This is a genomic window from Streptomyces sp. MRC013 (assembly GCF_023614235.1).
Taxonomy (GTDB): Bacteria; Actinomycetota; Actinomycetes; order Streptomycetales; family Streptomycetaceae; genus Streptomyces.
On sequence record NZ_CP094264.1, the window covers coordinates 2,510,707 to 2,624,697 of the forward strand.

Genomic DNA, 113,991 nt, shown 5'->3' on the forward strand with positions numbered 1-113,991 from the left:
CGCATCCTGGATCTGACCCTCGGCTCCGTCCTCCTCGTCCTCGCCGCCCCCGCGCTCCTCGCCGCCGCGGCCGCCCGGGCCCTGCGCCGCCCGCCCGGCGGCGTCTTCCTGCGGGAGACGACGACCGGCCTGCACGGCCGGCCCTTCACCCTGCGCACCCTGCCCGTCCGCCGGCTGCGCCTCGACGCGCTGTCGCGCCTGCCCCACGTCGTACGGGGCGAGATGTCGCTGGTGGGACCCGCCCCGCTGGCACCGGGCGCTCCCGGCGCGGGTGCCGCCTGGCGGCACCGGGTCAAGCCGGGACTGACGGGACTGGCGCAGGTGAGGCGGGGCTCACCCCTGCCGTGGGACGAGCCCCTGCTGCTGGACCAGCACTACGTGGAGCACCATGGGATGGGACTGGACGCCGTTCTCCTCCTGCGTACGCCCGCGGCCCTGATCGGCGCGGCGCGGCGCCGGGGCGACGGGCGGCGGCGGGCCCACCCGAGCGACGCAGATCACCGCGTACGCGGCTACAGTGCGGCGGAATAACTGGGTACGCTCGACAGCGAACCCAATAAGTTACCGCTTAGTAGTGCCGAAACCCCACCTCGCAGGCCCGAGGAGCCCCCATGCAACTCGCCGCGATCATTGTGTCGCTGACCCTGACCGTGGTCGGCGTTGCGCTCTTTGCCCGAGCGATCGCGCACATCTACCGGTTCGTCCGGATCGGCCAGCCCGTGCCGGCCGGCAGCCGCACCGACGACTGGAAGGCCCGCACCGCCACCGTGGTCCGGGAGTTCCTCGGCCACACCCGGATGAACCGCTGGGGGATCGTCGGCTTCGCGCACTGGTTCGTCGCGGTCGGCTTCCTCACCCTGCCGCCCACGCTGGCGCAGGCGTACGGGCAGCTCTTCAGGGCCGACTGGACCCTGCCGGTCATCGGCGGCTTCCTGCCGTTCGAGATGTACACCGAGCTGATCGGCCTGCTGACGGTCCTCGGCATCGCCGTCCTAATCGTGATCCGGCTGCTGAGCCTGCCGTCCCGGCCCGGCCGCAAGTCGCGCTTCGCCGGCTCCAAGGCGTGGCAGGCGTACTTCGTCGAGTACGTCATCCTCACCATCGGCCTGGTCATCCTGGTCCTGCGCGGCCTCGAGGGCGCGCTGCACCACGTCGACTCCTACGACCCGGCCTACTTCGTGTCGTACCCGCTCGTCCTCGCCTTCGACGGGCTGAGCACCGGCACCCTGCAGAACCTGGTCTACCTCGCCGCCATGGTGAAGATCAGTGTCTCCCTGATCTGGATGATCACGGTCTCGCTCAACACCAACATGGGCATCGCCTGGCACCGCTTCCTCGGCTTCCCCAACATCTGGTTCAAGCGCAACGCCACCGGCGAGACCGCGCTGGGCGCCCTGCTGCCGATGACGTCCGGCGGCAAGGAGATCGACTTCGAGACCGTCTTCGACGACGAGGAGGGCGCCGAGGAGACCGTCTTCGGCGTCTCCCAGGTCGAGCACTTCACCTGGAAGGGCATCCTCGACTTCTCCACCTGCACCGAGTGCGGCCGCTGCCAGTCGCAGTGCCCCGCCTGGAACACGGGCAAGCCGCTCTCCCCGAAGCTGCTGATCATGTCGCTGCGCGACCACGCGCACGCCAAGGCGCCGTACCTGCTCGCCGGCGGCGGCAAGACCATGGAGGGCGAGGAGAAGGCGTCCGCCGAGGCCCTGGAGGACGTCCCCGCCTCCGCCCTCGCCGAGGCCGAGCGCCCGCTGATCGGCACCGCCGAGGAGAACGGCGTCATCGACCCCGACGTCCTGTGGTCCTGCACCACCTGCGGCGCCTGCGTCGAGCAGTGCCCCGTCGACATCGAGCACGTCGACCACATCGTCGACATGCGCCGCTACCAGGTGATGATCGAGTCCGCGTTCCCGTCCGAGGCGGGCACGATGCTCAAGAACCTGGAGAAGAAGGGCAACCCCTGGGGCCTGGCGAAGAAGCAGCGCGTCGAGTGGACCAAGGAGGTCGACTTCGAGGTCCCGATCGTCGGCAAGGACGTCGAGGACCTCTCCGAGGTCGACTACCTGTACTGGGTCGGCTGCGCCGGCGCCCTGGAGGACCGCGCCAAGAAGACCACCAAGGCCTTCGCGGAGCTGCTGCACATGGCGGGCGTCAAGTTCGCGATCATGGGCGGCGACGAGAAGTGCACCGGCGACTCCGCCCGCCGCCTGGGCAACGAGCCGCTGTTCCAGCAGCTCGGCCAGGAGAACGTCGCGATGCTGAACATGGCGTTCGGCGAGGACGAGGACGAGCCGTCGACGAAGAAGCCCAGGTCGTCGAAGAAGATCGTCGCCACCTGCCCGCACTGCTTCAACACGATCGCGAACGAGTACCCCCAGCTGGGCGGCGACTTCGAGGTCATCCACCACACGCAGCTGCTCCAGCACCTCGTCGACGAGGGCAGGCTCACCCCGGTGACCCCGGTCGACGGTCTGATCACCTACCACGACCCGTGCTACCTGGGACGGCACAACAAGGTCTACACGCCGCCGCGCGAGATCATGTCCGCCGTCCCCGGCCTGCGCCAGCAGGAGATGCACCGCCACAAGGAGCGCGGTTTCTGCTGCGGCGCCGGCGGCGCGCGGATGTGGATGGAGGAGCGCATCGGCAAGCGCATCAACACCGAGCGCGTCGACGAGGCCCTGTCGCTCAACCCGGACATCGTGTCCACCGCCTGCCCGTTCTGCCTGGTCATGCTGACGGACTCGGTGAACGGCAAGAAGAACGACGGCCAGGCCAAGGAGTCGCTCCAGGTCGTGGACGTGGCGCAGCTCCTCCTGGAGTCGGTGAGGACCCCGGCGCCCGAGGCCCCGGCGTCCGACGCGGCCCCGGAGCCGGAACCGGCGAAGTAGCCCCGGCCCCCGGTACCGCCGATGGGAGGACGGCCGGGTCCGCCCCGAGGGGACGGACCCGGCCGTTCCGCCGCCGGGCCCCGGTGCATGTCACAGCTCGGCAGCAAAGAGGGCCCGCCCCGCGCACGGATACGCCCGTACGGGCGGAACCGGGTACGTTCGTAGGCGTGGCTGGATTCAGGATCGGACGCGGCCGGGACAACCGCACCCCGCACCAACAAGGGCAGCAGCCCCCGCACCCGCGGCAGGGGCCGTACGGCGGCGGCGACGCGCCGCCGTACGCCCCGCCGCAGCAGTGGGCGAGGGACGGCCGCACGCACGGCGAGCCCGAGTACTTCGGCGACCCCCACCAGCAGGCCGCGCCGCACCCACACCACCCGCCCCATCCCCAACAGGCGTACGCCCCCCACGCGCACACCGCGAACACCCCGGGCCACACCCAGGTGTTCAGCGTCCACGAGGACCCCTACGGGCCGCCGGACGCCCACCGGGCGGACCCCGCCGCCCCCTCCGGGCCGCGCCTGCCGTGGCAGCAGCTCCTGACCGGCATCGTGACGCGCCCCGGCCCGACGTTCTGGCGGACGCGGGACCACGCGGTCTGGCTGCCGGCCCTGACGGTCACCTTCGTGTACGGCCTGCTGGCGCTGTTCGGCTTCGACAAGGCCCGCGAGGAGACGATCAACTCGACCATGTCGACCGCGGTGCCGGCCGTCCTGATCACCGGTGTCATGTTCGTCGTGGGCGGGCTGATCCTCGGCGCGGTGACGCACACCCTGGCCCGCCAGCTCGGCGGCAGCGGGGCGTGGCAGCCGACGGTGGGCCTGTCGATGCTGATCATGTCGTTGACGGACGCCCCGCGCCTGCTGTTCGCCATGTTCCTGGGCGGTGAGAACGGCCTGGTGCAGGTGATCGGCTGGCTGTCGTGGCTGGCGGCGGGCGCGCTGTTCACGGCCATGGTGAGCAAGTCCCACGACCTGCCGTGGCCGAAGGCCCTGGGCGCGTCGGCGATCCAGCTGGTGGCACTGCTGTCGCTGGTCAAACTGGGGACGCTGTAGGAGCCCCGGGGACACCGCGGGAACCACCGCGAGGGGGAGGGGCCGGCGGCCCCTCCCCCTCGCGGTCTTCCGCCCTCAGGCGTCGAGGACCTGCCCGGAGCGTCGGACGACGGGCCCCTCGGCGCTCCAGGGGAAGTTGATCCAGTCGTCGGTGCGCTTCCAGACGTACTCGCACTTGACGAGGGAGTGGGGCTTCTCGTAGATGACGGCGGACCGGACCTCGGCGACGTGTCCGAGGCAGAAGTCGTGGACGAGCTTCAGGGTCTTGCCGGTGTCGGCGACGTCGTCCGCGATCAGGACCCGCTTGTCGCCGAAGTCGATCACGTCGGGGACGGGCGCGAGCATCACCGGCATCTCCAGCGTGGTGCCGACGCCCGTGTAGAACTCCACGTTCACGAGGTGGATGTTCTTGCAGTCCAGCGCGTAGGCGAGCCCGCCGGCCACGAAGACGCCGCCGCGGGCGATGGAGAGCACCACGTCGGGCTCGTAACCGTCGTCCGCGATGGTGCGGGCGAGGTCGCGCACCGCACGCCCGAACCCTTCGTACGTGAGGTCCTCCCGCGCACCGCTCATGCTCACACCTGCGTTCGATGGAAGTTCTGGAAGGACCGCGAGGCCGTGGGGCCGCGCTGCCCCTGGTAGCGGGACCCGTACCGCTCGCTGCCGTACGGGAACTCGGCCGGCGAGCTGAGCCGGAACATGCACAGCTGGCCGATCTTCATCCCCGGCCACAGCTTGATCGGCAGGGTCGCGAGGTTCGACAGTTCCAGGGTGACATGCCCGGAGAACCCGGGGTCGATGAAACCCGCGGTCGAGTGGGTGACGAGCCCGAGCCGCCCGAGGGAACTCTTCCCCTCCAGCCGGGAGGCGATGTCGTCGGGCAGGGAGATGACCTCGTACGTCGAGGCGAGCACGAACTCGCCGGGGTGGAGGATGAACGCCTCGTCCCCGTCCGGCTCCACCAGCCGGGTGAGGTCGGTCTGCTCGACGGCGGGGTCGATGTGGGGGTGGCGGTGGTTCTCGAACACCCGGAAGTAGCGGTCGAGCCGCACGTCGATGCTCGAGGGCTGCACCATGGATCCGTCGTACGGGTCGATCCGCACCCGCCCGGATTCGATCTCGGCCCGGATGTCCTTGTCTGAGAGAAGCACGTCCCGAGGATACGCAGAGCGCGCGGGGCCGCCCCAACCGGACGGACACCCGCGCGCTTCCCACCAGCGGCGACGGAGTCGTACGGGCCGCTAGGCCCGCTCGGCCGCCCCCACCGGCACGGCGTGCCGCAGCCGCGCGCACCGGGGGCAGCGGATGAGCCGCCCGGGCCCGATCCGCCCGGTACCGAGGTTCTGCATCGGGAACGTCGCGGTGCTGAACACGTGCCCCTCGGCACACCGGACGACGGTTCGCTCCATGGAGTCCATCAAGCCCTTTCCCCAACAAGCGGTGGACGAGACAGCCACATTAGGGGATCAACGGGACACCACTCCACGCGGCACCCCGGCCCTCACCCTATGCCCCGACTCCCCACCCGAAACCGCCGGCCCCCCGCCCGGCACACGAGAACCCACGGCACGCCACACCGGAGGCTGCAAATGGGGTACAGTGAGCGACGATGCGGCTCGCACCAACGGCCGCTCTGCGGGTGTAGTTTAATGGTAGAACATGAGCTTCCCAAGCTCAGAGCGCGGGTTCGATTCCCGTCACCCGCTCCATAGCGAAGGCCCTGGTCAGAGACCAGGGCCTTGTCTGTTGTCTGGACCACGCTAGGCGTCGCGCACCAGATCCGCACCAGATGACGGGTCGGCGCCCTTCCGGCGGGCGGCCCGCACGAGCTGATCGAGGCCGCTCGCCACTTCCTGCTGCCGGGTCAAGTCCGAGTGCTGGTAGATCAACGCGGCCTTCTCCGACGACTGCCCCGCGCGGACCATCGTGTCCTTGAGCGTGGCGCCCGAACGGGTCGCGAGGGTGTGCCCGGTGTGGCGAAGGTCGTAGAACCGGAAGCCCTCCGGGAGGCCGGCCGCGGCACGAGCCCGGCGCCACGTGCGCCCGAAGGTCGAGCGGCGGAACGGCTTGCCCTTCTCCCCCACGAACAGCAGCCCCTCCGGCCCCTTCTCCGCGTACCAGTCGAGATGGCGCCGGAGGTCGGTCCGGAGGAAGGCCGGCAGGACGACGACCCGCCTTCCGGCTTCGGACTTGGTGGGCCCTTCCGCACGCTTGCCGGTGGTCAGCTCGGGCGCGGCACGGCGTACCCAGATGGTCATGGCGTCCAGGTCGACGTCCTTGCGGCGCAGCTCGGCCTGTTCCTCCGGGCGCATGGGCCCGTAGGCCCCGAGGAAGACCATCAGCCGCCAGCGGGGCCCGACGGCGTCGGCGAGCGCGTCGACCTGGTCGACGGTGGCGATCTGCCGTTCGGCGGCGGCCTCCTTGCCCGCGCCCCGGATGCGGCACGGGTTCCGGCGGATCAGCTCGTCGTCGACGGCGGTTTCCATGATGGCCTTCAGGAGCCGGTACGCCTTGGCAACGGTCGTGGCACCCGTGGCCTTGAGGCGTTCGGTCCGCCAGGTGCGGACACGCGGGGCGGTGATCTCGTCGAGGTCCAGGTCCTCGAAGGCGGGGAGGAGGTGCAGCCGGAGGAGGCGCCGGTACAGCTCGTCGGTCGTGGCGGCGAGCCCGCGTTCGTCGACCCACTGGAGGGCGTACTCCTTGAAGTTCACGGCGCCCGCGTCCGGGTCCTGCCAGTTCCCGCGCGACAGGTCGGCTTCGATCTGTGAGAGCCAGACCTCCGCGTCCCGCTTGGTCGCGAACGTCTCGGGCGAACGGAATTCCTGCCCGTCCGGCCCCTGGTAGCTCGCGGTCCAGCGACCGGAGCGGTACTGACGTACGGCACCGAACCGACGCCGGGTGCCCTTCTTGTTCCCCATCAGGCCGCCCTTCCGTAGCGGGAGCGCCGGCGGCGGATCGGCTGGACGGTGTTGCCCTCGATGTACGCCTCCAGGACCCGCGCCGGTATGCGGACGTGGCGGCCGACCTTCACGAAGGCGATCCGGCGTTCCGCGATGAGCCGCCGGGGGAAGCGGGCGGTGGTGCCAAGGCGTTCGGCGGCCTGCTCGACGGTCAGGAGGACGTCACTCACGACCGGTCTCCTTTCATGGCGTACAGGGCTTCACGGGCGGTTTCGCTGTTGGGCTGGAGGTCCCGGGCGAGGGACGCGGAAAGCCACTCTTCGGCGGGGCTGAGGCCGGTACCGGCGTAGGCCCAGTGCGCGAGGACGTATGTCGTCTCCTCCTGGCCGTCCGGGTCGTCACCGGCCGGGCGTTGTCCGTCGGGGAGGGAGGCGAGCGCCTGTGCGCGGCGCCATGCGGCGCGGGCGTCGCGGAGGGCGCCGAGGGTGGTGGAGTAGCGGCGGGACTTGGTGGAGAAGTGGCCGCGGAAGCCGAGCATGTGGGCCCAGGCGCGCAGGCGGAGGTGTTGCAGGTCTTTGTGGGCGCCGAGGGTCCAGGCGGTGCGGATGAGGCGGCGGGCGTGGTCGTTGATGTCGAGTTGGGCGAGTTCGGCGGCGAACTTCAGCGGCCGGTCGAGGGCGCCCGTCGCGGTCTCGGCGCCCTTGGTGGCGTACTTGGCGATGTAGGCGGCGACAGCCCGTTCGGTCAGTTCCCGGCCGCCGTCGAAGTCGGCCGAGCGGATCGTACGGATGTCGAGTTGGCGGCCGAAGGCGAAGGTGTGGGCGCGGCCGTCGATGACCGGCCCGTCCACGCGGGCGGCGGTGGCGGCGGCCCGGATGGCGTCGGTCAGCAGCTCGGCGGTGGCCCAGGGCGGGGGCGGGGTGTCGCCGCCGTCGGGGCCGTCGATGCGGATGACGGCGTGGAAGTGGACGGCGCCGCGCTTTTGGTACTCGGCGACCTTGGCGAAGGACACGCGGGCGTGTTCGCGGAAGGCCCGTTGGGTGAGGCCGGCGCGCTTGGCGACCTCCCGGCGCAGGTAGATGGAGAAGCGCCGCCACAGCGGACCGGCGTGCGCGTTCCACAGCACGGCGGCTTCGTAGTCGTAGGTGTCCGGGTCGAGGGGCGTGCCCAGGGCCGGGTCCTGGTCGTCGTGGCGGGTGCCGCAGCGGCAGGGGCGGATCGTGCCGGCCGGGCCGGTGGGGCGGTTGTGGACCGGGCCGAAGCCGGGAGCGGTGAAGGTGGCGAAGACCCGCGGATGGGTGGCGACCTGCTCGGGGACGCCCTTGCCGCCGCGCAGCCCGGCGGTGATCAGGTGGAAGGTGTCGCGGCGGTAGACCTCGGCGCAGGCCGCGCAGCGGGTCGTACGCCGGTTGTTGCAGCGCACGAGGAGCTGTCCGGCCGGGAGGGCCGACGAGTCGAGGTGGCGCAGGACGCGGCCGATCTCACCGGTACGGGTGTTCACGTCGTACTCGGTGCGGTGGCCGTCGAGGCGGATCGGGTGCGTACAGCCGCCGAGGCCGGCGAGTTGGCGCAGGAGCGCGGGCATGGTGCCGAGGGCGGCCAGTTCGCCGAGTTCGCGGAGCGGAGGCGGAGTGGCGCGGGTGATGATGGCTTTCTCCTTCTGGTTCGGCTGGAGGGAGAGGGCCCCGGGGTGGCGGATGCTTGGCGGTATCGAGGCCGCCCCGGGGTCCGGTGCGTCAACGGCGGTACTGGTCGCGCAGCAGCGAGCGCAGGACCGCGGCGGCGACGGCCACGGAGACGGCCGTGACGGCGACGGCCGCCAGGAGCGCGGTCAGCACGACGCCGCCGACGAGGACGGCCGCGACCGCTCCGGTGCTGACGGAGACCTGCGGGGCCGGACGCCGGTCGGGCGCCCGGTCGGCCGCGGTGGGGGTGTGCGCGGGCGGCGGGGTGGGGCTGTCGGGGTACTTGGGCAGGAACACGGCGAAGCTCTCCTTACCTACTCGTCTAGTCATGTGAGCCGTTGATGATGTCCACGCCGGAGCGCGTGCCGGACTCGATGGCCGGGGCCATGAAGGTCTGCGACAACCAGAAGCCGAAGAGGGCGATCACGACGACGATCCACGTACGGACGCCGAGGAACTTGACCGCTCCCCAGGCGAAGAAGCCGAGGACGACGAGCGGCAGGCTGATGGTCACGGTGTGCGGGTCCCTTCAGCGGACGGGGCAGCGGTGGGTACGGGCGGCCAGCTCGGCGGCGGCACGGCTGTCGTAGTCGGCGGAGAAGCCGCAGCGCGGAGCCGTGCAGGCGGCGGCGTGCTTCTCCCGGCCGCGGCCGTCGTAGTAGGTGCCGACCTGTACCGGGCCGATGCGGATGACGGAGCGAAAGCGGCGACGGGCGGTCATGCGGGTCTCCTCTCAGAGGTGGGCGGCGATGGCTTCGGCCAGGGGCGCGGGGACGCCGAGGCGGGCGCGCAGGGTCGAGGTGTCGATGGGTGCTCCGGTACGGGTGCGGTGCTCGGCGGCGACCTTGCGGGCGTGCTCGACCAGGGCGGCCGGGACGGCCACGGCGGGCCGCGCGGGTGGTGCTTCCACGGCGGCGGGCCGGGTGGACGGTTCCTCGGGCGGGGGTTCGGGGCCGTCCTCCTGGTCCTCGGTGCCCTCGTTGCGCTGGGCGGACTCGGTTTCCTTGTCCGCCGTCGGCGGCGGGGAGTGGGCGAGGAGGGTTCCGCCGAGGAAGGCGACCGCGGGCCAGCCCGCGACGAGGATGCGCAGCCAGGCGGGGACCTGGTCCATGTCGAGCAGGCCGGCGGTGGCGACGTTCGCGCCGAGGGAGGCGGCGAGCGCGATCACGAACCAGCACCACCCGGCCGCTTTCGCGTCGCCGGTCCGCAGCCGGCGCCAGGCGGCGACGAGCAGCAGGTCGACCGATACGGGGTAGGCCCATGCCTTCCACCCGTCCTGCCCGGCCGCCGAGGCGAGGTCGTGCAGGTGGGCGAAGGACAGCGCGGCGGCGATGACCGCTTGGACGAGCACCGCGTCGACGCGGGCCAGGTGGACGCGCATGCGGCGGCTCCTTTTCGGATTCGGGCATGGGAGGGGTAGGGACGTGGCGTGAGACGGTCACGCCGACCGGGTCGGGAAGGGGACGATCAGCCGGTCGCCGGACGCGGTTGGACGACCGGAGCCGGGGGTTCGACCGGCCGTACGGGCATGTCGGGCCGGAAGGGCTTGAGCGCGGGCAGGTCGGGCGCCAAGTGCGCCGCCTTGCGGCAGATGTCGGCGGCCTCTCCGAGGGAGAGGTACGGGGTGCGGATGCGGGACCAGCCGCCGGAGGTGTCACCGGCCACGGCCAGGCCCGGCCGTTCGGGTGCGATGGCGCAGGCGGCCATGACCGCTTCGGGGGCAATGTCGCCGAGCGCCATCTTGGCGGAGGCTTCGTCGTTGACGCGGTGGCAGACGCGGCCGGTCAACTGGGCCCGCAGCATGGTCGCCCCCTTGCCCAGCTCGGCGCCGAAGCGCTGCCCGCACACCTCCAGGTAGATGCCGGCGGCCCGACCGAGCTGAGCGAGACGGATGAGCTGGGTGACCATCTCGTCCCGGCGTTCCTCGTCCTTCTTCGTGGCGACGAGGAAGAGTTCCGCCACCTCGTCCACGAACAGCACGATCGGTGTGGGCCGTTCGTTCTCCGGCAGGCCCCAGACGTCGGAGGTGATCTCCTCCGCCGGGGTGTCGGGTGCGATGCCCTGCCGGGCCTTGATCAGGTCGTACCGGTCCTCCATTTCCCTCACGAGCACGGGCAGCAGCTCGGCCGCCTGTTCTGGGTCGGTCGCGAGAGCCGACAGTCGGGCGGCGAACGGCGCCAGCTCCACGCCCCGCTTGCAGTCGATGCCGACCAGGGCAACCGGCTGACGGGCGAGGCCGGCGACGAGGTGCCGCAGGTACATGGACTTTCCGGACAGCGTCGCACCGAGGGTGAGTTGGTGCGGGATGGTCCGGTAGTCGCGTACGAAGGGGGTCGCGTCCTCACGCAGCGCGACGGGCACTTTCAACAGCCCGGCGTCGACCTTGCGGGGCATCCGAACCCGCCGCAGCACGTCGAAGCCGACGAGCCGGAGTTCGATGACACCCGGCTTGACCGTCCTGACGTACACGGCGTGCACCCCCCAGGCGTGCCGCAGCCGTTCGGCCGAGGCCGCCACGTCCGCCGGCTCCTGCCCCGGAGCGAGCCGCAGCCGGAGCCGTAATCCGGTCGAGGTGGGCCGGATCATGCCCCGGCGGGGCGGCACGGGCCGGACCTCACGGCGAGTGGCGGCCTTGACCGCCAGGACCCGCAGCCGGGAGGGCGCCACGGTCAGACCGCACGCCTCCATGACCGAGCCGTACGAGCCGAGCAGCCGGACCGTGGAGACCGGCAGGCCGACCGCGGACCAGTAGACCGCCGGATGCTTGGCCCGGGCGTAGGCGGCCCCACCACCGAGCGTGGCGAGGGGGCCACCCACCTCCAGGAGCGTCGCCAGGTCCGTCATCAGGCGGCCCCCACGGCGGCCGGGAACGCGGCCGGGGTGACGGCGGCGGCACGGAAGGCGATGCCGTGCCGCTGCTGCCCGTTGAAGACGCTCTCCCACGGGCGGGCCACCAGTCCCGGCAGCGAGACCGGCGAGCCGAGGACCAGTCCCTCGGAAACGCCGCTCTCCGGGACCGTGACCTTGAGCAGCGACGATTCCCCGTCCTCGATGTAGACGACGCCGACCGTCATCAGCGCCTCACCGCTCACGGCGTCCTTGGCGACCTCGCCCGTCTGGCGGTCGCGAACCTTGGGCTCGGGAGCCTCGGTCAGCAGGATCGTCGCGGCCGAGGTCTCCACGCGGATGGTACGCAAGACTTCTCCCCATCTACTCGTCTATACAAGATGTGACCTTCGAACCCGATCTCCGGGAACGACGACCACCTTGCCACACAACTTGCCCACTCGTCTATACGAGTATGCCTGTTGGGGTGTACGAGTTCGGAGAAGCACCCCCGCGCACCGCCACCGCCCACGCGATCAGGTCGCCGGGAGCTGGTACGACAGGACGTAGGCGTCCGCCGCCATGACCGTGTCGCAGACCTCCACGGGTCGCCCCTCCGTGTCGTACGCGGTCCGGATCAGGTGGATCACGGGCACGCCGGAGGCCAGCCGGAGCGTCTTGACCTCGTCCGGCGAGGGCATCCGGGCGCGGATCTCCTCTTCGAAGTGGTCCAGGCGGTGCCCCAGTTCCTCAAGGCGGGCGTAGATGCCGCCGGGTCCCGGGTTGGGTTCGGCGATCGGTGTACCGCGTGCGATGTCGAGCGGCAGGTACGAGGTGGCGAACTCCACCGGGCGGCCGTCCAGCAGGTAGCGCCGGCGACGGGCGAGCACACGGCGCACGGACCCGAGCCGGGTGGAGACGTCCTGGCCGGCCTTCTCCTCCTTGACCTCCAGGCTGTCGACCTGGGGGTGACTGCCGGCCGCGTCCGCTTCCACGATGAACGCGGACTTGCCCTGCTCCCGGTGGCGCCGGGCGAACCGGTCGGAGGCGAGCCGTCGCACGGGCGGCCGGGGTCGCACGAAGACGCCCTTGCCGTGTTCGGCGTGCACGAGCCCTTCTCCCTGGAGGACGGAGAAGGAGTTGCGGACGGTCATCCGGGACACCCCGTAATGCTCCACGAGCTCGGCTTCCGAGGGCAGCTTCTCGCCCTCCTTGAAACGGCCGCGGTCGATGGCTTCGCGCAACTGGTCGGCGATCTGCCGGAAGACCGCACGATCACTCGTGGGGTCGAGGGCACCCAGCAGGCCGGAGCGGAGAGGGGACACGTGTACTCCTTTAGGTATCTAGACGAGTGGGCGAGTGTTATTGCTACGGTGGAGAGCCTAGCCAGCCGAGAGGGCCGAGGACCGTGAGCACCGACCGTCCGCATTCCGTGAGCGTCGCCGGAGTCATCGTCGACGACCAGGGCCGGGCCCTCCTGATCAAGCGCCGCGACAACGGCCACTGGGAGCCCCCGGGCGGAGTCCTCGAACGCGAGGAGACCATTCCCGAAGCCCTCCAGCGCGAAGTCCTGGAAGAGACCGGTATCAAGATCGCGCTTCCCGCGACCCTGACCGGCGTCTACAAGAACATGACGGGCCTGATTGTCTCCCTGGTCTTCCGCTGCGAGGCCGCCGACGGCACGCCCACCACGGGCGAGGAGACCCGCGCGCTGCGCTGGGCCACCCGTGAGGAAGTCACCGAACTCGCCGACGAGGCGTACGCGATCCGCGTCCTGGACGCACTCGACGCGATATCCCCGCCGGCCGTCCGCGCCCACGACGGAGTGAAACTCGTCTAGCCCGAACCCGCTGCACATGGCGGCCTACCAGCATGAAGGAACTTGTATGCACGAGTATACGAGTACGGCCCGGGTCTGGGGACTGTCTTGCCCAGGTTTCCCCGAAGAGGTCAGCCGAGCCCGCCGCTGGACCCGCGACATCCTGCGCGGATCTCCCCTAGTCGACGACGCCGAGCTGATCGTGAGCGAACTGAGTGCGAACGCCGTCCTCTACACGGCCAGCGGCTCACACTCCGGCAGCTTCCACCTGGCGGTCGCCGTCTCCCCGCGGGTCGTGGCCCTGTCGGTGACGGACGAAGGAGGGGCCGGTACGGTCCCGAAGGCCCGGCGGCAGGGCGAACGGGCCGAGCACGGCCGTGGCCTGAGCATGGTCAACGCACTCGCCCACCGGGTCGTCGTCCACGACAACCACGGTGGCTACACGGTCACCGCGGAACTCCTCACCGGAGCCGGCTCCCCGGAAGACCGCCCATGCTGAAATTCCTACGCCACCGCGCATCGAACGCGGACGGCCCATTCCTCCCCTACCGGTGCACGGCCGCCGCCTATCCCCTGCACGAGGTCCGCGCCATCCCACTGGGATCACACGACGCCGCGAGCCCACGTCTGGCACTGCGCTGGTTACAGGAGCGCACACGCCACATCACGGACCAACTCGACGCCCCTCACGCACAACCGGGCCTGCACTGGCTGACCGACGACACCGAGCATGAACGCGCCCTCGCCTACCTGACCGCAGGCACCGGCTACCAACTCACCCTCCACGACGAGAGCGCCCGCTACGTCCTCGCGGTCCACCCGACGGGAGCGACCTTGTGAACAGCCCCACCCGCGGCTACTGGTGCGAATGCTGGGCCCAGGACCTCACCACTACCGAGGCCCCGGTACTCCGAGCGTCCTTTGATGCCTACTCGGCATCCCAGGCCAACTGAGTTACAACCTTCTCTACGGGTTCAAGCCCCGGCTGCGCTCCGCTCCGCCGGGCGGGCTCCCGGCTCCGCTCCGCGCGACGCTCCTGCCTTCGGCCCGCTCCGCGCGGGCTGCGCCGACGCCCGCCTACAGGTGGACAGGGCCGAAGGCGATGAGTCGAGCACCGTCCGCACGGGCGCGGTCAGAGCCTGATGCCTCCGGCGGGGGATCGGCCGGCACCGGGATGGTGGGGGCACCGTCGCCGACTGCGGGTCCGTAGGAGCGTGCGTGGGGGAGCTTCCATCCCGTCCGCCGTCGACCCAGGCAAAGCCGAGCAGACGCGGCCCAGGGCGTCAAGGTCGTTCGTCCAGTTGGGCGCTCCACCTTGACGCCCTGGACCACGCCCGCTCCACGGTGTGTGGGTCGACGGCGGACGGGATGGGGGCTGGGGTGAGTGGTGGGTGAGCGAACCATCCACGCGCCGGAAGTCACGCAACTGGCGCGACCGTGTGACCTGCGGAGAGATCGTTCCGCCACCCCGCGCCACATGTCGCGCCACCTGGTCGCTACGCATAAAGTTCCGCCTGCTACGCAAGAAATGACTGCTTGTCATTCTGCATTCGTGCGTAGTAAAGTCATCTTCGGCACCTGACGCCCAATCAGTCCTACCGTGGGCTTGCGTCAGCATGTGCAAGGAGGGGACCCCTATGCCCAAGATCCACATCCCCGTCATCGGCTACAAGCAGGGTGGTCGTCAGATGATGACTACCGCGATGTCCGCCGTTGACCTCGTCTCGATGGTTGCCAAGCCGGAGGCGTGGGACCCGGTGAAGACCACGACCCATGGCAACCGCCCCCGCGACAACAACCACATGGCCGGCATCGTCAACTACCTCGAGACCGAGGAAAAGTTCGTACTCGGAGCGGCGGTTCTGTACCTCACCTCGAAGGAGGCTGAGTTCAAGCCCATCCCCGTTCCTGGCGTCACCACCGAAATCGATGCAGCTCAGGTCGGTACGCTCGCCATTGACATCGGCGCAAAGTTCGACATCGGTGACGGTCAGCACCGCATCGGCGCCTACGAGAAGATCGTGCAGAGCCGCGACGAAGACGACCCCCTGATCGAGCGTCTCCGGACCTCCGGGCAGCCTCTGATCATCGTGATCGAAGACGACCCCAAGCACCGCGCCCAGGACTTCGCGGACCTCCAGCGCAACGTCAAGGCGCCGACGGCCTCGATGGGTCAGTCGATGGACCGTCGCCAGCCCATCAACCGGGAGCTCGCTGACCTCTTCGACGACGTTCCGCTCCTGCAGGACAGGGTTGAGTACTTCAAGGACAACCCGGGCAAGTTGTCGGCTAAGGCGTTCAGCTTCAAGACCGTCCGCTACGTGTCGGGCCTGCTGTTGGTTGGCAATGGGTATCGGTCCCCGGCGACCATGGACAAGGCCGTCAACGCGCACTTCGAAGGGGACAAGAGTGACCCCGAGAAGGCCCGCGCTGCCCTGAAGGACTTTTGGACCGGTTTGGGTGAACTGGTGCGCTTCGCCGACGTCGTCGACGGCAACGTCACCGTGCCCGAGCTGCGTGAGGCCACCTACCTCACTTCCGCCAGCGTTCTGTATGCGATCGCATTTGCCGTTCACGCGACCATCGCAGATGGCAAGACCAGTGTCTCCGAAGCCGTCCACGCCCTGGACAAGGTCAACTTCGACCGAACCACCAAGACGGCCGACATCAAGCCCGAGGACACCATCTTCGCCGGCAACCTCATCGACCCTGAGACTGGCAAGCTCGTGGCTGGCCGCACTGCCTGGGAGTCGGCGGGCGCCCTTCTCTTCGCGGAGATCGCCGCTTCCATCCACGGGAGCGATGCCATCCCTGCGCAGTCCTCCGCGGAAGAGACTGCTAGCGCCTGATCCAAGTCCCCTCGTCATACCGACAGGTCCTCGCCCCGCATCTTGGGGGCGAGGACCTGTCGGTATGACTGTTGATGTCGGTGGTTGTCAACGACATTGGGCCGGGGTTCGAAGCGTTTGTGCGCTTAAAGGTGCATCTATGTGTAAAGCGTCGTACAGGTCGACCGTGCATCGGAATCGGGTGCTCGAATTTGACATACGATTTCCATGCGCGCATCGTACGTATGATTGCGCCTTGTCTGTGAGGCGCGGCAGTCTTCGAGGGGGAGGCCCGTGAGCGAGATGGCATGGGACACCGTGAAATGGCAGCTCAAGCCCGGAGATCAGATCGAACGCAAGGCGCTGCACAGCAAGTACGGGGGGCGGACCCAGGGAGGCATTGGGCCGTCAGCCAAGACGCCCAATGTCTTCGTCTTCACGGACCCCGTCGCCGGCGAGAAGCACGGCTACTACGACGACTGGATGCCGGACGGCCGCTTCCACTACAGCGGAGAAGGGCAGTACGGGGACCAGCGGATGATCTCCGGCAACGCCAGCATCCTGAACCACCAGGCTGAAGGACGCGCGCTGCGCGTCTTCCAGGGCGCCCGCGGAACGGTCACCTACCGCGGCGAGTTCACCATTGACCAGGAGAACCCCTGGTACTCGGCAGACGCCCCCGAGACCAACGACGGCCCTCTCCGTAAGGTCATCGTCTTCCGGCTAAACCCGGTAGACACCACGCCGCAGGAGCCCTCCACCAAGCTGGGCAGGCTGTTCGTCTCGCAGCCCAACCAGGTCGACGACCTCCCCTTGGAGCGGAACGAGAACGAGACCACGTTCGTCAACCCGAACCAGGAGCCCTACGAGGCCGACCGCAAGGAAGCCCACCTGGTCAATGCGTTCGCCGACTACCTGACCAGTAACGGCCACCAGTCCGGCCGGCAGCGCATCCTGCCCCCTGGTGAGAGCCGCCCGCTCTTCACCGACCTCCACGCCAAAGGGCTGGGCCTCCTGGTTGAGGCAAAGGGCAGCGTCACACGCGAGAACATCCGCATGGCTATCGGGCAGCTCGCGGACTACAGCAGGTTCGTCGATCACACCATCCGCGCCATCCTGCTCCCTTCCCAGCCGCGGGAAGACCTCCTGGCCCTGGCTAAGACGCAGGACTGCGCCGTGATCTGGCCCGAGGGCAAGGGGTTTGTCAGCACTAATCCCAAGGCACTCCCGTAACCGCGGTCGATACCGCAGCGCAGTACCGCAACCCCAGCAACCGTCACTACCCGCTAGAGCCCTTCCAAGGCCCTGTGGAGGCCCATGTGACAGTTACCGACCGATCCACATGGAGCTACGGATCAGAAGGTGCGGCCGTGGTGTGCGCACCACGGCCGCACCAGAAGTGCACCGGGTGGAGCGGAGAGCAGCGGTCAACCGCAGTCCGTGCAGGGGCGCGATCCTACGTCGAGGACAGCCGTTTCAGCAGGTCACAGCTCCAAAGCGGCCGTAGGCACCAGTGATTCCCAAGCTCAGAGCGCGGGTTCGATTCCCGTCACCCGCTCCAAAGCGAAGGCCCTGGTCGGTGACCGGGGCCTTGTCTGTTGTCCGGAGCTCTCGGAGCCCTCGCGTGCCCCGTCTCGCGGGAATGCCCACCCCGGGGGCGTGCGCCGCACTGTCCCCACGCCGGCGAGTGCGGCTCCGCCCGCGTCTGCGATGGTCACAAGATCGAGGTGGTCACGAGGTCAAGGGGCTGCGCGGATGGCCGCTGGACCCGTTTCGTTGCAGGGGAGGCGGGTGGGGAGCCATCCGGTGACACCTGACATGCCAAATCACATGATCGCACTCACTTCCTGACGCTGTAAGTGGAACCGAGGCGGGTCTGCGGACACTTGTGGTTGTGGAGTTCCCATTGAACGAACGGATCCGGTCTGGAGATCGGGCTGCGTTCGGCGAGATCTTTGACGAGCACGCACGGGTCGTCTACGCCCACGCCGTCCGGACGACGGGCGACCGGACCGTCGCCGAGGACGTCATGTCCCTCACCTTCCTTGAGGCGTGGCGGTTGCGCGACAAGCTGGCGGAGGAAGTCGGCAGCGTCCGCGGCTGGCTGCTGGGCATCGCGACCAACGTGATGCGCAACACGGCCCGGGCAGCCCGCAGGCATCGGGAAGCGATGTCCCGGTTGCCTCTCCCGGAACCGCTGCCCGACTTCTCCGACGAAGTTGTCGGGCAGATGGCCGACGGTCAGCGGCTGGCCGCCGTCGCCCGAGCACTGCGGCGCCTGAAGCGAACGGAGCGCGAGGTGTTCACCCTGGTCGCCTGGTCCGACCTTGGATACGCAGCCGCCGCCGAAGCACTGGGGGTTCCGGTCGGCACCGTACGGTCCCGGCTCTCGAGGGCCAGGGAAAAGCTGCGCGGACTCGTCGAGGAAGAACTGGCAGCCGATGTGCACAGTGTGGGACCACGGCGCCGCAGCCGACACATATCCGACAGCGGGGTGGCCACGACCCACCCTTCCCGCAGGAGGGGGACACGATGAACGCGGAGCAGCGGGAGCGGTTCGAGCGTGAGCAGGCACAGGAGGCTTTGCCGGCGCCGTCCTACCCGGAACTCCCCGCCGGACGTGTGGGGGCCCGTCGCCGGCACCTACTGAGCGAGGTCGACCGCCAGGCCGGGGTGCGGTCTCACCGTCCCGCCCCGCGGCTGCGTCGGCGGATGGTCCTGGTGCTGGGAACCGCCGTGGCCGCCGGTGCCGCCGTCGTCGTTCTCGGCATGGGCTCCGGCACTTCCGGTGGACCCGGACAGACGTCCCCGGCCACCGCGGCATCGGTCCACCTGCTTGAGAGGGCAGCCCTGGCCGCCAACGCCACGCCCGGGAAGAAGGCACGCGCCGGGCAGTACGTGTACGTCAAGACGGTCGGCCACACATCGGTGCTGTCCGAGAACCAGAACGGGCAGATGGCTCTCCTGCGCGAGAGCGAGGACATCGAGCAGTGGACGTCGGTGGACGGCGGCGAAAGCACGCTGCAACGCAAGGAAGGGAAGGACCGTGTGCTTCCGGGTTCCGAGGGCGGGGGAAACCTCAACTCGCCGACGTACGGTTTCCTTTCCACCCTGCCCACCGATCCCGAAGCTCTGCTGGAGGTGATCCGCGACGATGCCGAAAAGAACCACGGCGCCGGTTCGGGCTCCACGACGGGACCGGACCAGCAGTCCTTCGTCGCCATCGGCGATCTGTTGCGCAGCGGTGCCGCCGGCCCGGAGCTCACCGCCGCCCTGTACCGGGCCGCTGCCCTCATCCCCGGAGTAGACGTCGCGCCGGAGGCCGTGGACGCCGCAGGACGACGCGGCGTCGCCGTCGTCCGCGTGCACGCCGGCGAGCGCAGGGAATGGATTTTCGACAAGAGCACGGCCCGCCTCCTGGGCGAACGGACCGTACTGCTGGAAGACAGCGCCTGGGGAAAGAAGGGCACGGTCGTGTCTTCCGTGGCACTCGTGGCCAGCGGCATCGTCGACGACGCTGGCCAGACCCCGTGAGGAGCCTCGGGAAGTACACCTACGTGCACCGAGGCCGACGGCCGCACAAGAGCGAACATCAGGACGAATCTAGCTGAAAAGCCGTCCCACTTGATGAGCATTTTCAGCGTTGCCTCCACGGTGAGGGCGGCTTTGGCGACGACGGCCATGAGGTTGGGGCTGCAGCGGGCGCGTCGGAAGATCCGCCAGGACTTCAAGCGGACGATTCCGCGTTCGACGGGTGCCCGGGCGGCGGAGAGGGCTCGGCTGACCGTCCGCCCGGTGGGGGTGAGTTCGCCGTTGGGCGGGCGGCGCTTCGCGGTGGTGACCCGGTCGTCTGCACCGGTGTAGGCCATGTCGGCCGGGATCGGGACTCCTCGGTGTTCACAGATTCGGATGATCTTGTGGGTGCGGGCGGCCGTCAGGTCGTGGGTCCGGCCCGGCAGTGCCGGTGAAAGCCAGAGGATCTCTCCGGCGGGACCGGTGATGACCTGCACGTTCACACCGTGCCGCTTGTGCTTGGAGGAGTAGTCGGCTCGTCCGTCGCCGACCCGGTCGCACTCGGCGAGGGTGCCGTCCAAGAGCGCGTACTCGGGGTTCGCCTCCCGCAGGGTTTCCAGCAGTCCCGGTGCCTTGTCCGCCAGGTGCCGGACGACGGTGGTGACGTAGGCGTGGGCGGTGCCGACGGATATGCCGAAGCCTGCGGCGATCCGCGCGAGCGTGTCGTGCCGGCGGGGGTAGACCAGGGCGACGAGAGCACCCTGGTGGGGACACCGGTCCGGCCCCCGGGTCCGGGCGCCGGTTGCCCGTACCCCCGGGTCGGCGACCGCGACGGGTGGGGCGCGCGACCGGCGGCGCGACCGGGCCCCGGCGCGGCCCGCTCGCGACCGCCACCGGTCCCCGGCCGGTGGGCCGGCAGCCCGTACCACGCCCACGGGCCGGGGCCGACCGGGCGGCGGGGCCGGGCCGGGTGCGCCCCGGTCGACGCTCCCGCCCCGGCGTTCGGCCACCGGTCCGGCCCGCACGGGTCACCGGGTGCGCGTGAGGACGTGGCCCATCGGCACGATGTCCACGTCCCTGACGCCGTAACCGGCGAGGTGTTCGTCGACGAACGCGACGAGGGCGCCGCCGTCCGGCAGGGCGACAAACGAAAACCCGGCGGGGGTGACCGGCCTCGTTCGTCGTCCGGGTGCCCGCGGACCGTCGTGACCCGTGTGCGTCCCGGCTCGCCGGGCAAGCCGGGTCGGCACGGACGCGGCCGGCCGCGGAAGCGACCGGCTCCGGGGGCGTCCCTTCCGCACCACCGGTCCGCGACCTGCCCGGGGTGCCGGACGAAGGCGCCGGTGTGGTCGCCGGGACGGCGCGCTCCCGTCCGCGGCCTCCCCGAAACGCCGCGCACGGGCGAATCGATATCTGCCCCGGCGGGGCGAGGTTTCAACGGATCGCACGGTGAGGTTTTTCACCGCAACGACAGGACATAAATTCCCGACCCGCACGGGACGCCGAAACGTGCTACTGTCGATGTCAGTTGCAGTTGTGGTTCCCACATTTCAAGCGTCCCAGTCGGCTCCTGTTCCACTGAGGTTTTCTCAGCGGTGTTCACTTCCAGATTTCGTTGAGGACGAGGGCGGCTCGGGCGATGTCGCCGATCCGGTTGGGGCTGAGCGTGACGTGCTGCAGGGTGCGCCATCGCTGCTTGAGTTCGGCGGCGGTGCGCTCACCCAGCGCCCTCACGTGCCGTACCAGGGCGTTGAACATGCGGGTGTCGGCGTGGAGTGCCTGTTCCGACTTGCCCTTCGGGCGACGGACGGGGACGCGGATGCCGATACCCGCGCCGGTGTAACCCTTGTCCGCCAGGGTCGGCAGGCCGCTGGCCGCTGCTTTGTACAAGGCGGGCAGGGCGTGGGTGCGGGCGGCGGTGATGTCAGGGGTCGAGCCGGGTTCGACGTCGGAGACCCACAGCGGGGTGCCGTCCGGAGCGGACAGGAACTGGACGTTCCCACCGAATGCCTTGTGCTTCTGGCTGAACCACAGGTCGTTGCCGTTCTCACGGACGCCGGCCACGCGGTCGCAGGGGATGAGCGTCCCGTCGAGGATCACGTGTGTCATGCCGGCGCGTCGGCAGCGGGAGAGGACCTCGTGCAGGTCCGGGGCCTTCTCGGCGAGGACGTCGATGCCTTCGTGCAGGTAGCGGTAGCCGGTGGCCTGGGAGATTGCGGCGTCACGGGCCAGACAGTGCACACACCCCCGCTCGCGAAACCAGCGCAGCACCAGCACGGCCTGGCGGAACGGGCCCAGCGCCCGCGAGCCCTTCGGCGTGCCGATGCGCCGCCGGTGCGCGGCCAGCAAGCGGGACAGATACTCCACGACAGGGCGCGGGACGTCGAGCGTGACAACATAGGTGACCAACGTAAAGCCTCTGGTTCAGCGGACATGATCTTGGCAGACCTGTTCCTACCAGGGGCTTTACGTCTGTCCAGAGCCGGGGCCGCCTGGCCCGATCCACCCGGACATGCATCGATCAGCCCGCTTCGCGGAGATCATTCCGCTGAGAAAACCTCACTGGGACTGCTTTTTTATTTCCGGTCGTTTTCCGGACGGGTCAATCATCTCGGCGACGCGGAATCCGCGCAGTGCGGGTCCGCTGCACCCCGAAGGAGATATGACATGGCTACTGAGGTTTTCTCAGCGGTGTTCACTTCCAGATTTCGTTGAGGACGAGGGCGGCTCGGGCGATGTCGCCGATCCGGTTGGGGCTGAGCGTGACGTGCTGCAGGGTGCGCCATCGCTGCTTGAGTTCGGCGGCGGTGCGCTCACCCAGCGCCCTCACGTGCCGTACCAGGGCGTTGAACATGCGGGTGTCGGCGTGGAGTGCCTGTTCCGACTTGCCCTTCGGGCGACGGACGGGGACGCGGATGCCGATACCCGCGCCGGTGTAACCCTTGTCCGCCAGGGTCGGCAGGCCGCTGGCCGCTGCTTTGTACAAGGCGGGCAGGGCGTGGGTGCGGGCGGCGGTGATGTCAGGGGTCGAGCCGGGTTCGACGTCGGAGACCCACAGCGGGGTGCCGTCCGGAGCGGACAGGAACTGGACGTTCCCACCGAATGCCTTGTGCTTCTGGCTGAACCACAGGTCGTTGCCGTTCTCACGGACGCCGGCCACGCGGTCGCAGGGGATGAGCGTCCCGTCGAGGATCACGTGTGTCATGCCGGCGCGTCGGCAGCGGGAGAGGACCTCGTGCAGGTCCGGGGCCTTCTCGGCGAGGACGTCGATGCCTTCGTGCAGGTAGCGGTAGCCGGTGGCCTGGGAGATTGCGGCGTCACGGGCCAGACAGTGCACACACCCCCGCTCGCGAAACCAGCGCAGCACCAGCACGGCCTGGCGGAACGGGCCCAGCGCCCGCGAGCCCTTCGGCGTGCCGATGCGCCGCCGGTGCGCGGCCAGCAAGCGGGACAGATACTCCACGACAGGGCGCGGGACGTCGAGCGTGGCAACATAGGTGACCAACGTAAAGCCTCTGGTTCAGCGGACATGATCTTGGCAGACCTGTTCCTACCAGGGGCTTTACGTCTGTCCAGAGCCGGGGCCGCCTGGCCCGATCCACCCGGACATGCATCGATCAGCCCGCTTCGCGGAGATCATTCCGCTGAGAAAACCTCACTGGCACCGTGAAGTGGTTCAACGCGGAAAAGGGCTTCGGCTTCATCGAGCAGGACGGTGGCGGCGCCGACGTGTTCGCCCACTACTCGAACATCGCCGCCCAGGGCTTCCGCGAGCTGCTGGAGGGCCAGAAGGTGAGCTTCGAGATCGCGCAGGGCCAGAAGGGCCCGACGGCCGAGAACATCGTTCCCGCCTGACGCCGACGCGCACCACGTAGCCGGGGCCCGCATCCTTCGGGGTGCGGGCCCCGGCCGTACGCGTTCCCCGCGGCGGCGCCGCGTACGGAGGAATCCCGGAACGTACGAGGAAATTCCGGAGCCCGCGGCCCGCCGAAATAGGACGCCTCCGGGCCGCACCGCTGCCAACCCGGATCCCTCCCCCACACCACCCCGCCCGGTTCCGCGACTGTGTCCGCATGGACCCCCTGCCGACCAGATTCGCCCCCGGGTTCCATTCGGCCCGTTCTCGCGATTCTCCGCGCCGCCTGTCCGGGGCGGGAATTCCTTGATACGTGCCGTATCAAGGAAGGTTCCCATGAACCGCACACGTACGAACGACCGCTTCCGCGCCCGCGACGGCGGCACCGGCTCCGGCCGGAACGCCGACCGCTCCGGACCGGCGGCCTCCGGCCGCTCCGGGCGATCCGGCGTCCGGGCCCGCCGGCCCGCCGCGGTGCGGGGCGAGTTCGCGCTCCCCCGGACGCTCACCCCCGCGCTGCCCGCCGTCGAGGCGTTCACCGACCTCGCCGTGCCGGAGCAGTTGCTCGCCGCGCTCCGGGCCGAGGGCGTGACCGTACCGTTCCCGATCCAGGGCGCGGCCCTGCCCAACGCCCTCGCGGGCCGTGACGTCCTGGGCCGCGGCCGCACCGGCTCCGGCAAGACGCTCGCCTTCGGACTGGCCCTGCTGGCCCGCACCGCGGGCCGGCACGCCGAGCCCCGGCAGCCGCTCGCCCTGGTCCTCGTCCCGACGCGGGAGCTGGCGCAGCAGGTGACCGACGCGCTCACCCCCTACGCCCGGCCGCTGAGGTTGCGACTGGCCACGGTCGTGGGCGGCGTGTCGATCGGCAGGCAGGCGGGCGCGCTGCGGGGCGGCGCCGAGGTCGTCGTCGCGACTCCGGGCAGGCTCAAGGACCTCATCGACCGCGGCGACTGCCGGCTGGACCGGGTGGACGTCACCGTGCTGGACGAGGCGGACCAGATGGCGGACATGGGTTTTCTGCCGCAGGTATCCGCGCTGCTCGACCAGGTGCACCCCGACGGGCAGCGGATGCTGTTCTCGGCGACCCTGGACCGCAACGTCGACTCCCTCGTGCGGCGCTACCTCCACGACCCGGTCGTCCACTCCGTGGATCCGACGGCGGGAGTGGTGACGTCGATGGAGCACCACGTGCTGCACGTCCACGAGACCGACAAGAACGCCACGGCCACCGAGATCGCCGCGCGCGACGGCCGCGTGATCATGTTCCTGGACACCAAGCACGCCGTCGACCGGCTCACCAAACACCTGCTCAAGAGCGGTGTGCGGGCCTCCGCGCTGCACGGGGGCAAGTCCCAGCCGCAGCGGACCAGGACACTGGCCCAGTTCAAGGAGGGGCACGTCACGGTGCTCGTCGCCACGAACGTCGCCGCGCGCGGCATCCACGTCGACGACCTCGACCTCGTCGTGAACGTCGACCCGCCCGCCGACCACAAGGACTACCTGCACCGCGGCGGCCGCACCGCCCGCGCGGGCGAGTCCGGCAGCGTCGTCACCCTCGTCCTGCCGCACCAGCGACGCGACATGGACAACCTGATGAGCCACGCGGGCATCCGCCCGAAGACGGCGTCGGTGCGGTCCGGCGACGCCGAACTGACCCGCATCACCGGCGCCCGCACGCCGTCGGGGATACCGGTCGTCATCACGGTGCCCGCGACCGAGCGCCCCGGGCGCGGCACCGCCTCCCGCCCGAGGCGCCACCGCCCCTCCCGGGCGGCGCGCCGCGCCGTCCCTCCCCGGCCCGCTCTCGGCCCGGCCGCCTGAACCCCGTGCACCAGCAGGCGCCCCTTCCGCAGGAGCCCTTCGTGACAGCGGCCCGAACGCAGTCCCGCCCCGCCGCTCCTCTCCCTCTTCCCCTGTGAGGTCCCATGCGCTGCGTCATCGCCCGCTTCCCGTTCCACCTGACGAAGGCCGGTGTGCTGGAGACGATGAAGGGCGTCGGGCCCGAACCGGTCACCGGGGAGTCCGTGACCATCGGACGCCGCCGGTACCCCGTCAAGCAGGTGGGCGCGGCCATCATCCGCCAGGACCGCCGCGACTTCAGCGCCGGTGAGGTCGTACGGGCCATGACCCGCCTCGGCTTCGCCTGCCGGCCGGCCCCTCGGGCCGCTTCCGCGGACGTCACCCCGCTCCAGCGGGCGTCCGCCCTGCTCGGCGCTCCCGCGTCGGCCTGACCGACGGGCGGACGCGGGCCGCCTCCGAACAGCGGTGGGGGCCCGACCGGCGCGTTCCGGTCGGGCCTTCGGCGTGCCGTGCGCGCGGCCCGCCGCGGTGACGGCGGGTCAGTGGTCGGAGTAGCTGAAGTCGCCCACCGTCCAGGCGCTCACGTCCTCGATGGCCACGCGGTACATCCCGCCCGTCTCCGGGATCCCCACCGGCCCCTGCAGGATCCGGGCGACGTGGAAGTGCAGATGGGTCGGCGGGCCCTCCTTCGGTACCGACGTGCTGAAGGCTCCGGCGAACTCGCCCAGGCGGGCCGAGTCCGCCAGGACCTCCGACACACGCTGCCGCCACACCGCTTCGGGAGCCAGTCGGCCAGTGATGACGGCCCCACCCGCGACCACGCTCAGGGACATCTGGTTGCTCTGCCCGGACTCGACCTTGGCGGCGATGTCGACGAGCAACTCGTCAGGCTTAGACATGAGAGCCGATTCTATTTACCCGCCGCCGGGACGGCTCAAGCGGTGGCGCCGGCGGGCGGGAGCGGCGCTCGCCACCCCCGCCCGGGCGGCGCGCCGGGCGGACCCGGAGGCGCGGGCGGACCGGCCGGCCGCGGACCGGTCCGGGCGCCGTCGTACGTGGCCCGGAGGTGCCCGCCCCCGGGGCGGCGGACGGCCTCCGAGCCCGGTGCGCGCCCGCCCGTCGGCCGGCCGTCCGGGGCCGTCCGCCCGTCGTCTCCGGGCTGGTTGCCGCTCACCGCCGCCTCCCCCGTGTCCGTACTCCGTCGCAGGGCAGGCCGTCCCCCTCGGTCCGCGGGCCGCTCGCCGATTCCCGGCCCCGGCGGCGGGGGAAGGCTGCGTCCGGGCCGCCTTCCCCCGCCGTCGGCGCGCCGGTCGCCCGGCGGACCGCGGTGCCGCGCTCCCGGCCCGCGCTCGGCCACCGGACCGGCGCCGGAAGGCCGGGAGGCGGCACGGGACCGCGGTGTCCGGTGCCAGCGGTTCCGCCCGCCCGTGCGTCCGCCCGGGCGCCCGGGGGGTTCGGGCCGTACGGCGGGCTCGGGCCGGTCCTGCGGCCGGTCCGGCCCGCCGTTCGGCCTCCCGCGCCGGAGGTCGGGGCGGTCCGGAAGGTGCCGGACGGGGTGATCCGAGTGGCGTTGGCACGGTGTCGTACGGGAGGCGTGGGGGCCGCCGCGGCGGCTGCGGGGCGCCTGACCGGTGAGGGCGGAGCGGGGACGGTGGTGGCGGGGTGCCGGGCGGGTGACCGGCCGGGAGCGGACCGCGTAGTCTGCGGGAAGGGACGCCGCGGGCCCTCCACCGGGGCGTACGTCGCCCGGGGCCCGCGCACCGGGGCGGCGGGGCGCGAGGTCCGCCCGGCGCCGCCGCGTTCCGAAGTCCCCCGCCGCCGTACCGAGGAGATCGCCGTGCACGAGGACAACGAGCTGCCCTCCGGGGGCCACGCCGACGTACGGATCGTCGCGGCGACGCCCGAGGTGGCCCGCAGGGTGGCGGAGGTGGTGCGCCGCTGCTTCGCCTCCACGGAGCAGCGCAGCTACCCCGCCGGGCCGGAGGGCGGGACGCTGCTGCACCTCAGTGTCGACACGACGCAGCCGGCGGGCCCGGCAGGGTCCTGGCTGGAGAGCAGCGAGTCGGCGTCCGAAGGGCGGCGACCGGAGGAAGGACCCCGGCGCGACGGCTCCTGACGGGCGGTCCGGCCGGAAACGACGCGTGCGGGGGCATCCCGTTCGGGCGCCCGGGCTTGTAGGTTCGGGGCATGACGAAGCCTGACGCACTGCTCGTGGCTGTCGCGGCCACCGTCGAGTCGGAGCGGTCCAACCAGATGTCGCTCACCGTCGTGGTCGACGGCGCGGTCGTCACGGGACGGCTCGCTCCCGAGGCCGCGTGGCGGGAGCGGGTGGCGGAGGTCCTGCGGGACTCGGAGCGGCTGGGCGGGTTCGCGGGGGCGTTCGCGCCATCCGCGGAGGGCCCGCGCCCGCCGCGCGACAGGGCACCGACGCACCTGCACTTCCACGTGGCGAGGATTCTCCAGGGCACGCTCGGCATCCCGGAGACGGGCGGCATGTACCGCGTGGCCATCGAGGACGTGAGCGCCTGGACGGTGGGCGACTTCAGCTACACCGACGGCTGAGGGGCGCCGGCCGCCCGGCCGGGCCGGACGGTCGGCGCCCCCGCGGCCGGCCGGGTCAGTCCGGCAGGCCGGTGGCGGGCGCCGGGGCCTGGGTCACGCAGGTGAAGCCGAGGCGGCGCAGCACCCTGGTCATCTCCAGGGCGGTGAAGTCGCGGCGGTCCTGGCGGGTGATGACCTCCCCGACCTGCTTGACCGGGTACGTGCGGCGGCCGATGACCGCACACGGGCCGACCGCCGGTTCCGGACGGACGTCCGCCATCAGCGCCTCCACCTCGCTCGTCACGAAGTCGAACGGGAAGCGGGCGATCACACAGCGCATGGTTGCCTCACGGGGTCGGGGCGGAGGGACGGGCGCGCCGCGGCGCGGCGGGGCGTCACCGCCGGTGCGGCGTGCGGCGCGGGCGGCGGCGCGTTCCGGACCGGCGGCGGGTCGAGGAGTCCGGAGCGCCGGGCTCCCGGGCCGGGGGCGTGGGGGGCGTGATGACGACCGGTATCCCCGACGGCGTGCGGGCGCCGGTGATGCGGGTCAGTTCGGCGTCGCCGGACCGCACCGACGCCGTCTTCGGGCGGATGCCCGCGTGGCTCATCAGGTTGTCCATGTCGCGTCGCTGGTGCGGCAGGACGAGGGTGACGACGCTGCCGGACTCGCCCGCGCGGGCGGTGCGGCCGCCGCGGTGCAGGTAGTCCTTGTGGTCGGCGGGCGGGTCGACGTTCACGACGAGGTCGAGGTCGTCGACGTGGATGCCGCGCGCGGCGACGTTCGTGGCGACGAGCACCGTGACGTGCCCCTCCTTGAACTGGGCCAGTGTCCTGGTCCGCTGCGGCTGGGACTTGCCCCCGTGCAGCGCGGAGGCCCGCACACCGCTCTTGAGCAGGTGCTTGGTGAGCCGGTCGACGGCGTGCTTGGTGTCCAGGAACATGATCACGCGGCCGTCGCGCGCGGCGATCTCGGTGGCCGTGGCGTTCTTGTCGGTCTCGTGGACGTGCAGCACGTGGTGCTCCATCGACGTCACCACTCCCGCCGTCGGATCCACGGAGTGGACGACCGGGTCGTGGAGGTAGCGCCGCACGAGGGAGTCGACGTTGCGGTCCAGGGTCGCCGAGAACAGCATCCGCTGCCCGTCGGGGTGCACCTGGTCGAGCAGCGCGGATACCTGCGGCAGAAAACCCATGTCCGCCATCTGGTCCGCCTCGTCCAGCACGGTGACGTCCACCCGGTCCAGCCGGCAGTCGCCGCGGTCGATGAGGTCCTTGAGCCTGCCCGGAGTCGCGACGACGACCTCGGCGCCGCCCCGCAGCGCGCCCGCCTGCCTGCCGATCGACACGCCGCCCACGACCGTGGCCAGTCGCAACCTCAGCGGCCGGGCGTAGGGGGTGAGCGCGTCGGTCACCTGCTGCGCCAGCTCCCGCGTCGGGACGAGGACCAGGGCGAGCGGGCGCTTCGGCTCGGCGCGGACGCCGGTGAGGCGGGCGAGGAGCGCGAGGCCGAACGCGAGGGTCTTCCCGGAGCCGGTACGCCCCCGGCCCAGGACGTCGCGGCCGGCGAGGGAGTTCGGGAGGGTCGCCGCCTGGATCGGGAACGGCGCCGTCACCCCCTCGGCCTCCAGCGCGCAGCAGCGCGGGGGGAAGGCCGAGGTCCGCGAAGGCCGCGACGGGCGGCAGCGGCGGGGTACGAGTCACCGGCGGGGTGAAGTCACCGGGCGGGGGCGGGGCGGGGCGGCGGCGGGACTGCGTCCGGGAGCCCGACTTGGAGGACTTCGGCGACTTGGACGATGTCGAGGTCGCGGAGGCCGCCGCGGACTTCGCCGACTTGGCCGATGCCGACGTGCTCTCGGGCTGGCCGGCCGTCGCTCGGCGGGCCGGCGCGGCGGTCTGCCGGGTTCCCGGGTGGTGGCCCCGGACAGGGGACGTACGGGTCATGGAGTGTTCCTCAATACGATATCGAGGAATTCACGGCCCTCGATGCAGCCGGGCGGGCAGCGGCACGCCCGGCCTCGGCCGGGCGGCGGCGCCGGGGAACGGCGCGGGGCCCGCACCCAAGGTGCGGGCCCCGGCGGCGTCGGAACGCCTCGTCGTCAGGCGGGGACGATGTTCTCCGCCTGCGGGCCCTTCTGGCCCTGCGTCACGTCGAAGGTGACCTTCTGGCCCTCCTGCAGCTCGCGGAACCCGTTGGTCGCGATGTTCGAGTAGTGGGCGAACACGTCCGCACCGCCACCGTCCTGCTGGATGAAGCCGAAGCCCTTTTCCGCGTTGAACCACTTCACTACGCCAGTAGCCATAATTCTTCTCCTCACGGGGAATTTCTGGACCCGCACCGTGCGAGCCTCGCGTCGCCGCGATGATTGCCCCGCGCCGGATCGAAAGAACCGGCCACACAAAAGTGCTCCTCCGCCGTGGGGCGAGGGGGCACTTTGAAGCTCTGGGAACCACAACTGCAACTGGCTACGACACTAGCACGCGGATTTCGCATCCGCACGGAATTCGGGCAGGTGGTTTTCGCGGCGGAGGAAATCTGCCGCCCGGTCCGACGGAAATCTGCACCGGCCGGAATAGACATTCACCGCTCGCGGCGGCTACCGTTCCCGCGCGAGGCACACCCCGCTCGTGAGACCGGCCTCGACCGGACGCCCAGGACGAAAGGCGCGCATGGCTCCAGGAGCGCGGCACCACCCCGCCGACAACCTCGACGACGACGACTACCCGGCCTACACCATGGGCCGTGCCGCGGAGCTGATCGGCACCACCCCGGCCTTCCTCCGCGCGCTCGGCGAGGCCCGGCTGATCACCCCGCTGCGGTCGGAGGGCGGTCACCGCCGGTACTCGCGCTACCAGCTGCGGATCGCCGCGCGGGCCCGCGAACTCGTCGACCAGGGCACCCCCATCGAGGCGGCCTGCCGGATCATCATCCTCGAGGACCAGCTGGAGGAGGCCCAGCGGCTCAACGAGGAGCTGCGGACCCGGTCGCGGATGGAGCCGGACGGCACGGGGGACGGAGCGCCCGCGGACCGCTGAGAAGCCCCGGGAGGTGGCGGGAGGCGGCGGGAGGCGGCGGAGCCCCACCGGAGGCGGCGGGAGGCGGCGGAGCCCCACCGGGGGCGGCGAGGGGCTCGCGGAGCCGCCGGGGCCCCGGGGGCCGCGCCGGGAGCCCCCGGGCCCCGCCGGGGGGCGGCGGGGGGCCGTGCGGACCGGTCGGTCACACGGCGTGCTCGTCGCTCTGCCCGCACAGCCAGGCCAGTACGTCGCGCACCCCCTGTGCGTACGCGCGGTCCCGCGGCGGGCACACCGGGTCGTCGAGCAGCACCGCGGCGGCGTCCGCCTCCGCGGTCAGCCGCCACAGGGCTGGCACCTCGCGGGTGGGCACGCCCGTGACCGGTCCGCTTCCCTCGCGGGCCAGCGCCCACCGGTAGGCGGCGGCGGCTCCCTCGGACACGGTGTCGGGCGGTTCGGCCCCGGTGCCGCCGGGAGCGGCGCCCTCTCCCGCCCCCTCCCGCCGGGGGTCCGGCTCCGGCGCGCGTCCGGCGTTCCGCGGGACGTGACGGCCCGGCGCGGGCCCGCCGGCGGGGTCCCGCCGTACGGGGGCCCGGGCGGCGACGGAGCGGTACGCCGACTCGACCTCCTCCGCGGGGCGGACGCCGATCCGGTTCGGCCGTGCTCGCGTTCGCGTCATGTGGCGGGTCGTCATACGCGTACACCCCATCCTCGTGGCTCGCGGCTGCGTGTCCCTGACTCTCCGGGTCCCCTCGTTCCGGCGGGATATACGCCCCGCGTGCGGCCGGAGCGCGGGAACGGCCGGGCCGCCCGGCCGGCGGACCGCCGCGGGGACCGCCGCGCGCAGACCCCGCGGGGGGCCGCGCCCTCCGGTCGACGCCGCCCGGGCGCCCGGCGCATGGTGGTTGCTAGGACCGACGAACGCTCTCCGGCCCTCCCGGGAGGCGCTGGACCGGCCCCGTGCTCCGGCTTCGGCCCCGGCCAGCGCCACCGTCCCTCCGGCGAGCCACGCGGTACGGCGAAAGGGGTGCGGCATGACCGGCTGGGCGTCGTGGACGACGGTCAACGTCTTCTCGGGCACGGGGGGTGTCCGCACCGTGGAACTGGGGGTGCTCACGGGCAACCTGAGCGTGCACACCACCTGGCACGGCACCGAGGCGGACGTCGCGGTCCAGTACAGCGGCGGCTCCGACTGGTACACGATGGCCGGCAGCCCCGTGCCGTGCTCCTCCGAGGAGGAGAGCCGCGCGCTGCACCAGGCGGCGGTGGAGGCCGTGCAGGCGGGCCGCGGCGCGGTCCTGAGCCGCCCGGCGCACCGCCCCGGGACCGGCTGAGCCGCCCGGCGCACCCCGTCGGGTGCCGCCCGGCCGACCGCCGCCCGGCGCCGTCCTCACGCCGCCGGGTGGCGCAGCAGCGCGAGCGCCGGGTCGACCAGCTCCCGGTACCGGCGTTCGGCGAGCCCGGCCGGCATGCGGCGGAGCGCCGTCTCGCGCAGGACGCGGGCCACCGGGTTGCGCCAGCGGGCGACCGTCCCGCCGTGCCGGGAGGCCAGTTGCACCGCGCGCACGCGGCGGTGCCGCAGCGCGCGGTACCGGTCCGACGCGCCTTCCGCCCCCGGGCGGAGGGCCAGCGCCAGCGCGTACGCGTCCTCGACGGCCATCGCCGCGCCCTGCCCCAGGTTCGGGGTCATCGCGTGGGCCGCGTCGCCCACGAGCAGCACCCGCCCCCGTCCCCACACCGGGGCGTCCAGCTCCTCCAGGTCGTGGTGGAGGGGCGGCGGCCCGGTCAGCGAGTCGAGGAGGCGGGCCGGTGCGCCCCGGTGGTGGGCGAAGACGCGGCGGAACCCGTCCGGCCACCCGGGCGCGGGCGCCCGGCGCGGGGCGGAGCGGACGAGGTAGTAGTACAGCCGGTCGCCGGGCAGCGGCACGAGCCCGCACGTGGTGCCGGGGCCCCAGGACTCGACCGCCGTGGCCACGCCCGGGTTGTCGGTGAGGCCGCGCCAGCAGGTCGCACCGCTGTGGCGGAGGGCCGGCGGGCGGGCGGCGGCGTGCGCGCGGACGGTGGAGCGGATGCCGTCGGCGCCCACGACCAGGTCGTACGTCCCTCCCGGCGCGGACGGCGCGTCGCCCTCGAAGCGGACGGCCACCGAGGTGCCCGTGGAGCGCAGCGACGCGACGGCCCGCCCGTGGACGGGCCGGGCACCCGGCGGGAGGGCCTCCAGGAGCGCCGTGTGCAGGGCCGTGCGGGACAGGGCGCGGATGTGCCCGTACCCGCCCCCGAGGTTCTGGGGCTCGACGCGCCGCAGCACCGTCCCGTCCGCCGCCGCCACGTCCATCGACGGCAGCGGCAGGCTGTGCGGCGCCGCGTCGACGCCGAGCGCGGCGAGCACGTGGAGGGCGTTGGGCGCCAGGATGATGCCGGCGCCTGCGGGCCCGGGACGCGGGGCGCGTTCGACGACGGTGACGTCGTGGCCGGTGCGGGTCAGGGCGAGCGCGGCGGCCAGTCCGCCGATGCCGCCGCCCGCGACGAGGATCCTCACGCCCGTCCCTCCCCCGCCGTGCCGACGACCCGCCGCAGTGTCGTTTCGAGCAGCCGGACCCGGTCGGCGCGGTCCAGTTCGCCGCGGAGCCCGGCGACGAGGATGCCGAAGTAGAGGGAGAAGTACGCGGTGAACGCCGCCTCCGGGTCGATCGGCGGGGCCGTCCCGGCCCCGCCGGCCCGCGCGAACTCGCCGGCCACCCAGACGCGGAACTCCGCCATGCGGCGCTCGGTGGGGCCGTCGGGGTGGTGGTGGAAGAGGGACGCGGAGAGGTACTGGCGGGACAGCTCCGGCTGCCGGTCGTAGCTGTCGTACAGCTCCGCGGCGACGTGCACCAGGCGCGCGACGAGGTCGCCGTCCTCGGGGAGGGTGGCCAGGGCGGTGTCGAGGGCGCGGCCGACGTGCTCGTCGAGGAGGGTCTCGACCAGGGTGCCGAGGTCGGGGAAGTGGACGAAGAAGGTTCCGGCGGCGACGCCCGCCTCGGCGGCGACCTCCCGCGTGGTGAGGCCGTTCGTGCCGCGCCGTTCCAGTACCCGCCGCGCGGCCGCGAGGAGCGCCTGCCGCGTCCGCTGCTTGCGCTGCTGCCGTATCCCCATGGGGATGGTCGGAGTCTCAGACATGTCGCCGAGCATACTCACTGAGCGCGATCAGCGAAAAAAGGGGGACGCCCGCCGCGCCGGTTCCGCCCCCTCCGCTGCCACCGGGGGTGGCCTTCCGCAGACCGCCTGCCGCGACCGGCCCGCGCGCCGTATGGTCCTCACGGCGGCAGGACGATCCGGTGCGCGGGGGTGCGTGACGATGGGTGGGAGCACGGTGTCGGTACGGCGGTTCGAGGAGCACCGGCCGCGGCTGCGGGCGGTGGCCTACCGGCTGCTGGGGTCGCTCGGCGAGGCGGATGACGCGGTGCGGGAGGCGTGGCTGCGGCTGGACCGCGCCGGCGAGGGCGACGCGGGGGGCGACGTGCGGGACCCCGGGGGCCGGTTCACCGCGGTCGTCGCCCGGGTCTGCCTGGACCGGCTCCGCGCCCGCGCGGCCCGCCGCGAGGAGCCGCTCCTGCGCGAGGACGGACGGGTGCGGCTGCCCGACCCGGTCGTGAGCCGGGCGTCCGGGCCGGCTCCCGAACAGGCGGCGCTCGTCGCCGACGAGGTGGGCTTCGCCCTGATGATCGTGCTGGACACGCTGGCCCCGGCCGAGCGGCTGGCGTTCGTGCTGCACGACCTGTTCGCGGTACCGCCCGAGGACGTCGCGGAGGCGCTGGGTTGTACGGCCGCGTCGGCGCGGCGGCTCGCCGACCGCGCCCGCCACCGCGTCCGTACGGCGGCGCCCCCGCCGGACGGCGACGCGGCCCGCCGCCGGGAGGTGGTGGAGGCGTTCCTGGCCGCGGCCCGCGGCGGGGACCTGGACGCCCTGCTCGCCGTACTGGACCCGGACGTGGTGGCCCGCTCCGACGGCGGCACGCTGCGCCCGAGCGTGCTGCGCCGCGGCGCGGCGACCGTCGCCTCCCAGGCCGTGGTCTTCGCCCGCCTCGCGGAGGCCGCCCACCCGGTCCTGGTCAACGGCGCTCCGGGCGTCCTGGCGGTGTCGGAGGGCCGGGTGGTCTCGGTGATGTCCTTCACGATCCACGGCTCCCGCGTCACGTGCCTGGACCTCCTCACCGACCCCGGCCGCCTCGGCCACCTGGACGTCGACGCCCTGGTGGGGTGAGGCGGGGCCGTCGCGGGTCAGACCCCCGACGGCTCCCCGGTACGGACGGCGGTACGGCGGGCGGAGCGGGTGTCGAGGGCGGTGACCACCTGGGCGTGGAAGCGGTCCACGGCCTGGTCGACGCTGCGGATGAAGCCCGTCTCCGCGTTGCCGCGACCCGTGCCCATGCCCTTGAACAGGGAGAGGCGGAAGCCGGTGATCCGGCCGCCGTCCTTCGGGAGCAGGTCGCCGGGCTCCGGCCGGAGGTGCTCCAGGGTGCCGCGGGGGCCGGGGCCCCCGCCCTCGGCGAGCGTCTCGACGTGCAGGTCCGCCGGCGCCGTCGCGAGCTGCCGGACCAGGCGCTTCGCCCAGGTCAGCGGAGAGCCCTGGGCCGGCGCGTCGACCTCGATCGACGTACGGAGCTTCTGCGTCCGCAGGTCCGCCACGAACACCAGGACCCCCGGCGTGCCGTCGACGCGCGCCTCCGCGTGCAACCGTCCCTCCGCGCACAACCGGTCGGCCAGCGCCCTCCGGCGCGCCCCGGGGTCGACACCGCGCCGGCCCCGCTGCACGGGCAGCACCTTCTGCCCCAGCTCGCCGCCCAGGCGCAGGCACACCTGGCGCACCAGCCGTTCCCAGCTCTCCACCACTTCCAGGGCGCGCGGGTCGCCCTGGCAGAGGGTCTCCTCGTCGATCGCGCGGCGCACCGGCACCCACGCCGCCCCCATGTTCTGGAAGCCGTGGCAGCCCGAGTTCTCGTGCTGGAGGTAGTGCAGCAGCTCGTGGAGGAGCCAGGCGTGCGCGGCGTTGCCGACGCCCTCGTGGCGGATCAGCATCTGCGCCTGGTGCGCGACCTCCGCCCAGGACAGGTGCCACAGGGCGACCCTGTGCCTGCGGCGCCGGTCCGTGCGGACGTCGACCAGCGGGCTGCCCTCCAGCGCCACGTCGTTGGAGAGCGTCAGCACCGCTTCGTAGCCGCGCCGCGCGGCGATGTCCATGTACGCCTGGACCTGTTCGGACCTGAGGGCGTTGCCGTTCGTCTTCGTCTCGACCAGCGCCGTCCAGAGCTTGCCGGCCCGCTCGACGCGGACGACCCCGTCGGGGCGCCTCGGAGTCTCCCCGTGGGGCAGCGACACCTCGGTGAAGGTCTCCATCCGCCCGGCCGGCGCCCCGAACCCGGCGGTGAGCCGACGCCCGAACTCCGGGACCTGCGCCATCACGGACAGCAGCACGGACGTCGCCCGCACCTCCCGCTCGCGGTCGCTCCTCAGCGCCGGGGCGGGGAAGAGCCTGGCGGTGCGCCACGCGTCGTTCTCGGCGAGCGACCTCCTCGGCGCCTTGGGGAGGGTGACCTTCTTCTTGGCGGTGCGCGGGCGGGTCCGCGCGGGCCCGCCCCGCCGGGCCGGTCCGTCCGGCGGGGCGGTGTCCGCCGCGTCGCGGGGTCCCCCTCGGCGCCGGGACCACCACCGGCGCGGCCGCCCCGGCCGGCGCCGCCGGCCCGTCGGCGCACGCCTCCGCCTCCGCCTGTGCCTCCGCCTGCGCCTCCTCCGCCTCGTCGTCCTCGACGTCGACGCCGAAGTCCGCCGCCAGGCCCGCCAGCCCCGACGCGTACCCCTGTCCCACCGCCCGGAACTTCCACTCGCCGGCACGGCGGTACAGCTCGCCGAAGATGAACGCGCTCACGGCTCCGGCGTCGTCCACCGCGAACCGCAGCAGCGTCTCCCCCGACCCGTCCGCCAGCGTCAGCCGCACGTCGTCGAGATCGCCGAAGCGGGCGCCGCCGTAGCGGCTGGCGGCCACGACGACCCGTTCGACCTCGGCCGGGACGGCGTCCAAGTCGAAGCTGATGCGGTCCTCGCTGCCGTCGGCACCCGGCGTCTTGCCGAGGAGCTGCACGCTGCCGTCCGCGGCCACGGGGTGGTTGTAGAAGTAGAAGTCGGCGTCGCCGCGCACCTTCCCCTCCGCGTTCAGCAGCAGTACGGAGACGTCCGCGTCGCCCTCCCCGGTCGGGCTGCTCCAGCCCAGGCTCAGCACCACCGAGCCGACGTCCTCCCCGAGCGCCGTCAGTCCGACGTTGGCGCCCCTGACCATCTCGTGCACGTGGCCCCCCGGATGCACGGCCGCGACGGGACGCACCCCGACGGCCCCTCACATGGATGTGCGGTGCGTCACACGATCCCCTCAACCGGAACCCTATCGGCCGAAAGCCCTTCCCGTGCCGATCCGCCGGAAGTCGCCCTCCGCCCGCTCCCGTACGCCTCCGTGATGACGCTGCGTGTCCGCGTACTCCTCAGGTACGAGGCAGGACCCACATGGCGGGGGACTCGTGGAACCTCCGGCCGCTCATACCGTCTTGACCGGTAAGAACTGGACGGCGGAATGGATGTGACTGTGCGTCGGATACCGGATACGGCAGGCCCCGCGGTGGGGGGCAAGGCGTTCGCCCCCGAGTATCAGGGAGCCCTGGGGTCGCTGTCGGTGAACTCGTCGCTGACCGAGGTCCTGGACCGCGGCGTCCGGGGGGTGCGGGACGCCGAGGCCGCCGGGGAGCGGCGGGAGGCGGCGCGGTGCGGGCTCGCGGTCGCGGAGGCGTACCGGCGGCTCGGACGCGTCGAGGACGCCGACCGGGCGTGGAAGGCCAGCTACCGGGCCGCGCGGGACGCCGGGGACGCGGGGGCCATGGCATGGGCCCTGTGGAGCGGCGGCACCCTCGCCCGGCAGCGCGGCGCCCTCGCCCTCGCGTACCGGCTGCTGCGCCTCGCCGCCGACATGGGCGAGCGCGGCGGGGACGTCGTCGTCCGCGGCTACTCCCTCGCGGGCCTCGCCGAGACCGGGCGGATACAGGGCGACTACCAGGCCGTCGGCGAGCTCCACGAGCAGCTCCTCGCCGAGGCCCGGCGGCGCGGAGAGGCCCGGCACACCGTGTGGGCGCTGGAGGGCATCGCCCAGATGCACCGCAACACCGGCTCGTACGACAGGGCGCTCGCCCTGTTCGAGGAGGCCGCCGAGACCGCCGAGCGGGCCGAGGACCGGCGCGGCTGGGCGTGGGCCCTGCGGGGGATCGCCGACGTGGTGTCCGTGCGGGACGGGGACGTGGAGCGGGCGCTGCGGCTGCTGTCGGAGGCCGAGGCGGTGTGCCGCGACATGAAGCTGTCCAGCGCCCTGTCGTACAACCACAAGATGCGCGGCAACGTCCTGTACCGGGCCGGCCGGTACGAGGAGGCGCGCGACACGTACGCGCGGGCGCTGGAGGGGTTCCGCGCCATGGACGAGCCGCGCGGCACCGCGCTGTCCCGGCTGGGCCTGGCCAAGTCCCGCGCCCGGCTGGGCCGCGACGCCGCCGAGACCGCCGCCGAGCTGGCGGAGCTGCGCGGCGTCCTGGACCGGATCGGGCTGCGGCACGCCCGCGACATGGTGGAGAAGGCCGCCGCCGAGCTGGGCGTGGGGCCGTTGCCCGCCGCCGGGGAGGGGACGGGGCGATGAGCGCGCTGCCGATCCCGGCGACGACGGCCGCGCCCGGGGCGGGCGCCCGGTCCGGCACCCCCGGCGCGGACCCGGCCCCCGGCGCGCACGCCGGCGCCGCCGCGCTCCTCCTGCGCTGCCGGGCCCTCGTGCGGCCCGCGCTCGCCGCAGCCGTCGGGCGGCTCCACCCGTGGACCGGGGAGATGGCCGCGTTCTGCCTCGGCTGGAGCGACGTGACCGGTACGCCCGCCCCCGGCGCGTCCGAGGGGAAGGGCGTCCGCCAGGCCCTCGCCGTGCTGGGCGCCGAGGCGGTCGGAGCGGACGGGCGGGTCGCCGTGGCGGGCGCCGTGGCCGTGGAACTGGTCCACGCGTTCTCGCTGCTCCACGACGACATCATGGACGGCGACACGGTGCGCCGGCAGCGCGAGACGGTGTGGAGGGCGTACGGCACCGGCCCGGCCGTCCTCGCCGGCGACGCCCTGTTCGCGCTCGCCGTGCAGTCCCTGGCCGAGGTGCCCGGCGCGCACACCGGCCCGGCCGTGCGGCGCCTGAGCGGGACGCTCACCGACCTGGTGCGCGGCCAGGCGGAGGACCTGTGCTTCGAGGACCGCCCCTGGACCGGCCCCGACGCGGTGCGGCCCGACGCGTACCGGGCGATGGCCGAGCACAAGACCGGCTCCCTCCTCGGTTGCGCGGCCGCCCTCGGGGCGCTGCTCGGCAGAGCGCCCGACACGACGGTCACCGCCCTGGACCGGGCCGGGCGGCACCTGGGTGTGGCGTTCCAGGCCGTCGACGACCTGCTGGGCGTCTGGGGCGACCCGGCGGTGACCGGCAAGCCCGTCCACGGCGACCTGCGCCGGCGGAAGAAGACGTACCCGGTCCTCGCGGCCCTCGCCGCCGACACCCCCGCCGCCCGCGAACTGGCCGCCCTGCTCGACGCGCCCGGCCCGGCCGGCGCCCTCGACGACCGCACCGCCGCCCGCGCCGCCTGCCTCGTCGAGCGGGCCGGCGGGCGCGACGCCGCCCTGGGCGAGGCGCGGCGGCAGCTGGCCGCCGCCCGCCGCTGCCTGCGCGGCGTGCCCCTCGCCCCCGGCGCCTCCCGCGACCTCGACGCGCTGCTGGCGTTCCTGCTGCACCGGACGGTGTGAGGGCCCCGCCCCCGTACGGCGCTCACCGCCCGGCGCCCGCCGTACGGTGCGGGCCGTCCGTCGGCGGGCGTGGGGGCATAGCGGAGCGTTCGGTAGTGAAACCACCCTGATCTGCGCTTCCGTACGCCCTGTCTGGGTTGTGGTGAATTTCTGCGATTCCGGGTTTGCTGGGAGGCGTCTGCTCGCGGGCGGACGGGGCAGACGCGCCGGTCCGGCCGCCGGAGGGCGCTTCCCGGCGCCGCCCACGCCACCCGTGAACGCCGTCGACTGCATGCGCCACGCCACCGGCTCGTGAGGGCGTACGAGCCAGCCGCCGATCCAGGGATGCGATTTTATGATTGCCGAAACGCTGACAGTCGGGTCCGACTTCTTCGCTCCCCGCGCGGCCATCGACGACCTGCTGCGCGAGTTCCTGACGGAGAAGGCGGACACCGCGTCGGTGCCCCGGCAGGCGGCGCTGGCCATGCTGTTGCGCGACTTCCTCGACGCCGGCAAGCGGATCCGTCCGCTGCTCTGCGTCGCCGGGTGGCGGGCGGCGGGCGGCGGGGAGGACCCCGGGCAGGCCGTCAGACTGGCCGCCTCCATCGAGCTGGCCCACGCCTGCGCCCTGATCCACGACGACATCATGGACGGCGCCAGCAGCCGCCGCGGACGGCCCACGGTCCACCGGCGGCTGGCCGACCACCACCACCTGCCGTCGACCGCGGAGCAGTTCGGCCTCGGCGGCGCCATCCTGGTGGGCGACCTCGCCCTCGTCTGGTCGGACGAACTCCTCCACACCACGCTCATGCCCGAGGCCCACCGGGTCGCCGTGCTGCGCTGCGTCGACCTGGCGCGCAGCGAGCTGATCGCCGGCCAGCACCTGGACCTCCTGACCACCGGCGACCTCGGGGTGGACGTCGAGACGACGCTGACCGTCGTCCGCTACAAGACGGCCAAGTACACGGTCGAGCGCCCCCTGCAGGTCGGGGCCGCCCTGGCCGGTGCCGACCAGCGGGTCATGGACGCGTGCACCGCCTACGGGGTGCCCCTCGGGGAGGCCTTCCAACTCCGGGACGACGTGCTCGGGGTGTTCGGGGACCCGGAGCGGATGGGCAAGTCGCACCTGGACGACCTGCGCGAGGGGAAGTGCACCAGTCTCGTCGCCCACGCCGTGCGCGCCGGCTCGCCCGCCCAGGCGGACCGGCTGCGGGAGCTGATCGGCGATCCGCTCCTGGGGGAGCGGGAGGCGGCCGAGGTCCGCGGCATCCTCACGGACACCGGGGCCCGGGCCGCGGTCGAGCGGATGATCGAGGAGCGGTACCAGCAGGCCCTGGCCGCCCTCGCCGCGGCGCCCTTCCCCCCGACGTCGTCCGCACGCTGGCGAACGTGGCGGAGGCGGCCGTGCGCCGGACGGCATGAGCACCGGGGAACGGTCGGACGGACGCCCACCCGGACAGGAAGCACGGAGCCGAGCGATGACGACGATGACGACGGGCACACGCGGGACGGTGTGGCGGACCGTCTGGCGCGAGATCCACCTGAGCTGGCTCTTCATCCGCTCCGACCGCTGGACCACGATCTTCCCGGCCACCTGCTTCGTCCTGGCGGCCGCCGTGCACACCCGGCTGTCCCCGGGGGAGACGGCGGTGGCCGTCGCCCTGGGCACGCTGTACTTCTGGCTCTTCGTCTACGAGCACACCCTGGCCAACCAGCTCGTCGGCGTCGAGGAGGACCGCGTCAACAAGCCCCTCCGGCCGCTGGTCTCCGGCCGGAGCAGCATCAGGGGCGCCCGGCTGCGCCTGATCGCCGTCCGGGTCGCCTTCCCCGTCTACGGCTACTGCCTGGGCGTGCTGGAGTGGGCCCTGCTGTGGCAGGTCCTCTCACTGCTCCAGCACGAGTGCGGGTGGGGGCGCCACTGGCTGGGCAGGAACCTCTACGCCGGGATCGGGGTCGTCGCCCAGCTCGCGGCCGCCTGGGAGATCGTCGCCCCCGTCACCCCGGACGCCTGGCGCTGGATCGCGACCCTGACGGTCACCGTCACCCTCCTCATGTCCGTCCAGGACCTCCGCGACATCACCGGCGACCGCGCGGTCGGCCGCTCCACCATGCCGCTGGTCTTCGGGGAGTGGAACACCCGGGTCTTCCTCTGCGCCGGCTTCGCCCTCGGCCCCCTCGCCATCCACCACTTCCTGATGGCGCCCGCCGGTCCGCACTGGTGGGTCCTCGCCACCGACGCCGTGCTGGGCGGACTGAGCCTGCTGCTGGCGTTCCGGGTGGTGCTGCGGCGCGGGCGGCGGAGCGACCAGCACACCTACCGCCTGGTGGAGCAGTGGTACACCCTCGCCCTCGCCGCTTCCCTCTACATCCTTCGCTGACCGGGAGGCGCGACGTGCGGACGGAGTCGACGCAGCAGCCGCCGCGGCTGCGGATCAGCGACGTGTGGAAGGCGTACGGCGGCAGGCAGGTCCTGCGCGGCGCCGGCCTCGACGTACCTCCCGGTGCCCTGGTCGGGATCGTCGGCGAGAACGGCGCGGGCAAGAGCACCCTGCTCCGGATCGCCGTGGGGCAGATGCGGCCCGACCGGGGGACGGTGGAGCGGAGCGGGGCGGTGGGGTACTGCCCGCAGCACGCCGTGCTGAACGACTCGTTCACCGTCGGACAGCACCTGCGGCTGTTCCAGGTGGCCTACCGGCTGCCGACGCTGGAGCGCGCCCACGAGCTGATGGACCTCCTCGCGTTCGCCGACTGCGGGCGGCGGCGGTCCGGGGAGCTCAGCGGAGGGACCCGCCAGAAGCTGAACCTGCTGCTCGCCCTGATGCACGACCCGCAGCTGCTGGTGCTGGACGAGCCGTACCAGGGCTTCGACTGGGACACCCACCAGCGCTTCTGGGCCCTGGCCACCCGCCTGCGCGACCAGGGCCGGTCGATCGTCGTGGTCTCGCACCTCCTGCACGACCTGCACCATTTCGACGCGGTGGGCCACCTGCGCGGGGGCCGCCTCGACATCGAGGAGCTCAGCCGATGAGGTTCCACCGGACGGCGTTCACCGAGATGCTGCGCTGCACCCTGCGGGGCCACCTCCGCAACCGGATGGCCGTGCTCCTGGCGGTCGCGTTCATCCCCGCCTGGATCGCCGTGGCGCGCCTGTGCGCCTCGGACCGGGCGGTGCGCTTCCCCCTGGACTCCGCCGGCACCGCCGTCCTCGCCCCGGCGAACCACGTCAGCCAGGTCGCCAACGCCCTCGCCGCGGTCACCCTGGTCACCGGGTTCATGATGTTCATGGAGACCTTCAAGGCCGGGGAGACGGACCGCCGGCTCCTGCTGGCCGGCTACCCCCGGCTCCCCATGCTGGCGGCGAAGGTCACCGCCGCGGCCCTGGTCGCCGCGGTCCTCGCCCTGTACACCACGGCCGTGCTGTGGGGCTCCCTGCCCGTGCGGCGGCCGGGCCTCCTGGCCCTCGCCGTCCTCGGCGCCGGCCTCGTGTACGGCGGCATCGGCCTCCTGCTCGGCGCGCTGGTGCGCGGTGAGCTGGAGGGGTTCTTCCTCGTCATCATGCTCAGCCTGGTCGACACCGGACTGCAGAACCCGGTCCTCAACGTCGTGGACCTGGCCGGGCTGACCGCCCTGCCGCTGTACGGCGCGAACCAGTCGGCGCTGACGGCGGCCTTCACCTCCCTCGCCCCGTGGCCCCAGGTCCTGCTCTCGCTCGCCTGGTCCGCCTCGACCGGCGCCCTGGCCCTGCTCGTCTTCCAGGTCCGCGGCCGCTCCCACCACGGGACCCGCCCGGCCCCGGCCGCCGGCGCCCCCCTGCCGGCGGCCTCCCGCTGACGGAGGCCGCCGGGCCCGGTCTACGGACGGGGCGGGGAGGTGTCCGGCGGGACCCCGTCGGACCCGGCCGCCACGGCCGCGTGGTCCCGGTGGTGGACGTAGCGGCCCAGCGCCGACAGGGGGAAGACGTGCCGGTAGTAGTCGTACCTGCAGGCCACGGCCCGGGGGACGAGCGTGCCGGTGAACTGCGGCTCCTCCCAGGTGCCCTGGTCCGTCTGCCGCTCGGTCAGCCAGCGCACCCCGTCGCGGACCGCGGCGCTGTCGCGCTCCCCCGCGGCCAGCAGGGCGAGCAGGGCCCAGGCGGTCTGCGAGGGGAGGGACGGACCGCGGCCGGCGCGCTCCGGATCGGCGTACGACTCCCACTCCTCGCCCCAGCCGCCGTCCGGGTTCCGCACCGACGTCAGCCAGGCGACGGCCCGCCGGACGGAGGAGTGGTGGGCGGGGATCCCGGCGGCGAGGAGTGCCGGGACGACGCAGCCGGTCCCGTAGACGTGGTTCACCCCCAGCGCCCGTACCAGGCTCCGCTCTCCTCCTGCTGGTCGAGGAGCCAGCGGACGGCCCGCCGGGTGCGGGGATGGTGCTGCATCCCGAGGGCGGCCAGCATCTCCACCGCGTGGGCGGTGACGTCGGCGGTGGGCGGGTCGACGCAGTACTCGCCGAAGTCGAAGAAGGGGAGCCTGCCGGGCAGGGTGCTGGTGTTGTCGGCGTCGAACGCCCCCCACCCGCCGTTCCGGCTCTGCATGCCGAGGATCCACCGCGTCGCCCTGCCCACCGCCGCGTCGACCCGCGCCCGGTCGGGGTGGGCGACGCGGCGCAGTGCGAGGACCGCCTCGGCGGTGTCGTCGTTGTCGGGGTAGCTGCGGTTGTGGAATTGGAAGGCCCAGCCGCCGGGGGCGAGCCGGGGGCGCCGCACGGCCCAGTCGCCGGGCCGCTCGGCCTGCCGGGTGAGCAGCCAGTCGGCGGCCCCGACCAGCGCGGGGTGGTCGGCGTCCAGACCGGCGTCGAGCAGTGCGGTGAGGGACAGGCAGGTGTCCCAGACCGGGCTGTGGACGGTCTGCAGCTCCCGTACGCCCTCCTCGGGCCAGACGGCGCAGTCCTCCAGGAAACCCCAGGCGGCCTTGAGCGCCGGGTGGTCCTGCGGGTAGCCGCACAGGTGCAGGGCGAGGACCACCCAGGTGGTCATCGGGGTGCACGCGCCCCAGCTGCCGTCCGTCTCCTGGCGTTCGAGGAGCCAGCGGACGCAGGCGTTCGTCGCGGCCCTGCGCAGCGGAGGGGGCAGACCCTGCGGCCGGCGCGCACCGCGGCGTTCAACCGCCGGAAGGCGCCCTCCCAACCGCCGGCCGGGGCCGGCGCGCGCCCGGGGGCGCCGGACGGGGCGAAGAGCTCGTCGATGCCGAAGGGGGCGGGCCGTACGGGCCGGTGCGCGCTGATGACGGCGAGGGCCACGAGCGCCGGGCGCATGACGGCGCTGAAGGAGTAGACGTTCAGGGGCGCCCACGCCGGCAGGGAGATGATCTCCGGGGGGATCTCGGGGAGGTCGTCCCAGCTCCACCAGCCGAACATGGCCAGCCACACGCGGGCCGTCAGCTGGGCGGCCGCGACGCCGCCCCGTTCGCGCACCCACGCCGCGCACCGGAGCATGTGCTCCTCGTCCGGGCGGTCCCCGGCGAGCCGGAGCGCCACGTACGCCTGGACGGTGGTCCCCAGGTGGCCGGCGCCGCCGAAGACGAGGGGCCAGGAACCGTCCGCGCTCTGCCGCGACCTGATCCACCGGCCGCTCGCCGCGGCCACCCGCTCGTCCGGGACGCCCAGCAGCTGCCGCAGGAACAGGTCGTGGGCGTCGTAGCTCACATCGGTGTGGAAGGGGCCCTTCCACCACCCCTCGGCGTGCTGGCAGGCCAGCAGGTGGTCCGCGGCCCGCAGCACCGCGCGCCGGGCCGCCTCCTCCGTCTCGTCGGCCGGGGGGCGGGCGAAGCTCACGCCGCGGCCCTCCGCCGGAAGCGGACTCTCCGATCGTGACGCGCCGTCGGCTGTCGTCGTCATGGTCTTCCTGCACCCTCCGGTGGTCCGGAACCGTGTACGCCGCACCGGCCGCCGCCCACGCCGGGGGCCGCCGGGGGGCCGCCGGGCGGCGCGGTCACACCGCGCTACGACGGCTTCCAGGGCGAAGGTCACAAAGTAACCCGCAAGCCGCGACAGGATGCTTCCCGCGCGGGAAAACCACCCGTCCGGCCCACACGGCCCTGGAGTCCTGGCTCAGACACCGGGGAGCAAATAACCCGCCGGTAGCTTTCAGGGCTTCGCGGCCGCGGTCTTCTTGGGCTGGCGGGGGCACGGTCTTCGTCTTGTCGAGGCGGCCGTACACCGTCGACCGGGGCACGCCGAACATGTCGGCGACCTGCTGGACGGTCTTCTCCCGTTCGCCATGGAGCCGTTGGGCGAGCGCGGCCTGGTCCGCGGTGAGCTTCGGTGGGCGCCCGCCGACCCGGCCGCGAGCACGAGCAGCGGCGAGTTCGTCGTTGGTGTTCGCCACGATCAGCTCGCGCTGGAGCCCGGCGAGCACGGACAGCATCCCGAACATCGCCCGGCCCCTCCGTCGTGGCGGTGTCGATGTCTTGCTCGATGACATGCAGCCCGACCCTGCGCTCGCGCAAGTCGGCACCGAGGGTCACCAGGTGCAGCACGGACCGGGAGAGCCGGTCGAGCCGGGTGACCTTCAGCGTGTCGCCCCCGCGCAGCAGCCGGAGGACGAGATCGAGCTTCGGCCGGGACGCCTTCGCGCCGCTCGCCTCGTCGACGTGGATGTTGTCGCGGTCGACGCCGGCCCGCAACAGGGCGTCGATCTGACGATCGGGGTTCTGGTCAGCGGTCGAGACCCGCGCGCAGCCGACGGGCACGGGTCGGAATCCATCGGGCAGACCGTACACCGACGTTGATTTTCGGCACGAGGTGCCGACACTGCCCACCTGTGGGTTCGTGGTCACCGGGGCGAGTGTCGACAGACGGTCGTTTGCCGACACCCGGCGTCGAAGGTGAGGTACCAGGCAAGCGCTCAGCCTGGGATGAGTGCGTCCCACTGATCGCGGGTCGGGCCGTCGTGCGTTGGCGCGAAGTCTGGGTGGGCGGCCAGCCAGTCGGTAACGGCTCGGTTCACTTCGTCGGTGCCGTAGGCGTCGTCGGCCGGTTGCAGGAGGTGGCGTACCTGGGCACGGGCTCGCATGACGACGGGATCGTCAAAGGCGCAGGCGGTCAGCGCAGCAGCCCGTCGATCCGAGGGTGGCGAACTCTCTCCGAGACGTTGCTCGTTGGCGCGGTCGGCCGTCACCTGTGCGTCGAACAACGGGCGGAGGGCCTGTGTCGTCCAGGCGTGGTAGCCGATGGGGTCCGCGGCGATCTGGTCGACATGGGCGGCGAGGTGCTGGGCGGCGCGCAGGCCGACGGCCACGCCATGGCCCGAGGTGGGGTTGGTGTGGATCAGGCTGTCCCCGGCGTTGACCAGGCCGGTGACGATGGGTCCGTCATCGTCGGCGAGGGCGGTCCAGCGGTTGTCCAGGCCGGCCATCGCCAGGACGGCGAACTGTGGTTCGGGGGCCAGGTCGAGCCAGGCGGCGGTGGCGGGGAAGAGACGGGCGACGGCCTCGAACACGGCGGGGTCGGTGAGCGCGCCGCGGGTCGGATCACTCGTGGAGAGCACCAGGTGCGCCGCGAAGACGTCGTTGTCGGACGGAAAGACGCCGGCGAGGGCGAACGGTGCGGCCGAGCCGGTCTTCACCCGTCCGGGATCACGCGGGCCGTCGGCGCGCAGGCGGTACCAGCGGCACAGATAAGCGATCCCGGTGCGGTGGCTGTCGATCACGGGCGGGCGGCAGCCGGCCGCGGTCAACCAGGAGGGGACCGGCGAGCGGCGGCCGGCCGCGTCGACGACGAGGTCCGCCTGGTGCATTTCCGCGCCCACCCGTACGCCGGTGACCCGGGGAGGGCGGCTCCCCTCGAAGGTGAGGGCGCGCACCCGGCAGCCTTGCCGCACCTCGACGGTGGGTTCCCGCCGCACCGCCGCGGTCAGGGCGGCCTCCAGCACGATGCGGCGGGTGCGCAGGGTCACCAGGTCCTCGTCGCCGGCCCGGTGCGGCGGACGCTCATCGAACCAGTCGAAGTCGTGGTATTCCCGGACTCCGCGTGCCAGCAGGTCCGTATAGACATCGGGGGTCTCGGTGCGCAACACGGTGCGGACGGGCGCGAGGAACGAGTGGGGATGGTTGGCCTGCGGGACTCGGGGCCTGTCCCAGTGGAAGAAGTCCCGGTTCAGGTCGTCTCCGGCCTGCCGTGCAGCCTGCTCGAACAACGTGACCGTATGGCCCCGTCGGCCGAGCATGAGCGCCGTCCCCAGCCCGCTGATTCCCCCACCGGTCACCGCAACCCGCGCCACCGATCTCCCCTTCGCGCCGTGTTGCGGAATGAGCCTACTACTAGACGATCTTCAGTTCGAAAACAGCGTCGTCCGTCGCGGTGCGGGGGCGGGGCATGGCGGCGGCCGGTGCCAGGTCGAGCCGCTTGCCCGTGTCCGGGCGGAGGGTGCCGTACGGGTTGGCGTCGGACCAGAACAAAGCGGTCAGCCCACACCGATCCTCGTCGGTGAGCTTCTTTGCCCATGCCGGTTCGGCCAGCACCTGCTGGAGCAGCACGGTGTTGACGTGCACGAGTGCGGACTGCAGCAGGTGCAGCGCGAGCATCGACGTCTCGGCGTGCTCCTTGTCGGGGCCGGTCAGGGCACCGTCCTTGCCGGGGCCGGTCAGGGCACCGTCCTTGCCGTAGTGCAGCACGGTGTTCGCGCTGTTCCAGTTCTCCACGACGTGGAGCCCGCTGTGGATCTCGCGGCGCAGGCCGCTCGGCGGTGTCCCGGAAATCCGAGGGGTACGTCTTGATCGCCCGCGCCCGCCAGGCGGCCAGCAGCTTCTCCGAGCAGCCTGCGAACAGCCCGTCGGGCAGAGCGAGTCTGCGCACGTCGTTCAGCTTGGTGATCTCCGTCGGCAGGGAGTCCAGGCCGACCGCGCCCGGGTCGTGCTTGAGCGCGGCCAGCAACGCAGTGCCGGCCTCGTTGTCCTCCCCGACCAGCCCAGCAGCCCGGCCGTGCCCGCGTCGCCCAGGCGCTCGATGGTCCGGGTGCGGAGCGCCTTCTCCCACCGGCCCCGCGCGGCGACCAGAACCTTCTCGATCCTGGTCCGGCCCGGAGGCTCGGTCTTCCTCTCCCGGCACTCGACCAGCAGGGCCTCGTGCTGCCGGTCCTCCACCAGTTCGACCGGGCACACCTCGCTGGCCAGCACTCCGTCAGCTGTTCCTCGTCCGCGAGGGTCGCCGGGCGGAAGCCCAGTGCCTCGCGGATTTGCTTACGGTGCCGCCTCGCGCCCGCCAGGTCGTACTCCGCAAGCTCGGCCGCCGGCGCCTTCACCAGTTCGGCGACATGCTCCACCGCGGGCTGCGGGAACTCCTCGACGAAATCCGGGAACCGGGCCTCGATCTCGAAGGACTTGAGCATCAGGCAGAAGCCGAGCCGGGTCGGGCCAGACCTGTTCGCCGCCACGTCCCAGTCACCGTCCACCAGCGTCCAGCACGTCTTCCGACGACCACTCTTGTCGCGCACCCGCCCCTTCGCCGTCGCCTCTCCGGGCGTTCACCCGGTCGGCTCGACGAGGTGCCCGGCGTCGGGAAACGGCGGATCTGAACCGCTGAAAGCCACCGGCACTCGCTCCCCGGCGTCTGGGCCGGGGCTCCGGGGCCCACACGGGGGCGCGGGGGCGCGGTGCCCCCTTTCCGTCGGCCGCCCGGCTCGTACGGGGGCGCGGCGCGCCGTTCCCACCACCCGCCCGGCCCGTACGAGGGGCGCGGCGGACCCGGGACGCGCCCGGGGCTCCGGGAGGGGGCGGTGCGGGCGGCCCCGGGGGCTCCCGCGCCTCACACGTCCACCACCACCGCGCACGACCACCCGTACGCGTCCGGGCCCATCCGCAGTCCGCGCCACGCCGCGTCCCCGGGCACGGCCCCGGTGACCGGGAGGCGGGCGAGGCGGACGACCGCGAGGCGTACGTCCAGCTCCCCGCCGGCCGACTCCACCTCCACGTCGACGGGCACCTCGCCGTGCGCGTCCAGCCGGTGGACCACCTCGTCGAGCAGGTCCGCGAGGAGGTCGTCGTCGCTCCCCTCCTCGAACCGCAGCCGCCGCGCCGCGTCCGCGTGCGCCGCCGACACGTCGGCGAAGCACTCCACCAACCCGAGCACGGCCTCCCCGAGGCACTGCTCCCGGTTCGCGCCCCACGCCTCCACCCGCACGTCGCCGCCGTGCGCCACGGTCCGGTGCCCGCCCTCTCCGCGCCGCCGCACCGGCGCCTCACCGTCCACGGCGCTCCTCCCCACCGGTGCGCGCCGACCGGGATGCCGCTCGCGACGGCCCTCGGCCCGACGGCCCGGCGCGCCTCCTCGGTGCCGGGCTCGTCGGGCGGGACGCACGGCTCCGGGAGGGCGTACGGGCGGAGGGCGTACCGGTGCGCCCCGCCGCCGGACGGCGGGCGCGGGACTCCCCGGCCGCACCGGCGGGGTCCGTCGACGGGTTCGGCGCCGCCGCCGGGAGGCCGCCCGGGGGCCGTCCCGCCGATGTGCGGGCCGCTGCCGGCGGCCGCCCGGTGGGCGAAGGCGCCCGTCGGCGCGTCCGGGCCCCCGCGGAGGAGCGCCGGTCCGTCCGTGCCGTCCGGGGCACCGGACCAGGTGGCGGCGGCTCGTTCCCGCCCTCCGGGGCGTGGCGGCGCGGGGCGGACGCGTGGTCGTCGGAAGCGGAACTCTTCGGGTCGGTACCGGCCATGCGCCCCGCAGTACCCCTGTGGCACGCCCCCATGCGCGGGACGCCCCGCACCCGCGGCCGACGGGTGCGCCGCGCACCGCCGCGCGCCCTCGCGCACCACCGCGCGCGGGCCACCGCCGTGAGGTCGGGGCCCGTACCGCTCTCCCCGCCCCGTCCCGCCGTACCCCAAGCGCCGGGCGGTGCCGCACCGTTCCGTGCGCCGGAGCGCCGTTCCGTATCCCGAAGCGCCGGGCGGCGCCGGTACAGTGCGACGATCGCACGAATCCATCCACGGGGGCTCCCATGGCACTGTTCGGCAACGCCCACACCGTCGACCCGGCGAACGCGCAGCAGGAGTACGCGCGGCTCCTCGGCCCCGGCGAGCAGGTGCACGCCGCGTTCCTGCTGATCCGCGACACGATCCTGTTCACCGACCGCCGCCTGATCCTCGTCGACAAGCAGGGGATCACGGGCAAGAAGGTCGAGTACCACTCGATCCCCTACCGCAGCATCACCCACTTCGCGGTGGAGACCGCGGGCACCTTCGACCTCGACGCCGAGCTGAAGATCTGGATCTCCGGCAGCCCGGTACCGGTCCAGAAGACGTTCACCAAGGGCGTCGACATCTACGAGGTGCAGGCGATCCTTACGCAGTTCGTGGCACGGTGACGGCGGCGCGCCGCCGCCGTCGCGGCCGGCGCGCACCCCGTACGTAAGCTGGGCCGATCCAGCGTGGGCGCCCGGGCACGCGGGCGCGCGCGGACGGCGACGAGGCAGGCGGGCGCGGTGATGGCGGACGACCAGCGGTGGCAGATGCGGATCGGCGAGGTGGCCGAGCGGACCGGCCTGTCGCTGCGGGCGATCCGCCACTACGAGGACGCGGGGATCGCCGCCCCCTCCGCCCGCACCAAGGGCGGTTTCCGCCTGTACACCGCGACCGACGTGGAGCGGCTCCTGCTCGTGGCCCGGATGGGGTCGCTGGGCTTCACCGTGGACGAGGTGCGCGGCCTGCTGGAGCTCACCGACCGGCTGGCCGCGCCGGACGCCCCGCCGCCCGGGGAGGAACGGGAGCGGCTGCGGACCCGCCTCGCCGCGTACCGGGCGGCCGTCGAGGCGCGGTGCGAGACGCTGCGCCTGCGGCTGCGCGGGGCCGAGGAGCTCTCCGCGTTCCTGCGCGGCCGCCTGGACCCGGTCGGCTGACCCCGCGGGCGTCGTCCCGCGGGGGCGCCCGCCACACGCCCCGCGGGCGCCCGCCTCCCGCCCCGGGGCCGGGGTCAGGCCCCGGCGGCCGTCCGCGGCGGTCGGTCCTCCGCGCCCGCGGCACCGACCAGCGAGAACACCGCGCCCTGCGGGTCCACGAGCACCGCGAACCGGCCGAACGGGCCCTCCGCCGGCCCGGAGACCACCTTTGCCCCCGTGGGTCGTGGCCCGCCCGACCGCCGCGTCGACGTCGTCGACGGCGAAGTACACGCCGACGAACGGCGGCGTCTCCGGCGGGAAGCCCTCGCCCATCCGCCTCCGGCCCAGCACCGGCTCCTCCCCGACCCGGAAGACCGCGAGGTCCGGGTCCGGGTCGGGGCCCGCCGGCCGCCCCACCGTGAACGGGAAGACCGCGCAGAAGAACGCCTCGGTCCTCGCCGTGTCCCGCGTGTTGACCTCGGCCCACCGGTACGCGCCGGGCACGTCCCGCGCCTCGAAGGCCGGGTGGGCGCCCGGCTGCCGGACGCCGAAGACCACCCCGTCCGGGCCGTGGGCGAGCAGGGCCGGTCCGGATCCCCCGGGCGCCGCCGGCCCCGCGGCGACCCGGCCGCCGTTCTCCCGCACCCTGCGCGCGACGGCCCCCACGTCGGGCGACGCGAAGTGGAGGCACCAGGCGGACTGCCGCGCCTCGCCGCACCGGCCCGGGACGGGCGGGACGACGGCGGCGACCGCCCTGCCCCCGGCGTACGCCCGCACGTGGCCGCCGTGCTCCGTGACCTCCTCGCGGAAGGTCCAGCCCAGTACCCCGCCGTAGAAGTCCCTGGCGCCCTCCAGGTCGGTGAACATCGCGTCCGCCCAGACGGGCGTGCCCTCGGGTGGTCCGGCCATGACGATCCCCTCGCGGCCCGCGAGCCGCTTCCTCGGTGTGGTGGGCCACGCTATCCACCGCACCCGCGCGAGGCGGCGCACGACGCGGCGCCGGGGCGGCGGGAGGCGGCGGGCGCCGGCCCGCCCGCGACGGTCGCCGTGGAGGCGGCGGACGCGGCGGCGCGGCCCGGGGGGACCGCGCGCCCCGCCCGGCGGCGAGGTGGGATCGGGGCACACGCGTTCCCGCACGGGCAAGGCACTCCCCTCGTGGCCCCCCGCCCGTGTTTTTTCGAGTTAACAGTGACGCAGAGTGCCTGCGCAAGCCCTCTCCGGCTCCGGGCCGCCGGACCGGGTCGGCACAGTACGGGCCCGTCGACCCGACCGCGCGGGGACGGCGGACGCGAACGTGGGGTACGGGGTGGACGACGACGGCGGCGGCGAGGAACGCACCGCGGCACCCGAGCCGGGAACGCCGCGGCAGGAGGTCGCCTCCACGGTGGAGAGGACGTTCCCGGAGCGGCTGGTCTCGGGCCGGGCCTTCGCCGCACTGGTCGGGGAGCGCGGCGGCTCCCTCCCGCACAGCTGCTTCTCCACCGTCCTCGCGGGCAAGGCCACCCGCCCGTCCGAGGACGTCCTGAGGGCGCTGGGCCTGGGCTTCGGCGTGGACCGGCGGTTCTTCAAGGAGGAGTCCGAGGTCGTCGACGACGTGGTGGCGGGCCTCCGGTTCCTCGCGAAGCGCCGTACCGGCGAGATCGGCGGCCCCCGGCCCGGGACGCGGAGGGCGCGGCACTCCCGGCGGAGCTGCTGGAGTCCGCGCTGCCACTGCTCGGGGAGGCCCGGGTCGCGGACTCCCCGGGGCGCCCCGGCGGACGCCGACGGGAGCCGCTGACCCCGCGCGTCCGCACCCGGCGGCTCCCGGGGCGGCCCCGGCCGGACGGCGGGCCCCGCCGGGCTCACGTCCCGCCGGGCACCCCGCCCAGGGCCGCGCCCGCCGTCACCGCGCCCAGGGACGCGGCGACCGTCACCGCCACGTTGGCGGCCGCGTACCGGAGGGAGCCCGCGCGGGTCAGGCGGAGCGTCTCGTACGAGAACGTGGAGTACGTGGTCAGCGCGCCGCACAGGCCCGTGCCCAGGAGGGCGTACGCGGGGCCCGCCACCGCCGCGCCCGCCAGGACGCCCAGGACCAGGGAGCCCAGGACGTTGACCGCCAGGGTGCCCCAGGGGAAGACCGAGTCGCGGCGGAACCGGACCGCCCGGTCGGCCAGGTACCGCAGCGAGGCGCCCAGCGCACCGCCCACCAGGACCAGCAGCCACGTCACCCGGCCGCGCCCCCGTCCGCGCACCGGACCGCCCCGCACCGCTCCGGGACCACCGGGCCGTCCGGCTTCGCCGGGAGCTCCCGGACCCGCGCGTCCCCGCCGGCGGTCACCGCCGCCACCGGCGGGTCTCCGCCCGGCGGCACCGGCCGCGCGACGCGGACCCTCGGCCGGGCGTCGGAGCCCTCCCCGCCCCGCAGGGCGCCCGCTCCGACCGGGCCCGCCCCGCGAACCCGGTGTGCAGTCCCCGCGCACCGCGGTCCGCGCCGCCACCGGTCCGGTCCCCCGGCGAGGACCGTCGACCGCGTCGCCGCGCCGGACGGCCGGGCCCGCTCCGTCACGCCCGCCCCCTCCGCGCCGACTCCCGCAGGAACCGCGTCGCCCGCGCCGCCACCGCGACCGCCAGCAGCGCCGCGGCCGGCGTGCCCGCCAGGTAGGCGAACGCCGTCGGGGCCTCCCCCGCTCCAGCAGCGCGCGGGTCTCCAGGGCGTACGCCGAGAACGTCGTGAACCCGCCCAGCAGCCCCGTGCCGACCAGGGGACGCAGCAGGCGGTGCGGGCGCCGCGCCTCTGCGAGCACCGCCGTGAACACGCCCATCAGCGCACAGCCTGCGACATTGGTCCACAGGGTCGTCCAGGGAAGGAACCCGGTGCGGCGGGCAGCGCCAGCGCCAGCGCGTACCGCGCTGCCGCGCCCAGCGCCCCGCCCAGGGCGACGGCACCGAGCAGCGGGCCGTCGAGGGCGGCGGCCCGGAGCGGGCGGGCGCCCCCGGAGCGGACGGTGCGCCCGCGGAGGACGGTGCGCCCGTCGGACGCGCGGCGGTCCACCGGCGGAGTCGGGGTCATGGCCGGGCAGCCTAGTCGCGGCCGGACCGGTGCCGCCGCGCACCTCCCGCGGGTGCCGGCGGGAGACCGGCCGGCCCCCGGCCGGTTCAGGGCCGGGGTTCAGCCGGCGGCCAGGAGGCGGTTCACCAGGCCGTCCACGTCCATCCGCTCCTCGCCCTCCGGCACCACCTCGTACGTCCGCTCCAGGAAACGCGCCAGGGCCTCCTCGCCGACCGTGAAGTCGGCTTCGCCGCACAGCTCTATGTGCACGCCCGGCCATATCCGGACGTCCCCCTCCCCGACCTCGTGCCGCATCCCCTCGCGCAGCATCCCCCGGTCCAGCCGCCACTCGGCGTACACGTAGTCGCCGTCCGTGAACGCCACCCGCACCGCGTACGGGTCGGTCTCGTCATAGGTCATATGGGCCAGCACCGGCAGTTCGTGAAGGCGCATGAAGAGCTTGTCGTGCAGGACCGCGTTCATGGGTTCCTCCCGAGGGTTTCAGGGGCGGGCTCCTAAGACGTTCCCTCCCAGGTGCCCCTCAGGGACGGCCCCTACCCTGTCGGCCGCGAATCGGCCCTGACGTGCCCGGACGATCAGCCGGCGTCCGGTGGGGGCGTGATGTGCCGCATGTCGGCTTGGAAGCTCCCCGAGGGCCGCCGGCCGGAGGCCGTCGTGCCGTGCCGGGGGCGTTCCGCGGGGCCGGTGACGGGGTGCGCCGGGCCGGGAGCGACCCCGTCCGGAGGACCCCCGGACGTTCCCCCGGGGAAACCCGGCCCCACCCTGGCCCTCCCTTCCGGGGCGGCCCCGGGCGGTCGTCCCGGTGGCGGCGGGGTGCGCGGGTGACGGCGCTCCGGGTGGGTGCGGGGCGTCCCTCCGGGCGGGTGCCGGGGGTGGCGGAGGGTACCCCGGATGGGGCACGCCAGGGGGCGGGGAGCGCTCCGGCTTCCTACCGTGGCTGAATGATCGTCAGCTCTTCGGCCCGTTTCGCCGCCGGTCTCGTCGCCCTCCTGCTGCTCGTCCTGCTCCTGCCTCTGCTCGTGCTGTCGTCCGCCGCGTCGGCCGCCGCTCCCCGCCCGGCCGAACCGGAGCCTCCGCGTCCTGGCCCCCGCGCCGACCCGGCACTGCTCCACCGTTCCGGCACCCAGGTGCGGCTGCCCCCCGGCACCACCCCGCCGCCCGCCCTGTCGGCGCGCTCCTGGCTGGTCGCGGACGCCGGCACCGGTGACGTCCTCGCCGCCCACGAGGCCCACAGACGGCTGCCGCCCGCGTCCACCCTGAAGGCCCTGTTCGCGCTCACCGTGCTGCCCAGGCTCTCGCAGACCGCCCGGCACACCGTGTCCGAGCGGGAGCTCACCGGCATCGGCGCGGGCAGCAGCCTCGTCGGTGTGAAGGAGGACGTGACGTACGGGGTAGCGGACCTCTGGCGCGGTGTGTTCCTGCACTCCGGCAACGACGCCGTCCGCGTCCTGGCCGGCCTCAACGGCGGCTGGGAGGCCACCGCCCGCCAGATGGAGGCCACCGCCCGGGCCCTCGGCGCGCTCGACACGGAGGTCGTGTCCCCGGACGGGTACGACGCGCCGGGCCAGGTCTCGTCCGCGTACGACCTCGCCGTCTTCGGCCGCGAGGGGCTGCGCGACCCGGACTTCGCCCGGTACTGCGCACTGCCCTACGCGATGTTCCCGGCGGACGGCTGGTCGTACGGCATCCGCAACACCAACCGCCTGGTCACCGGTGACGACGGCGTCGCCAAGTACCCCGGCGTCCTCGGGGTGAAGAACGGTTACACCAGCCGTGCGGGCCACACCCTGATCGCCGCCGCCCGGCGCGGCGGGCGCACCCTCGTCGTGACGGTCATGGACCCTCGCTCCGGCGGCGCCAACGCGGTGTACGAGGAGGCCAGGCAGCTGCTGGACTGGGGGTTCGGGCCCGGCGCGAAAGCCCGTCCCGTCGGTTCGCTGCTGCCGCCCGCCGCCGCGAGGCCGGTGCCCTTCGTGACGCCGAAGGCGCCGGTCGCGCCCGGGACCGGCAGGGTGGCGGCCCCGGGGAGGCCACCCGGCGGGACGCCCTCGGCCCGCGCCCCCGTGTCCGCGCCGCCTCCCGCTCCCGCGTCCGCTTCCGGCAGGACGTCCGCCGCCGGGTCCGGGGCCCCGCCCGTCGCCCGCGGCGCGTCCGCCCGGGAGGCCGCCCCGCCCGGTGACGCGCCCGGCGCGCCTGGTCCCGGCGCGGCCCGTCCGGCGGTGCGGGCGGCGGCGGCCGACGGCGGTCCGCCCGACCCCCGGGTGCCCGCCCTCCTGGTCGGTTCGGCGTGCGTGGCCGCCGTGACCCTGTGGACGGTGCGCCGTCGTGCGGCCCGCTAGGGGCGGGCCGGGGCGCCGGGTCAGGAAGCCGGGCCGCTCCCGTACGGGCGGGTCAGGATCTCCATGGCCTGGCCCGACGGGTCCAGGAAGTACAGGCCGCGCCCGCCGTCGTTGCGGTTGATCTCGCCGGGCTGCGTCCGGTGCGGGTCGGCCCAGTAGGTGATCCTGGCCTGCTGGATCCGCTCGAAGGCCGCGTCGAACTCGGCCTCCGAGATGAGGAACGCGTAGTGCTGGGAGGTGAGGTCCTCCTCGGGGACCGTCGCGAAGTCGAGGGTGACCCCGTTGGCGGTCTGCACCGGAAGGAACGGCCCCGTCTCCGGGCCGACCTCCAGTCCGAGGATGTGGGCGAGGAACTCGGCGGACTCCCGCCTGTCCCGCGCGGCGATGATGGTGTGGTTGAGCTCTACTGGCACGGTGGAACGCCTCCGTCGGGCATCTGGCGGCACCTCCATGCCCCACCCGGTCGGTGACCGGCACGCGGTGCCGTGAACCCGAGCCTAGGAAGGCGTCCCATACGAGTCGAGTGGTTTCCGGCCAGTTCGGGCACCACCGCCGCCCCGGCTCCGGCGGCCCCGTGGGGAACCGGCGCGGCTCCGGCGCCGACGCGCCGGGCGGCAGGACGCGGACGGGCGGCGCGCGAACCCCGCCCGGCACCGTCCCCGGTGCTCACGGGGCGGACGGCAGCAGGACGTTCCCCGCGAACGCGACGAGGTTGGTCCGCAGCCGGTCGATCCGCTCCCCCACCCCGAGCGACTCCTCGTGGCGGGTGCGGAGCGCGGGCTGCCGCCTGCCGCGCACGTACAGCGAACAGGCCAGGTCGGAGCAGACGTAGACGCCGACGGTGTTGCCGTCCCGGCCGGAGGCGCCCGCGCGCGGCGCGACGAGCAGCGTGACGCCGGAGGAGGCGTGCCCGGTGAGGCAGATCCGGCAGAGGCTCGACTTCACGGCGCTGGTGCGGGCCTTCTCCGGCACCCGCAGGGTGATCCCGAGGGGGCCGGCGCCCGCGTCCGGCACGGCGCCGGACGGCAGGACGAGGTGGGCGCGGAAGGGGGCGCCGGGATCGCGCCAGCCGAGGAAGTCCAGGTCCTCCCAGGGGAGGCCGGCGAAGTCGGCCGGGAGCCTGAGGCGGGCCGCGTCGCCCTTGGAGCAGTTCACGAAGGACGCGCGGATCTGTTTCTCGGAGAGGGGTTCCACGCGGGCCCACCGTACGGAAGGGCCGGGCCGGAGCGCACCCGCTTTTCCGTTTTGATGGCTCTGCGTGGGTACTCGGTGACCATGAGTACACAGACGGCCGCCGGCACCGGCGGCGCCCAGACGCCCGCCTCCCCCCAGCCCATCTCGCTCTTCCGGGACATCCAGGGCAGAGTCCGCACCTGCAGGCCCGCGCGCACGGACAGAGAGTGCGAGGACCCGGCGGCGCAGGAGTGGCACATAGTCCTGGGCGAGGACTGAGACCGCTCTCCGCCGGACGCGCACGGGCCCGTGGACGCCCGCCGGACCCGTACGGCCCCGCGAGGTCCCGGACGGGCGCTCGCGGGGCCGTGCGCGTCCCGTCCCCGGTGCCCGGGCCGGGACCGGCCCGCCGCCCCCGTCACCGGCGCCGCGGGCGCGCCGGCCACCGGGGCGGGCCGTGCCCGCCGCCCGGACCGGCGGTCCCGGCCCGGCCGCCGGCGCCCGCGGCCCCTACTCCTCGTCCCCGCCCTCGAGGTCGCCCTCGGCCTCCAGGTACACCTGCTTCAGGGCCTCCAGCACCCGCGGGTCGGGCTTGGCCCACATGCCGCGGGACTCGGCCTCCAGGAGCCGCTCCGCGATGCCGTGCAGGGCCCACGGGTTGGCCTCCTGGAGGAAGGCGCGGTTCTCCGGGTCGAGGACGTACGCCTCGGTCAGCTTGTCGTACATCCAGTCGGCGACGACACCGGTCGTGGCGTCGTACCCGAAGAGGTAGTCGACGGTCGCGGCCAGTTCGAAGGCGCCCTTGTAGCCGTGGCGGCGCATCGCCTCGATCCAGCGGGGGTTGACGACGCGCGCGCGGAACACGCGGGACGTCTCCTCGACCAGCGTCCGCGTGCGCACCGTCTCCGGGCGGGTCGAGTCGCCGATGTACGCCTCGGGCGCCGTTCCGCGCAGCGCGCGGACGGTGGCGACCATGCCGCCGTGGTACTGGAAGTAGTCGTCGGAGTCCGCGATGTCGTGCTCGCGCGTGTCCGTGTTCTTCGCGGCCACGGCGATCCGCCGGTACGCCGTCTCCATCTCCTCGCGCGCGGGGCGTCCGTCCAGGCCCCGGCCGTACGCGAAGCCGCCCCACACCGTGTACACCTCGGCGAGGTCCGCGTCGGTGCGCCAGTCGCGGGAGTCGATCAGCTGGAGGATGCCGGCGCCGTACGTGCCGGGGCGGGAGCCGAAGATGCGGGTCGTGGCGCGCCGCTCGTCGCCGTGCTCGGCCAGGTCGGCCTGCGCGTGGGCGCGGACGAAGTTCTCCGTCTCGGGTTCGTCCAGGGAGGCGGCGAGCCGCACCGCGTCGTCCAGCAGCCCGATCGTGTGCGGGAACGCGTCGCGGAAGAAGCCGGAGATGCGCAGCGTCACGTCGATCCGGGGGCGGCCGAGCTCGGCGAGCGGGATCGGCTCCAGGCCGTTGACCCGGCGCGAGGCGTCGTCCCAGACGGGCCGGACGCCCAGCAGCGCCAGCGCCTCCGCGACGTCGTCGCCGCTGGTGCGCATCGCGCTGGTGCCCCACAGGGAGAGGCCGACCGAGGTGGGCCAGTCGCCGTTATCGCCGCGGTACCGCTCCAGCAGCGAGTCGGCGAGGGCCTGCCCGGTCTCCCAGGCGAGGCGCGACGGGACGGCCTTCGGGTCGACGGAGTAGAAGTTCCGGCCGGTCGGCAGGACGTTGACCAGGCCGCGCAGCGGCGAGCCGGACGGCCCGGCCGGCACGAAGCCGCCGTTGAGCGCGTGCACCGCGTGGTCGAGCTCGGCGGTGGTCGCGGCGAGGCGCGGCACGACCTGGCGGGCGGCGAAGTCGAGGACGGCGGCGACCTGCTCGCCGTGCCCCTCCGCCACGGCCGCCACCGCGGCCGGGTCCCAGCCGGCGTCCTCCATGGCCTCGACGAGGGCGCGCGCCCGGGCCTCCGCCTCGTCGGCGGTGGTGCGGGTCGCGGCGGACTCGTCCAGGCCGAGCGCCTCGCGCAGGCCGGGCAGCGCCTGCGTGCCGCCCCAGATCTGGCGGGCGCGCAGGATGGACAGGACCAGGTTGACCCGCTCGGGACCGGTCGGGGCGGCGCCCAGGACGTGGAGGCCGTCGCGGATCTGCGCGTCCTTCACCTCGCACAGCCAGCCGTCGACGTGCAGGAGGAAGTCGTCGAACCCGTCGTCGTCGGGCCGGTCCTCCAGGCCGAGGTCGTGGTCGAGGCGGGCGGCCTGGATGAGGGTCCAGATCTGCGCGCGGATGGCGGGCAGCTTCGCCGGGTCCATGGAGGAGATCTGCGCGTACTCGTCGAGCAGCTGCTCCAGGCGGGCGATGTCTCCGTAGGAGTCGGCGCGGGCCATCGGCGGCACGAGGTGGTCGACGAGCGTGGCGTGGGCGCGCCGCTTGGCCTGGGTGCCCTCACCCGGGTCGTTGACGAGGAAGGGGTAGACCAGCGGCAGGTCGCCGAGGGTCGCGTCGGGGCCGCAGGCGGCGGACAGCCCGGCGTTCTTGCCGGGCAGCCACTCCAGGTTGCCGTGCTTGCCGAGGTGGACCATGGCGTCGGCGCCGAAGCCGCCGTCCGACGCGGGGGGTGGCGATCCAGCGGTAGGCGGCCAGGTAGTGGTGGGAGGGCGGCAGATCCGGGTCGTGGTAGATCGCGATCGGGTTCTCGCCGAAGCCGCGCGGCGGCTGGATGAGGATCAGCAGGTTCCCGCGGCGCAGCGCGGCGAGGACGATGTCGCCCTCGGGATTGCGGGACCGGTCGACGAACATCTCGCCGGGCGGCGGGCCCCAGTGCTCCTCGACGGCCGAGCGCAGCTCCTCCGGCAGGGTCGCGAACCAGCGCCGGTAGTCGGCGGCCGGGATGCGGACCGGGTTGCGGGCGAGCTGCTCCTCGGTGAGCCAGTCCTGGTCGTGGCCGCCGGCCTCGATGAGGGCGTAGATCAGCTCGTCGCCGTCGCCGGACGCGAGGCCCGGCACGTCCTCGCCGCCGAAGTCGTACCCCTCCTCCCGCAGCCGGCGCAGCAGGGCGACGGCGGAGGCGGGCGTGTCGAGGCCGACGGCGTTGCCGATGCGGGAGTGCTTCGTCGGGTACGCGGAGAGGACCAGCGCCAGGCGCTTCTCGGCGTTCGGGATGTGCCGCAGCCGGGCGTGGCGGACAGCGATCCCGGCGACGCGGGCCGCGCGCTCGGGGTCGGGGACGTACGCGGGCAGGCCGTCCTCGTCGATCTCCTTGAAGGAGAACGGGACGGTGATGAGCCGGCCGTCGAACTCCGGGACGGCGACCTGGCTGGCCGCGTCGAGCGGGGAGAGGCCCTCGTCGTTCTCCTCCCAGTCGGCGCGCGACCCGGTGAGGCACAGTGCCTGGAGGACGGGCACGTCGAGCGAGGCGAGCGCACCCGCGTCCCACGCCTCCTCGTCGCCGCCGGCCTGGGCCTCGGCGGGCTTGGTGCCGCCGGCGGCGAGGACGGTGGTGACGACGGCGTCGGCGCCGCGCAGCCGGTCCAGCAGCTCCGGCTCGGGGGCGCGCAGGGAGGCGACGTACAGCGGGAGTGCGCGACCGCCGGCGTCCTCGACGGCGTCGCAGAGGGCGCCGACGAAGGCGGTGTTGCCGCTCATGTGGTGGGCGCGGTAGTAGAGCACGGCGACGGTCGGGCCGTCGGTGGTGCGGGGGGTGCGCTCCAGGGGGCCCCAGGTGGGGGCGGCGGCCGGCGGGTCGAAGCCGTGGCCGGTGAGCAGGACCGTGTCGGACAGGAAGCGGGCGAGCTGCTCCAGGTTGTCCGGGCCGCCGTGGGCGAGGTAGGCGTGCGCCTCGGTGGCGACGCCGATGGGGACGGTGGACGCCTCCATCAGCTGGGCGTCGGGCGCCTGCTCGCCGGTCAGGAAGACGACGGGGCGTTCCTGGGCGCGGAGCAGGTCGATGCCCTCCTCCCAGGCGCGCAGCCCGCCGAGGAGGCGTACGACGACGAGGTCGGCGCCGTCGAGGAGGTCGGGCAGCTCGTCGATGGGGAGGCGTGCGGGGTTGGCGAACCGGTACTCGACCGGGCCGCCGGCCGCGCGGGCGCTCAGCAGGTCGGTGTCGGAGTGCGAGAGCAGCAGGATCACGGCGTGCCGGGCCTTCCTCGGGGTGTCCTCGCCCCGGGTGGTCGTGGGTGGCGGGAGTTCCTGACTCGCGGGACCGGGGAGGCCCTGCTCACAGTGGCGGGACCGCGCCGGACTCGCACCGGGCTTCCTCCCTAGGGTCCTGGGACCCTGTGCCGTCTGCATAGTAGAGGCTGCGCGTATGCTCGCCGCCATGCCGCCCAGCCGCTCAAAGCCCCGGAACGGGGGCGAAACCCACATACGGGACCGTGTCCGCGACCGCGCCGACGCGTGCCCCGGTGCGCTGCGGCTGCACCGCGCGGACGACGGCGGGCTGGCCCGGTTGCGGCTTCCGACCGGGGTCCTGACACCTCGGCAGGCGGATGCCCTGGCCGATGCGGCGGACCGGTTGGGCGACGGCCGGATCGGGATCACCTCACGCGGCAACATCGACCTGCGCGGCCTGCCCGACGACTGCGGGTCCACCCTCGCGGACCTGCTCGGCGAGGCGGGGCTGCTGCCGTCGGCGGCGCACGAACGGGTGCGGAACGTGGTCGTCTCGCCCCTGTGCGGACTGGACGGACGGGCACTCGGGGACGCCCTGGCGTGGGCGCGGGAACTGGACGCGCTGCTGTGCGCGCACACCTGGACGACGGGTCTGTCCGGGCGCTTCCTCTTCGCCGTGGACGACGGGCGCGGGGACGTGGTCGGGCTGGGCGGCGATGTGACGTTGCTCGCAGAGTCGGGGGGCCGCGCTCTGGTACGGATCGGGGGCCTGGCGTGGCGGGTGGCCGCACAGGACGCCCCGCCGGCCGCGCTGGCCGCCGCGGAGGCGTTCCTGACGGTGGCCCGGGAGTCGGGCACGGGTGCCTGGCGCGTGGCCGACCTGCCCGGCGGCCGCTTCGTGGAGGCCGCCGTGACGGAGCGTCTGGCCGGTGCCGGGGTGGCCGCGTCACCGGCCCGGGCGGATGCGCCGCCGGTGGCCGCACCGCCGGAGCCCGGCCTGGTCGGCGACCGCGCCGTGTCGGTCGCGGCGCCCCTGGGGCGGGTCTCCAGCGGGCAGCTCCGCGCCCTCGCGGCGGAGCCCGCCGGCGAGGTGCGGGTGACCCCGTGGCGGGGCTTCGTCGTGGCGGGCCTGCCCGGCCGCGCTGCGGCGGAGGAGCGGCTCGCGGCCCTGCACGACGCCGGGTACCTCACCCGTCCCGGCTCGCCCTGGCTGGCGGTCACCGCCTGCACGGGGCGGCCGGGCTGCGGCAAGGCGCTGGCCGACGTACGGGCGGACGCCCGGCCGCTGGACGACGCGGCGCTCCGGGGGCTGCCCGCACACTGGTCCGGATGCGACCGGCGGTGCGGTCACCCGCAGGGCGACTGGGTGGACGTCCTGGCCACCGGCGACGGCGCGTACGGCATCACCGTACGGACCGCGCGACGAGACAACGACGACGCACAGGCACAGAGATGAGCGGGAGCACAGTGTTCGACTACGAGAAGGACGGCGCGGAGATCTACCGCCAGTCCTTTGCCACGATCCGCGCCGAAGCGGATCTCGCGGGGCTGCCCGACGACGTCAGCCGGGTCGCCGTGCGGATGATCCACGCCTGCGGCATGGTCGACCTCGTCCGCGACCTCGCCTACACGCCGGAGGCCGTCTCCCGCGCCCGCGCCGCGCTCCGCTCCGGCGCGCCGATCCTGTGCGACGCGCAGATGGTCGCCAGCGGTGTCACCCGCAAGCGGCTCCCCGCCGACAACGAGGTGGTCTGCACCCTCTCGGACCCCTCCGTCCCGGATCTCGCCGCCGAGCTGGGCACGACCCGCAGCGCGGCGGCCCTGGAGTTGTGGCGCGACCGCATGGAGGGCTCGGTCGTGGCGATCGGGAACGCTCCCACCGCCCTGTTCCGGCTGCTGGAGATGGTCCGCGACGGCGCTCCCCGCCCGGCCGCGGTGCTCGGCATACCGGTCGGGTTCATCGGCGCCGCCGAGTCCAAGGACGCCCTGGCGGCCTCGGACCTCGACCACATCGTCGTACGGGGCCGGCGCGGCGGCAGCGCCATGGCGGCCGCGGCGGTCAACGCGATCGCGAGCGAGGCGGAATGAGCGCGCACGTTTCACGTGAAACCTCCGCCGGGACGGGCACGGGGGCCGGCGGCACCGGAAAGCTGTACGGCGTCGGTCTCGGCCCCGGCGACCCGTCGCTGATGACCCTGCGCGCGGTGGAGGTCATCGCCCGGGCCGACGTCGTCGCGTACCACTGCGCTCGCCACGGCCGGTCCATCGCCCGGTCCATCGCGGCGGAGCACATCCGTGAGGACCACGTCGAGGAGCGGTTGACGTACCCGCTCACGGTGGAGACGACGGACCACCCCGGCGGCTACCGGGGCGCGCTGGACGACTTCTACGAGGAGGCGTCGGCACGGCTCGCCGCGCACCTCGACGCGGGCCGGACGGTGGCGGTGCTCGCCGAGGGCGACCCGCTGTTCTACGGCTCCTACCAGCACATGCACAAACGCCTCGCGCACCGCTACGAGACCGAGGTCGTCCCCGGCGTCACCTCCGTCAGCGCCGCCGCGGCGACCATCGGCAAGCCGCTGGTGGAGGCCGAGGAGGTCCTGACGATCGTTCCGGGAACGCTGCCCGAGGACGAACTGACGGCCCGCCTCGCGGCGACCGACTCGGCGGTGGTGATGAAGCTGGGCCGGACCTTTCCGGCGGTGCGCCGCGCCCTGGAGCGTACGGACCGGCTCGCGGACGCCCACTACGTGGAGCGCGCCACCATGGAGGGCCGGCGCACGGCGGCGCTCGCGGACGTGGACCCCGCCTCGGTGCCGTACTTCTCGGTGGCGGTGCTGCCGTCCCGCGTCGACACGGGTCCGGCCGAGCCCGAGCGGGGCGAGGTGGTCGTCGTCGGCACCGGCCCGGCGGGGCCGCAGTGGCTGACGCCGGAGAGCCGCGGCGCGCTCGCCTCGGCGACCGACCTGGTGGGCTACACGACGTACCTGGACCGGGTGCCGGTGCGGCCGGGCCAGCGACGGCACGGGTCCGACAACAAGGTGGAGTCGGAGCGGGCCGAGTTCGCCCTGGACCTGGCGCGCCGCGGACGGCGCGTGGCGGTCGTGTCGGGCGGTGACCCGGGGGTCTTCGCCATGGCGACGGCGGTCCTGGAGGCCGCGTCGCAGGAGGAGTACGCGGACGTGCCGGTGCGCGTCCTGCCGGGTGTGACCGCGGCCAACGCGGCCGCGGCCAGGGCGGGTGCGCCGCTGGGACACGACTACGCCACGATCTCCCTGTCGGACCGGCTCAAGCCGTGGGAGGTCATCGCCGGGCGCCTGCGCGCGGCGGCCGCCGCCGACCTGGTGCTGGCGCTGTACAACCCGGGGTCGCGCAGCCGTACCTGGCAGGTGGCCAAGGCCCGTGAGCTGCTGCTGGAGCTCCGCGCCCCCGACACGCCGGTCGTGGTGGCGCGGGACGTGGGCGGCCCGCAGGAGTCCGTCCGGGTGGTGTCGCTCGTCGACCTGGACCCGGCCGAGGTCGACATGCGGACGCTGCTGCTCGTCGGCTCGTCGCAGACGCGGGCCGTACGGCGCGGCGACGGCACCGCGGTGGCCTGGACGCCGCGGCGGTATCCCCAGGCACCGGCGGGCGGCGTCTGAGGGGCACCGGACGGGGGCCGGCCCCGCCCTTCCGCCGTGCGGCTTTCCTATGCGGCGGCCGGACTCCTTCCGCGCCGCGCGCCCCGGCGGGCGGGGCAGCGGCCCCGGGCGGTCAGCCGGTCGAGGCGGCCACCCAGGCGGCGGCCTCCTCCACCGTCGAGACGACCGGGACGCCGTCGGGGACGGGCGGCCGGCGGACGATCACCACCGGCACACCCGCCTCGCGGGCGGCCGCCAGCTTCGGGGCCGTGGCCGCGCCGCCGCTGTCCTTGGTGACCAGCACGTCGATCCCGTACGACCGCAGGACCTCGCGCTCCCCGTCCAACGTGAAGGGGCCCCGGTCGAGCAGGACCTCCATCCGCGCCGGGTGCGGCGGCTCCGGCGGGTCCACCGAGCGGACCAGGAACCACGCCTCGGGCACGTCCGCGAAGGCCGCCAGACCCATGCGGCCCGTGGTCAGGAACACCCGCCGCCCGAGCCCCCGCACGGTGCGCGCCGCCTCGTCCAGGGACGCGACCGGGTGCCAGTCGTCGCCCTCCACGGGGGTCCACCCGGGGCGCCGCAGGGCGAGCAGGGGAACATGGGACCTGGCGGCGGCCCGCGCCGCGTTGAAACTGATCGTCCCGGCGAAGGGGTGAGTGGCGTCGATGACCGCGTCCACCTGGTGCTCCCGCACCCAGCGGGCCAGACCGCCGGCACCGCCGAAGCCGCCCACCCGCACCTCGCCCGGCAGCGGCTTCGGGGCGGCGACCCGGCCCGCGAGCGAGCTGGTCACCCGGACGCCGTCCGCGTCCAGCCTCTCCGCCAGGCGGCGGCCCTCGGTCGTGCCGCCGAGGATCAACACGTGCATGGGACACCGTCCATGAGTACGAGCGGGGGCGCACCGCCCAACTCAAGCACACCGGCCTCCGGCCCGGCTGGACGACCGGCGCCTGTGCGACGGCGGCCGCCACGGCCGCCTACACCGCCCTGCTGACCGGGGACTTTCCCGACCCGGTGACGATCACGCTGCCGAAGGGGCAGACCCCGGCCTTCGCGCTCGCCGCGGAGGAGCACGGCGGCTCGTACGCGATGGCGGGCGTCGTGAAGGACGCAGGCGACGACCCGGACGTGACGCACGGGGCGCTCGTCCGCTCGACGGTACGGCTGCTGCCGCCCGGCTCCGGCGTCGTGTTCCGCGCCGGGCCCGGGGTCGGCACCGTCACCCGGCCGGGCCTCCCCCTCGCCGTGGGCGAGCCCGCCGTCAACCCGGTACCGCGGCAGATGATCCGCGACCACGTGGCGCGGGTCGCCGCCGCGCACGGCGGCACCGGCGACGTGGAGGTCACCGTCTCCGTGGACGACGGCGAGGAGATCGCCCGTTCCACGTGGAACGGGCGCCTCGGCATCCTCGGCGGCCTGTCCATCCTCGGCACGACCGGGATCGTCGTGCCGTACTCGTGCTCCGCGTGGATCGACTCCATCCGCCGCGGTGTGGACGTGGCGCGCGCCGCGGGCCGCACCCATGTCGCGGGCTGCACGGGATCGACCTCCGAGAGGACCGTCGCGTCCCTGTACGGCCTGCCGGAGGACGCCCTCCTCGACATGGGCGACTTCGCGGGCGCCGTGCTGAAGTACGTCCGCCGCCACCCGGTGGACCGGCTCACCATCTGCGGCGGCTTCGCGAAGCTGTCCAAACTGGCGGCGGGCCACCTGGACCTGCACTCGGCACGCTCCCAGGTCGACAAGGCGCTCCTCGCGGACCTCGCCCGCGAGGCGGGTGCAGACGAGTCCCTCGCCGCCGAGGTCGCCGTCGCCAACACGGGCCTGGCGGCCCTGCAGCTCTGCGCCGCCCAGGGCGTCCCCCTTGGCGACCGGGTCGCGGAGACCGCTCGCGACCAGGCACTTTCCGTACTCCGCGGCGCTCCGGTCGTGGTCGACGTCGTCTGCATCGACCGCGCGGGCACGATCGTGGGCCGCAGCGCCCCCCGCTAGGCCGCCTGGCCTCCCGTCGGACCCCCGGGCCCCGGGCCTTCCGGGGCGGGTCCGGCGCGCCCGACCCGGTCGGCGCCCGGCTGCCTGCGGGCCGCGGCGGGTCCGTCCCACCGAACCGTCTGCGCCACCGGACGGACCGCCCCACCGAACGGACCGTGTCGCCAAACGGACCGCCCCACCGAACAGACCGTGTCGCCGAGGGTGCCTGCCGTCGGGGCTCGCGCCACCGAGCCCGGCAGCCGTACGGGACGGCCCGGCCCGGTGCCCTGGCACGAACCGGTGGCCGCCCCGCGCCGAAATCCTCCGGCCGCCGGTCCCGCGGTCGGGGACGTCCGGCGGGCCGGGGCGGACGCCCGGTGGTCCCGGCCGTGGTCGCACCGGATCACGACCGCTAACGTGACGGCACCGTCGTGGTCGAGAGGGGACCGGTGTGCACCCGCGGAACGGACCCTACGAGCAGGGGATGCTCGATGTCGGGGACGGCAACCTCCTCCACTGGGAGACCCACGGCAACCCTTCCGGCAAACCGGCCCTCGTCGTGCACGGCGGACCGGGCTCCGGCAGCGATCCGGGTGCCGTGCGCCGCTTCGACCTCACCCGCTACCGCGTCGTCCTCTTCGACCAGCGAGGCTGCGGCCGCAGCACCCCGCACGCGAGCGACCCTGCCACCGACCTGGCCGTCAACACCACGCACCACCTCCTTTCCGACATGGAACGGCTCCGCCTCCACCTGGGCGTCGACCGCTGGCTGCTGTACGGCGGCTCATGGGGGGCGACGCTCCTGCTGGCGTACGCCGAGGCCCACCCGGACCGCGTCACGGAGATCGTCGTTCCGGCCGTCACGACGACCCGCCGCTCCGAGATCGCCTGGTTGTACGAGGGTGTGGGCCGGTTCTTCCCGGAGGCCTGGGAGCGGTTCCGGGAAGGTTCGGGCACCGACGCGGACACCGCCGCCGACTTGGTCGCCGCGTACGCCCGCCTGACCGGTCATCCCGACCGGGACGTGCGGGAGAAGGCCACGGCCGACTGGTGCGCCTGGGAGGACGCGGTGGTGTCCCCGGAGGAAGCGGGGACCCCGTACGCGGACAGGCCGGACGTGGGCCGCCTCGCGATGGTCCGCATCTGCGCGCACTACTTCTCCCACGGCGCCTGGCTGGAAGAGGGCGCCCTGCTGCGTGACGCGCACCGGCTCGCAGGCATCCCCGGTGTCCTCGTCCACGGCCGGCTGGACCTGGGCAGTCCGCCCACCACCGGGTGGGAGCTGGCCCGCGCGTGGCCGGACGCCGAACTGACCGTCGTGGCGGACTCCGGCCACCTGGGCACGGAGACGACCCGCGCGCACGTCCGCGCGGCCCTGGACCGCTTCGCCTCGGGGCACCCTGCCCTGTGACCCCGCAGGCGCAAGCCGCCGTGCGGGCTCGCGCCCCGTGCGCGACCATCGGTTCACGAGCACCCGTGGCCCCGGCTCCGTCTCCCGGTCCGGAGCGGACGCCTCCCTCCCACGGGGCCCGTCGGCCGCGCTCGCCGGAGCACCGGCCCGGCGGGACCCCGGGAGGTGAGCGCTCCCCGGTCCGTACGGTGTCGCCGGCCGCACGGGCGCCGACCGCCGCCTCGGCGGCGAAGGCACCGCCGCAGCCGTCCGGCGGAAGGCGACCTCCGTCGGCGGGGCACGGCCGCAGGCCCGCGGGCGGAAGGCGCGGTGCCCCCTCGCACCGCCCGTCGGGCGGCCCGGACGTCGGCGGGAGGCGACCGGACCGTGCGGGAAGGCCGCGCCGCGCCGACCGGTCGCGGACCCCGCCGGGTCCACGGAGCCGACTCGGGCGCGTGCAGGGGAACAGGAGGTGGAGTACGCGGCCGAGGCCGCGAAGGGCAAGTCGAAGTTGTGATCGATCCATGTACCGAGGGTGACGGATCGAGGGGATCCACCCTGTGGAACGTCCACAGCTTTCTGGAAAAGTATGAAAAAGCAAGGGGAGTTGTGGAAGACCTGTTCCCAGAAACGCGGTGGGTCGCTAGCTTCCCCCTGAACCTCGTCCGTACGGAAAGGATTTCCGTGAACGCGTCCCCTCGCAGAGTTGTGGCCGCCCTGGCCGCAGCCGCGCTCACCACCCCCCTCCTGCTGGCCTCGGCCTCCCCCGCTTCCGCCGAGCGCGTCACTCCGGCCAAGGAGGCGTCGAAGCTCGCCCGCAAACTGGTCGACTCGGCCTCCGCCGGCAGCGCCCACCAGCACCTGCGGAAGTTCCAGCAGATAGCCGACACGGCCGGCGGCAACCGCGCGGCGGGCACGCTCGGTTACGACGCCTCGGCGGCGTACGTGTACCAGCAGCTGAAGAAGGCCGGGTACGACGTCTCGTACCAGGAGTTCCCGTTCATGTACACCGAGACGCAGGAGCAGAAGCTGGCCGTCGTCTCGCCCTCCCCCCGCGACATCGCCGTCTCCGCGATGACGTACACCAAGTCGACCCCGGTCGGCGGCACGAGGGCCGCGCTGGCCGGCGCCCCGGTCGACGCGGACGGCTCGCACGGCTGCGAGCCGACGGACTTCGCCGCGGGCGCGTTCACCGGCAGGATCGCGCTCGTCCAGCGCGGCGGCTGCGCGTTCGCGGTGAAGCAGGCCAACGCCGCCGCGGCCGGCGCCGTCGGCGCCCTCGTCTACAACAACGTGGAGGGTGCCCTGAGCGGCACGCTCGGCTCCGCCGCGGACGCGAAGATCCCCACGGGCGGCATCTCGAAGGCGGACGGCGAGGCCCTCGCCGCCGCCGTGGCCGCCGGCCCGGTGGAGGTGAACCTGGAGCTCCGCCAGCTCCACGAACAGCGGACCACGCGGAACGTCATCGCCGAGACCCAGCGGGGGAACGCCGCGAACACGGTGATGCTCGGCTCCCACCTCGACTCGGTCACCGCCGGGCCCGGGATCAGCGACAACGGTTCCGGTTCGGCCGGCCTGCTCGACGTGGCCCTCAAGTTCGCCAAGTACAAGGACAAGACCACCAACAAGGTGCGGTTCGCCTGGTGGGGCGCGGAGGAGATCGGTCTGCTCGGCTCCGAGCACTACGTCGGTGCCCTCGACGAGCTCGGCCGCAAGGAGATCAAGCTCTACCTGAACTTCGACATGATCGCCTCGCCCAACTACGGTCTGTTCGTCTACGACGGCGACGACTCGGACGGCGTCGGCGCTCCCGCCGGCCCGACGGGCTCCGCCCAGCTGGAGCAGGACATCAACGCGTTCCTCGACCGGCAGGGCCACCCGCACGAGGGCACGGACTTCACCGGGCGCTCCGACTACGGCCCGTTCGTCGCGGTGGGCATCCCGTCCGGCGGTACGTTCACGGGTGCCGAGGGCATCAAGACCGCCGCTCAGGCGCAGAAGTTCGGCGGGACCGCGGGTGTCGCGTACGACTCCTGCTACCACACGGCGTGCGACGACCTGGACAACATCGACATGAAGGCCTTCGACGTCAACATCGATGTCATAGCCAACGCCGTGGGCACCTACGCCCACGACCTGAGCTCGCTGCGCAAGCCGGTCGAGTCCGTTCCGACGAGCGGCGGCGAGGGCAGCGGCGGCGGCCTGCACGACAACCACGGTCACGAGGCCACCGAGTGACATCCGGATGGCCGCCGCACCGCCACCGGGCCAACGCCCCGTAGCGGCACGGTGTCCCTTCCGGCGGGTGGCGGTCCTTCCCCCATGGGGCGGCCGGACCGCCACCCGCCGGGCCCCATGGGCGGAATGTCCCGTTCGCCATGATCGCCGCGTCCCTCGCGAGAGGGCATCCGTCGTCTCCCGGCTGCGCCGGACGCCGCTTGCCCGGTAGGCTTTCCGTGTGATCTTCAAGCGCATCGGTAACGGGCGGCCGTATCCCGACCACGGCCGGGAAAGCACCCGGCAGTGGGCGGATGTCGCGCCGCGTCCGGTCCGCCTCGATCAGCTCGTCACCACCAAGGGCCAACTGGACCTCGAAACGCTCCTCGCCGAGGACTCGACGTTCTACGGTGACCTCTTCGCGCACGTCGTGAAGTGGCAGGGCGATCTGTACCTCGAGGACGGCCTTCACCGCGCCGTACGCGCGGCCCTGCAGCAGCGGCAGGTACTGCACGCACGCGTGCTGGAGCTCGACTGACCCCTTCGGGAAAGACTCCTTCCGGAGCGTTTCCCACCCGTCCGGCCCTCAGTCGCTGATCGTTTAGTAGGCATAGTCACCAGGTCGCATTACGCTGCGCCCATGAGCATGCTCACTCCCCCCGGCATGGGCGGAAAGTACCGCATCACGGGCACCACGTACCCCCGTATGCGCCGGCCCCGCCGCGGCCGGATCGCGGTCGCCGGCATCGCCTCGGCTGCCGCGCTCGGCCTGGCCGGCTGGGGGACGTTCCAGCTCATCGACGTGTTCGGCGGCGGGAGCGGAAAAGCGGTGCGGTCCACGACCGCCGGTGCCTGCGAGTCGGCGAGCCCCTCGCCCGCCGTTCGGGCCGTCGGTTTCCCGAAGCCGGCCGACATCACCGTGAACGTCTACAACGCGACGCCGCGGAGTGGACTGGCGAAGGCCACGGCGGAGGAACTCAGGAAGCGCGGCTTCACGATCGGCAAGGTCGGCAACGCGCCGATCGCCTACGACAAGAAGGTACCCGGCACCGGCGTCCTGCTCGGTGCCCGAGGGGCCGCGAAGGGCGCCTTCCCGGTCCTGGGAACGCACCTGAAGGGCGCCTCGGCCAAGACGGACACACGGGCGACGGCCGACGTCGACCTGATCATCGGCACGGCGTTCAGGTCCCTGGCGGCCCCGCAGGACGCGACGGCCTCGATGACCGCCCTGCTGTACCCGAAGCCCGAGCCCGAGCCCGCGGACTGCGCCCCGAAGCCCCGGTAGCGGCGGCCGGGACGCGCACCGGGCCGGGGTGCCGGCGCCCCGGTGCGGCCGCGCCCGCCCGCTGTCCGGCCTGTACGCGCGCAGGCCGTTCCCCGGTCCAGCCCGCTCTCCGGCCCCGCCCGGCCTCCGGAGCACGCCCGGACCGGCACAGGACGACCGGCCGCCGCACCCACCCGGCTCCCGGGAGGGAGCCATCCACCCGGCTCCCGGGAGGGAGCCATCCGCCCGGCGCCCCGGGAGGGGCCCCGAACAGCGGGAGACGGCGCTCCGGCCGCCGCACCCGCCCGGGGCCGCGGGGACTACTCCGCCGCGCCGTACATCCGGTCACCGGCGTCGCCCAGACCGGGGACGATGTAGCCGTGCTCGTTGAGGCGCTCGTCGACCGAGGCCGTGACGACCGTCACCGGCGCGCCCTCCAGGTCGCGCTCCATCACCGCGACGCCCTCCGGGGCAGCCAGCAGGACGACCGCCGTCACGTCGTCGGCCCCCCGCCCGATCAGTTCGCGGATCGCCGCGACCAGCGTGCCGCCCGTGGCCAGCATGGGGTCGAGGACGTAGACCTGGCGCCCGGACAGGTCCTCGGGCATCCGCGTCGCGTACGTCGACGCCTCCAGCGTCTCCTCGTTGCGGATCATTCCGAGGAACCCGACCTCGGCGGTCGGCAGCAGCCGCACCATCCCGTCGAGCATGCCCAGCCCGGCACGGAGGATCGGCACCACCAGGGGCCGCGGGTGCGACAGCTTCACCCCGGTCGTCGCGGTGACCGGCGTCTCGATCGCCACCTGCTCGGTGCGCACGTCCCGTGTCGCCTCGTACGCGAGCAGGGTGACCAGTTCGTCGGCGAGCCGCCGGAAGGTGGGCGAGTCGGTGCGCTTGTCACGCAGCGTGGTGAGTTTGTGCGCCACCAGCGGGTGGTCGACGACGTGGATCCGCATGCCCACAACAGTAGCCCGCACTGGTATCAACCCACCTCCGGGAGGGAAGGCGGAGTCGGACGGACGCTCCCGGGGTGGTGGTGTGGTCATGTCTGACCAGGAAGGACCCGGCGGCCGCCGGTCTGCGGACGACGCGGAGCGCAGGCGCCGCAGAGCGCAGTTCCTGCGCGACCTGAACGAGGCGCGGGCGCTGCGCGAGCGCGTCCAGCCGCGCCGCGCCAGAGCGGCGCGGATGCGGCAGGTGATGCGTATGCGGACGTTCCGCTGGTGATCCGGCGCCGCCTCCGGCGGAACCCGGCGGCCCCGCCGCACCCCCTCGGCCTCGCCCCCGGTCACGGCCGGCGGCACGATCCACGACGCCGGCGGCACGACGTACGAAGACCGGACCGCCGCCGGTGACGTACCGCACACCAGTTCGTCGCCCGCCGGTCACACGCCGCGTGTACGCTCCCGGCGGATCCGCGGCCGACACCTCGCCGCTCCCCTTCCCGATCATGGTGGCATCCGGTGGGAGAGGACCGGGGCGGCATGGCGCCGACCGGGTCGCGGGCTCAGACTGGTGCACGACGCAAGAGCGGAACACCTCTCCTCAAGGCCCCGCGTCTGCCACGATGCCGAGTGGGCGGGGCATTCAGGAGCGTGCCGCCCGATCGTCACACCTCTGATCAGTGGGAGAGTCACGGTGTACTTCGCCGCACTGCTCACGCTCACCGAAGACGGGTGGGTAGCGAGCGACACAGAGCTCGACGATGTGGAGACCCTGGCGGATCTGACCGACCTGGCCCGCGAAGCCTCGCCGGACGCCGACACGGTGCTCGTCTTCATCGAGCAGGAGGACGCGTGGTTCGGCATCGTCCGGGTGGAGGGCGAGGACGACCCTCGCATCTTCGTGTCGGACGGGGCCGCCGCCGCCCGCTCCTCGTACGGGGAGATCCTGACCAAGGAACTGCTGGGCGACGACCGGGCCGACGACACGGCCGACCTGGACGCGCTGGACCTGGACGGCACCGAGGACGGGGAGCCGGACGACACGGAGGAGGAGACGGAGGCGGCGGCAGGGACCGTGCCCGCCGCGCCGGTCGGCGACCGGCTGATCCTGGACGACCTGGGCATGTCGGAGAAGGAACTCCTGGCTCTCGACGCCGACGCGCTCACCGAGATCGCGGACGCGCTGGGCGCCTCCGAGATGCTGGAGGCCGTCCGCTAGTGCACGCCCCTTCGAGGGGCGGCCCGTCGCTGCCCGACCCCATACCCGCCTCCACCGGCGCCTCCGGAAGCGCCCCCGGCCCGGTGCGCGCCTCCTGGCGGGCGCCCATGGAGCGGGCGCTGGCGGAGGCCGAGCGTGCCGCGCTGGCCGGCGACGTGCCGGTCGGCGCGGTGGTGCTCGGCCCGGACGGGGTCCTCCTGGCGACCGGCCGCAACGAGCGCGAGGCGACCGGCGATCCGACCGCGCACGCCGAGGTGCTGGCACTCCGCCGGGCGGCCCGGCGGCTCGGCGAGTGGCGGCTGACCGGCTGCACACTCGTCGTGACGCTGGAGCCGTGCGTGATGTGCGCGGGCGCCCTCGTCCAGTCCCGGGTGGACCGGCTGGTGTTCGGCGCGGTCGACGAGAAGGCCGGCGCGGTCGGCTCGCTGTGGGACCTCGTGCGGGACCGGCGGCTCAACCACCGCCCCGAGGTCGTCCACGGCGTACTGGCCGAGGAGTGCGCCGGGTTGCTCACCCGCTTCTTCCGCGGCCGCTGAGGGACGGATCCGGACGGCTCCCCGCCCGAGCCGCCCCCCCCGATACGGATTTCTGCGTCGAGGCACCTTTGGGCTAAGCTCTCCCTCGGTAGCGTGTCCGAGCGGCCGAAGGAGCTCGCCTCGAAAGCGAGTGTGGCGCAAGTCACCGAGGGTTCAAATCCCTCCGCTACCGCCAGCAGCACCCCTCTGACATGCGGAAACGCGCCTCAGGGGGGTGTTTTGCACTTCCGGGCCGAGCGGGCTCGGGAGCGCCCCGGGAACGGTGGGCGCATCCGGTCCACTCGCAGCGGCCTCCGGCGGGACGGGACGTGGAGGAGCGGGTCGCGCAGCCGGGCCCGGCCGTCACGGTGCCGGCTTCGGGATCGCTCCGGGGCGGACGGGCCGGTCCGTCCCCCATGCGCACCCGTGTCACACGCACGTACCGCCACCCCGGCCGACCGCCCACGGGGCGCGGCCTCCGGCCCCCACGTGGCGGCCGTCCCCGGCCGGGCACCGCTCGGCCGTCGCCCGTCCCGGTCCGCCGCCGTCTCTCCAGGCCATCCGCAGGACCAGGTCATCCGCGGCCCCCCTTCTCCCACCCCGCCACCGGCCCCGCGGCCCCGGGGCGCACGGTGCCGCCCCCGATCCGCCCGATCCGCCCGGGACGGCCGGCCGCGGCCGTGACCCGCGCACGGGACCGCCCGCCCCGCACGCCGGGAGCGGTAACCGGCCGGGACTTCCCGGGCTTTGGTCCACCGGTACTCGGTTAGACTCACCCGACCGCCGAGGAGACCGCAGGGGAAGACGGGGAGACGGGGACGATGGCGCAGGCGAAGAAGGTCACGCTGTACGCCCTCGCCGTCTTCGTGCTCTACACGATCATCCGGTCCCCCGAGCGTGCCGCCGAGCTCGTCCAGATAGGCTTCGAGGGCATTTCGAGCGCCGCCCTGGCGGTCGGTGACTTCATGACCGCCCTCATCGCCTAGGAGCCCCGAGTGATCCGCCACCTGGTCCTCTTCAAGCTCGACGAGGGCGTACGGCGCGACGAGCCGCGCGTCGAGGCGGCGGCGCGGGCCTTCCGGGAGCTGGGCGGAACCATCCCGGAGCTGAGGTTCTGGGAGTGTGCCTGGAACATCGCCGACCGGCCGATCGCCTACGACTTCGCCGTCAACTCCGCCGTCGAGGACCTGGACGCCCTCGCGCGGTACCTCGAGCACCCGGCCCACCGGGCGGCCGCCGGGCAGTGGCGCGAGTTCGCCACATGGGTGGTCGCGGACTACGAGTTCTGAGGCTCCCCCGACGGCCTCCCGGAAGGAGCCCCGCACCCTCGGGTGCGGGGCTCCCCTCGTGGCGACCGCCTGCGGACCCCCCAACACGGCATTATGGGGTGCTTGCACACAGCGGACATGTCTTGTGATGCTATGACCGCTTTTGACGGAGGACTTGACCGAAGTTGACCGCTAGCCGTGAAAGGGTGGCGTGAACGTGCCGGCCAGTACCACGCCTCACCAGGTGCCACCCCAGAACGAGCCGCAGAACGAGCCCGCCAGGGCCTCCGGGCCCGCCCCCGAGCAGGACGCCCGCATCCGCAGGAACGCCGACACCCGAGCGCTCACCCAGGTCCTCTTCGGCGAGCTGAAGAAGCTGGAGCGCGGCACCCCCGAGCACACCCGCGTCCGCTCCGCCCTCATCGAGGCGAACCTGCCGCTCGTCCGGTACGCGGCCGCCCGCTTCCGCTCCCGCAACGAGCCCATGGAAGACGTCGTCCAGGTCGGCACGATCGGGCTGATCAACGCCATCGACCGGTTCGACCCCGATCGCGGCGTGCAGTTCCCGACCTTCGCGATGCCCACGGTCGTCGGCGAGATCAAACGGTACTTCCGCGACAACGTCCGCACGGTCCACGTCCCCCGCCGACTGCACGAGCTGTGGGTGCAGGTCAACGGCGCCACCGAGGACCTGACCACCCTCCACGGCCGGTCGCCCACGACCGCGGAGATCGCCGAGCGGCTGAAGATCTCCGAGGAGGAGGTCCTGTCCTGCATCGAGGCCGGGCGCTCGTACCACGCGACGTCGCTGGAGGCGGCCCAGGAGGGCGACGGGCTGCCTGGCCTGCTCGACCGGCTCGGCTACGAGGATCCGGCGCTCGCCGGCGTCGAACACCGCGACCTGGTGCGGCACCTCCTGGTCCAACTGCCCGAACGCGAGCAGCGGATCCTGATGCTCCGTTACTACCGGAACCTGACGCAGTCCCAGATCAGTCAGGAGCTCGGAGTCTCCCAGATGCACGTGTCGAGGCTCCTGGCCCGCAGTTTCGCCCGCCTGAGATCTGCAAACAGAATCGACGCGTAATTCGAACAGGTCCACCCCTTCAGTCCATGACCAGCTGCTCCAAAAGCCGCAGACCCCTTGTTTCCCCCATGGATTCACCGTCACGATGTCGACAAGTCACTACAGCGCGTTGCCGACATGTGACATTCTGCTGGAACCGCGTTTGCCGCAGTCTCGGCGCCGGTATTCACGTGGAGGCTGCGTTCCTCCGATGGTCGCGGCTCCCGCGACCGTCCGCGACCTCAAGGGGGTGGCATGTCCGCAGAACAGGGCAGCTCGAAGGTTCTCACGCTGACGCAGAGCGAGCCGGCCGCGCTTCCCGACTCCTCGGAAGCCATCGACACGCGCACGCTCTCCCGCTCCCTGTTCCTCCGCCTCCGCGCGCTGGAAGCCGCGGGCGCGGCGGCGGACAGCCCGGAGCGGACGTACGTGCGCGACACGCTCATCGAACTCAACCTGCCGCTCGTCCGGTACGCGGCCGCCCGCTTCCGCTCCCGCAACGAGCCCATGGAGGACATCGTCCAGGTCGGCACGATCGGGCTGATCAAGGCGATCGACCGGTTCGACTGCGAACGGGGGGTGGAGTTCCCGACGTTCGCGATGCCGACGGTCGTCGGGGAGATCAAGCGCTTCTTCCGCGACACCTCCTGGTCGGTGCGGGTGCCGCGCCGCCTCCAGGAGCTGCGGCTGGCGCTGACGAGGGCCGGCGACGAGCTGGCGCAGAAGCTCGACCGCTCCCCGACCGTGCCCGAACTCGCCGCGGTCCTGGGGGTGTCGGAGGAGGACGTCGTCGACGGCCTCGCCGTGGGGAACGCCTACACCGCGTCCTCGCTCGACTCGCCGTCGCCGGAGGAGGACGGTGGAGAGGGCTCCCTGGCGGACCGCCTCGGCTACGAGGACAGCGCGCTCGAGGGCGTCGAGTACCGGGAGTCGCTGAAGCCGCTGCTGGCCAGGCTTCCCGCACGGGAGCGGCAGATCATCATGCTGCGCTTCTTCGCCAACATGACGCAGTCCCAGATCGGCGAGGAGGTCGGCATCTCGCAGATGCACGTCTCGCGCCTGCTGACGCGCACGCTGTCGCAGCTGCGCGAGGGCCTCATCTCGGACTGAGGATCGCCGAGGGCCAGCGAGGACCGCCGAGGACCTTCGGTGCGCCCGCGGGGCGGTCCCGCAGGCGCACCGGCGACGGACGGCGCGCAGGGTCGCCGGAGCGCCGCCGAACCCGCCCCGCACGCGCCCGTACGCGCCGGCACGCGGGCGTGAGAGCCGCGTACGGCACGAGGAGAGGCGCACGGTCGCGTAAGGGGTGTACGACAGTTCGCAAGGGGAGCGCGGGGCGCGCGGTCGGCGTGCCCCGCCGCGGCGGGACGCCGTGACGCCGGCTCCCCCGCGCGCCGGACGCCGCGGCGCCGACCGCACGCGGGGGCCGGTGTCCCGGGATCAGCCCAGCGCGAGCCAGGCGACCGTCGCGACGACCACGGCCGTCACGACGAGGCCGACGATCAGGCCGACGCGGGGGCCGGACGACTGGACCACGGCCTGCTGCTGCCGCTGCGGGGCGCCCTCGTCGACGAAGGCGCGGAACATCTGGGTCGAGCCCGCGGGGTCGTGGGAGCTGCCCTGGGGACCCTGAGGGGCGTGCGGGTTGTGTGCCATGGGGCAGGACCCTAGCGAATCACGCCCTTCCACCCCACCCCGGGCACCCCGAGTGGGGTCACGGCCTTTCTTTGCCGGTTCTTTGGCCGCATACACCCCCGTTTCATTTGCCCCCGGCAACCACACGAACATATCGTTGCCCTAAGCAACGAGATGTGGAGGACCTGGTGGCGGCACGCGGCCAGTACGAGGAGCTGGCCCGTCAGATCAGCGCGGTCGGGGTCGTCAAGCGCGGTGTCGCACGGATCCTCCCCGCCGAGTGCCCGGGGGCGCGGCCGCCGTGCTGGCCCTGCTGGACCGGCACGGGGGCATGCGGCTGGGCCGACTCGCCGGGGTCCTCGGCGTCGACGCCTCCGTGACCAGCCGTCACGTCGCCCTCGTCGTGGAACACGGCTGGGTCGAGCGTTCGCCCGACCCGGACGACCGGCGCTCCCGCATTCTGCGCCTCACCCCCGCCGGCCGGGATGTCCTGGACGACCTCGGGCGGCGTACCGCGGATCTGTTCGCGGACCGCCTGCGGGACTGGGACGACGAGGAGGTCGGGCAGCTCGTCACCCTGCTGGCCCGCCTCCGGTCGTCCTTCGGGGACGGCCGGGCGCACCCGGTGGGGGCGCCCCCCACGGCGGGCCCGGAGGCCGAACCCCCCGAAACCGGGGGTCCCAGGACCGGGCACCCCGAGACCGAGCAGACGACGACGCACGCGTGAGGAAGCACATGGCCACGACCACACCGCCCGGAGTGCGGGACGGCGACGCCGACGAGGCCGCCGGCACACCGATGACGCACCGGCAGATCATGGAGGCGCTGTCCGGGCTGCTGCTCGGCATGTTCGTGGCCATCCTGTCGTCGACGATCGTCTCCAACGCCCTCCCCGAGATCGTCACCGACCTCGGCGGCGGCCAGAGCGCCTACACCTGGGTGGTGACGGCTTCGCTGCTCGCCATGACCGCGACGACCCCGCTGTGGGGCAAGCTCGCGGACCTGTTCTCGAAGAAGCTGCTGGTCCAGCTCTCCCTCGTCGTGTACGTCGTCGGTTCGGTCGTGGCCGGCCTGTCCCAGAGCGCCGGCATGCTGATCGCCTGCCGGGTCGTCCAGGGCATAGGCGTGGGCGGTCTCTCCGCCCTCGCACAGATCGTGATGGCCGCGATGATCTCCCCGCGCGAACGCGGCCGGTACTCCGGCTACCTCGGCGCCGTCTTCGCGGTCGCGACGGTCGGCGGCCCGCTGCTCGGCGGCGTGATCACGGACACCGCATGGCTCGGCTGGCGCTGGTGCTTCTACGTCGGCGTCCCCTTCGCCGTCCTGGCCCTGCTCGTCCTGCAGAAGACCCTGCGGCTGCCGGTCGTCAGGCGCGAGGTGAGGGTCGACTGGTGGGGTGCCGCCCTGATCAGCGCCGCCGTGTCGCTCCTCCTCGTCTGGGTCACCTTCGCGGGTGACAAGTACGACTGGGCGTCCTGGCAGACCGCCGCGATGGTGGGCGGCGCGGCGCTGCTCGGCGCGCTGTTCCTCGCCGTCGAGTCCCGCGCCGCGGAACCGATCATCCCGCTGCGCCTGTTCCGCAACCGCACGATCGCGCTGGCCTCCCTGGCCTCGCTGTTCGTGGGCGTGGCGATGTTCGCCGGAACGGTGTTCTTCAGCCAGTACTTCCAGCTGGCGCGGGACGAGTCGCCGACGATGTCCGGCGTCATGACCATCCCGATGATCGCGGGCCTCTTCGTCTCGTCGACGGTCTCCGGCCGGATCATCACCGGAACGGGCCGGTGGAAGGCGTGGCTGGTCGGCGGCGGCGCCCTGGTGACGGCGGGCCTGGGCCTGCTCGGCACGGTCCGGTACGACACGGAGTACTGGCACGTGGCGCTGTTCATGACCGTGCTGGGGCTGGGGCTGGGCATGATGATGCAGAACCTGGTCCTGTGCACCCAGAACCAGGTCGCCCCGCAGGACCTGGGCGCCGCCTCGTCGGTCGTCACGTTCTTCCGCTCCCTGGGCGGCGCCGTGGGCGTCTCCGCGCTGGGCGCCGTCCTGGGCGACAGGGTCACGCGGTACGTGACGGAGGGCTTCGCCGCCCTCGGCCCGAAGGGCGCGGCCCTCGGCCACGGCGGCACGGGCGGTGGCGGCATTCCGGACCTGGACGCCCTGCCGGCGCCGGTCCGCCGGGTGGTGGAGGACGCGTACGGGCACGCGGTGGCCGACGTCTTCCTCTACTCGGCGCCGTTCGCCCTGGTCGCCTTCCTGGTGACCCTGCTCATCCGCGAGGTCGCCCTGAAGGACTCGTCCAGCTGACTCCCCGGGCACGCCGCCTCCGGGCGCACCGCCGGCGAGCGGGGGGACCGTGCCGGGCCGGTGCGCCCGGGGGCGGGCGCCCCGGACACGCCCCGCGCCGCCCGGCGCGGGGCGCGCCTCACCGGCCCGGGAGGTGTCCGGAGACGTACGGCCGGGCGCCCCGTACGGGCACCCCCGTACCCGTCCCGGCACCCGACCCTCCCTAGCGTCCCCCCTGGGCCTCGATGCCCGAGATCAGCAGCTCCACGGCGAACGCGAAGTCGCGGTCGCGCATGTCCTCGACCGTCCCGCCGCCGCGCGCCTCCGCCACCTCCCGCGCCGAATCCATGACGCGGGCCGTCTCCGGCCGGCCGTCGATGGCGCCCATGGCGCGGGTGAAGTACTCGTCCTGGCTCAGGCCCGCCTCCGCGCAGCGCTCGCGGAAGTGACCCTCGATCGTGCCGAAGCCGTACACGAACTGGAAGACCGCCGCGATGCCGCCCGCCCGGCGCTCGGGCGGCAGGCCCGTCCGGCGGATCAGCCGCAGGACGCACAGGGACAGTCCCGACCAGTTCGGTCCGATGTTGAGGAAGCGGCCCATCAGCGGCGACAGCCACGGGTGGCGGACCAGCAGGGCGCGGTAGCCCTGGGCGAGGCCGCGCAACTGGTCGCGCCAGTCGGCGTCCGGGTCCCCGTCCAGGTCCGGGAGGACGACCTCGCCCACCACCGCGTCGCTCGCCAGCTCCAGCAGGTCGTCCTTGGAGTCGACGTACCAGTAGAGCGACATCGCGGTGACGTTCAGCTCGGTCGCCAGCCGGCGCATGGAGAACTTCGCCAGGCCCTCCGCGTCCAGCAGCCGCACCGTCGCCGCCGTGATCCGCACGCGGTCCAGACCGGACGGCTGGTCGCCGCCCGCCCTGCGGCCGCGCGGCGCCGCCGCCTTGCCGTCCAGCCAGACGCTCGTACGCGCCGGACGCTTCGTGTCGCGGTCGGCTGCCGCCGCCATGGGCTTCCTCCTCGTTCCGTGCCGCCGATGCTATGCCGGGGTGTCGCCGCCCCGCTCCGCGCGGCGCAGCAGCAGCGCCGCGAGCAGGCCGCCCGCCAGGACCGCGGCCGCGCCGACGAGTTGGCTGGTCTCCAGCCCCGCCGCGAAGGCGTCCGCCACCCGCGCGCGCTCCGCCGGCCCGCCGGCCGCCGCCAGCGCCGCCGGCAGGGACGCGGCCGCCACCGGGGCGAGCGCCGCGAACCGGGCGTTCAGCACGGCTCCGAGCACGGCGACGCCGAGGCCGTTGCCGAACTCCGCGAGGGTGCCGTTGATCCCCGCGCCGACGCCCGCCTTCTCCGGCGGGATCGCGCTCATGATGGCGTTGGCCATGGCCGGCATCGACAGGGAGACGCCCGCGCCCATGACGACCAGGCCGAGCAGCAGCCCGCCGTAGCCGCGGGAGCCGAGGAGCGCGATCGAGGCGAGGCCGCCCGAGACGAGGGCCATGCCGAGGGCGATCGTGGCGGGGGTGCCCAGCCTGGTGACCAGGCGGGCCCCGGCGCCGCTCAGGTTGAGCACCACGACGGTCAGCGCGAGCGGCGCCGTCCGCAGGCCCGCGTCGAGCGGGCCGTACCCGAGGACGAACTGCAGGTGCTGGGTGAGCAGGAACAGCGACCCGGTCATGCCGAAGGCGACGAGGACCGTGCCCGCGACGGCGCCGACGAAGCGCTGGTTGCGGAAGAAGTGCACGTCCAGCATCGGGTACGGGGTGCGCAGCTCCCAGAATGCGAACGCCCCCGTCACGAGGAGGCCAAACGACGCCGACACCAGCACGTGGACGGAGAGCCAGCCGTGCTCGGGACCGTTGATGATCGCGTACACCAGGGCGGTCATGCCGGCCGTGGACAGCGCCGCGCCGAGCAGGTCCGGCCGGTCGCCCTGCTTGTGCCGGGACTCCGGTACGAGGACGGCGACGGCGACCAGGCCGAGCGCCGCGACCGGCAGGTTGATCAGGAAGATCGCGCCCCACCAGAAGTGGTCGAGCACGAAGCCGCCGAGGAGCGGACCGGCGGCGAAGCCGAGCGAGCTGACGGTCGACCAGATGGCGATGGCCTTGATCCGCTCGGTGTCGTCGAAGATCTGGACGACGACCGCGAGGGTGGTGGTCATCAGCAGCGCCCCGCCGACCCCCATGCCGGCGCGGGCAGCGATCAGCTGGGTGGAACTCTGCGCGAGGCCGGCGGCGAGCGAGCCGAGACCGAACAGCGCCAGACCGGTGAGCAGCATGCGCTTGCGGCCGTAACGGTCGGCGGCGTTGCCGGCGGTGAGGAGGAGGCCTGACTGGACGAGCGCGTACGCGTTGATCATCCACTGGACGTCGGCGGTCGAGGCGTCCAGCTCCCGGGTGAGGGACGGGATGGCCACGTTCAGGACGGTGTTGTCGAGCAGCACGGTCAGCTGGGCGAGACAGATGACGCCGAGGATCAACCAGCGCTGCGGGTGGCCGCCGGAGGTGGCGGCGGGATTCGGGTTCTCGGCGGTCGTCGCCGTCAACGGGTACTCCTTGTACGGTGTAAGGGAAACATCTCCCTTACACCGTACAAGGCTTTCTCCCGCGCCGTACACCGATATCTCCCGGCCGACCGGATCAGGACGACCCCGCTCTTCCAGCCGGGCACGGAGCAGGCGCGCGCCGAACGGTCCGCGTCCCGGACGACTCCGACTCCGACTCCGGTCAGACTCCAACCTGACTCCGGTCCCGGCGCACGCCGCCGCGCCGGAGGACCCCCGTTGCACGGAGCCGAGCCGGCGGCCCGCCCGCTCCCGCCCCCGCCGGTGGGGGCCGCCGCAGCCCGGCACGGCACCGGACCGGAAAGCGGCCGGCTCCAGGTGGCGACCGGCCCCGGACGGCGGGGACGGCCGCCACGCAGAGGACCCGGCGGTATCGGCCCGGCAGGCCGGAGGGCTTCCCTCCGGAACATCAGTGGCCGGCGGCGGACTCCGCCGCCGTGAGCGGCCGGGTACGGCTGAAGGACGTCGAACACGCCGATCCGGAGGAGCCCTTCGCACAGGAGCACGATCCCGCGGCCGTACGGCGGTCGAAGTCCTCGCCGCGGGAGCGGGAAGCCTTCATGACCCACTGGGCGGCGCGGGCCCTCGGGGACCCCACCGTCCTCGTGCAGACCGTCACCGTCGACGGGGAGCCGGTGGGCAACGTGGTGGCGGGGCGGGGCGAAGGTCGTCGGCGCTTCATCGGGCACCGGCTCGGCAGGCGGTACCGGGGCCGCGGCATCGGTACGCGGGCACTGACGCTGCTCCTGGAGCGAGAGGGGACCCGTCCCCCGCACGCCGATCCCTTCACCGGGAACACAGGTTCGGCGCGGCTGTCGGAGTGGGGCGGCTGTCGGAGCGGTACGGCTTCCGGCGCACCGGGACCGTCCGGTACGGCGAGCACGAGCACGTCATGCTGGCGCTCGCCGGCAACGCCCCCTGAGCCCACCGCCCACCCCGGCCCCGGCCCCGGCCCCGGCCCCGGCCGGGCAACGCTCTTGCCGTGGAGCGGGCGGCCCCCGAAGGCCGACGGCCCCGCTCCCCGAGGCGACGGGGGTGCGAACGGCCGGATCCGGTTGCTGCGCTCCACCGCTGTACGGCCCGACAACGCCAGAGGCCCGGACTCTCGTCCGGGCCTCTGTCCTGCTGTGCACTCGGCAGGATTCGAACCTGCAACCTTCTGATCCGTAGTCAGATGCTCTATCCGTTAAGCTACGAGTGCCTGCCGGTGATCTTTCTTACCGGCTTTCCTCCCGGGTTTTTCGGCCCGGTCGGCGTTGCGAGAACAACATTACATGACCTGCGCCGCGACGCGAAATCCATTAGGCGAACCCGCATGGAACCGGACAAATCATCCAGCGGACCCGTCCGGAAGCGTCGGGGAACGGCGGAAGCCCCGGCCGTGGGGCCGGGGCTTCCGTGGTGCGGAGGCGGAGGGATTTGAACCCTCGATGGGCTTTAAGGCCCAAACCGCATTAGCAGTGCGGCGCCATAGACCGGACTAGGCGACGCCTCCAGCGCACCCGCTCGCGCGTGTGGTGCGTGCAGATGATGACACAGCACGGGGCCGCGCCACCAATCGCCGTCCACGGTACTAGGCGTCGGGGCCGCAGGGCAAAGGCCCACCGTCGCGCAACGCTGCGCCCGGTGCGGCGTTAGAGGGGGTGGGGGAGCCGGCCACGCCGGCCTCCCGCACGGTTCCCGAACCCCTGGAGTGCACCATGCTGCGCCGTCTCGTCCTGACCTCCGCCGCCTCCGTCGTCGCCCTCGGCGTCGCCTCGCCCCTCGCCGCGGCCGCACCGCTGCCGCCGCTGCCGCTGTTGCCCCCGCTGCTCTCCTCCCCCGACTCGCTGACGATCACCGTGGAGCGGTCCGGCAACCCGGCGGCCGACGGGACGTTCCGGCTGGAGTGCGACGGCGACCAGGGCGGCGGCACCCACCCGCGGGCCGACCGGGCCTGCGCGCGGCTGGAGGCGCTGTCCGCGAACGGCCGGGACCCGTTCGCGCCCGTCCCCCAGGACCGGATGTGCACCCAGCAGCACGGCGGCCCGGCCACCGCCCGCATCACCGGCACCTGGCACGGCCGGAAGGTCGACGCCCGCTTCGCCCGGACGAACGGCTGCGAGATCGCCCGTTGGGAGAATCTCCAGCCCGTCCTCCCGATGGCGCGGTCGTAACGCGGCGCCGCGCTCACCAGCGGTTACGGGCCGGGGACACACGGCACGCGCACACAACCCGGCGCAGAGCCGCCCCTCGTCCGCCGCCCCGTGTACACCCCCAACCCTTAGACTCCTTTCCGTAAGCGGCAGTAGGTCAGTGGGAGGAAGCGTCGTCGTGAGCAGCAGGCCATCCCGAGGCGCTGCTCGCCTCGCAGCCATACTCGACGCCCTGCCCGACGGGCTCGTCCTCGTCAACACCAACGGCACGGTCGTCAACGCCAACACCATCGCGCTCGAGATGTTCGAGACGCCCGGTACGGCGCTGGTGGGGCGCGGTCTGCTGGACCTGCTGCCCTCGTTCGACTCGCGCCTCATCCCCGGCTCCATGCGGCGCCCCGAGGCCGTGGACCGGCTGGGCCGGACGAAGCCGACCCGCATGGTGGCGCGGCGGACGGACGGGGACGAGTTCCCCGTCGAGGTCACCAGCGCCGGCCTGGAGGACGGCCGCGAGGCGTACGACTCGTACGGCCCCAGCTCGTACAGCGGCGACGAGCTGTTGATGATCGTCGTCCGCGACCTCTCCGGGACCATCGACACCGAGGCCGAGCTGGCCCGTTCGCGACGCCAGACCGAGATGATCCTGCGCGCCGCCTCCGAGGGCGTCGTCGGCACGGACACGGAGGGGCGCATCGTCCTGGTCAACCCCGCCGCCGCCCAGATCCTGGGCTGGCGGGCCAGTGACCTGGGCGGCAGGGAGCTCCACCCGCTGATGCTGCACTCGCGCGCTGACGGCGAGCCCTTCCCCTACGACGAGTCGCCGCTCGCCGACACGCTGCGCTCGGGACGGAAGCACCGCGTCCGGGGACAGGTCGTCTGGGCGAAGAACGGCTCCGCCGTTCCGGTGGACCTGACGACCGCACCCGTGAGGGACGGGGACCAGCTCGTCGGTGCCGTCATGACGTTCGCGGACCGGCGGCCGTACGAGCAGCTCGCCGAGGAGCACGCCGGCCGGATCGCCGCGCTCGAGGAGGAGCACGCCGCGAAGGCCGCCGAGACCGCCGAGAAGCACGAGGCGGAGATCGCCGCGTACGAGGAGCGGCTCGCCGACGCCGGGAAGAGGTGCGCGTCGCTCGCCGGGCGGCACGCCCAGCTGACCGCCGTCCTGGGCGAGTCGCTGCGCGGGCCGCTGGAGGAGCTGCGCCGCGAGCTGGGCACGCTCGCCTCGGACCCCGGCGGGCAGCTGTGGCCCGAGGCCAACCAGATCCTCCACCACCTGGCCGCCGGATACGCCCGGATGACGACCCTGGTCGACAACGTCCTCGGTTTCCAGCGGCTGGACGTCGGCGAGGAGGAGCTGCGCAAGGAGCCCGCGCTGCTCGACGCGGTCGTGGCGAGCGGCATCGACGGCGCGGTCGAGCTGATCGGCCCGGGGCGGGTGCAGTTCGCGGTGCACGCGCCGCCGATCGAGGCGGAGATCGACGGCGCGCGCCTGGCGACCGCCCTGGCGCACCTGGTCGCCGACGTCGCGGGCGTCGACTCCACGGGCAAGGCGCGCGTCGTGGCGGACGGCGGTTACGCCGACTCGACGATCGTGGTGGCCGCGGCGCAGCGCGGTGAGGTCGTGCGGATCGAGGTGCGCGGGCCGTACGCGGGCGGCGACCCGGTGCACGAGCCGATCGTGCGCGGGATCGTACGCGCGCACGGCGGCGTCCTGCAGACGCACGAAGTACCCGGTGCGGGCGGCAGCGCGTACGTCCTGGAGGTGCCGCTGGGAGCGGGCAGGGGGGCCGACGCCCCGGCCGCTCCCGAGGGGGACGACGGGGTCGCCGCCGGGTCCGGGGCCGAGCCGGCCACGGGCGGCGCGGGCGTGGTGGTGCTGCCCGCCCAGCAGTCGGGTCCGGGACAGGGCTCCGCTCCGGGCCCCGACCCCCGTCCCGGTGACGCCACCGCGGGAAGCGGGCGCCGGCGGGCGCGGCGCGCCTCGACGGACGCGTTCCTCGACAGCCCGGTACGCGCGGAGGACCCCGTGGCGGCCCCGCCGACCGGTCGGCGCCGTGCCGCGTCCCCGGAGGACGCGGCGGGGGAGCGGCCGCCCGCGCCGGGGACGGGAGGTCCCGAACCGACCGGGCGCCGCCGCGGGCGGCCCAGTGCGGCCGAGGCCGTGCCGGCGGAGGGTTCCGTCGTGATGGCCTCCGAGTCGGCGCAGGCCCGTCCGGTGGCGCTGGGAAGCACCGTCCCGCCGCAGGGCGTCGCCCCCGCGGGTGACGCCCTGCCGGCGCTGCCACCCGCTCCGGTGTCTGGGCAGGCACCCACGGGGCGCCGTGCGCGCCGGGCGCTCGCGGTGGGCCAGGGCCGCACCGGGGCGGCCGGCGAGGGCGCGGGGCGGCCGGCCTTCGCCCTGCCGCCGGCGGAGGCGGACCGCTCCCCCGCCCCGCCCTCCCCGGTCGGCCGGGGTGCGCGACCGGTCGCGCGGGTCGAGGAAGGCCGTCACGACGCCGTGCACGCGGTACCGGGCGCCGACCACACCCCGCCCCAGCCCCACCCCCTTCCGATCCTTCCGGACGCGCCGGTCCCGCCCGGTACGTCGGTCCCGCCCGGTGTGCCTGGCGCGGTCCCGCCACCGGGTGCGCCCGGCGCCGTCCCGCCCTCGGGTGCGCCCGGCACCCGGACGGGCCCCGGCGCCCCCGTGCCGCCCGGCACCACCGCGCCCCGGAGCGCACCCGTCCCCCCGGGTCCGTCCGGTGCGCTCGTGCCGTCCGACGTGCCCGTACCGCCTGCCACCCCGGCTCCCGACGGCGCCCCCGTGCCGCCGCCCGCCGCGGACGGTCCGCCGCCCGCCGCCGGCACGCCCGCCGACGCGGCCGGTTCCACGCAGGGCCGGGCGTTCAACGTCCGTACCCTGGGCCAGGGCGCGCCGTTCGCGCAGACGAACGGCGCGGCGCAGCACCAGACGCCCGCCCAGGGCACCGGCAGCGGTTCCGGGCGCCGCCGCAGGCTGGCCGCGCCCCCGGAGACCGGCCCGCGGCCCGCGCCCGACGCGGCGTCCGCCGCCGCACCCGCGGCCGGGGGCCCCACCCCGGCACCGCACGCCGCGCCCCCCGCCCACCAACGCCTCGCCGCGCCCGCCGCCGAGGGACGCGCCTACGAGATAGGGGCACCCGACGAGGGCGCGGACGAGGGTCCCGAGCCGCTGGACGGACCGGGCGGCGCCGTGGAGGTCGCCAACGAGCCGCAGCCGCAGCCCGTCGACGACGAGCTGCCACCCGAACCGCTGGACAACCCCCGACGCCTCCTCGTCTGGCCGGCGCCGGACGTCGTCACCCAGCAGGCGCTGACCGATCGTGGTTACCGACCGGTGATCGTGCACTCCCGCGAGGAGGTCGACGCGCAGATCGCGGCGTTCCCGGCGGCCCTGTTCGTGGACCCCCTGACCGGGCCCATCACGCGTACCGCCCTGCAGTCGCTGCGTCAGGCCGCGGTCGCCGCCGGGGTGCCGGTGCTGCTGGCGGCCGGCCTCGGCCAGGCCACCCGTGAGGCCGCCTACGGTGCCGACCCCGCCGTACTCCTCAAGGCGCTGGCGCCGCGCGACAGCGAGCAGCACCCGTCGCGGGTCCTGCTGATCGAGGAGCACGACGAGATCGCGCACGCGCTGACGGCCGCCCTGGAACGGCGCGGCATGCAGGTGCAGCGGGCGGCGGTGGACGGCGAGGCGGTCGCGCTCGCCACACGGCTGCCGCCGAACCTCGTCGTCATGGACCTGATGCAGGTGCGGCGCCGCCGGGCGGGGATCATCGACTGGCTGCGCGCCAACGGCCACCTGAACCGCACACCGCTCGTCGTCTACACCTCGGCGGGCCTCGACGAGGCGGACCTTCCGCGGCTGGCGTCGGGCGAGACGGTGCTGTTCCTGGCGGAGCGGTCCACCAACCCCGAGGTGCAGTCGCGGATCGTCGACCTGCTCGCGAAGATCGGCACCAACTGACGCGGTGAGGGGGCGGTTCCCGTCCGCCCCCTCATCCGCGTACCCGAAGGGCCGGTCAGAGCCGGGTGACCTCCAGCTCGCCGGCCGCGTACTGCCTGCGGATCACCTTCTTGTCGAACTTTCCGACGCTCGTCTTCGGTACCGCGGGGACGACCGCCCAGCGCTCCGGCAGCTGCCACCCGGCGATGCCCGACTCCGCGAGGAACGCGCGCAGCGCCTGGTAGCCAGGGGACGTGCCGTCCCTGAGGACGACCGTCGCGAGCGGGCGCTCGCCCCACCGCTCGTCCGGAACGGCCACGACGGCGGCCTCGGCGACGTCCGGGTGTCCCATCAGGGCGTTCTCCAGCTCGACCGAGGAGATCCATTCGCCCCCCGACTTGATGACGTCCTTCGCACGGTCCGTGAGGGTGAGGTAGCCGTCGGGGCTGATGACGCCGACGTCGCCGGTCCTCAGCCAGCCGTCCCCGCTGAACTTGTCCTCGGGGCGCAGCGGCTCGCCCGCCGCGCCGCCGTAGTAGGCGCCCGCGATCCACGGGCCGCGGACCTCCAGCTCACCGGCCGACTCGCCGTCCCAGGGCAGCACCTCACCGGCCGGACCGACCAGCCGCGCCTCGACACCGGCCGGGAAGCGGCCCTGGGTGACGCGGTACGGCCACTCCTCCTCGTCGGACAGACCGGCCGGCGGGAGCGCCATGGTGCCCAGCGGTGAGGTCTCCGTCATGCCCCACGCGTGGCAGAGGCGGACGCCCAGTTCGTCGTACGCCTCCATGAGGGAGGGCGGGCAGGCGGCACCGCCGATGGTGACGTCGGCCATGGAGGAGAGGAGGTCGGGGGCGGGCGGTCACCTCGGCGAGGAGGCCCTGCCAGATGGTGGGGACGGCGGCGGCGTGCGTGGGCCGCTCCCTCTCGATCATCTCGGCGAGCGGAGCGGGCTGGAGGAAGCGGTCCGGCATCAGCATGTTCGCCCCGCTCATGAAGGCGGCGTGCGGTAGGCCCCAGGCGTTCACGTGGAACTGCGGTACGACGACGAGAGTCGTGTCGCGGTCGGTGAGCCCCATCGAGTCGGACATGTTCACCTGCATGGAGTGCAGGTAGACGGAGCGGTGGGAGTAGACGACGCCCTTGGGGTCCCCGGTGGTGCCGGAGGTGTAGCACATGGCCGCTGCCTGGCGTTCGTCCAGCTCGGGCCAGTCGAAGGTGTCCGGCCGGCCCGCCGTCAGCTCCTCGTAGTCGTGGACCTGCGCAATCGATTCGTCCAGGACGGAGCGGTCGCCGGACCCGGAGACGACGACGTGCTCGACCGTCGGCAGGTGCGGCAGGAGCGGTGCGAGGAGGGGGAGGAGGGAGCCGTCGACCAGGACCACCCGGTCCGCGGCGTGGTTGACGATCCAGATCAGCTGCTCGGCCGGCAGGCGCAGGTTGAGCGTGTGCAGGACCGCGCCCATGGAGGGGACCGCCAGGTACGCCTCGACATGCTCGGCGTTGTTCCACATGAGGGTCGCCACCCGGTCGTCGCCGGTGACACCGAGTTCGTCGCGCAGGGCGCCGGCCAGCCGCGTGGCCCGGACGCCGGTTTCGGCGAAGCTGCGGCGGCGCGGCTCCGGTCCTCCGGTCCAGGTGGTGATCTGCGACTTTCCGTGGATCTTCATCCCGTGGTGGAGGAGGCGGGTGATGGTCAGCGGTACGTCCTGCATGGTGCTCAGCACGGCGTCCTCCCGGTGTGCGCTCGCTACGCGGCGGTGTGGTCTGGAGATTCTGCGCGCATACCAGGCGGTATGTCACTACCCAGAGGCCTGCGGTTTCACGTGGAATCCCGACGTTTCACGTGAAACACCGCTCGTGGGCGTCCCCTGCGGGCCGTGCCCGCCCGGACGCGACCCCCGGGTGCGGCGCGCCGTCCGTCTCACCGCACCGGTGCGAGGTTCGAATCCTCCCGGAGTTTGCCGAGCGCGCGGGAGACGGCGCTCTTGACCGTGCCCACGGAAACCCCGAGCACCGCCGCCGTCTGCGCCTCGCTGAGATCCTCGTAGTACCGGAGGACGACCATGGCGCGCTGCCGGTCGGGAAGCCGCAGGACCGCGCGCCACATCGTGTCGTGCAGAGCCTGCCGCTCGGCCGGGTCGGACTCCGGCACGCCGTGCGGCTCGGGCAGCTCGTCGCACGCGAACTCGTCCACCTTGCGCTTGCGCCACTGCGAGGTGCGCGTGTTGATGAGGGCGCGGCGTACGTAGCCGTCGAGAGCACGGTGGTCCTCGATGCGCTCCCAGGCCATGTACGTCTTGGTGAGGGCTGTCTGCAGCAGGTCCTCGGCATCACTCGGGTTGGCGGTGAGCGAGCGGGCGGTGCGCAGCAGGAGGGGCCCCCGGGCCCGCACGTACGAGGAGAAGGACGGGTACGCGGTGGCGGCCGTGCGGGCTCCGGTGCAGACGGGGCCAGTAGTCGCGGTCATGCGACCACGCTAGGAGCGGGCGCCCGCCCGGGGATCGCCCCCAGGTCCCGAAACGTCGTCCCCCTCAGGTCGTAGGGGCGGTGCAGGCTCCACCTCCTGCAGACGGAGGAAACGGCCACCAGGTCAGGGTTCCGCGGCCGGGGACGACGCGCGGCCCGCACGCCGACGCCTTCCGCGCCGGTGCGCAGGCACCCTGTCCTCTCCCTCAACACCGGCCCTGGAGGCAGCTACGCGCGCCTGGCCGAGCTGGGGGCGGCCCGTCGCCTCCGCCGAAGAACTGCGGGTCCGGGCGCCGGGCGAGGAGGAACGGTCGGCCCTGAACCTGGCCGCAGGCACACCCGTACTGAAGATCTGCCGCACCGCACTCACCGAGGGCGAACGCCTCGTGGAGGTCCACCAGATGCCTCAGGACGCCGGTTCACGCGCGCTCGAATGCCGCCTGCGCAGCTGAGCTGTTACGGCTTCCTCCACCTCATGGATCCCTCTTCCTCATCAAGGCACCCGCCGCGCGCACAGCGCGGCCCGTCGTCCGGGCCTGCACTCCCTCCCCCGCCCCGCCCCGCTCCAGCCCGGCCGTCGGCCGCACGCCTGACAGCTCGGGTTGATGGGTGGCGAGCCCCCTCTGTGACTGGGGCGGTCGGCTCCACGGCTTCAAGCAGCCGCTTGGGGACGGGTCTCGAGATCATGGCCCCGACACCGTGCTTCACCGGGCAGGCCCACGGACTGCCCGGCGCGCCGGAAGCTCGCGGGGCCGTGATCACTCGCCCCAAAGCAACTCCAGCCCGAAGCCGTTCCGTCGGCCTACTCCTGAATCGGCAGGCGTGGATGGGCGAACACGAAGAACATGTACGCAACGGCCGCTGCCGTGCCCACCGACAAGAGCGCCAGGCCGGTCAGAGGCTGCGTACGACTGACACCCTGCCGTGAGGCAGTGCGGTATCCGACGGCACCCGGGACGAAGCCGGTGAGGCCGAGCAGCAGGGCCAGAGCCCAGACGAGCGTCCGGAGGGGCAGCAGAACCAGAACGCAACGGAAGCCGCACCGAAAACGACGGAACGGCTCATCCGCCCCGGTCTGTCACCGGCCGGATCATCCGTGTGGGTCGTGCTCTGAATCGGAACGGCAGGGCAGAGAGGCTCAGCAGCCGCCCCGCCAACCACCGGGCCCCTCGCGTGCCCGGTCCAGCGGGAAGGCACGGGGAACTCGGACCGTCACGCTGTCCGGACATATGAAGGGCCCCCGACCGCTCGGCTGGTCAGGGGCCGTTCCCTCTGGCGGTGGGTGTGGGATTTGAACCCACGGTGACTCGCGCCACGACGGTTTTCAAGACCGTTCCCTTAGGCCGCTCGGGCAACCCACCCTCGCCCCGACTCGCCTGCTGCGGAGCGGGCTACAGACTACCGGCTGGCCGGCGGGGACGGGTGCGCACCGGTCGACAGGAGCGATGAAGGGGGGCCGGGGGAGGCCGCATCGGGTGGTGCGCGCCGACGGCTCCGTTCCGAACGGCCGCGCGCGGGCCGCTCGCCCGCCGCGCACCGTGGACGACGCGTACGGCGGCGGGGCGAGGGGCCCGCCCCGCTACCACGTCCTCGCCCTGGGAAGTGCCGCCGCACGGCGTTCCGCAGCGTCGGAGCGGGGACGATGCACACGTACGGGGTGACGGCATCCGAAGCGGCATCACGCGTACGGGTGAGCGTCGGGACAGGGAGCCGGGGTACGGAGCCGCTCTTCCGGGAAGCGTGAAGGATCGGCTCGAAAACAAGCCTGACGAGTGAAAAAGCAGCCTGACAAAGGCGTTTCCGAAAGGAAGCGGTTCCACGGAACACGTTTCCGGTCGTCTTCGACCACTAGTGTGCGCGTGTCTACACAAGGGTGAACGCCCGTATTGTCCAGAATGTTGGCAACTGCCCCAGTTGAAACTATGAAGTTTCGTTGCCGAGGAGCATGACATGCAGGTTCGCAGGTGGCTCCCAGACCAGCCCACCCGTATCGGCCGGCACGACTGGCCGGACGAGGGGGACAACGGAACACACATGCGACTGCGGGCCGGCTCCATCGTGGTACTCGACCGGCAGGCGTGGCGGATCCTGGAGATCAACGGCTACACGGGCGACCGGTGGCCGGACTCCTACGAGAAGGCCTGGCGCGACCACGTGGAACTGTGGTGGCACGCCAACGAACTGCGGCGAGCCAACAACCAGGCGGTCAAACCGGCCCCCGAGCGGGCCGAGTTCTACAAGCGCCCGGTGATCCTGGTGCTGCGCAACGAGAACCTGCCCCGGTCCACCCCGAAGCACTGGTGCGCCCCCGCCAGCCACGACTGGCAGGTCCTGCCCGAGCACTACGCCGTCTGCCGCGCCTGCGGCGAGCTGCCGCCCTGCCGCCACGGCGAGTACCGCTGGGAGGGCGGCCCCCGCTGGCCGGAGCAGAACGGCGGCATCCCGCTCATGGTGCCGGAGTACTGCTGCATGGGGTGTGCCGAGCCGATCAGGCCGCGGATGCGGACCGTGCGCTTCCCCGGCCCGAACCTCTGGTACCCCGACCTCGGGGAGGACACGGCCGTCTTCCACGCCCGCACGGCCTGCGCCGACCAGGTCGACTGCTACCGCGTGCAGTGGCAGACCGAGTACGACCCGCGTTCCTCGGCGCACTCCGCCGCCGTGGAGTTCCCGGGCTTCGAGCAGTTCGTACTGCCCCGGACGCGCAACGCGCCGGACGTCGCCCCGCACGGCCAGTCGAGCGGCGCGGTACCGGCCGGCCCGCCGGCCCCCGCCGACACCGAACCGGCACACCAGCCCGCGCACCAGCCGGCACCCGCGGCCCCCGGCGCGCCCGCGGCGGAGGCCGCCGCGCCGGGGTCCGCGCCCGCGGCCGAGGCGCCCGTTCCCGCCGTCGAGGGTGCCGGACCGGCCCTCCGGGCCGCGGAGGAGCTGGGGCTGTCCCTCGCCGAGCGCCCGGCGTTCCACAACGCGGAGCAGGCCGCCCGGGTGATCGAGGAACTCACCGCCGCGGTCCGCAACATCGCGCTCTGCCTGAACGATCCGGCCGCCCGCGCCCGCCCCTGACCCTCGGGGACGGGCGCCGCGTCCCCGAGGCCGCCACCGGCCGGCCCGGGGCGCGGTGAAGCGGTGGAGGGGAGGCCCCACCGCCCCGGACGCGGAGCCGCGGGACGGGGGACCGGCGGGGTCAGTCGCCCTTGCGCTCGCCGAGGGTGACCCGGACCTGCTTCTCCCGGCCGGCGCGCTCGTACGTCAGGACCACCGTGTCACCGGGCCGATGGGTCCAGATCTCGCTGATCAGCGTCGGCCCGCTGTCGATGATGCGGTTGCCGAAGCGGGTGATCACGTCGCCCGGGCGCAGGCCGGCCTTGGCCGCGGGGCCGTTCGGGGTGATCGACGGCGTACCGCCCCTGCTCTCGACGATCGTGGCGCCCCCGCCCTCCTCCGACATGTCCACCGTCGCGCCGATCATCGGGTAGACCGGCTCACCCGTCTTGATGAGCTGCTCGGCGACGTTCTTCGCCTGGTTGACCGGGATCGCGAAGCCGAGACCCACCGACCCCGCCTGGGACTGGCCGAGACCGCCCGAACCGGGGGACTGGATGGCCGAGTTGATGCCGATCACCGCGCCGCGGCCGTCCAGGAGGGGGCCGCCGGAGTTCCCGGGGTTGATCGACGCGTCCGTCTGGAGGGCGCTCATGTACGAGTTCTTGCCGCCCGAACCGTCGCTGGACGCGACCGGGCGGTTCTTGGCGCTGATGATGCCGGTCGTCACCGTGTTGGACAGGCCGAACGGCGCACCGATCGCGATGGTCGAGTCGCCCACGGCCACCTTGTCGGAATCCCCCAGCGGCAGGGGCGTCAGGCCCCGGGGGGCGTTGCGGAGCTTCAGTACGGCCACGTCGTACCCCTGGGCCCGGCCGACCACCTCGGCGTCGAACTCCCTTCCGTCCGAGAAGGTCGCCGTGACCGTGCCGGCCTCGGCCGCCGAGGCCACCACGTGGTTGTTGGTGAGGATGTGGCCCTCCCTGTCGTACACGAAGCCCGTGCCCGTGCCGCCCCCGCCCTCCGAAGCGCCGGACTTCGCCTCGATCGTGACGACGCTCGGCAGGGCCTTGGAGGCGACCGCGGCGACCGTGCCGGGTTCGCGCGTGAAGCCGGCCGGGGTGTCGCCGACCGAGACCGTCGTCGAGGTGCCCGCGCCGCCGTCGCGCTCCGCCGCCCAGTACCCGATGCCGCCGCCGACGCCGCCGGCCAGGAGGGCCGCGGCCAGGACCGTCGCGACGAGCCCGCCGGAGCGCCTGCGCGGCGGGGCCGCGGCGGGCGCGGCCGGGTAGGTGCCCCACGCGTCGCCGAAGTGGCCCGCGGGGCCGTGGGCGTACGCCTGGGCGGCACGGGCGTCGCCCGGCGCGCCGTACGGCGGGTGGGCGGGCGGTGCGGCGGGGGGCGGGGGCGCCGCGGGGTGCGCGCTTCCGGACGGCCCCGCCGGCCCCGGCCCGGGGACCCCTGCTTCCGGCGGCGCCCCCTCCGGCGCCCGCCCCGCGTTCCCGGGAGGGGGCGTGGGCGCCGCGGGACCCGCCGGGGCGCCCTGCGGAGCGGACGCGGACGGGGCGTCGGGGGCGGACGGAACCGCGGTGCCCTCGTTCTCGGTGCTCACAGCTCGTTCTCCTCGGTATCCACGTCGTCGTATCGGCACGAACCCGCCGTGCGGTCTCCGGACTCAGCTTTTCCTACCGCTCGTCAGGCCACTGTAAGCGGGAGCCACGCCTCCGCCACCCACCCTTTATCTCCGACAATCGGGACACGCTCCGATGCGGCCGGTGCGCACCGCCAGCCGGGCTCCGCCCACCGGGCGAACGGTGACACCATGACGCGGTGACCCACGCAGCCCGGCACACCGTCCAAGTCGTCGCCCACCGGGGCGCATCCGAGGATGCGCCCGAGCACACCCTCGCCGCGTACGTGAAGGCCATCGAGGAGGGGGCGGACGCCCTGGAGTGCGACGTGCGGCTCACCGCGGACGGCCACCTGGTCTGCGTGCACGACCGCCGCGTGGACCGCACCTCCGACGGGCGCGGCGCCGTCTCGGCGCTGGACCTGGCCGACCTGGCCGCCCTCGACTTCGGGTCCTGGAGGAAGGGCAGCCGCGAGAGCCCGGACCGGGACGGCCCCGAGTACACCTCGGTCCTGACCCTGGAGCGGCTGCTGGAGCTCGTCGCCGACGCGGGCCGCCGCGTCGAGCTCGCCGTCGAGACGAAGCACCCCACGCGCTGGGCGGGCCGGGTGGAGGAGCGGCTGGTCCGGCTGCTGCGCCGGTTCGGCCTCGCGGATCCGCCGACCCCCGCCGAGTCGGCCGTACGGATCATGAGCTTCTCGTCCCGGTCGCTGCGGCGGGTCGCGGCGGCCGCGCCCGCCGTCCCGACCGTCTACCTCACCCAGTTCGTCGCGGTCCGGCCGCGCGAGGGCCGCCTCCCGGGCGGCGCCCGGATCGCCGGGCCCTCGATCCGGATCGTCCGGAACCATCCCGCGTACGTCGAGCGCCTCCACGAGGCGGGGCTCCAAGTCCACGTGTGGACGGTCGACGCACCCGGGGACGTCGACCTCTGCGCCCGGCTCGGGGTGGACGCCGTCATCACCAACCGCCCCGGGCGGGTCCTGTCCCAGCTGGGACGCGCCTCCCGTTAGTCACGCGGAGTGCTCCGGCGCGTTCACTCCGTGGCGAATCGTGTCGGATGCGTCACTCTATGTGGAGCGGCCGGTTTCCGTCCCAGATCAGGAGGGCATCCACACCGTGGCGTGGGGCGAAGGAGGTCTCGGGGGTGGCGTTGGTGATGGCACAGGGAGTGCCGGCGTCGTCGAGCATGGCCGTACCCCACGGCCCTGCGGGCGTGGGCGAGGCGAGGCGCCGCGTGCGGGAGCAGCTGCGGCGCGGCGGCGTCCCGGAGGCGGTCGTCGACGACGCCGTACTGATCCTCTCCGAACTGCTCAGCAACTCCTGCCGGTACGGCAGGCCGCTGGACGCCGCCGAGATCGGTGGGGGAGCCGTCCGGGCCGCCTGGCGGATCGACGCCCACGGCACCCTGACCCTCGAGGTGACGGACGGCGGTGGTCCCACCCGGCCGATGCCGTCCACGCCGTCGGTGACCGCGCGCGGCGGCCGGGGACTCAACATCATCAACGCGCTCGCCCAGGACTGGGGGGTGCGCGACGGCGCCTCCGGCGAGGTCACGGTGTGGGTCCTCGTGGCGGGAGCGCCGCCGCGCCACGACGGCGCCGCCGCACGCCCCGCCGGCCGGAACGACGGTCTCACCGCCCCGCCCCTCCCCCGCGTGAACGGCGCGCGCCGCGCGCGCCCGGCCAGGAGGGCGGCCTCCCGGCCCGGCACCGGTGCGGCCGCGAGCGCGGTGCCGCTGGTGGGCGACCCGGGGTTCGCCGACGCGTACGAGGACGTGGACTGACGCCCGCCGCCCTCCCGTACGGCTAGGCTCGCGGCCGACAGAGACCGCGTTCCAACGGGAGACCCACCCATGGCCAAGAAGCGCCCCCAGAAGAAGGCCGCCGGCGCACCGCAGGTGACGGACGGGGAAGTGCCGGTCGTCGGCGCCCGCGAGCCCTGCCCGTGCGGTTCGGGCCGCCGCTACAAGGCCTGCCACGGCCGGGCCGCCGCGCACGCGGTGACCGAGCTCGTCCAGCGCCCGTTCCAGGGCCTGGCCGGCGAGTGCGACTGGGTGGCGCTGCGCGAGCTGGTGCCGGCCGCGACCGCGCCGCTGCACCCGCAGGGCGGGCTGCCCGAGGGCGTGCCGTCCGTCACGCTCGCGACCGTCCTGCCGATGGCGTGGCCCGCGCTGCGCCGGGACGACGGCTCCGTGCTGCTGGCGCTGCAGAACGACACGTCCTCCGGTGACCTGAGCCGCGACCTGGCGGACACGCTCCAGCGCGCGCTGGAGGCCGAGCCCGGCACCCCGGTCCCCGCGCGCCGGGTCCCGGCGGAGGGGCCCCGGCTCCAGGACCTCCTCGACCCGGGGGCCGGCTTCGAGCCGGTCGTCCACACGGGCTTCGAGTTCTGGGTGCCGGAGTCCGCGGAGGGCGCGTCACCCGAGGTCGCCGCGTCGCTGGAGCGGGCCAACGCCGCCGCGATCCCGACCGTGAGGCTGCCGGGCGCGGAGGCCGCGTACTGGTGCGAGACGCCGGAGAAGAACCACCTGCGCTGGGTCATGCCGCACCCGGAGGAGGAACTGCTCGACGCGCTCGCCCGGCTGCACGCCGCCGGGGCGTCTTCGCTGGGTGAGGGCACGCGCCTCGTCGGGTCGTTCCGGGCCCACGGCCTGGTCGTCCCGGTGTGGGACCTCCCGAGCGGTATGACGGCGGAGGACTGCGAGAAGCCGGCCGCCGCGTTCGCGGAGCGGCTCGCGGGCGCGCTGGCGGCGGAGGAGCCGCTGACGGCGGAGGAGCGGCGGGCGCGCGGCGGGCTCACCAACCGCCAGGTCACCCTCAGCTGAAGCCCCGGTGGGCAGGGCGGGGCCCCGGCGGCGGTTTCCGACCGCGGTTCCCGGCGGCTTACGGAACCGAATCCCCGCCGAATCCCCACCCCCGATAAACGGTTGTCCGAATAAGAGAGATCGGATTTGCCAACCGCCGGTCTCTTGTTACCGTTCTAGAAGCCCGGTCGCTGGTGCATCCCCCGTCGCCAGCGGCCGGGTTCTCGCATTTCCACGAGTCCCTTCCCCGGCGCCGCGTCCGGCCCGTGGGCGGTTGCCGCCCGTCCCGCTGGAAGGCGGCTCCCCGGGCTCCCGCCCGTCGCGGACTGCGCGGACGCCGCGCGGCCCGCGGACCCCACCGGCGCCGCCGTCACACGGGATCCCCAGGTGGAGGGCCCGCCGTCCGCCGTCGCGGCGCGTTCCGGGTGCGGAGTGCGCCCGGCCGCGCCCGCGGGGTCGGGGTCCGGGCGCCGCTCCACGCCACCGTGTCGCGGTGGCGCGTCCGCGTCCGGGCGCCGGCCCCGTCGGCGGGCGCGGGGGCGCGCCGGCCCTTTCCGGTGGGCGCGAGCGGGCCCGCGGTGCACGGGGAGGCGGCGGCCCCGCCGTCCGCGGTGCCGCCGGTTTCAGACAGAAAAGCGGTCGGGCCGAACCCTCCGGGGGCGAAGTTCCGCAGCGGTGCACGGGTGGGCGCGGGGGGCGTGGCCGTCGACGGGAGCGGCGGACGTCCCCCGGAGCCCCGTCGGCCCCGTGCCCGTCGACGGGAGCGGCGGGGCGGCGGGGGCGGCCACGCGGGCACCGGGCCGGACCACGCGGAGGGCCGGCTCGTTCCACCTCCCCGGGCGGCCTCCTGCGCCGCCCGGCGAAGAGCCCCCGCCGGTGGCGGGGCCTTCCTCGGGGCCGCGTCCGCCTCCCGTACGGACGGCGGGACTTCCCACCCGTACGGGTGACCCGCCCGGCGGCGCGGGCGCGGCCGCTCAGTACCGCAGTCTGCTGCCCCCGTCCGGGGCGCCCGCGCTCGCCTCGACCAGTGCGTCCACGACCGCCTCCACGTCCGGGAGCCACGGGGCCCCCGCCACGGGCGGCCGCTCCCAGCGCACCCCGCCCGTACCGGTCTCCGACGGCGGCAGCACCAGATAGCCGCCGTCACCGTGGAACCGGAGCGAACTCGGTACGCAGTCCTTCGCGTACAGCAGCTCGCCGAGCCGCTCCAGGGAGTACGGGGCCACCAGCAGCGACCAGCGCGTCGGTGTCGCCACCACGGGCCCGAGCCGCAGACCGCGCCGGTCGAGCACGGCCAGTGCGCGCGCCGCCGCGACGGCCGGGAGGCTCACCGCGCACGGGGCACGACCGCCCGTGGCGAGCAGCAGGGGTGCGTCGGGGCGGTTCGTCCACCACCAGCGCACCATCCGGGCGTCGGTGGTGGCCGCGAGCAGTCCGGGGTCGAAGGGGTGCGCGCCGGGGACGACGCAGTCGGGGTCGGGGCAGGCGCACGCGCGCGTCCCTTCCCCGGGACCGCCCACCGCCCTGCCGGTCTTCGTCGCCCTGGTCGGCTCGGCCGCCTCGAGCCCCACGCCGGGGAGCACGGGCCAGTGCCACTCGGTGGCGCAGTGCAGCGCCGCGTCGAGGAGGGCCGGCCTCTTCCTGCGCCCGAACCGGAGCCTGCGCCGCATTCCGGGGATCTCGCGCATGAGCGCTCGTTCCTTTCCGTTGAACGCCGAGGTCCACATCACAACACGTGTGCGTTACTTCACTGTGCGTACGGGGCGGCGAATCGCCGCCCGGTCCGCCGGCGGGGGGTGCCGAGCGGTCGGACGACACCGTCGGGGGCCGGCGTCTGCTGGGGCCGTGGAGCGGGTGGCGCGGGATCGCGCGGGACACCGTCCGCACCACCGGGGTGGGCGCGTCCCCGTGGGAGAGGACGTCCGGGCTTCCCGCGGAGTTCCGGGACCGCCCCGGCTCTCCCGGCACCCCGCGATCGCGCATCCCGCCCGCCCGGCACGACGCAGCCCCGTGTCCGTTCGGTGTCGCCTCGGGGGGTGCCCCTTGTCGAACGCGCTCAGTCGACCGTAAATCCTTTCCACCAGAGCCATTTTTCGGCCAGGTTCAACACCACACGGACACCGCATGTCTCACCGGACAATGCTGGACATCTCCTCACGTGTACGTGTACATCTGGATGCAGCGGTGACGGCGCGCCATGACATACGGATTGACATGGGGGTTTGCGATGCTGTGGAGCAAGGGGAAGCAGCCGGGAAGCCGGTTGCCATGAGCACCCCCCACCTGCCGAAAGTGGCCGGAACCGGTCCAACGGTCCCCGCCCCTGCCCACACTGCGTCACCTCTTTCGGGTATCCCCGCCGCGGCATCCGAACCCGGTGCCCCGAACGGGGACCGGCCGCCGGACCTGACGCCCCTTCAGGGGCTCGCCGAACGCCTCGCCCGCACCCGCACCCTGGACGAGGCGCTCCGGGAACTGCTGGGCGCCGGTGCGACCCTCGTCGGGGCCCGCCGCGGCATGGCCGTCCTCGAACCGGCCGACGGGCGGGGGCCCACCGCCACCGTCGGGCTCGGCCTCGCCCACGCCGACCTGGGCGCCATCGAGACCCTCCCCCGGAGCACCACCCCCCACGGACGCCTCCTCGACGGTCTGCCCGGCGGCCCGCTCCCCGATCCCCGGCCGTCGTCCTCGGAGCACGGGGCACCGACCGGCCGCGGCGCCGGAGGAGCGGCGATGCCCCCGTCCGGTGCGCCGGGCGCCGTCGCCACCCCCGACATCCCCGGCGACGAGCGCCTGGACCCCCGTCACCGCGAGGTCGCCGCCCGCCTGGGCTTCGCCGCCAGCTACGCCGTGCCGCTCACCGCCGAGGGGACCGGCCGGCTGGGCGCCGTCCTCTGGCTGTACGACGAGCCGGCCGAACCCGACGGGCACCGCCGCCACCTCGTCGGTCTGTACGGACGGTACGCCTCCGAGCACCTGGCCCGGCTCCTGGAGCTGGAGCGCGGGCGCGCCGAGGTCAACGCCCTCACCGAGGAACTGCTGCCCACCCGGCTGCCGCATGTCCCGGGCGTCCGGCTGGCCGCGCGGCGCGTCGCCGGTTCGCCGGGTGGCCACTGGTACGACGCCCTGCCGCTGCCGGAGGGTGCGCTGGGCCTGGCGGTGGGATCCGTCTCCGGTACGGGGCCGGGCGCCCTGGCCGCGGCGGGACGGTTGCGCGCCTCCCTGCGCGCGTACGCCGTGCTGGAGGGCGAGGACCCGGTCGCCGTGCTGTCCGACCTGGAGCTGCTGCTGCGGCTCACCGAGCCCGCGCGGTCCGCCACGGCGCTGTTCGCCTGCGTGGAGCCGGTACGACGGAGGATCGTCCTGGCCGGAGCGGGGCACGCGCCGCCCCTGGTCGTCGGCGACCGGCGTACCGAGTACGTCGAGACCTCCGTGTCGGCGCCGATGGGCATGCTCCCCTGCTGGGAGGCACCGAGCGTGGAGCTCGACGTACGGCCGGGGGAGACGGTGCTCTTCTACACGGACGGCCTGCTGCGCCGGATCAGCGGCTCCGTCGACCGCGCATTCGCCCTGTTGCACGCCGCTGCGGCGAGCGTGCCGAGGGCCGAGCGGGCCGATCCGGGGGCGGTCGCCGACCACGTGCTGCGCCTCGTGCTCGGCGGGTCCGTGAAGGACGGAGGCCGGGACCGGCGGGCCGGCGCCGGGGACGCCGTCGTGCTCGCGGCCCGCTTCGACTAGGACGGCTCCGGGCCGGCATGCCGGGAAGCGCCCCGTGCGGCGCGGTCCCCCGGCGGGTTGCGAGCGGACGGACCGCCCCGGGTCTTCCTGCGTGCGCCCGTACGATGGGGGCGTACCTCGGGCTCCCGCCCCGGGGAAGGGGGCGGTGTCGTACCCGAGGAGGCGGACCCATGGCCGACGCACTCGCTCCGGAGACCCCGGACGGCGGCGAAGAGCCGATCAAGCAGCGCAAGAACGGCCTGTACCCGGGCGTCTCCGACGAGCTCGCCGAGAACATGCGGTCGGGATGGGCCGACACGGAGCTGCGCGACCTGCGGCCGATCGCCCAGGCCGCCCACACGGCCGCACGCCGCGACGCGCTCTCGGCCCGCTTCCCCGGCGAGCGCCTGGTGATCCCCGCGGGCCATCTGAAGACGCGCGCGAACGACACGGAGTACGGCTTCCGCGCCGCCACCGAGTACGCGTACCTCACCGGCGACCAGACCGAGGACGGCGTCCTGGTGCTGGAGCCCCGGGACGGCGGCGAGGGCCATGACGCGACGCTGTACCTGCTGCCGCGCTCCGATCGGGAGAACGGCGAGTTCTGGCTGTCCGGCCAGGGCGAGCTGTGGGTGGGCCGTCGCCACTCGCTGGACGAGGCCGCCACCCTGTACGGCGTTCCCACCGGCGACGTGCGCGAACTGCCCGGCAGGCTGAGCGGGGCCACGGGCCCGGTACGCGTCGTGCGCGGCTACGACGCGGGCGTCGAGAGGGCCCTCGCCGACAAGGTCACCGCCGAACGGGACGAGGAGCTGCGGGTCTTCCTCTCCGAGACCCGGCTCGTCAAGGACGACTTCGAGATCGCCGAGCTGGAGAAGGCGTGCGCCTCCACGGCGCGCGGCTTCGAGGACGTCGTCAGGGTTCTCGACAAGGCCGAGGCGACCTCCGAGCGCTACATCGAGGGCACCTTCTTCCTGCGGGCCCGCGTCGAGGGCAACGACGTCGGCTACGGCTCCATCTGCGCCGCGGGCCCACACGCCTGCACCCTCCACTGGGTCCGCAACGACGGCCCGGTCCGCTCCGGCGACCTGCTCCTGCTGGACGCGGGCGTCGAGACCAGCGAGCTGTACACCGCGGACGTGACCCGGACGCTGCCGATCTCCGGCACGTTCACCGACCTCCAGCGGAAGGTCTACGACGCCGTGTACGAGGCCCAGGAGGCCGGCATCGCGGCGGTCAAGCCGGGCGCGGCGTTCCGCGACTTCCACGACGCCGCACAACGCGTGCTCACCACGAGGCTCATCGAGTGGGGTCTGCTGGAAGGTCCGGTCGAGCGCGTCCTGGAGCTGGGCCTCCAGCGCCGCTGGACCCTGCACGGCACCGGCCACATGCTCGGAATGGACGTCCACGACTGCGCGGCGGCGCGCACCGAGGCCTACGTCGGCGGCACCCTGCAGCCGGGCATGTGCCTGACGGTCGAGCCGGGCCTGTACTTCCAGGCGGACGACCTGACCGTGCCGGAGGAGTACCGGGGCATCGGCGTCCGGATCGAGGACGACCTCCTGGTGACCGAGGACGGCAACCGGAACCTGTCGGAGGCGCTTCCGCGCCGGTCCGACGAGGTGGAGGCGTGGATGGCGCGCCTGAAGGGCTGACACCGCCGAGAAATCAGGCGTCCCCCCGCCGGATCGGCTTCCGGCGGGGGGACGTTTCACGTGGAACGGGCTCTGTTTCACGTGAAACAGAGCCCGGGGCCCTCAGGTCGTCAGCACCAGAGGCGCGTCCGCCCGCCACTTCACGATCTTGTCGAAGGAGACCACGGCACCGCCCCGCCCCGCCCTGTTCCCGAAGTGGACGTGGTCGGCGAGCTCCTCGATCAGCCGCAGGCCGCGCCCGCTCTCGGCGTCGGCAGGCGGGGGGGCGGGGACGACGTCCACCGGTTCCTGCGGGAAGCCCGGGCCGGAGTCGGCCACTTCGATACGGCACTTCTCACCGTCCAGGTACGCCGTCACCCGGAATTCGACGGACCCCTCCCCGGCGTGCTCCACCGCGTTGGCGCAGGCTTCGCCGAGGGCCAGCGACAGGTCGTAGGAGGTGTCCGGGTCGACACCCGCGGTCTCCATGGTGCCGAGCAGGAGACGTCGGGCGAGCGGAACGCTCGCAGCCTCGCGCCGCAAGTGGAGAGACCACCAGATGCTCATGCTTCAGCCTCCTGGCTGCGGCTCGACGTATCGTTACGTATTGCCCCGTATGCGGCGCATAAGCGTCATGCCGCCGCCCGGTCCCCCGATCAGTGGACGCGCTTGCTCCGGACGCCGCTGCGCGGGGGGCCCGGGGCGCCTTCGGGACGCCGGAGCCAAAGGCGGCGCACCGGACCTGCCGTCGGGGCCGCCGGAACCCGGTGGGATGATGGCCCGGCCATGTCCGTCCCCCTTGGTCCACGGTTGCTGAGGACCGCGGTGTTCACCGCGGTCTGCGTCGTGCTGTCCGCACTGGGACACTCCCTCGCCGCGAGCCAGGCCGTTCCCCGGTGGACGCTGAGCGTCGGTTTCGCCGGCGTCCTGGTCCTCGCCCTGCCGTTCAGCGGGCGCGAGCGCTCGCTGCCGGCGATCGCGACGGCCCTGGCCGGCGGGCAGCTGGCGCTCCACACCCTCTTCGGCGCCGGGCAGGGGCACGCCGCTCCCGCGGGCGTCGGCGGACCCGCGGACGACGCGTTGGTGCGGGCCGCGGCCCGGTTGATGTGCGGTGGGGGGACCAGCGAGCGGATCACCCTCGACGAGGCGCACCGGATCGTGACGACGGCGGGACTCGACCCGGCGGCGGCCGCGGCCGCCGCCGGTCCGGCCCCGGTCGGCACCCTCGACCAGCTGGTCCTGCCGAGTCTGCCCATGATCCTGGCGCACCTGCTGGCGGCCCTCCCCGTCGGCTGGCTGCTGCGCCGCGGCGACCTCGCGCTGCTGCGTCTGCACCGGCTGGCCGACACCACGGCGCGGGGCGCCGCCGAGGCCGCCGAGGAAGCACTCGTACGGGCGCTGCGCACGGCACTCGTCCTCGTGCTCGCACTGCTCGCCGGGGTGCGGTCGCCGCTCGCGACGGAGCCCCGGACGGCGCGGACCGGCGAGGACGGTCCACCGGCCCCGGCGACCGGGGCGCTCCAGCACACGGTGATCAGGCGCGGCCCCCCGGCCGTCCTCGCCCTCGCGACCTGATCCGGTCCGACCGGCCCCGGCCCTCCCGGGGCCCGGCGCGGCACACCCGCGCCCCGGCGGCCCGACGCGTCGGCCTACCCCGACGTGCCCGGCTTCCGGCACCTCCGGCGTGTCCACCTCCGACGACGCGTCCGAGGGGCACGCCCGCGACCGGACCGGCGCCACCGCGCCCGTGCGCGCGCCGGCGCCCTACGCCCTTCCCCTCCCGTGGAGTGTTCCGACATGAACGTCACCCGTCTGCCCTCGCGCCTCGCCCTCGTCGGCGGCGCCGCCGTCTCGTCCGTCCTGCTGCTCTCCCCCGCCGCCCACGCCCATGTGACCGTCCAGCCGCAGGGCCAGGCCGCCAAGGGCGGTTACGCCACGGTCAACTTCAAGGTGCCCAACGAACGGGACGGCGCCTCGACCGTGAAGCTGGAGGTCACGCTCCCCCAGGACCACCCGTTGGCGTCCGCGATGCCGCAGCCCGTGCCCGGCTGGACCGTCGCGGTCGAGAAGGCGAAGCTCGACACCCCGCTGGTCGTGCACGGCAGGAAGATCACGGAAGCGCCCTCCAAGATCATCTGGACGGCGAGCGGCTCGAAGATCGGCCCCGGCCAGTTCCAGCAGTTCCCGGTCTCGCTCGGCCGTCTGCCCGAGAGCACCGACCGGCTCGTCTTCAAGGCCCTCCAGACGTACGACGACAAGGAGGTCGTGCGCTGGATCGAGGAGGCGGAGGAGGGCGCCGCCGAGCCCGACTCCCCCGCGCCCGTCCTCGAACTCGCCTCCGCCGAGGAGGACGGGGCGGAGACCGGGACGGCATCCGCCGACGCGATCGACACCACCGCACGGATCCTCGGCGCCGTCGGCATCCTGGTCGGGGCGGTCGGCGTCGCCTACGGCGTCCTGGCCGGCCGCCGCCGCTCCGCCTGACCCCCGACGACGCCCGCACCCCTACCGATGTGAGAGAACACGTGATGCGCAACGCCCTCAACGCCGCGCGGCCCCGTCGGGCGGCCCGCCGCCTCCGGCTCACCGCCGCGGCGCTCGCCGCCGCGTCGGCCCTGGCCCTGTCCGCCTGCGACACCGCGGCCACGGGCGGCAGTCCCGTCACCGACGTGTCGGTGGCGCCCGACGCCGGGAAGCCCGGCACGGTCCTGGACCGGCCGTTCGAAAAGCCGGACCTCGTCCTCACCGACACCACCGGCAAGCCGTACGACCTGCGGGAGCGCACCGAGGGCAAGCCGACCCTCGTCTACTTCGGCTACACCCACTGCCCCGACGTGTGCCCGCTGACCATGAGCAACATCGCCGAGGCGATGAGGCGGCTGCCCGCGGCCGACCGCGACAAGCTCGAGGTCGTCTTCATCACCACCGACCCCGAGCGCGACACCCCCGCCGAGCTGGCCAAGTGGCTGCCCTCCGCGGGCGACCCGAGCTTCGTCGGCCTCAGCGGCGAGTTCCCGAAGATCCAGGCCGGTGCCCGCCGGCTCGGCATCGGCATCGACCCGCCGTCCAGGGACAAGGACGGGAAGGTCGTCTCCATGCACGGTGCGCAGGTGATGGCGTTCTCGCCGAAGACCGACCGCGGCTACGTGGTCTACGGCGAGGACACCACCGCCGAGCAGTACGCCGAGGACCTGCCGAAGCTCATCCGTGGGGAGAAGCCGTGACCCGCACCACCACAGCCCTCTCCGCCGCACTCGCGCTCCTCACCGGCCTGGTGCTGGGCGGCTGCTCGTCCACCGGGCCGGCGGGCGGCAAGCCGCGGCTGGAGGTCGGCGGCGCCTTCATCCCGGAGCCGGTGAACGCCGACATGGCGGGCGGCTTCCTCACCGTCACCAACTCCGGCGACGCCGGTGACACGCTCACCTCCGTCACCAGCGACCTCTCCGACGACGTGCAGTTGCACGAGACAAGGGACCGGAAGATGCGGCAGGTCGAGTCCTTCGACCTGCCCGCGCACGGCGAGCTGAGGCTGGAGCGCGGCGGCAGCCACCTGATGTTCATGGACCTGAAGCGGACCCCGAAACGGGGCGACAAGGTCAGGGTCGAGCTGCACTTCGAGGAGTCCGGCCCGATCGAGGTCGAGATCCCGGTCGAGGCCAGGACCCACGACCCGCGGCGGTCCGGCGGGCACACGACGCACGGCCACCGGCACCGGTCGCCGCAGCAGCACGACGGCACGCGGCACTGAACGACGAGGACCCACCATGACGGCCCACACCCCCCGTCCCCGAGCCGCCGCACGTCCGGTGCGCGGTCGTCCGCCGGGCCGGTGGACGACCGCGCACCGGGTGCTGGCGCTGCTGCTGTCCACCGCGGCGCTCCTCGGCACCGCGCTGTCCGGCGCGGCGTCGGCGCACTCCGTGCTGACCGGCAGCGACCCGGCGGACGGGGCGGTGGTGGCCACCGCGCCCCACCGCGTCACGCTCACCTTCTCGGAGCAGGTCGCCCTCGGCGAGGACGACATCCGCGTGCTCGAACCGAGCGGGAGGCGGGCCGACGGCGGGGAGCTCCGCGACATGTGCAGCGGCTCGGTCGTCAAGTACGGCGTCGACCTGCGCGACGGGCTGCCCGAGGGCACGTACACCGTGGCGTGGCGGGCCGTCTCGGCGGACAGCCACCCGATCTCCGGGGCGTTCACCTTCTCCATCGGCGAGCCGTCCGGGACGAAGGTCGTCCTGCCGCGGCAGGAGCCGGGCGGCGGGCTCGTCGGCCTGCTGTACGGCGTCGGGCGGTACGTGTCGTACGCGGGCTTCGTGGTGATGGCGGGCGGCTCCGCGTTCGTCCTGGCCTGCTGGCCGCGCGGCGCGTCCGTACGGCCGGTGCGGCGGCTCGTCGCCTGCGGCTGGGCGGCGTTCACCGCGGCCACGCTGGCGCTGCTGGTGCTGCGCGGGCCGTACACCGGGGCGGGGGAGCCCGCCGGCGCCCTCGATCCCGGGGTGCTGCGGGAGGTGCTGGGCACCGGGACCGGTGCCGCGCTCGTCTCGCGGCTGCTGCTGGCCGCGGTGGCGGGGCTGCTCGTCGCGGTGGTCTTCGGGCCGTACGCGCGGCCCGGGGGGACGGGCGGCCGACGGGTCGGGGTGTACGGGCCGGCGGTCGGCTGGGCGGTCGTCGCCGTCGGGACCGCCGGGACGTGGGCGCTGTCGGAGCACGCGTCGACCGGCCTGCAGACCGGGCTCGCCGTGCCGCTGGACGTACTGCACCTGCTCGCCGTCGCGGGCTGGCTGGGCGGCCTCGTGACACTGGTCGTCGCGCTGTACCGGGAGCCGGCCGTCGAGCGCGACGCCGTTCGGCGGTACTCGCGGCTGGCGGCCGGCTGCGTGGCGGTGCTGGTGGTGACCGGGCTGTACCAGTCGTGGCGGCAGGTCGGGACGTGGACGGCGCTGACCGGTACCGCGTACGGGCGGCTGTTGCTGGTGAAGGCGGGGCTCGTCGCCGTCCTGCTGGCCGTCGGCTGGGGCTCCCGGCGCTGGACGCGGCGGCTCGCGGAGACGGCCGGCGCGCCCCCGCGCGCGGAGGACGACGGCGCGGAGCGCGAGGACGCGGGCGCGGCCCGCGGCGCCGCCGACCCGGTGCGCGCCGCCCAGCTCGCGCGCCAGCGGGCCGCCGTCGCGGCGGCCCGCAGGCGGCGCGCGCGCGACGCGGACCCGGCACGGGCCGGGTTGCGCCGCTCCGTGTTCGCCGAGACGGCCGTCGTCGTGGTGCTCCTCGGGGTGACCACCGCCCTCACCTCGACCGAACCGGGCCGCACGCAGGAGCAGGCCGACCGGATGCGGGCCGCCGCCGCGACCGCCGTACCGGACCGGCCGGTCGACCTCGGCCTGCCGTTCGACACGGGCGGACCGGACGGCGCCGGCACCGTGCGGCTGGTCCTCGACCCCGGCCGGTCCGGGGGAACACGCTGCGGGTCGCCGTCGACGGGGCGGACGGCCGGCCGCGGGACACGGCCGAGCTGAAGGTGTCGTTCACGCTCGACGCCCAGGGGATCGGGCCGCTTCCGGTCGTGCTCGACCGGACTGCCGCGGGCCGGTGGACCGCCCGCTCGGCGCGGCTCCCGATGCCGGGGGACTGGCGCGTCCGGGTGACGGTGCGGACGTCCGACGTCGACCAGACCACCATCGAAGAGAACGTGAAGATCGGTTGACCTGACCATGAGTGACAACCTGGAGATCTCGAGGCGCCGGCTGCTCGGCACCGTGGGCGCCGCCGGGGCGGCGGGGCTCGCGCTCGGCGGTGTCGGCGGCGCCGCCGGGTACGCGGCCCTCGGCGACGGCGGGGGCGGGCCGGCACTGGCCGCTGTGGGCTCGGCACGGGTGCCGTTCCGCGGCGCCCACCAGGCGGGGATCGTGCAGCCGGCGCAGGCGTGCGGCCACCTGGCGGCGTTCGACCTGGCGCCGGGTTCGGGCCGCGTGGAGGCCGCCGCGCTGATGCGGCGGTGGTCGGCGGCGGCCGAACTGCTGATGGCCGGCGAACCGGTGGGCGGCGCGGACGGCGGGGTCGCGCGGGACGCGGGGCCGTGCTCCCTGACGCTCACCTTCGGGTTCGGCGCCTCCTTCTTCGACCGCACGGGACTGGCGGCGCGACGCCCGGAGCAACTGGAACCGCTTCCGGTGTTCTCGTCCGACCGGCTCGATCCGAAGCGGTCCGGCGGCGACCTGTGGGTGCAGATCGGCGCCGACGACGCGCTGGTCGCGTTCCACGCGCTGCGCACCGTCCAGCGGGAGGCGGGCGCGGCGGCGAGGGTGCGCTGGCAGATGGACGGCTTCAACCGTTCGCCCGGCGCCACCGCCCGCCCCATGACGACCCGCAACCTGATGGGGCAGATCGACGGCACGGGCAACCCGAAGCCGGCCGACCCCGGTTTCGCCGGGCACGTCTTCGTCGCGCCCGGCGGCACCCAGCCCTGGATGACCGGCGGCTCCTACGCGGTGGTGCGGCGGATCCGGATGCTGCTCGACGACTGGGAGAAGCTCCCGCTGGCGGACCAGGAGGCGGTCATAGGCCGGCGCAAGTCCGACGGCGCCCCGCTGACGGGCGGTACGGAGACGACGGAGCCGGACCTGGAGAGGGTGGGACCGGACGGCAGGCCGGTGATCCCGGCCGACGCGCACGCGCGGATCTCGGCGCCCGAGCAGAACGGCGGGGCGACGATGCTGCGCCGCCCGTTCTCGTACCACGACGGGATCGGCCCGGACGGGACGCCGGACGCGGGGCTGCTGTTCGTCTGCTGGCAGGCGGACCCGCGGAAGGGGTTCCTGCCGGTGCAGCGGAAGCTGGACCGGGGCGACGCGCTGTCCCCGTTCATCCGGCACGAGTCGAGCGCCCTCTTCGCGGTGCCGGGCGGCCCCGCGGAGGGCGAGTACGTGGGGCAGCGGCTGCTGGAGGCGTGACGGCGCGGGGTGCGGGCCGCGGCGGGCACCGGCCGGAAGCACCGGCGGCGCGGGGTGCGGGCGCACTAGGGTGACCGGTATGTCGGCCACGCGATTCACCTATCTCGGCCCCGAGGGGACCTTCACCGAGGCGGCCCTGCGCACGCTGCCGGAAGCCGCGACGCGCGAGCTGGTGCCGGCGGTGTCGGTGCCGGCCGCCCTGGACGCCGTGCGGAACGGCGAGGCGGCCGCCGCGCTGGTGCCGATCGAGAACTCGGTCGAGGGCGGGGTCACCGCCACCCTCGACGAGCTGGCGTCGGGCCGGCCGCTGGTGATCTACCGCGAAGTGCTGCTGCCCATCGCGTTCGCCCTGCTGGTGCGGCCGGGCACGGAGCTCGCCGACGTGAAGACGGTGACCGGCCACCCGGTGGCGCAGCCGCAGGTGCGGAAGTGGCTGCGCGCCCACCTGCCGGACGCGGTGTGGGAGTCGGCCGCGTCCAACGCGGACGGGGCCCGGTTGGTGCGGGAGGGCCGGTACGACGCGGCGTTCGCGGGGGAGTTCGCGGCGGCGACGTACGGGCTGGAGGCGCTGTTCACGCAGATCCACGACGCGGAGAACGCCGAGACGCGGTTCGTGCTGGTGGGGCGGCCGGCCCGGCCGGCGGCGCCGACGGGCGCGGACAAGACGTCGATGGTGATCTGGCTCCGGGACGACCATCCGGGCGCCCTGCTGGAACTCCTCCAGGAGTTCGCGGTGCGCGGCGTCAACCTGATGCTGATCCAGTCGCGTCCCACGGGCGCGGGGATCGGGAACTACTGCTTCGCGGTGGACGCCGAGGGGCACATCGCGGACCGGCGGGTGGGCGAGGCGCTGATGGGGCTGAAGCGGATCTGCCCGAAGGTGCGCTTCCTGGGGTCGTACCCGCGGGCGGGAGGGACGGCCGACGGGGTGCGGCTCCCGCGGCCCGGCACGTCGGACGCCGACTTCACCGCGGCGGCGGACTGGCTGGCGCGCTGCCAGGACGGCCGGGGCGACTGAGGATTCCCGGCCTCCCAACGGAGGCGGAGTTATCCACAGGATAGGGAGGTGACCTGGGGACAAGTCGATATCCCACCTTCCCCTCCGCATGTCAGAAACGGACAAATTCGGAAAATTTCCGCATAGAGCGATCAAGGCTCGATCAGCCACTCCATGCACTCACGTCATCTTAATTTTCCCCCACCAATCCCTTAGAGGAAAAAATTCCCGCTCGAATGAGCACCTGGAGCGAGTTTGAGCAGGAAAACAGGCTCACCACCCCCCTCCTCAGACGATCGATCCGGAAATCCACACCCTTTCCACACAGCCTGTGGATAACTTCCCCTCGCGCGACCACCTCTGTGGAAAAGTTACGCATACGAGGCCACGTTCGCCCGGATACCGGCATTCTTCACCGCGATCATTGACAAGCCCGGCAATCAAGGCAAAGCAATGCCCCGTGAAGGGGCGGCACACGTGGGGGCGGCCGGCGCGCACCGGTAGCCTGGAGGGGTGATTGACCTTCGCCTGCTCCGTGAGGACCCCGACCGTGTGCGCGCCTCCCAGCGCGCCCGTGGAGAGGACGTCGAGCTCGTCGACGCCCTGCTCTCCGCCGATGAGCGGCGCAGGTCGTCCGGCGTCCGCTTCGACGAACTCCGCTCCGAACAGAA

97 protein-coding genes, 5 tRNA genes, 15 pseudogenes and 1 riboswitch (2 of these 118 cut by a window edge) are annotated in these 113,991 nt (G+C 73.8%); of the genes and pseudogenes, 65 read left to right on the top strand and 52 right to left on the bottom strand.

From position 1 onward, the window contains the following. The 3 genes from LUW75_RS11495 to LUW75_RS11505 form a co-directional block, all read left to right on the top strand. On the top strand, positions 1–531 hold the 3' portion of the coding sequence (locus LUW75_RS11495; protein WP_250335533.1) for a sugar transferase. It extends 12 nt beyond the left edge of the window; the window shows 531 of its 543 coding nt (coding positions 13–543); the start codon falls outside the window, past its left edge; it ends in the stop codon at positions 529–531. 80 nt (positions 532–611) lie between these two features. Beyond that, positions 612–2,891 (top strand): (Fe-S)-binding protein, encoded by a 2,280-nt coding sequence (locus tag LUW75_RS11500; protein ID WP_250335534.1) that lies wholly within the window; start codon positions 612–614, stop codon positions 2,889–2,891. A 167-nt stretch (positions 2,892–3,058) separates the two neighbouring features. Further along, a complete protein-coding gene (locus LUW75_RS11505) occupies positions 3,059–3,946 on the top strand; it encodes a Yip1 family protein (RefSeq protein WP_250335535.1) in 888 nt (295 codons plus the stop codon). A gap of 75 nt (positions 3,947–4,021) precedes the next feature. On the opposite strand, the gene LUW75_RS11510 is transcribed toward LUW75_RS11505, so the two are convergent. From LUW75_RS11510 to LUW75_RS11520, 3 genes are all read right to left on the bottom strand, one after another. After that, a complete protein-coding gene (locus tag LUW75_RS11510) occupies positions 4,022–4,519 on the bottom strand; it encodes a phosphoribosyltransferase (RefSeq protein WP_250335536.1) in 498 nt (165 codons plus the stop codon). A 2-nt stretch (positions 4,520–4,521) separates the two neighbouring features. After that, on the bottom strand, positions 4,522–5,097 hold the full coding sequence (gene dcd, locus LUW75_RS11515) for a dCTP deaminase (protein WP_250335537.1): 576 nt from the start codon (positions 5,095–5,097) through the stop codon (positions 4,522–4,524). A 90-nt stretch (positions 5,098–5,187) separates the two neighbouring features. Continuing rightward, the gene (locus LUW75_RS11520; protein WP_168437098.1) at positions 5,188–5,364 is read right to left on the bottom strand and encodes a hypothetical protein; all 177 of its coding nucleotides are present in this window, start codon (positions 5,362–5,364) and stop codon (positions 5,188–5,190) included. 217 nt (positions 5,365–5,581) lie between these two features. Here LUW75_RS11520 and LUW75_RS11525 point away from each other — a divergent pair. Continuing rightward, positions 5,582–5,655, top strand: a tRNA-Gly gene (locus LUW75_RS11525). Between the two features lie 51 nt (positions 5,656–5,706). Here the strand turns inward: LUW75_RS11525 and LUW75_RS11530 are convergent. The 10 genes from LUW75_RS11530 to LUW75_RS11575 form a co-directional block, all read right to left on the bottom strand. Further along, positions 5,707–6,864 (bottom strand): tyrosine-type recombinase/integrase, encoded by a 1,158-nt coding sequence (locus LUW75_RS11530; RefSeq protein ID WP_250335538.1) that lies wholly within the window; start codon positions 6,862–6,864, stop codon positions 5,707–5,709. Beyond that, positions 6,864–7,076, bottom strand: a complete 213-nt coding sequence (locus LUW75_RS11535; RefSeq protein WP_250335539.1) for an excisionase family DNA-binding protein — start codon at positions 7,074–7,076, stop codon at positions 6,864–6,866. The genes LUW75_RS11530 and LUW75_RS11535 overlap by 1 nt, the downstream gene beginning before the upstream one ends. Continuing rightward, a complete protein-coding gene (locus LUW75_RS11540) occupies positions 7,073–8,431 on the bottom strand; it encodes a replication initiator (RefSeq protein ID WP_250335540.1) in 1,359 nt (452 codons plus the stop codon). Before LUW75_RS11540 ends, LUW75_RS11535 begins: the two co-directional genes overlap by 4 nt. Before the next feature lie 151 nt (positions 8,432–8,582). Next, positions 8,583–8,828, bottom strand: a complete 246-nt coding sequence (locus LUW75_RS11545; RefSeq protein WP_250337630.1) for a SpdD protein — start codon at positions 8,826–8,828, stop codon at positions 8,583–8,585. A gap of 25 nt (positions 8,829–8,853) precedes the next feature. Beyond that, entirely contained in the window at positions 8,854–9,045 is a 192-nt protein-coding gene (locus tag LUW75_RS11550) for a hypothetical protein (protein ID WP_250335541.1), read from the bottom strand. 15 nt (positions 9,046–9,060) lie between these two features. Next, the gene (locus LUW75_RS11555) at positions 9,061–9,252 is read right to left on the bottom strand and encodes a mobile element transfer protein (protein WP_010471718.1); all 192 of its coding nucleotides are present in this window, start codon (positions 9,250–9,252) and stop codon (positions 9,061–9,063) included. Positions 9,253–9,264: 12 nt separating this feature from the next. Beyond that, positions 9,265–9,912, bottom strand: a complete 648-nt coding sequence (locus LUW75_RS11560) for a DUF2637 domain-containing protein (RefSeq protein ID WP_250335542.1) — start codon at positions 9,910–9,912, stop codon at positions 9,265–9,267. An 86-nt stretch (positions 9,913–9,998) separates the two neighbouring features. Next, complete coding sequence (locus tag LUW75_RS11565) at positions 9,999–11,375, bottom strand: FtsK/SpoIIIE domain-containing protein (RefSeq protein ID WP_250335543.1); 1,377 nt, start codon at positions 11,373–11,375, stop codon at positions 9,999–10,001. Then, positions 11,375–11,728 carry an SCO3933 family regulatory protein gene (locus LUW75_RS11570; RefSeq protein WP_168437105.1) on the bottom strand — a complete coding sequence of 118 codons (354 nt, stop codon included), beginning with the start codon at positions 11,726–11,728 and terminating at the stop codon, positions 11,375–11,377. Before LUW75_RS11570 ends, LUW75_RS11565 begins: the two co-directional genes overlap by 1 nt. 165 nt (positions 11,729–11,893) lie before the next feature. Beyond that, positions 11,894–12,682: a GntR family transcriptional regulator gene (locus LUW75_RS11575; RefSeq protein WP_010471713.1), complete on the bottom strand. Its 789-nt coding sequence runs from the start codon at positions 12,680–12,682 to the stop codon at positions 11,894–11,896. A 107-nt stretch (positions 12,683–12,789) separates the two neighbouring features. Between LUW75_RS11575 and LUW75_RS11580 the strand changes: the two genes are divergently transcribed. The 7 genes from LUW75_RS11580 (at position 12,790) to LUW75_RS11610 (ending at position 19,538) form a co-directional block, all read left to right on the top strand. Continuing rightward, positions 12,790–13,197 (top strand): NUDIX hydrolase, encoded by a 408-nt coding sequence (locus LUW75_RS11580; protein WP_029553586.1) that lies wholly within the window; start codon positions 12,790–12,792, stop codon positions 13,195–13,197. A gap of 46 nt (positions 13,198–13,243) precedes the next feature. After that, positions 13,244–13,675 carry an ATP-binding protein gene (locus LUW75_RS11585; RefSeq protein WP_250335544.1) on the top strand — a complete coding sequence of 144 codons (432 nt, stop codon included), beginning with the start codon at positions 13,244–13,246 and terminating at the stop codon, positions 13,673–13,675. Then, a complete protein-coding gene (locus tag LUW75_RS11590) occupies positions 13,669–14,016 on the top strand; it encodes a hypothetical protein (RefSeq protein WP_250335545.1) in 348 nt (115 codons plus the stop codon). The genes LUW75_RS11585 and LUW75_RS11590 overlap by 7 nt, the downstream gene beginning before the upstream one ends. Positions 14,017–14,813: 797 nt before the next feature. Further along, on the top strand, positions 14,814–16,025 hold the full coding sequence (locus LUW75_RS11595) for a DNA sulfur modification protein DndB (RefSeq protein ID WP_250335546.1): 1,212 nt from the start codon (positions 14,814–14,816) through the stop codon (positions 16,023–16,025). Between the two features lie 282 nt (positions 16,026–16,307). After that, positions 16,308–17,237, top strand: coding sequence for a restriction endonuclease (locus LUW75_RS11600; protein ID WP_250337631.1), 930 nt, complete (start codon positions 16,308–16,310; stop codon positions 17,235–17,237). Positions 17,238–17,910: 673 nt separating this feature from the next. After that, a complete protein-coding gene (locus LUW75_RS11605; RefSeq protein ID WP_462933721.1) occupies positions 17,911–18,540 on the top strand; it encodes an RNA polymerase sigma factor in 630 nt (209 codons plus the stop codon). Then, positions 18,537–19,538, top strand: a complete 1,002-nt coding sequence (locus LUW75_RS11610) for a CU044_5270 family protein (protein ID WP_250335548.1) — start codon at positions 18,537–18,539, stop codon at positions 19,536–19,538. Before LUW75_RS11605 ends, LUW75_RS11610 begins: the two co-directional genes overlap by 4 nt. A gap of 113 nt (positions 19,539–19,651) precedes the next feature. Here LUW75_RS11610 and LUW75_RS11615 read toward each other — a convergent pair. From LUW75_RS11615 to LUW75_RS11625, 3 genes and pseudogenes are all read right to left on the bottom strand, one after another. After that, positions 19,652–20,302 (bottom strand): annotated as a pseudogene (locus LUW75_RS11615) (transposase); the annotation flags it as partial. A gap of 814 nt (positions 20,303–21,116) precedes the next feature. Further along, positions 21,117–21,926, bottom strand: coding sequence for a transposase family protein (locus LUW75_RS11620; protein WP_250335549.1), 810 nt, complete (start codon positions 21,924–21,926; stop codon positions 21,117–21,119). A gap of 286 nt (positions 21,927–22,212) precedes the next feature. Then, entirely contained in the window at positions 22,213–23,022 is an 810-nt protein-coding gene (locus LUW75_RS11625) for a transposase family protein (RefSeq protein ID WP_250333783.1), read from the bottom strand. A 161-nt stretch (positions 23,023–23,183) separates the two neighbouring features. Here LUW75_RS11625 and LUW75_RS11630 point away from each other — a divergent pair, with 161 nt between their 5' ends. From LUW75_RS11630 to LUW75_RS11640, 3 genes are all read left to right on the top strand, one after another. Then, the gene (locus LUW75_RS11630; protein WP_250335550.1) at positions 23,184–23,372 is read left to right on the top strand and encodes a cold-shock protein; all 189 of its coding nucleotides are present in this window, start codon (positions 23,184–23,186) and stop codon (positions 23,370–23,372) included. A 337-nt stretch (positions 23,373–23,709) separates the two neighbouring features. Beyond that, entirely contained in the window at positions 23,710–25,194 is a 1,485-nt protein-coding gene (locus tag LUW75_RS11635) for a DEAD/DEAH box helicase (protein ID WP_250335551.1), read from the top strand. 104 nt (positions 25,195–25,298) lie between these two features. Further along, positions 25,299–25,604 carry an SCO5918 family protein gene (locus LUW75_RS11640; protein ID WP_250335552.1) on the top strand — a complete coding sequence of 102 codons (306 nt, stop codon included), beginning with the start codon at positions 25,299–25,301 and terminating at the stop codon, positions 25,602–25,604. Between the two features lie 108 nt (positions 25,605–25,712). On the opposite strand, the gene LUW75_RS11645 is transcribed toward LUW75_RS11640, so the two are convergent. After that, the gene (locus LUW75_RS11645; protein ID WP_250335553.1) at positions 25,713–26,072 is read right to left on the bottom strand and encodes a hypothetical protein; all 360 of its coding nucleotides are present in this window, start codon (positions 26,070–26,072) and stop codon (positions 25,713–25,715) included. Positions 26,073–27,010: 938 nt separating this feature from the next. Here LUW75_RS11645 and LUW75_RS11650 point away from each other — a divergent pair. Then, positions 27,011–27,289: a hypothetical protein gene (locus tag LUW75_RS11650; protein ID WP_250335554.1), complete on the top strand. Its 279-nt coding sequence runs from the start codon at positions 27,011–27,013 to the stop codon at positions 27,287–27,289. A gap of 71 nt (positions 27,290–27,360) precedes the next feature. Then, positions 27,361–27,735, top strand: coding sequence for a hypothetical protein (locus LUW75_RS11655; RefSeq protein WP_250335555.1), 375 nt, complete (start codon positions 27,361–27,363; stop codon positions 27,733–27,735). Between the two features lie 55 nt (positions 27,736–27,790). Here the strand turns inward: LUW75_RS11655 and LUW75_RS11660 are convergent, their stop codons facing one another. The 3 genes and pseudogenes from LUW75_RS11660 to LUW75_RS11670 form a co-directional block, all read right to left on the bottom strand. Then, complete coding sequence (locus LUW75_RS11660) at positions 27,791–28,054, bottom strand: SCO5918 family protein (protein WP_250335556.1); 264 nt, start codon at positions 28,052–28,054, stop codon at positions 27,791–27,793. A gap of 55 nt (positions 28,055–28,109) precedes the next feature. Further along, positions 28,110–29,655 (bottom strand): annotated as a pseudogene (locus LUW75_RS11665) (DEAD/DEAH box helicase). 155 nt (positions 29,656–29,810) lie between these two features. Further along, the gene (locus LUW75_RS11670; RefSeq protein WP_250335557.1) at positions 29,811–30,014 is read right to left on the bottom strand and encodes a cold-shock protein; all 204 of its coding nucleotides are present in this window, start codon (positions 30,012–30,014) and stop codon (positions 29,811–29,813) included. 367 nt (positions 30,015–30,381) lie between these two features. Here LUW75_RS11670 and LUW75_RS11675 point away from each other — a divergent pair, with 367 nt between their 5' ends. Then, positions 30,382–30,747 carry a MerR family transcriptional regulator gene (locus tag LUW75_RS11675; RefSeq protein ID WP_250335558.1) on the top strand — a complete coding sequence of 122 codons (366 nt, stop codon included), beginning with the start codon at positions 30,382–30,384 and terminating at the stop codon, positions 30,745–30,747. A 181-nt stretch (positions 30,748–30,928) separates the two neighbouring features. Here the strand turns inward: LUW75_RS11675 and LUW75_RS11680 are convergent, their stop codons facing one another. Then, a complete protein-coding gene (locus LUW75_RS11680) occupies positions 30,929–31,402 on the bottom strand; it encodes a hypothetical protein (protein WP_250335559.1) in 474 nt (157 codons plus the stop codon). 355 nt (positions 31,403–31,757) lie between these two features. Here LUW75_RS11680 and LUW75_RS11685 point away from each other — a divergent pair, with 355 nt between their 5' ends. Next, positions 31,758–32,057, top strand: coding sequence for a hypothetical protein (locus LUW75_RS11685; RefSeq protein WP_250335560.1), 300 nt, complete (start codon positions 31,758–31,760; stop codon positions 32,055–32,057). A gap of 56 nt (positions 32,058–32,113) precedes the next feature. Here LUW75_RS11685 and LUW75_RS11690 read toward each other — a convergent pair whose 3' ends face one another. Both LUW75_RS11690 and LUW75_RS11695 read right to left on the bottom strand, forming a co-directional pair. Then, complete coding sequence (locus LUW75_RS11690; RefSeq protein WP_284453827.1) at positions 32,114–33,262, bottom strand: FAD-dependent oxidoreductase; 1,149 nt, start codon at positions 33,260–33,262, stop codon at positions 32,114–32,116. Beyond that, on the bottom strand, positions 33,259–33,882 hold the full coding sequence (locus tag LUW75_RS11695) for a TetR/AcrR family transcriptional regulator (RefSeq protein ID WP_250335561.1): 624 nt from the start codon (positions 33,880–33,882) through the stop codon (positions 33,259–33,261). The genes LUW75_RS11690 and LUW75_RS11695 overlap by 4 nt, the downstream gene beginning before the upstream one ends. 178 nt (positions 33,883–34,060) lie before the next feature. Here LUW75_RS11695 and LUW75_RS11700 point away from each other — a divergent pair, with 178 nt between their 5' ends. Then, complete coding sequence (locus LUW75_RS11700) at positions 34,061–34,966, top strand: sigma factor (RefSeq protein ID WP_250335562.1); 906 nt, start codon at positions 34,061–34,063, stop codon at positions 34,964–34,966. Positions 34,967–34,983: 17 nt separating this feature from the next. Here the strand turns inward: LUW75_RS11700 and LUW75_RS11705 are convergent. Beyond that, a pseudogene (locus LUW75_RS11705) lies at positions 34,984–37,036 on the bottom strand (TerD family protein). A gap of 288 nt (positions 37,037–37,324) precedes the next feature. On the opposite strand from LUW75_RS11705, the gene LUW75_RS11710 reads away from it, so the two are divergent. The 6 genes and pseudogenes from LUW75_RS11710 to LUW75_RS11735 all read left to right on the top strand — a co-directional run bounded on the left by LUW75_RS11710 (position 37,325) and on the right by LUW75_RS11735 (position 43,365). Then, positions 37,325–38,428, top strand: coding sequence for a tetratricopeptide repeat protein (locus LUW75_RS11710; protein WP_250335563.1), 1,104 nt, complete (start codon positions 37,325–37,327; stop codon positions 38,426–38,428). After that, positions 38,425–39,555, top strand: coding sequence for a polyprenyl synthetase family protein (locus tag LUW75_RS11715; RefSeq protein ID WP_250335564.1), 1,131 nt, complete (start codon positions 38,425–38,427; stop codon positions 39,553–39,555). Before LUW75_RS11710 ends, LUW75_RS11715 begins: the two co-directional genes overlap by 4 nt. 463 nt (positions 39,556–40,018) lie before the next feature. Beyond that, a pseudogene (locus tag LUW75_RS11720) lies at positions 40,019–40,702 on the top strand (polyprenyl synthetase family protein); the annotation flags it as partial. Between the two features lie 310 nt (positions 40,703–41,012). Then, on the top strand, positions 41,013–41,912 hold the full coding sequence (locus LUW75_RS11725; protein WP_250335565.1) for a UbiA family prenyltransferase: 900 nt from the start codon (positions 41,013–41,015) through the stop codon (positions 41,910–41,912). A 47-nt stretch (positions 41,913–41,959) separates the two neighbouring features. Then, complete coding sequence (locus LUW75_RS11730) at positions 41,960–42,562, top strand: ABC transporter ATP-binding protein (protein ID WP_250337632.1); 603 nt, start codon at positions 41,960–41,962, stop codon at positions 42,560–42,562. Continuing rightward, a complete protein-coding gene (locus LUW75_RS11735; RefSeq protein WP_250335566.1) occupies positions 42,559–43,365 on the top strand; it encodes a hypothetical protein in 807 nt (268 codons plus the stop codon). Before LUW75_RS11730 ends, LUW75_RS11735 begins: the two co-directional genes overlap by 4 nt. A gap of 20 nt (positions 43,366–43,385) precedes the next feature. Here the strand turns inward: LUW75_RS11735 and shc are convergent. The 8 genes and pseudogenes from shc to LUW75_RS11775 form a co-directional block, all read right to left on the bottom strand. Beyond that, positions 43,386–45,408, bottom strand: a pseudogene (gene shc / locus LUW75_RS11740) (squalene--hopene cyclase). A 94-nt stretch (positions 45,409–45,502) separates the two neighbouring features. Beyond that, complete coding sequence (locus LUW75_RS11745) at positions 45,503–45,946, bottom strand: helix-turn-helix domain-containing protein (RefSeq protein WP_250335567.1); 444 nt, start codon at positions 45,944–45,946, stop codon at positions 45,503–45,505. Positions 45,947–46,013: 67 nt separating this feature from the next. Beyond that, a pseudogene (locus LUW75_RS24640) lies at positions 46,014–46,442 on the bottom strand (recombinase family protein); the annotation flags it as partial. Beyond that, positions 46,418–47,791 (bottom strand): FAD-dependent oxidoreductase, encoded by a 1,374-nt coding sequence (locus LUW75_RS11755; protein ID WP_250335568.1) that lies wholly within the window; start codon positions 47,789–47,791, stop codon positions 46,418–46,420. The gene LUW75_RS11755 and the pseudogene LUW75_RS24640, both read right to left, overlap by 25 nt. 40 nt (positions 47,792–47,831) lie before the next feature. Then, positions 47,832–48,269: a Tn3 family transposase gene (locus LUW75_RS11760; protein ID WP_349816465.1), complete on the bottom strand. Its 438-nt coding sequence runs from the start codon at positions 48,267–48,269 to the stop codon at positions 47,832–47,834. Positions 48,270–48,371: 102 nt separating this feature from the next. Next, entirely contained in the window at positions 48,372–48,686 is a 315-nt protein-coding gene (locus LUW75_RS11765; RefSeq protein ID WP_250337795.1) for a hypothetical protein, read from the bottom strand. Between the two features lie 38 nt (positions 48,687–48,724). After that, positions 48,725–49,003: pseudogene (locus tag LUW75_RS11770) on the bottom strand (DUF4158 domain-containing protein); the annotation flags it as partial. A gap of 311 nt (positions 49,004–49,314) precedes the next feature. Next, positions 49,315–49,758: an archease gene (locus tag LUW75_RS11775; RefSeq protein ID WP_250335570.1), complete on the bottom strand. Its 444-nt coding sequence runs from the start codon at positions 49,756–49,758 to the stop codon at positions 49,315–49,317. A gap of 739 nt (positions 49,759–50,497) precedes the next feature. Between LUW75_RS11775 and LUW75_RS11780 the strand changes: the two genes are divergently transcribed. Together LUW75_RS11780 and LUW75_RS11785 are read left to right on the top strand one after the other, a co-directional pair. After that, entirely contained in the window at positions 50,498–50,863 is a 366-nt protein-coding gene (locus tag LUW75_RS11780; RefSeq protein ID WP_250335571.1) for a PH domain-containing protein, read from the top strand. A 120-nt stretch (positions 50,864–50,983) separates the two neighbouring features. Next, positions 50,984–51,394: a MerR family transcriptional regulator gene (locus LUW75_RS11785; protein ID WP_250335572.1), complete on the top strand. Its 411-nt coding sequence runs from the start codon at positions 50,984–50,986 to the stop codon at positions 51,392–51,394. A 588-nt stretch (positions 51,395–51,982) separates the two neighbouring features. Here the strand turns inward: LUW75_RS11785 and LUW75_RS24645 are convergent. Beyond that, positions 51,983–52,282 (bottom strand): annotated as a pseudogene (locus tag LUW75_RS24645) (VOC family protein); the annotation flags it as partial. 289 nt (positions 52,283–52,571) lie between these two features. Here LUW75_RS24645 and LUW75_RS11795 point away from each other — a divergent pair. Further along, the gene (locus LUW75_RS11795) at positions 52,572–53,150 is read left to right on the top strand and encodes a hypothetical protein (RefSeq protein ID WP_462933722.1); all 579 of its coding nucleotides are present in this window, start codon (positions 52,572–52,574) and stop codon (positions 53,148–53,150) included. 64 nt (positions 53,151–53,214) lie between these two features. Here LUW75_RS11795 and crcB read toward each other — a convergent pair whose 3' ends face one another. From crcB to LUW75_RS11810, 3 genes and pseudogenes are all read right to left on the bottom strand, one after another. Next, the gene (gene crcB, locus LUW75_RS11800; RefSeq protein WP_250335573.1) at positions 53,215–53,580 is read right to left on the bottom strand and encodes a fluoride efflux transporter CrcB; all 366 of its coding nucleotides are present in this window, start codon (positions 53,578–53,580) and stop codon (positions 53,215–53,217) included. 510 nt (positions 53,581–54,090) lie between these two features. Beyond that, a pseudogene (locus LUW75_RS11805) lies at positions 54,091–54,465 on the bottom strand (fluoride efflux transporter FluC); the annotation flags it as partial. Between the two features lie 56 nt (positions 54,466–54,521). Then, on the bottom strand, positions 54,522–54,884 hold the full coding sequence (locus LUW75_RS11810; protein WP_250335574.1) for an SsgA family sporulation/cell division regulator: 363 nt from the start codon (positions 54,882–54,884) through the stop codon (positions 54,522–54,524). A gap of 479 nt (positions 54,885–55,363) precedes the next feature. Here LUW75_RS11810 and LUW75_RS11815 point away from each other — a divergent pair, with 479 nt between their 5' ends. Further along, complete coding sequence (locus LUW75_RS11815) at positions 55,364–56,761, top strand: D-alanyl-D-alanine carboxypeptidase family protein (RefSeq protein WP_250335575.1); 1,398 nt, start codon at positions 55,364–55,366, stop codon at positions 56,759–56,761. A 20-nt stretch (positions 56,762–56,781) separates the two neighbouring features. Here LUW75_RS11815 and LUW75_RS11820 read toward each other — a convergent pair whose 3' ends face one another. Both LUW75_RS11820 and LUW75_RS11825 read right to left on the bottom strand, forming a co-directional pair. Continuing rightward, positions 56,782–57,174, bottom strand: a complete 393-nt coding sequence (locus LUW75_RS11820; protein WP_250335576.1) for a VOC family protein — start codon at positions 57,172–57,174, stop codon at positions 56,782–56,784. A 253-nt stretch (positions 57,175–57,427) separates the two neighbouring features. After that, entirely contained in the window at positions 57,428–57,955 is a 528-nt protein-coding gene (locus LUW75_RS11825; protein WP_250335577.1) for an FBP domain-containing protein, read from the bottom strand. A gap of 81 nt (positions 57,956–58,036) precedes the next feature. Here LUW75_RS11825 and LUW75_RS11830 point away from each other — a divergent pair, with 81 nt between their 5' ends. Continuing rightward, the gene (locus LUW75_RS11830) at positions 58,037–58,213 is read left to right on the top strand and encodes a hypothetical protein (protein WP_250335578.1); all 177 of its coding nucleotides are present in this window, start codon (positions 58,037–58,039) and stop codon (positions 58,211–58,213) included. Positions 58,214–58,444: 231 nt separating this feature from the next. Here the strand turns inward: LUW75_RS11830 and cobN are convergent. Further along, positions 58,445–62,048: pseudogene (cobN, locus tag LUW75_RS11840) on the bottom strand (cobaltochelatase subunit CobN). Positions 62,049–62,084: 36 nt separating this feature from the next. Further along, positions 62,085–62,216, bottom strand: a riboswitch (cobalamin riboswitch). A gap of 10 nt (positions 62,217–62,226) precedes the next feature. On the opposite strand from cobN, the gene cobG reads away from it, so the two are divergent. Genes cobG through LUW75_RS11855 form a run of 3 tightly spaced genes read left to right on the top strand, consistent with a single transcriptional unit; the run spans position 62,227 to position 65,671 of the window. Beyond that, entirely contained in the window at positions 62,227–63,486 is a 1,260-nt protein-coding gene (cobG, locus tag LUW75_RS11845) for a precorrin-3B synthase (protein WP_462933723.1), read from the top strand. After that, positions 63,483–64,118: a precorrin-8X methylmutase gene (locus LUW75_RS11850; RefSeq protein WP_250335580.1), complete on the top strand. Its 636-nt coding sequence runs from the start codon at positions 63,483–63,485 to the stop codon at positions 64,116–64,118. The genes cobG and LUW75_RS11850 overlap by 4 nt, the downstream gene beginning before the upstream one ends. Further along, on the top strand, positions 64,115–65,671 hold the full coding sequence (locus LUW75_RS11855; RefSeq protein ID WP_250335581.1) for a precorrin-2 C(20)-methyltransferase: 1,557 nt from the start codon (positions 64,115–64,117) through the stop codon (positions 65,669–65,671). Before LUW75_RS11850 ends, LUW75_RS11855 begins: the two co-directional genes overlap by 4 nt. Before the next feature lie 112 nt (positions 65,672–65,783). On the opposite strand, the gene LUW75_RS11860 is transcribed toward LUW75_RS11855, so the two are convergent. Then, complete coding sequence (locus LUW75_RS11860) at positions 65,784–66,521, bottom strand: cobalt-precorrin-6A reductase (RefSeq protein ID WP_250335582.1); 738 nt, start codon at positions 66,519–66,521, stop codon at positions 65,784–65,786. A gap of 26 nt (positions 66,522–66,547) precedes the next feature. Here LUW75_RS11860 and LUW75_RS11865 point away from each other — a divergent pair. From LUW75_RS11865 to LUW75_RS11885, 5 genes and pseudogenes are all read left to right on the top strand, one after another. Next, positions 66,548–67,645: pseudogene (locus LUW75_RS11865) on the top strand (cobalt-precorrin-5B (C(1))-methyltransferase); the annotation flags it as partial. Positions 67,646–68,075: 430 nt separating this feature from the next. Then, positions 68,076–69,035 carry a prolyl aminopeptidase gene (gene pip / locus LUW75_RS11870; protein ID WP_284453828.1) on the top strand — a complete coding sequence of 320 codons (960 nt, stop codon included), beginning with the start codon at positions 68,076–68,078 and terminating at the stop codon, positions 69,033–69,035. Positions 69,036–69,698: 663 nt separating this feature from the next. Beyond that, on the top strand, positions 69,699–71,252 hold the full coding sequence (locus LUW75_RS11875) for a M28 family metallopeptidase (protein ID WP_250335584.1): 1,554 nt from the start codon (positions 69,699–69,701) through the stop codon (positions 71,250–71,252). A gap of 220 nt (positions 71,253–71,472) precedes the next feature. Further along, positions 71,473–71,769 carry a type II toxin-antitoxin system VapB family antitoxin gene (locus tag LUW75_RS11880; protein ID WP_003999914.1) on the top strand — a complete coding sequence of 99 codons (297 nt, stop codon included), beginning with the start codon at positions 71,473–71,475 and terminating at the stop codon, positions 71,767–71,769. A 102-nt stretch (positions 71,770–71,871) separates the two neighbouring features. Then, positions 71,872–72,516, top strand: a complete 645-nt coding sequence (locus LUW75_RS11885; RefSeq protein ID WP_250335585.1) for a LytR C-terminal domain-containing protein — start codon at positions 71,872–71,874, stop codon at positions 72,514–72,516. Positions 72,517–72,815: 299 nt separating this feature from the next. Here the strand turns inward: LUW75_RS11885 and upp are convergent, their stop codons facing one another. Next, the gene (upp, locus tag LUW75_RS11890) at positions 72,816–73,451 is read right to left on the bottom strand and encodes a uracil phosphoribosyltransferase (RefSeq protein ID WP_250335586.1); all 636 of its coding nucleotides are present in this window, start codon (positions 73,449–73,451) and stop codon (positions 72,816–72,818) included. A gap of 88 nt (positions 73,452–73,539) precedes the next feature. On the opposite strand from upp, the gene LUW75_RS11895 reads away from it, so the two are divergent. From LUW75_RS11895 to LUW75_RS11930, 8 genes are all read left to right on the top strand, one after another. Further along, entirely contained in the window at positions 73,540–73,722 is a 183-nt protein-coding gene (locus LUW75_RS11895) for a hypothetical protein (protein ID WP_250335587.1), read from the top strand. Positions 73,723–74,133: 411 nt separating this feature from the next. Further along, complete coding sequence (locus LUW75_RS11900) at positions 74,134–74,658, top strand: tRNA adenosine deaminase-associated protein (RefSeq protein ID WP_250335588.1); 525 nt, start codon at positions 74,134–74,136, stop codon at positions 74,656–74,658. Positions 74,659–74,699: 41 nt separating this feature from the next. Further along, on the top strand, positions 74,700–75,194 hold the full coding sequence (gene tadA / locus LUW75_RS11905; RefSeq protein ID WP_462933790.1) for a tRNA adenosine(34) deaminase TadA: 495 nt from the start codon (positions 74,700–74,702) through the stop codon (positions 75,192–75,194). Positions 75,195–75,281: 87 nt separating this feature from the next. Further along, a tRNA-Ser gene (locus LUW75_RS11910) sits at positions 75,282–75,369 on the top strand. Between the two features lie 625 nt (positions 75,370–75,994). Beyond that, complete coding sequence (locus LUW75_RS11915) at positions 75,995–76,159, top strand: hypothetical protein (RefSeq protein ID WP_250335589.1); 165 nt, start codon at positions 75,995–75,997, stop codon at positions 76,157–76,159. Between the two features lie 9 nt (positions 76,160–76,168). Continuing rightward, entirely contained in the window at positions 76,169–76,462 is a 294-nt protein-coding gene (locus LUW75_RS11920; RefSeq protein ID WP_250335590.1) for a Dabb family protein, read from the top strand. A 196-nt stretch (positions 76,463–76,658) separates the two neighbouring features. Further along, positions 76,659–77,525: an RNA polymerase sigma factor SigF gene (locus tag LUW75_RS11925; RefSeq protein ID WP_250335591.1), complete on the top strand. Its 867-nt coding sequence runs from the start codon at positions 76,659–76,661 to the stop codon at positions 77,523–77,525. 234 nt (positions 77,526–77,759) lie between these two features. Then, on the top strand, positions 77,760–78,614 hold the full coding sequence (locus LUW75_RS11930; protein ID WP_250335592.1) for an RNA polymerase sigma factor SigF: 855 nt from the start codon (positions 77,760–77,762) through the stop codon (positions 78,612–78,614). A 330-nt stretch (positions 78,615–78,944) separates the two neighbouring features. Here the strand turns inward: LUW75_RS11930 and LUW75_RS11935 are convergent, their stop codons facing one another. Beyond that, positions 78,945–79,160, bottom strand: coding sequence for a hypothetical protein (locus tag LUW75_RS11935; protein ID WP_250335593.1), 216 nt, complete (start codon positions 79,158–79,160; stop codon positions 78,945–78,947). 167 nt (positions 79,161–79,327) lie between these two features. Between LUW75_RS11935 and LUW75_RS11940 the strand changes: the two are divergent. Continuing rightward, positions 79,328–79,866, top strand: a pseudogene (locus tag LUW75_RS11940) (MarR family winged helix-turn-helix transcriptional regulator). A gap of 71 nt (positions 79,867–79,937) precedes the next feature. Continuing rightward, a pseudogene (locus LUW75_RS11945) lies at positions 79,938–81,432 on the top strand (MDR family MFS transporter); the annotation flags it as partial. Positions 81,433–81,645: 213 nt separating this feature from the next. On the opposite strand, the gene LUW75_RS11950 reads toward LUW75_RS11945, so the two are convergent. From LUW75_RS11950 to LUW75_RS11970, 4 genes are all read right to left on the bottom strand, one after another. After that, entirely contained in the window at positions 81,646–82,428 is a 783-nt protein-coding gene (locus LUW75_RS11950) for a TetR/AcrR family transcriptional regulator (RefSeq protein WP_250335595.1), read from the bottom strand. 30 nt (positions 82,429–82,458) lie between these two features. Then, positions 82,459–83,961 (bottom strand): MFS transporter, encoded by a 1,503-nt coding sequence (locus tag LUW75_RS11955; protein ID WP_250335596.1) that lies wholly within the window; start codon positions 83,959–83,961, stop codon positions 82,459–82,461. A gap of 1,146 nt (positions 83,962–85,107) precedes the next feature. Beyond that, positions 85,108–85,180 (bottom strand) — tRNA-Arg (locus LUW75_RS11965). A 203-nt stretch (positions 85,181–85,383) separates the two neighbouring features. Continuing rightward, positions 85,384–85,474 (bottom strand) — tRNA-Ser (locus LUW75_RS11970). 205 nt (positions 85,475–85,679) lie between these two features. On the opposite strand from LUW75_RS11970, the gene LUW75_RS11975 reads away from it, so the two are divergent. Together LUW75_RS11975 and LUW75_RS11980 are read left to right on the top strand one after the other, a co-directional pair. Beyond that, positions 85,680–86,135: an SSI family serine proteinase inhibitor gene (locus tag LUW75_RS11975; protein ID WP_250335597.1), complete on the top strand. Its 456-nt coding sequence runs from the start codon at positions 85,680–85,682 to the stop codon at positions 86,133–86,135. A 157-nt stretch (positions 86,136–86,292) separates the two neighbouring features. Further along, a complete protein-coding gene (locus LUW75_RS11980) occupies positions 86,293–90,099 on the top strand; it encodes a response regulator (protein WP_250335598.1) in 3,807 nt (1,268 codons plus the stop codon). Positions 90,100–90,154: 55 nt separating this feature from the next. Here the strand turns inward: LUW75_RS11980 and LUW75_RS11985 are convergent. Together LUW75_RS11985 and LUW75_RS11990 are read right to left on the bottom strand one after the other, a co-directional pair. Continuing rightward, positions 90,155–91,805, bottom strand: a pseudogene (locus LUW75_RS11985) (long-chain fatty acid--CoA ligase). Positions 91,806–92,002: 197 nt separating this feature from the next. Further along, positions 92,003–92,548 carry a SigE family RNA polymerase sigma factor gene (locus LUW75_RS11990; RefSeq protein WP_250335599.1) on the bottom strand — a complete coding sequence of 182 codons (546 nt, stop codon included), beginning with the start codon at positions 92,546–92,548 and terminating at the stop codon, positions 92,003–92,005. Between the two features lie 217 nt (positions 92,549–92,765). Here LUW75_RS11990 and LUW75_RS24965 point away from each other — a divergent pair, with 217 nt between their 5' ends. Then, a complete protein-coding gene (locus LUW75_RS24965) occupies positions 92,766–92,999 on the top strand; it encodes a UTRA domain-containing protein (protein ID WP_462933791.1) in 234 nt (77 codons plus the stop codon). 821 nt (positions 93,000–93,820) lie between these two features. Here the strand turns inward: LUW75_RS24965 and LUW75_RS12000 are convergent. After that, positions 93,821–93,908 (bottom strand) — tRNA-Ser (locus LUW75_RS12000). A gap of 589 nt (positions 93,909–94,497) precedes the next feature. Here LUW75_RS12000 and LUW75_RS12005 point away from each other — a divergent pair. Continuing rightward, on the top strand, positions 94,498–95,613 hold the full coding sequence (locus tag LUW75_RS12005; RefSeq protein WP_250335600.1) for a hypothetical protein: 1,116 nt from the start codon (positions 94,498–94,500) through the stop codon (positions 95,611–95,613). A gap of 121 nt (positions 95,614–95,734) precedes the next feature. Here LUW75_RS12005 and LUW75_RS12010 read toward each other — a convergent pair whose 3' ends face one another. After that, complete coding sequence (locus LUW75_RS12010; protein WP_250335601.1) at positions 95,735–97,204, bottom strand: S1C family serine protease; 1,470 nt, start codon at positions 97,202–97,204, stop codon at positions 95,735–95,737. A 218-nt stretch (positions 97,205–97,422) separates the two neighbouring features. On the opposite strand from LUW75_RS12010, the gene LUW75_RS12015 reads away from it, so the two are divergent. The 3 genes from LUW75_RS12015 (at position 97,423) to LUW75_RS12025 (ending at position 100,046) form a co-directional block, all read left to right on the top strand. Then, entirely contained in the window at positions 97,423–98,232 is an 810-nt protein-coding gene (locus LUW75_RS12015; RefSeq protein WP_250335602.1) for a glycerophosphodiester phosphodiesterase family protein, read from the top strand. A 47-nt stretch (positions 98,233–98,279) separates the two neighbouring features. Continuing rightward, complete coding sequence (locus LUW75_RS12020; protein WP_250335603.1) at positions 98,280–99,005, top strand: ATP-binding protein; 726 nt, start codon at positions 98,280–98,282, stop codon at positions 99,003–99,005. 69 nt (positions 99,006–99,074) lie between these two features. Beyond that, positions 99,075–100,046: a DUF5926 family protein gene (locus LUW75_RS12025; RefSeq protein WP_250335604.1), complete on the top strand. Its 972-nt coding sequence runs from the start codon at positions 99,075–99,077 to the stop codon at positions 100,044–100,046. A 953-nt stretch (positions 100,047–100,999) separates the two neighbouring features. Here the strand turns inward: LUW75_RS12025 and LUW75_RS12030 are convergent. Continuing rightward, the gene (locus LUW75_RS12030) at positions 101,000–101,713 is read right to left on the bottom strand and encodes a bifunctional DNA primase/polymerase (protein WP_250335605.1); all 714 of its coding nucleotides are present in this window, start codon (positions 101,711–101,713) and stop codon (positions 101,000–101,002) included. A gap of 451 nt (positions 101,714–102,164) precedes the next feature. On the opposite strand from LUW75_RS12030, the gene LUW75_RS12035 reads away from it, so the two are divergent. Beyond that, complete coding sequence (locus tag LUW75_RS12035) at positions 102,165–103,763, top strand: PP2C family protein-serine/threonine phosphatase (RefSeq protein ID WP_250337635.1); 1,599 nt, start codon at positions 102,165–102,167, stop codon at positions 103,761–103,763. A 170-nt stretch (positions 103,764–103,933) separates the two neighbouring features. Further along, a complete protein-coding gene (locus LUW75_RS12040) occupies positions 103,934–105,397 on the top strand; it encodes an aminopeptidase P family protein (protein ID WP_250335606.1) in 1,464 nt (487 codons plus the stop codon). Positions 105,398–105,499: 102 nt separating this feature from the next. Here LUW75_RS12040 and LUW75_RS12045 read toward each other — a convergent pair whose 3' ends face one another. After that, positions 105,500–105,943: an ATP-binding protein gene (locus LUW75_RS12045; protein ID WP_250335607.1), complete on the bottom strand. Its 444-nt coding sequence runs from the start codon at positions 105,941–105,943 to the stop codon at positions 105,500–105,502. 219 nt (positions 105,944–106,162) lie between these two features. On the opposite strand from LUW75_RS12045, the gene LUW75_RS12050 reads away from it, so the two are divergent. The 8 genes and pseudogenes from LUW75_RS12050 to serS form a co-directional block, all read left to right on the top strand. Further along, complete coding sequence (locus tag LUW75_RS12050; RefSeq protein WP_250335608.1) at positions 106,163–106,951, top strand: hypothetical protein; 789 nt, start codon at positions 106,163–106,165, stop codon at positions 106,949–106,951. A 222-nt stretch (positions 106,952–107,173) separates the two neighbouring features. Beyond that, entirely contained in the window at positions 107,174–107,860 is a 687-nt protein-coding gene (locus LUW75_RS12055; protein WP_250335609.1) for a YcnI family copper-binding membrane protein, read from the top strand. Positions 107,861–107,904: 44 nt separating this feature from the next. After that, complete coding sequence (locus LUW75_RS12060) at positions 107,905–108,600, top strand: SCO family protein (protein ID WP_250337636.1); 696 nt, start codon at positions 107,905–107,907, stop codon at positions 108,598–108,600. Beyond that, positions 108,597–109,124, top strand: coding sequence for a copper chaperone PCu(A)C (locus LUW75_RS12065; RefSeq protein ID WP_250335610.1), 528 nt, complete (start codon positions 108,597–108,599; stop codon positions 109,122–109,124). Before LUW75_RS12060 ends, LUW75_RS12065 begins: the two co-directional genes overlap by 4 nt. 16 nt (positions 109,125–109,140) lie before the next feature. Next, positions 109,141–111,077, top strand: a pseudogene (locus LUW75_RS12070) (copper resistance protein CopC). 7 nt (positions 111,078–111,084) lie between these two features. Beyond that, the gene (efeB, locus tag LUW75_RS12075; protein WP_250335611.1) at positions 111,085–112,323 is read left to right on the top strand and encodes an iron uptake transporter deferrochelatase/peroxidase subunit; all 1,239 of its coding nucleotides are present in this window, start codon (positions 111,085–111,087) and stop codon (positions 112,321–112,323) included. Between the two features lie 79 nt (positions 112,324–112,402). Beyond that, positions 112,403–113,341, top strand: coding sequence for a prephenate dehydratase (pheA, locus tag LUW75_RS12080; RefSeq protein WP_250335612.1), 939 nt, complete (start codon positions 112,403–112,405; stop codon positions 113,339–113,341). Between the two features lie 492 nt (positions 113,342–113,833). Then, positions 113,834–113,991: the start of a serine--tRNA ligase gene (gene serS / locus LUW75_RS12085; protein ID WP_250335613.1), read on the top strand. Its footprint extends 1,120 nt past the window's final position; 158 of the gene's 1,278 nt are visible here — the first part of the coding sequence; its start codon is at positions 113,834–113,836; its stop codon lies off the right edge, out of view.

Coding starts and splice junctions, on each gene's coding strand:
- LUW75_RS11500 (WP_250335534.1), top strand. CDS start 612: ATGCAACTCGCCGCGATCATTGTGTCGCTGACCCTGACCGTGGTCGGC.
- LUW75_RS11510 (WP_250335536.1), bottom strand. CDS start 4,519: ATGAGCGGTGCGCGGGAGGACCTCACGTACGAAGGGTTCGGGCGTGCG.
- LUW75_RS11520 (WP_168437098.1), bottom strand. CDS start 5,364: ATGGACTCCATGGAGCGAACCGTCGTCCGGTGTGCCGAGGGGCACGTG.
- LUW75_RS11530 (WP_250335538.1), bottom strand. CDS start 6,864: ATGGGGAACAAGAAGGGCACCCGGCGTCGGTTCGGTGCCGTACGTCAG.
- LUW75_RS11540 (WP_250335540.1), bottom strand. CDS start 8,431: ATGCCCGCGCTCCTGCGCCAACTCGCCGGCCTCGGCGGCTGTACGCAC.
- LUW75_RS11555 (WP_010471718.1), bottom strand. CDS start 9,252: ATGACCGCCCGTCGCCGCTTTCGCTCCGTCATCCGCATCGGCCCGGTA.
- LUW75_RS11560 (WP_250335542.1), bottom strand. CDS start 9,912: ATGCGCGTCCACCTGGCCCGCGTCGACGCGGTGCTCGTCCAAGCGGTC.
- LUW75_RS11565 (WP_250335543.1), bottom strand. CDS start 11,375: ATGACGGACCTGGCGACGCTCCTGGAGGTGGGTGGCCCCCTCGCCACG.
- LUW75_RS11585 (WP_250335544.1), top strand. CDS start 13,244: ATGCACGAGTATACGAGTACGGCCCGGGTCTGGGGACTGTCTTGCCCA.
- LUW75_RS11590 (WP_250335545.1), top strand. CDS start 13,669: ATGCTGAAATTCCTACGCCACCGCGCATCGAACGCGGACGGCCCATTC.
- LUW75_RS11595 (WP_250335546.1), top strand. CDS start 14,814: ATGCCCAAGATCCACATCCCCGTCATCGGCTACAAGCAGGGTGGTCGT.
- LUW75_RS11600 (WP_250337631.1), top strand. CDS start 16,308: ATGGCATGGGACACCGTGAAATGGCAGCTCAAGCCCGGAGATCAGATC.
- LUW75_RS11610 (WP_250335548.1), top strand. CDS start 18,537: ATGAACGCGGAGCAGCGGGAGCGGTTCGAGCGTGAGCAGGCACAGGAG.
- LUW75_RS11635 (WP_250335551.1), top strand. CDS start 23,710: ATGAACCGCACACGTACGAACGACCGCTTCCGCGCCCGCGACGGCGGC.
- LUW75_RS11640 (WP_250335552.1), top strand. CDS start 25,299: ATGCGCTGCGTCATCGCCCGCTTCCCGTTCCACCTGACGAAGGCCGGT.
- LUW75_RS11645 (WP_250335553.1), bottom strand. CDS start 26,072: ATGTCTAAGCCTGACGAGTTGCTCGTCGACATCGCCGCCAAGGTCGAG.
- LUW75_RS11655 (WP_250335555.1), top strand. CDS start 27,361: ATGACGAAGCCTGACGCACTGCTCGTGGCTGTCGCGGCCACCGTCGAG.
- LUW75_RS11660 (WP_250335556.1), bottom strand. CDS start 28,054: ATGCGCTGTGTGATCGCCCGCTTCCCGTTCGACTTCGTGACGAGCGAG.
- LUW75_RS11670 (WP_250335557.1), bottom strand. CDS start 30,014: ATGGCTACTGGCGTAGTGAAGTGGTTCAACGCGGAAAAGGGCTTCGGC.
- LUW75_RS11675 (WP_250335558.1), top strand. CDS start 30,382: ATGGCTCCAGGAGCGCGGCACCACCCCGCCGACAACCTCGACGACGAC.
- LUW75_RS11680 (WP_250335559.1), bottom strand. CDS start 31,402: ATGACGCGAACGCGAGCACGGCCGAACCGGATCGGCGTCCGCCCCGCG.
- LUW75_RS11685 (WP_250335560.1), top strand. CDS start 31,758: ATGACCGGCTGGGCGTCGTGGACGACGGTCAACGTCTTCTCGGGCACG.
- LUW75_RS11695 (WP_250335561.1), bottom strand. CDS start 33,882: ATGTCTGAGACTCCGACCATCCCCATGGGGATACGGCAGCAGCGCAAG.
- LUW75_RS11700 (WP_250335562.1), top strand. CDS start 34,061: ATGGGTGGGAGCACGGTGTCGGTACGGCGGTTCGAGGAGCACCGGCCG.
- LUW75_RS11710 (WP_250335563.1), top strand. CDS start 37,325: ATGGATGTGACTGTGCGTCGGATACCGGATACGGCAGGCCCCGCGGTG.
- LUW75_RS11715 (WP_250335564.1), top strand. CDS start 38,425: ATGAGCGCGCTGCCGATCCCGGCGACGACGGCCGCGCCCGGGGCGGGC.
- LUW75_RS11725 (WP_250335565.1), top strand. CDS start 41,013: ATGACGACGATGACGACGGGCACACGCGGGACGGTGTGGCGGACCGTC.
- LUW75_RS11735 (WP_250335566.1), top strand. CDS start 42,559: ATGAGGTTCCACCGGACGGCGTTCACCGAGATGCTGCGCTGCACCCTG.
- LUW75_RS11745 (WP_250335567.1), bottom strand. CDS start 45,946: ATGTTCGGGATGCTGTCCGTGCTCGCCGGGCTCCAGCGCGAGCTGATC.
- LUW75_RS11780 (WP_250335571.1), top strand. CDS start 50,498: ATGGCACTGTTCGGCAACGCCCACACCGTCGACCCGGCGAACGCGCAG.
- LUW75_RS11785 (WP_250335572.1), top strand. CDS start 50,984: ATGGCGGACGACCAGCGGTGGCAGATGCGGATCGGCGAGGTGGCCGAG.
- LUW75_RS11810 (WP_250335574.1), bottom strand. CDS start 54,884: ATGAACGCGGTCCTGCACGACAAGCTCTTCATGCGCCTTCACGAACTG.
- LUW75_RS11815 (WP_250335575.1), top strand. CDS start 55,364: ATGATCGTCAGCTCTTCGGCCCGTTTCGCCGCCGGTCTCGTCGCCCTC.
- LUW75_RS11830 (WP_250335578.1), top strand. CDS start 58,037: ATGAGTACACAGACGGCCGCCGGCACCGGCGGCGCCCAGACGCCCGCC.
- cobG (WP_462933723.1), top strand. CDS start 62,227: ATGCTCGCCGCCATGCCGCCCAGCCGCTCAAAGCCCCGGAACGGGGGC.
- LUW75_RS11850 (WP_250335580.1), top strand. CDS start 63,483: ATGAGCGGGAGCACAGTGTTCGACTACGAGAAGGACGGCGCGGAGATC.
- LUW75_RS11855 (WP_250335581.1), top strand. CDS start 64,115: ATGAGCGCGCACGTTTCACGTGAAACCTCCGCCGGGACGGGCACGGGG.
- LUW75_RS11860 (WP_250335582.1), bottom strand. CDS start 66,521: ATGCACGTGTTGATCCTCGGCGGCACGACCGAGGGCCGCCGCCTGGCG.
- LUW75_RS11885 (WP_250335585.1), top strand. CDS start 71,872: ATGAGCATGCTCACTCCCCCCGGCATGGGCGGAAAGTACCGCATCACG.
- upp (WP_250335586.1), bottom strand. CDS start 73,451: ATGCGGATCCACGTCGTCGACCACCCGCTGGTGGCGCACAAACTCACC.
- LUW75_RS11895 (WP_250335587.1), top strand. CDS start 73,540: ATGTCTGACCAGGAAGGACCCGGCGGCCGCCGGTCTGCGGACGACGCG.
- LUW75_RS11915 (WP_250335589.1), top strand. CDS start 75,995: ATGGCGCAGGCGAAGAAGGTCACGCTGTACGCCCTCGCCGTCTTCGTG.
- LUW75_RS11930 (WP_250335592.1), top strand. CDS start 77,760: ATGTCCGCAGAACAGGGCAGCTCGAAGGTTCTCACGCTGACGCAGAGC.
- LUW75_RS11935 (WP_250335593.1), bottom strand. CDS start 79,160: ATGGCACACAACCCGCACGCCCCTCAGGGTCCCCAGGGCAGCTCCCAC.
- LUW75_RS11950 (WP_250335595.1), bottom strand. CDS start 82,428: ATGGCGGCGGCAGCCGACCGCGACACGAAGCGTCCGGCGCGTACGAGC.
- LUW75_RS11975 (WP_250335597.1), top strand. CDS start 85,680: ATGCTGCGCCGTCTCGTCCTGACCTCCGCCGCCTCCGTCGTCGCCCTC.
- LUW75_RS11990 (WP_250335599.1), bottom strand. CDS start 92,548: ATGACCGCGACTACTGGCCCCGTCTGCACCGGAGCCCGCACGGCCGCC.
- LUW75_RS12005 (WP_250335600.1), top strand. CDS start 94,498: ATGCAGGTTCGCAGGTGGCTCCCAGACCAGCCCACCCGTATCGGCCGG.
- LUW75_RS12020 (WP_250335603.1), top strand. CDS start 98,280: ATGCGTCACTCTATGTGGAGCGGCCGGTTTCCGTCCCAGATCAGGAGG.
- LUW75_RS12025 (WP_250335604.1), top strand. CDS start 99,075: ATGGCCAAGAAGCGCCCCCAGAAGAAGGCCGCCGGCGCACCGCAGGTG.
- LUW75_RS12030 (WP_250335605.1), bottom strand. CDS start 101,713: ATGCGCGAGATCCCCGGAATGCGGCGCAGGCTCCGGTTCGGGCGCAGG.
- LUW75_RS12035 (WP_250337635.1), top strand. CDS start 102,165: ATGCTGGACATCTCCTCACGTGTACGTGTACATCTGGATGCAGCGGTG.
- LUW75_RS12040 (WP_250335606.1), top strand. CDS start 103,934: ATGGCCGACGCACTCGCTCCGGAGACCCCGGACGGCGGCGAAGAGCCG.
- LUW75_RS12045 (WP_250335607.1), bottom strand. CDS start 105,943: ATGAGCATCTGGTGGTCTCTCCACTTGCGGCGCGAGGCTGCGAGCGTT.
- LUW75_RS12050 (WP_250335608.1), top strand. CDS start 106,163: ATGTCCGTCCCCCTTGGTCCACGGTTGCTGAGGACCGCGGTGTTCACC.
- LUW75_RS12055 (WP_250335609.1), top strand. CDS start 107,174: ATGAACGTCACCCGTCTGCCCTCGCGCCTCGCCCTCGTCGGCGGCGCC.
- LUW75_RS12060 (WP_250337636.1), top strand. CDS start 107,905: ATGCGCAACGCCCTCAACGCCGCGCGGCCCCGTCGGGCGGCCCGCCGC.
- efeB (WP_250335611.1), top strand. CDS start 111,085: ATGAGTGACAACCTGGAGATCTCGAGGCGCCGGCTGCTCGGCACCGTG.
- pheA (WP_250335612.1), top strand. CDS start 112,403: ATGTCGGCCACGCGATTCACCTATCTCGGCCCCGAGGGGACCTTCACC.